Origin of the sequence: Bradyrhizobium oligotrophicum S58 (assembly GCF_000344805.1) — a bacterium.
GTDB lineage: Bacteria > Pseudomonadota > Alphaproteobacteria > Rhizobiales > Xanthobacteraceae > Bradyrhizobium > Bradyrhizobium oligotrophicum.
In genome coordinates, this window is the sequence record NC_020453.1 from 8,167,471 (window position 1) to 8,264,165 (window position 96,695).

84 protein-coding genes and 2 pseudogenes are annotated in these 96,695 nt (G+C 63.8%); 28 read left to right on the plus strand and 58 right to left on the minus strand.

Annotation, left to right across the window (positions count from 1 at the left end):
* Positions 1 to 25: 25 nt before the first annotated feature.
* The 4 genes from S58_RS35290 to S58_RS35305 form a co-directional block, all read right to left on the minus strand.
* Positions 26 to 247: a hypothetical protein gene (locus S58_RS35290; protein WP_042340442.1), complete on the minus strand. Its 222-nt coding sequence runs from the start codon at positions 245 to 247 to the stop codon at positions 26 to 28.
* 154 nt (positions 248 to 401) lie between these two features.
* Positions 402 to 2,786: a S8 family serine peptidase gene (locus tag S58_RS38035; RefSeq protein WP_015670238.1), complete on the minus strand. Its 2,385-nt coding sequence runs from the start codon at positions 2,784 to 2,786 to the stop codon at positions 402 to 404.
* The gene (locus S58_RS35300) at positions 2,783 to 3,901 is read right to left on the minus strand and encodes a phosphatase PAP2 family protein (protein ID WP_015670239.1); all 1,119 of its coding nucleotides are present in this window, start codon (positions 3,899 to 3,901) and stop codon (positions 2,783 to 2,785) included. Before S58_RS35300 ends, S58_RS38035 begins: the two co-directional genes overlap by 4 nt.
* 20 nt (positions 3,902 to 3,921) lie before the next feature.
* Complete coding sequence (locus S58_RS35305; protein ID WP_015670240.1) at positions 3,922 to 5,568, minus strand: hypothetical protein; 1,647 nt, start codon at positions 5,566 to 5,568, stop codon at positions 3,922 to 3,924.
* Positions 5,569 to 5,701: 133 nt separating this feature from the next.
* Between S58_RS35305 and S58_RS38045 the strand changes: the two genes are divergently transcribed.
* From S58_RS38045 to S58_RS39265, 3 genes and pseudogenes are all read left to right on the plus strand, one after another.
* A complete protein-coding gene (locus tag S58_RS38045; RefSeq protein WP_144058451.1) occupies positions 5,702 to 5,926 on the plus strand; it encodes a hypothetical protein in 225 nt (74 codons plus the stop codon).
* 299 nt (positions 5,927 to 6,225) lie between these two features.
* Complete coding sequence (locus tag S58_RS35315) at positions 6,226 to 7,830, plus strand: S53 family peptidase (protein ID WP_015670242.1); 1,605 nt, start codon at positions 6,226 to 6,228, stop codon at positions 7,828 to 7,830.
* A gap of 209 nt (positions 7,831 to 8,039) precedes the next feature.
* Positions 8,040 to 8,120: pseudogene (locus S58_RS39265) on the plus strand (DUF3833 family protein); the annotation flags it as partial.
* On the opposite strand, the pseudogene S58_RS39405 reads toward S58_RS39265, so the two are convergent.
* A pseudogene (locus S58_RS39405) lies at positions 8,117 to 8,407 on the minus strand (methyl-accepting chemotaxis protein); the annotation flags it as partial. The pseudogenes S58_RS39265 and S58_RS39405 overlap by 4 nt on opposite strands.
* A gap of 386 nt (positions 8,408 to 8,793) precedes the next feature.
* Here S58_RS39405 and S58_RS35325 point away from each other — a divergent pair.
* Entirely contained in the window at positions 8,794 to 9,483 is a 690-nt protein-coding gene (locus S58_RS35325; protein WP_015670243.1) for a DUF6624 domain-containing protein, read from the plus strand.
* A gap of 132 nt (positions 9,484 to 9,615) precedes the next feature.
* On the opposite strand, the gene S58_RS35330 is transcribed toward S58_RS35325, so the two are convergent.
* The 18 genes from S58_RS35330 to S58_RS35415 form a co-directional block, all read right to left on the minus strand.
* Positions 9,616 to 10,395, minus strand: a complete 780-nt coding sequence (locus S58_RS35330) for a GntR family transcriptional regulator (protein WP_144058452.1) — start codon at positions 10,393 to 10,395, stop codon at positions 9,616 to 9,618.
* Between the two features lie 29 nt (positions 10,396 to 10,424).
* Complete coding sequence (locus tag S58_RS35335; RefSeq protein WP_015670245.1) at positions 10,425 to 11,693, minus strand: MFS transporter; 1,269 nt, start codon at positions 11,691 to 11,693, stop codon at positions 10,425 to 10,427.
* A gap of 282 nt (positions 11,694 to 11,975) precedes the next feature.
* Positions 11,976 to 13,334: a sigma-54-dependent transcriptional regulator gene (locus S58_RS35340; protein WP_015670246.1), complete on the minus strand. Its 1,359-nt coding sequence runs from the start codon at positions 13,332 to 13,334 to the stop codon at positions 11,976 to 11,978.
* Between the two features lie 17 nt (positions 13,335 to 13,351).
* Positions 13,352 to 15,193 (minus strand): ATP-binding protein, encoded by a 1,842-nt coding sequence (locus S58_RS35345; protein WP_015670247.1) that lies wholly within the window; start codon positions 15,191 to 15,193, stop codon positions 13,352 to 13,354.
* A 181-nt stretch (positions 15,194 to 15,374) separates the two neighbouring features.
* Complete coding sequence (locus S58_RS35350; RefSeq protein WP_015670248.1) at positions 15,375 to 16,088, minus strand: GntR family transcriptional regulator; 714 nt, start codon at positions 16,086 to 16,088, stop codon at positions 15,375 to 15,377.
* 258 nt (positions 16,089 to 16,346) lie between these two features.
* On the minus strand, positions 16,347 to 19,253 hold the full coding sequence (locus S58_RS35355) for a helix-turn-helix transcriptional regulator (protein WP_015670249.1): 2,907 nt from the start codon (positions 19,251 to 19,253) through the stop codon (positions 16,347 to 16,349).
* Positions 19,254 to 19,946: 693 nt separating this feature from the next.
* Positions 19,947 to 25,586 carry a LysM peptidoglycan-binding domain-containing protein gene (locus S58_RS35360; protein ID WP_144058453.1) on the minus strand — a complete coding sequence of 1,880 codons (5,640 nt, stop codon included), beginning with the start codon at positions 25,584 to 25,586 and terminating at the stop codon, positions 19,947 to 19,949.
* A 273-nt stretch (positions 25,587 to 25,859) separates the two neighbouring features.
* On the minus strand, positions 25,860 to 26,909 hold the full coding sequence (locus S58_RS35365) for an EscU/YscU/HrcU family type III secretion system export apparatus switch protein (protein ID WP_015670251.1): 1,050 nt from the start codon (positions 26,907 to 26,909) through the stop codon (positions 25,860 to 25,862).
* Positions 26,906 to 27,724 carry a type III secretion system export apparatus subunit SctT gene (gene sctT / locus S58_RS35370; RefSeq protein ID WP_052351237.1) on the minus strand — a complete coding sequence of 273 codons (819 nt, stop codon included), beginning with the start codon at positions 27,722 to 27,724 and terminating at the stop codon, positions 26,906 to 26,908. Before sctT ends, S58_RS35365 begins: the two co-directional genes overlap by 4 nt.
* Before the next feature lie 51 nt (positions 27,725 to 27,775).
* Complete coding sequence (sctS, locus tag S58_RS35375) at positions 27,776 to 28,045, minus strand: type III secretion system export apparatus subunit SctS (RefSeq protein WP_042340448.1); 270 nt, start codon at positions 28,043 to 28,045, stop codon at positions 27,776 to 27,778.
* A gap of 24 nt (positions 28,046 to 28,069) precedes the next feature.
* On the minus strand, positions 28,070 to 28,717 hold the full coding sequence (gene sctR, locus S58_RS35380) for a type III secretion system export apparatus subunit SctR (RefSeq protein WP_015670254.1): 648 nt from the start codon (positions 28,715 to 28,717) through the stop codon (positions 28,070 to 28,072).
* A 9-nt stretch (positions 28,718 to 28,726) separates the two neighbouring features.
* On the minus strand, positions 28,727 to 29,791 hold the full coding sequence (gene sctQ / locus S58_RS35385; protein ID WP_083938756.1) for a type III secretion system cytoplasmic ring protein SctQ: 1,065 nt from the start codon (positions 29,789 to 29,791) through the stop codon (positions 28,727 to 28,729).
* Positions 29,788 to 30,240, minus strand: coding sequence for a hypothetical protein (locus tag S58_RS35390; protein WP_160167626.1), 453 nt, complete (start codon positions 30,238 to 30,240; stop codon positions 29,788 to 29,790). The genes sctQ and S58_RS35390 overlap by 4 nt, the downstream gene beginning before the upstream one ends.
* A gap of 32 nt (positions 30,241 to 30,272) precedes the next feature.
* Positions 30,273 to 31,616, minus strand: a complete 1,344-nt coding sequence (locus tag S58_RS35395; protein ID WP_015670257.1) for a FliI/YscN family ATPase — start codon at positions 31,614 to 31,616, stop codon at positions 30,273 to 30,275.
* Positions 31,616 to 32,233, minus strand: coding sequence for a type III secretion system stator protein SctL (gene sctL, locus S58_RS35400; protein ID WP_015670258.1), 618 nt, complete (start codon positions 32,231 to 32,233; stop codon positions 31,616 to 31,618). The genes S58_RS35395 and sctL overlap by 1 nt, the downstream gene beginning before the upstream one ends.
* Complete coding sequence (locus S58_RS35405; protein ID WP_015670259.1) at positions 32,230 to 32,892, minus strand: SctK family type III secretion system sorting platform protein; 663 nt, start codon at positions 32,890 to 32,892, stop codon at positions 32,230 to 32,232. The genes sctL and S58_RS35405 overlap by 4 nt, the downstream gene beginning before the upstream one ends.
* Positions 32,893 to 32,955: 63 nt before the next feature.
* Positions 32,956 to 33,816, minus strand: a complete 861-nt coding sequence (gene sctJ, locus S58_RS35410; protein WP_015670260.1) for a type III secretion system inner membrane ring lipoprotein SctJ — start codon at positions 33,814 to 33,816, stop codon at positions 32,956 to 32,958.
* Positions 33,817 to 33,818: 2 nt separating this feature from the next.
* Positions 33,819 to 34,256 carry a hypothetical protein gene (locus S58_RS35415; protein WP_144058454.1) on the minus strand — a complete coding sequence of 146 codons (438 nt, stop codon included), beginning with the start codon at positions 34,254 to 34,256 and terminating at the stop codon, positions 33,819 to 33,821.
* 348 nt (positions 34,257 to 34,604) lie between these two features.
* Between S58_RS35415 and S58_RS35420 the strand changes: the two genes are divergently transcribed.
* The 9 genes from S58_RS35420 (at position 34,605) to S58_RS35455 (ending at position 42,589) form a co-directional block, all read left to right on the plus strand.
* A complete protein-coding gene (locus S58_RS35420; RefSeq protein WP_015670262.1) occupies positions 34,605 to 35,201 on the plus strand; it encodes a hypothetical protein in 597 nt (198 codons plus the stop codon).
* A 61-nt stretch (positions 35,202 to 35,262) separates the two neighbouring features.
* A complete protein-coding gene (locus S58_RS35425) occupies positions 35,263 to 35,475 on the plus strand; it encodes a hypothetical protein (RefSeq protein WP_015670263.1) in 213 nt (70 codons plus the stop codon).
* A gap of 324 nt (positions 35,476 to 35,799) precedes the next feature.
* Positions 35,800 to 36,252, plus strand: coding sequence for a hypothetical protein (locus tag S58_RS35430; RefSeq protein ID WP_015670264.1), 453 nt, complete (start codon positions 35,800 to 35,802; stop codon positions 36,250 to 36,252).
* A gap of 226 nt (positions 36,253 to 36,478) precedes the next feature.
* Complete coding sequence (locus S58_RS38060) at positions 36,479 to 36,661, plus strand: hypothetical protein (RefSeq protein ID WP_015670265.1); 183 nt, start codon at positions 36,479 to 36,481, stop codon at positions 36,659 to 36,661.
* A gap of 105 nt (positions 36,662 to 36,766) precedes the next feature.
* Entirely contained in the window at positions 36,767 to 37,756 is a 990-nt protein-coding gene (locus S58_RS35435; protein ID WP_015670266.1) for a SctD/MshK family protein, read from the plus strand.
* A 69-nt stretch (positions 37,757 to 37,825) separates the two neighbouring features.
* Positions 37,826 to 39,826, plus strand: coding sequence for a flagellar biosynthesis protein FlhA (locus S58_RS35440; protein WP_015670267.1), 2,001 nt, complete (start codon positions 37,826 to 37,828; stop codon positions 39,824 to 39,826).
* A 77-nt stretch (positions 39,827 to 39,903) separates the two neighbouring features.
* A complete protein-coding gene (locus S58_RS35920; RefSeq protein ID WP_015670268.1) occupies positions 39,904 to 40,596 on the plus strand; it encodes a tetratricopeptide repeat protein in 693 nt (230 codons plus the stop codon).
* A gap of 2 nt (positions 40,597 to 40,598) precedes the next feature.
* On the plus strand, positions 40,599 to 41,945 hold the full coding sequence (locus tag S58_RS35450) for a type II and III secretion system protein family protein (RefSeq protein WP_015670269.1): 1,347 nt from the start codon (positions 40,599 to 40,601) through the stop codon (positions 41,943 to 41,945).
* Between the two features lie 23 nt (positions 41,946 to 41,968).
* The gene (locus S58_RS35455; RefSeq protein ID WP_015670270.1) at positions 41,969 to 42,589 is read left to right on the plus strand and encodes a hypothetical protein; all 621 of its coding nucleotides are present in this window, start codon (positions 41,969 to 41,971) and stop codon (positions 42,587 to 42,589) included.
* Positions 42,590 to 42,885: 296 nt separating this feature from the next.
* Here the strand turns inward: S58_RS35455 and S58_RS35460 are convergent, their stop codons facing one another.
* The 3 genes from S58_RS35460 to S58_RS35470 form a co-directional block, all read right to left on the minus strand.
* Entirely contained in the window at positions 42,886 to 44,220 is a 1,335-nt protein-coding gene (locus S58_RS35460; RefSeq protein ID WP_042340454.1) for a hypothetical protein, read from the minus strand.
* A gap of 93 nt (positions 44,221 to 44,313) precedes the next feature.
* Positions 44,314 to 45,927 (minus strand): B12-binding domain-containing radical SAM protein, encoded by a 1,614-nt coding sequence (locus S58_RS35465; RefSeq protein WP_015670272.1) that lies wholly within the window; start codon positions 45,925 to 45,927, stop codon positions 44,314 to 44,316.
* 11 nt (positions 45,928 to 45,938) lie between these two features.
* Complete coding sequence (locus tag S58_RS35470) at positions 45,939 to 46,907, minus strand: deoxyhypusine synthase family protein (RefSeq protein ID WP_015670273.1); 969 nt, start codon at positions 46,905 to 46,907, stop codon at positions 45,939 to 45,941.
* 164 nt (positions 46,908 to 47,071) lie between these two features.
* On the opposite strand from S58_RS35470, the gene S58_RS35475 reads away from it, so the two are divergent.
* The 6 genes from S58_RS35475 to S58_RS35500 all read left to right on the plus strand — a co-directional run bounded on the left by S58_RS35475 (position 47,072) and on the right by S58_RS35500 (position 53,517).
* Complete coding sequence (locus tag S58_RS35475; protein ID WP_015670274.1) at positions 47,072 to 48,430, plus strand: DUF3326 domain-containing protein; 1,359 nt, start codon at positions 47,072 to 47,074, stop codon at positions 48,428 to 48,430.
* Positions 48,431 to 48,434: 4 nt separating this feature from the next.
* Entirely contained in the window at positions 48,435 to 49,610 is a 1,176-nt protein-coding gene (locus S58_RS35480; protein ID WP_015670275.1) for a type III PLP-dependent enzyme domain-containing protein, read from the plus strand.
* Between the two features lie 40 nt (positions 49,611 to 49,650).
* Positions 49,651 to 50,808, plus strand: a complete 1,158-nt coding sequence (locus tag S58_RS35925) for a type III PLP-dependent enzyme domain-containing protein (protein WP_015670276.1) — start codon at positions 49,651 to 49,653, stop codon at positions 50,806 to 50,808.
* Positions 50,805 to 51,674 (plus strand): cupin-like domain-containing protein, encoded by an 870-nt coding sequence (locus S58_RS35490; protein WP_015670277.1) that lies wholly within the window; start codon positions 50,805 to 50,807, stop codon positions 51,672 to 51,674. The genes S58_RS35925 and S58_RS35490 overlap by 4 nt, the downstream gene beginning before the upstream one ends.
* Positions 51,675 to 51,757: 83 nt before the next feature.
* Positions 51,758 to 52,486: a cupin-like domain-containing protein gene (locus S58_RS35495; protein ID WP_160167627.1), complete on the plus strand. Its 729-nt coding sequence runs from the start codon at positions 51,758 to 51,760 to the stop codon at positions 52,484 to 52,486.
* Positions 52,408 to 53,517 carry a phosphotransferase enzyme family protein gene (locus S58_RS35500; protein ID WP_144058457.1) on the plus strand — a complete coding sequence of 370 codons (1,110 nt, stop codon included), beginning with the start codon at positions 52,408 to 52,410 and terminating at the stop codon, positions 53,515 to 53,517. The genes S58_RS35495 and S58_RS35500 overlap by 79 nt, the downstream gene beginning before the upstream one ends.
* Before the next feature lie 19 nt (positions 53,518 to 53,536).
* Here the strand turns inward: S58_RS35500 and S58_RS35505 are convergent, their stop codons facing one another.
* The 9 genes from S58_RS35505 to S58_RS35545 all read right to left on the minus strand — a co-directional run bounded on the left by S58_RS35505 (position 53,537) and on the right by S58_RS35545 (position 63,040).
* The gene (locus S58_RS35505) at positions 53,537 to 55,000 is read right to left on the minus strand and encodes a radical SAM protein (protein WP_015670280.1); all 1,464 of its coding nucleotides are present in this window, start codon (positions 54,998 to 55,000) and stop codon (positions 53,537 to 53,539) included.
* A gap of 3 nt (positions 55,001 to 55,003) precedes the next feature.
* Positions 55,004 to 55,954 (minus strand): fatty acid desaturase, encoded by a 951-nt coding sequence (locus S58_RS35510; RefSeq protein WP_015670281.1) that lies wholly within the window; start codon positions 55,952 to 55,954, stop codon positions 55,004 to 55,006.
* Positions 55,944 to 57,365, minus strand: coding sequence for a phenylacetate--CoA ligase family protein (locus S58_RS38260; protein ID WP_160167628.1), 1,422 nt, complete (start codon positions 57,363 to 57,365; stop codon positions 55,944 to 55,946). Before S58_RS38260 ends, S58_RS35510 begins: the two co-directional genes overlap by 11 nt.
* 25 nt (positions 57,366 to 57,390) lie before the next feature.
* Positions 57,391 to 58,704, minus strand: a complete 1,314-nt coding sequence (locus S58_RS35935; RefSeq protein WP_015670283.1) for a metallophosphoesterase family protein — start codon at positions 58,702 to 58,704, stop codon at positions 57,391 to 57,393.
* Positions 58,704 to 59,186, minus strand: a complete 483-nt coding sequence (speD, locus tag S58_RS35940; RefSeq protein ID WP_015670284.1) for an S-adenosylmethionine decarboxylase — start codon at positions 59,184 to 59,186, stop codon at positions 58,704 to 58,706. Before speD ends, S58_RS35935 begins: the two co-directional genes overlap by 1 nt.
* A 376-nt stretch (positions 59,187 to 59,562) precedes the next feature.
* Positions 59,563 to 60,759, minus strand: coding sequence for an acyl-CoA dehydrogenase family protein (locus tag S58_RS35530; RefSeq protein ID WP_015670285.1), 1,197 nt, complete (start codon positions 60,757 to 60,759; stop codon positions 59,563 to 59,565).
* A 96-nt stretch (positions 60,760 to 60,855) separates the two neighbouring features.
* Entirely contained in the window at positions 60,856 to 61,869 is a 1,014-nt protein-coding gene (locus S58_RS35535; protein WP_015670286.1) for a formamidase, read from the minus strand.
* A gap of 133 nt (positions 61,870 to 62,002) precedes the next feature.
* Positions 62,003 to 62,566, minus strand: coding sequence for a TetR/AcrR family transcriptional regulator (locus tag S58_RS35540; RefSeq protein WP_015670287.1), 564 nt, complete (start codon positions 62,564 to 62,566; stop codon positions 62,003 to 62,005).
* 12 nt (positions 62,567 to 62,578) lie between these two features.
* On the minus strand, positions 62,579 to 63,040 hold the full coding sequence (locus S58_RS35545; protein WP_015670288.1) for a nuclear transport factor 2 family protein: 462 nt from the start codon (positions 63,038 to 63,040) through the stop codon (positions 62,579 to 62,581).
* 279 nt (positions 63,041 to 63,319) lie between these two features.
* Here S58_RS35545 and S58_RS35550 point away from each other — a divergent pair, with 279 nt between their 5' ends.
* Both S58_RS35550 and S58_RS35555 read left to right on the plus strand, forming a co-directional pair.
* Positions 63,320 to 64,909 carry an ATP-binding protein gene (locus tag S58_RS35550; protein ID WP_015670289.1) on the plus strand — a complete coding sequence of 530 codons (1,590 nt, stop codon included), beginning with the start codon at positions 63,320 to 63,322 and terminating at the stop codon, positions 64,907 to 64,909.
* Between the two features lie 80 nt (positions 64,910 to 64,989).
* On the plus strand, positions 64,990 to 65,550 hold the full coding sequence (locus S58_RS35555) for a hypothetical protein (protein WP_015670290.1): 561 nt from the start codon (positions 64,990 to 64,992) through the stop codon (positions 65,548 to 65,550).
* A 96-nt stretch (positions 65,551 to 65,646) separates the two neighbouring features.
* Here S58_RS35555 and S58_RS35560 read toward each other — a convergent pair whose 3' ends face one another.
* The 7 genes from S58_RS35560 to S58_RS35590 all read right to left on the minus strand — a co-directional run bounded on the left by S58_RS35560 (position 65,647) and on the right by S58_RS35590 (position 74,571).
* Positions 65,647 to 67,008, minus strand: coding sequence for an O-linked N-acetylglucosamine transferase, SPINDLY family protein (locus S58_RS35560; protein WP_015670292.1), 1,362 nt, complete (start codon positions 67,006 to 67,008; stop codon positions 65,647 to 65,649).
* A 752-nt stretch (positions 67,009 to 67,760) separates the two neighbouring features.
* Positions 67,761 to 68,018 carry a hypothetical protein gene (locus S58_RS35565; RefSeq protein WP_015670293.1) on the minus strand — a complete coding sequence of 86 codons (258 nt, stop codon included), beginning with the start codon at positions 68,016 to 68,018 and terminating at the stop codon, positions 67,761 to 67,763.
* Between the two features lie 228 nt (positions 68,019 to 68,246).
* Positions 68,247 to 69,377 (minus strand): ABC transporter permease, encoded by a 1,131-nt coding sequence (locus S58_RS35570; protein WP_015670294.1) that lies wholly within the window; start codon positions 69,375 to 69,377, stop codon positions 68,247 to 68,249.
* Positions 69,378 to 69,380: 3 nt separating this feature from the next.
* Positions 69,381 to 72,128, minus strand: a complete 2,748-nt coding sequence (gene rbbA, locus S58_RS35575) for a ribosome-associated ATPase/putative transporter RbbA (protein ID WP_015670295.1) — start codon at positions 72,126 to 72,128, stop codon at positions 69,381 to 69,383.
* The gene (locus tag S58_RS35580) at positions 72,125 to 73,225 is read right to left on the minus strand and encodes an HlyD family secretion protein (protein ID WP_042340457.1); all 1,101 of its coding nucleotides are present in this window, start codon (positions 73,223 to 73,225) and stop codon (positions 72,125 to 72,127) included. Before S58_RS35580 ends, rbbA begins: the two co-directional genes overlap by 4 nt.
* 122 nt (positions 73,226 to 73,347) lie before the next feature.
* Positions 73,348 to 73,560, minus strand: coding sequence for a hypothetical protein (locus S58_RS35585; protein ID WP_015670297.1), 213 nt, complete (start codon positions 73,558 to 73,560; stop codon positions 73,348 to 73,350).
* A gap of 12 nt (positions 73,561 to 73,572) precedes the next feature.
* Positions 73,573 to 74,571: a helix-turn-helix transcriptional regulator gene (locus S58_RS35590; protein WP_015670298.1), complete on the minus strand. Its 999-nt coding sequence runs from the start codon at positions 74,569 to 74,571 to the stop codon at positions 73,573 to 73,575.
* Positions 74,572 to 74,806: 235 nt separating this feature from the next.
* Here S58_RS35590 and S58_RS35595 point away from each other — a divergent pair, with 235 nt between their 5' ends.
* Positions 74,807 to 75,229 (plus strand): GFA family protein, encoded by a 423-nt coding sequence (locus S58_RS35595; protein WP_042341133.1) that lies wholly within the window; start codon positions 74,807 to 74,809, stop codon positions 75,227 to 75,229.
* A 72-nt stretch (positions 75,230 to 75,301) separates the two neighbouring features.
* Here the strand turns inward: S58_RS35595 and S58_RS38265 are convergent, their stop codons facing one another.
* On the minus strand, positions 75,302 to 75,463 hold the full coding sequence (locus S58_RS38265; RefSeq protein ID WP_160167629.1) for a hypothetical protein: 162 nt from the start codon (positions 75,461 to 75,463) through the stop codon (positions 75,302 to 75,304).
* 212 nt (positions 75,464 to 75,675) lie between these two features.
* Between S58_RS38265 and S58_RS35600 the strand changes: the two genes are divergently transcribed.
* Positions 75,676 to 76,803, plus strand: coding sequence for a helix-turn-helix transcriptional regulator (locus tag S58_RS35600; RefSeq protein ID WP_244440687.1), 1,128 nt, complete (start codon positions 75,676 to 75,678; stop codon positions 76,801 to 76,803).
* A gap of 7 nt (positions 76,804 to 76,810) precedes the next feature.
* On the opposite strand, the gene S58_RS35605 is transcribed toward S58_RS35600, so the two are convergent.
* The 6 genes from S58_RS35605 to S58_RS35630 form a co-directional block, all read right to left on the minus strand.
* Positions 76,811 to 78,757 carry a tetratricopeptide repeat protein gene (locus S58_RS35605; RefSeq protein ID WP_015670301.1) on the minus strand — a complete coding sequence of 649 codons (1,947 nt, stop codon included), beginning with the start codon at positions 78,755 to 78,757 and terminating at the stop codon, positions 76,811 to 76,813.
* Positions 78,758 to 78,840: 83 nt separating this feature from the next.
* A complete protein-coding gene (locus S58_RS35610) occupies positions 78,841 to 79,584 on the minus strand; it encodes a di-trans,poly-cis-decaprenylcistransferase (protein WP_015670302.1) in 744 nt (247 codons plus the stop codon).
* A 36-nt stretch (positions 79,585 to 79,620) separates the two neighbouring features.
* Positions 79,621 to 80,001 (minus strand): winged helix-turn-helix domain-containing protein, encoded by a 381-nt coding sequence (locus S58_RS35615; protein WP_015670303.1) that lies wholly within the window; start codon positions 79,999 to 80,001, stop codon positions 79,621 to 79,623.
* The gene (locus S58_RS35620; RefSeq protein WP_015670304.1) at positions 79,988 to 80,605 is read right to left on the minus strand and encodes a hypothetical protein; all 618 of its coding nucleotides are present in this window, start codon (positions 80,603 to 80,605) and stop codon (positions 79,988 to 79,990) included. Before S58_RS35620 ends, S58_RS35615 begins: the two co-directional genes overlap by 14 nt.
* A 138-nt stretch (positions 80,606 to 80,743) precedes the next feature.
* Complete coding sequence (locus S58_RS35625) at positions 80,744 to 81,043, minus strand: DUF3551 domain-containing protein (RefSeq protein ID WP_015670305.1); 300 nt, start codon at positions 81,041 to 81,043, stop codon at positions 80,744 to 80,746.
* Between the two features lie 157 nt (positions 81,044 to 81,200).
* Positions 81,201 to 82,175: a Bug family tripartite tricarboxylate transporter substrate binding protein gene (locus S58_RS35630; RefSeq protein WP_015670306.1), complete on the minus strand. Its 975-nt coding sequence runs from the start codon at positions 82,173 to 82,175 to the stop codon at positions 81,201 to 81,203.
* 111 nt (positions 82,176 to 82,286) lie between these two features.
* On the opposite strand from S58_RS35630, the gene S58_RS35635 reads away from it, so the two are divergent.
* Positions 82,287 to 82,697 carry a VOC family protein gene (locus S58_RS35635; RefSeq protein WP_015670307.1) on the plus strand — a complete coding sequence of 137 codons (411 nt, stop codon included), beginning with the start codon at positions 82,287 to 82,289 and terminating at the stop codon, positions 82,695 to 82,697.
* 14 nt (positions 82,698 to 82,711) lie between these two features.
* Here S58_RS35635 and S58_RS35640 read toward each other — a convergent pair whose 3' ends face one another.
* Positions 82,712 to 84,040 carry a DUF2330 domain-containing protein gene (locus tag S58_RS35640; RefSeq protein WP_015670308.1) on the minus strand — a complete coding sequence of 443 codons (1,329 nt, stop codon included), beginning with the start codon at positions 84,038 to 84,040 and terminating at the stop codon, positions 82,712 to 82,714.
* Entirely contained in the window at positions 84,037 to 84,858 is an 822-nt protein-coding gene (locus S58_RS35645) for an RnfABCDGE type electron transport complex subunit D (protein ID WP_015670309.1), read from the minus strand. The genes S58_RS35640 and S58_RS35645 overlap by 4 nt, the downstream gene beginning before the upstream one ends.
* Positions 84,859 to 85,019: 161 nt before the next feature.
* On the opposite strand from S58_RS35645, the gene S58_RS35650 reads away from it, so the two are divergent.
* Complete coding sequence (locus S58_RS35650; protein WP_042340459.1) at positions 85,020 to 86,594, plus strand: AMP-binding protein; 1,575 nt, start codon at positions 85,020 to 85,022, stop codon at positions 86,592 to 86,594.
* Between the two features lie 12 nt (positions 86,595 to 86,606).
* On the opposite strand, the gene S58_RS35655 is transcribed toward S58_RS35650, so the two are convergent.
* From S58_RS35655 to S58_RS35670, 4 genes are all read right to left on the minus strand, one after another.
* A complete protein-coding gene (locus tag S58_RS35655; RefSeq protein WP_015670311.1) occupies positions 86,607 to 87,908 on the minus strand; it encodes a cytochrome P450 in 1,302 nt (433 codons plus the stop codon).
* A gap of 113 nt (positions 87,909 to 88,021) precedes the next feature.
* Positions 88,022 to 89,131, minus strand: coding sequence for an HD-GYP domain-containing protein (locus S58_RS35660; protein WP_015670312.1), 1,110 nt, complete (start codon positions 89,129 to 89,131; stop codon positions 88,022 to 88,024).
* A 218-nt stretch (positions 89,132 to 89,349) separates the two neighbouring features.
* Complete coding sequence (locus tag S58_RS35665; RefSeq protein WP_015670313.1) at positions 89,350 to 91,632, minus strand: xanthine dehydrogenase family protein molybdopterin-binding subunit; 2,283 nt, start codon at positions 91,630 to 91,632, stop codon at positions 89,350 to 89,352.
* Positions 91,629 to 92,117, minus strand: a complete 489-nt coding sequence (locus S58_RS35670) for a (2Fe-2S)-binding protein (RefSeq protein WP_015670314.1) — start codon at positions 92,115 to 92,117, stop codon at positions 91,629 to 91,631. The genes S58_RS35665 and S58_RS35670 overlap by 4 nt, the downstream gene beginning before the upstream one ends.
* A gap of 254 nt (positions 92,118 to 92,371) precedes the next feature.
* On the opposite strand from S58_RS35670, the gene S58_RS35675 reads away from it, so the two are divergent.
* Both S58_RS35675 and S58_RS35680 read left to right on the plus strand, forming a co-directional pair.
* Positions 92,372 to 92,752 (plus strand): hypothetical protein, encoded by a 381-nt coding sequence (locus S58_RS35675; protein WP_015670315.1) that lies wholly within the window; start codon positions 92,372 to 92,374, stop codon positions 92,750 to 92,752.
* Positions 92,753 to 92,783: 31 nt separating this feature from the next.
* On the plus strand, positions 92,784 to 93,491 hold the full coding sequence (locus tag S58_RS35680) for a dienelactone hydrolase family protein (RefSeq protein ID WP_042341134.1): 708 nt from the start codon (positions 92,784 to 92,786) through the stop codon (positions 93,489 to 93,491).
* 196 nt (positions 93,492 to 93,687) lie between these two features.
* Here the strand turns inward: S58_RS35680 and S58_RS35685 are convergent, their stop codons facing one another.
* The 3 genes from S58_RS35685 to S58_RS35695 all read right to left on the minus strand — a co-directional run bounded on the left by S58_RS35685 (position 93,688) and on the right by S58_RS35695 (position 95,691).
* Positions 93,688 to 94,404, minus strand: a complete 717-nt coding sequence (locus tag S58_RS35685) for a polysaccharide biosynthesis/export family protein (RefSeq protein WP_015670317.1) — start codon at positions 94,402 to 94,404, stop codon at positions 93,688 to 93,690.
* Between the two features lie 182 nt (positions 94,405 to 94,586).
* The gene (msrA, locus tag S58_RS35690; RefSeq protein WP_015670318.1) at positions 94,587 to 95,249 is read right to left on the minus strand and encodes a peptide-methionine (S)-S-oxide reductase MsrA; all 663 of its coding nucleotides are present in this window, start codon (positions 95,247 to 95,249) and stop codon (positions 94,587 to 94,589) included.
* Between the two features lie 124 nt (positions 95,250 to 95,373).
* Positions 95,374 to 95,691, minus strand: a complete 318-nt coding sequence (locus tag S58_RS35695; protein ID WP_015670319.1) for a hypothetical protein — start codon at positions 95,689 to 95,691, stop codon at positions 95,374 to 95,376.
* A 361-nt stretch (positions 95,692 to 96,052) separates the two neighbouring features.
* Between S58_RS35695 and rpsT the strand changes: the two genes are divergently transcribed.
* Positions 96,053 to 96,319: a 30S ribosomal protein S20 gene (gene rpsT / locus S58_RS35700; RefSeq protein ID WP_015670320.1), complete on the plus strand. Its 267-nt coding sequence runs from the start codon at positions 96,053 to 96,055 to the stop codon at positions 96,317 to 96,319.
* The last annotated feature ends 376 nt before the right edge of the window (positions 96,320 to 96,695 follow it).

The window sequence follows — 96,695 nt, forward strand, 5'->3', positions numbered from 1 at the left end:
GGCATGCGTTGCACTTCACCATGGCTCACCGGCACCCGCCCCGGCTGCTGCAACCGGTCTGCGCGAGCTGGGTGGGCTGTGCAGCCGGCGCAGCCGCGTCCTGCATGGGTCCTGCCGCTTCGCGCGGTGGCGCGGGCGCGATCGGATCGGCGGCCGTGATCGTGTAGGCGAATAGCGCGAGCATCATCAAACGAATCGATGTTGCGGACATAACGATCTCCTCGAGCGTTCGGTTGTCGATGTGCATGGCGCCCGCGCGTGCGGACGCAGCACTATCTTCGTCCTGCACCTGCTCGCTGTCGCGTGAGATAAGTGTGAAAGCGTGGACCTGAATCCGACGTCAAGAAACCAGCGCGTCGGACATTCTGCCGGGACACGTTCAGCTCAAGGTCGGCTGCACGCTAGTCGTGAGGATGCTCTGGTCCGGGCGGGCTTGCGGACGTGTCGTGATCGCACGGGCGCAATTCGATTCCGGGCTGGCGATGGGGTGGCACGAGGACGGTGCCGAGCCTGGCCCTGATCAATTCAGGGTCGGCGTGCGGGCTACACGGGCCGCCCTCGTCCGGCTGCCCTGCCTGTTCGCGAGACCGAGGTACATAGCCGCAGAGCAGGGTGAGGTAATTGGTCGCCTCGGCGCATTTGACGGCGTGGTCGTCGGCCGTGACGAAGGTCTCGACAAGCTGGCGCGCGACGATCGGCGCCGCGGCGCTGGTGCCCTGCACGAAAGATCGTGAACCGCTGCGCACACCGGCCGAGATCGTTCCCGGCAAGGCGCGCGAGCGGTCGGACATCGCCGAGCAACCGACGATCTTCTTGATCCAATCAGGCTTCAGCGTGCCTGCAGCGCTGTAGCGTGCCGGCTGCGCGCAGGCCAGGCTCGAGCCCAGTCCTGCGCCGAGACGGTAGCCTCCGACGACGAGCGACATGCGCCCCGTCGCAAGTCCATTCAGGCTGCCGAAACGTTTGACGCGCGATGTCTTGATGTCCGTCTCGGCGAGATCGCCCTGCGGGGTGAAGCGGGCTTCTTCGTAGATGTCCAGGTCGAAATAGCTCTGCCGGCTGCCGGAGCGAAACGATTCGAAGTCGGTCGAGCGCTGGATCCAGCAATGGATCGGATGGCCGCCCAGCCGGGTTGTGGTGGTACGCCGGATCGTCACGGTCCATCGGCCGGAATCGGCGCCCGGCAGGCGGTCGTCGTGCGGTTCCGTCGGCGCCATCGCGACCAGGACACGCCGGCGTCCCGTCTTGGGATGGCGGTCTTCGGCACCGCCATCCGAAGTGGCGGGTGTCATATCGGCCCGGTCGAAGTCCGCGCTGATCTGTCCAATCACCTGCCCGGCTGGATTCAGCACTGAAAGGACGCGGATCGGATCGCCGAGCAGGCGGGCCGAATGGTGAACCTCAACAGGTAGAGACGTTTGACATTGGTTGGACGAGTCGTCGCGCAAACACGCGATCATGCCGCAGGGGTTCCGCAGCTCGACGGAAAAGGTGAAGGGATCGGGCGAACCGGCGTCCTGATAGAACCACAATTCGAGATAGGCCGGCGTGCGGCCATTGGGCTGAATACGCCACGGCAACATCACCACGTCGTCATGATCGAAATCGTCATCGTGAACCTCCAGGTGCAGGCGATCGAGAAAGGTGTTGCCGGCGGCCAGAACGAGCGCGGTCGGCGCGCGTCGCCGGCGCATCTGGATCAGTTCGTCGATGGCCGCCTCGACCTCGTCGCCACCGTCGTGGCGTCCGCCCGTGCTGCCGTAGCTGAAGTTGATGACCAGGCGCGGATCGGGGACGCCGTACATTGTCTTGATCACGTCGGCGCGATGAAAAATGTAGTGAAATGCCGACAACAAATACATGTCCTTGCCGAATCCCGACGTATCCATGGTCACGCTGTTCGGCAGCTGCACGGCGATGATCCGGACGTGCTCCGGCGGCTCCTCGCCGTGGGCGGCATCGTAGCCGGTGGCGAGATTCATCACATGGGAGCCGTGAGTCGTGTGATGACCGAGCAGGCTGCCGAAATCGCCGGCAGCGCAGGTTGCACCCACGGCGTCGTAGAGATGATCTTCATCATCTCCGAAGCACGCGATGGCCCGATTGATGTCGGCGCGCGTGTACTCACGGCCGAACAACACGCTCGTCTGCCCCTGCCGAACATCGGCGGATTGCAGCCAGCAGAACTCGACCCGCGTATGGGCGCCGTCGGCATCCCGGAAATTGCGATGGGCAAAGGGGATGCCGTCGTCAATGATGGCCACGACGGTGAGCCGTTGGCCGTCGCTCCCAGCACGCAATCCCTGCTCGGGCTCGCAATCGGGATCGGTCGGCTCGCTGAGCTCGGAATGCATGGCGTGAGACGGCACGGGCAACGCCACGCGGAAGCGTGATGTTGGAATGTCGCGCAACTGCGGCCCGTTCGGCAACGTCTGATCCCGCGCCTCCATGGAAGCGCTCCTGAGCAACTCCTCGAGCGCCTGCGGGCTGTCGAGCCGATAGCCCGCAGGGCTCTCGACGACGAACGGCAGGAATTTCGGTCGGTCGGGGGACCCCTTCCACAGAGTAGGCAATCTGGCGACAGCCTTGACCTTGCTGGGGACGTTTTCCGGAGCAGGGATCGGCTCCGCGAACTCCGCAAAGGCCGAAATGTATCGCGAATTGCCGTGCATCGCGGGAAAGGCGTAAGGCCGGCCTACGCCGAAGTTCCAGTATTCGTAGGGACCGAGATAGGCTTGAACCCTTGGCCGATCCGCGAGTCCGTCGTCCTGGCTCGGTTCCATCATTGCGATCCATCGTGCAGGCTGACTTCATCGCTTGCTTTGTGCCACAGGAACGAGAACAGCGGACTCGTGCCGACCGCGAAGCTGCCGGTGCTGGCGACGCCAAACTCAACGTTCTGCTTTTTGACGAACTCCTTTACGAAGAAGTCCTTCGTTCCGACAGCGCGATAGCTGTAGCCCTCCACTTCACGGCCATGGCATTTCGCAAGCACGATCTGACCGATGGCGCGTCCGAGGATGGCGCCAACCCATGTGTCGATGGGATAGTGCACGCCGGCCACGGTGCGGTTCACCGCGATCCGTTCGGCCAGCTTGCTCAGCAGTTCCTGGCGGCGCTCGAAATCCGCCCACTGATCCGCGTTGCGGTGGTATTCCACGAACCCCCGCAGAACTTCCGCCACGGCGAAGGCCTCGGTGGCGTGCGCGCTGGGGAAGCTTCCGTGCGCGGGCGTCGGGATCATGGGCATGACCTTGGCGCCGATGCGGTCCGGGCGACGGCACGCCAGATGGTGCTTGAGAATCATCGCGACATGCGACGCCAACACCTGCGTGATCGCGATCAGCTCGAAAATGTATCGGTTGGGTGCGGCCTGGAGGCCCAGGATCATCGCGAAATACGCTGTCGGAAATCCGACTTGCGTCAAGATCTCCGGGGTTCGATCCGGCCGCTGATCCAGATAGGCGATCATGAAGTCGAGTTGCTTCTCGAAGCATGCCATCGCCGGACGCTGCACATCCAGGAACGTGTTGTGGCCGTACGACAGACAGACCTTTTTTTGATCTTCGTCGACACGCCAATCGATGTCCTTCAGGAAGTCGGTGATGTAGAGCGACCCACGAACCCAGTCGGCCCACAACTCCATGTTCGCAGGGTTCGAGAAGCCGAGCTCCTTCGCTGTCGGCTCGTGATGAGGTCTGGCGACGTGGGTGATGGCTTGCTCGGTGACCTGCAGGCCCTGCGCTAACACGGGATCGTAGACGGCATCAGCGCCGGCGCCGAGGAAGGGACCGAGCCCGCTGAAGTTCGAACCTCCCGCCCCGCCGAAGCCTCCGAACCCGCCGAATCCCCCAAACCCGCCAAATCCTCCGAAGCCGCCGAAACCGCCCAATTGAGACATTGCCGCCCTCCGTGGCGATCCTATGGAATGCCTGAAGAACGCAGAGCCACGGCGACCCTGCGACCGCTTTCGTGATCTCCCGCAGGGTGACCCCGCAGGTAGTTGGCTACGGTGAAATCCGGGTGCCGGCGCAGGATCTCGGAGGCGACGGCACGGGCCTCGGCGCCGCGTTCGAGATAGTGCAGCGCGGCCACCTGGGTTCGTAGTGTCGAAATGTGCCGGTCGTGGCGCCGCAGCGAGCGCTCGGCAAACGCCAGCGACTCCTCATACCGGCCCGCAGCCAACAATGCGCTCGCGCTCAACGACTCGTAGAAATATTGAAAGGGGTCGATCGGGGACAAGCGGCGTGCCTTCTCCGCCGCGCCGACCGCCGCTTCGGGCTCGTCACCGAACGCATGCAGCGCGCCTGTCAGGAGCCAGGCAAGCGACTCATTTGGATTGAGCCGCAGGGCGGCATCATAGCGTTCCCGCGCGACGTCCATGCGTCGCAGCAGGTTGGTATGCGCAAATCCGTCGATGGTCAGCGCGAAGCTGCTCGCGGGATCGATGTCCAGGGCGCGTGCAGTGCAATCCACCGCCCGCCTCGTGTCATTCTTGGGATCCGTACTCCATCCGTTGAACACACTGAGCACATGCCACTTGCCGAACCAGGCGTGCGCTTCGGCAGCATGAGGCGCGCGCCGGAGCGCTTCGTCGATCAGGTCGCGCGACTTCGCGAACGCACGCAACGACGGGCGGTGCATCAGATCGACGCCTGCGAGCAACAAGCGGTGATCCTCTACGTCGGCCAGTCGTCGGCCGTTCACATGGAGGATGGCGTCGTCCGCAATTGCGCGCCCGACCGCGATGACGATCTCGCTGATACCCTCGGCCGATCGGCTGAGGAAGCCCTGAAGCGGCCCGGCAAATTGCCGTGTCCACAGGATGCGTCCTGACGCGGTATCTATGAAGTCGGCATCCAGCACGAGCTCGTTTGAGCCAACGCGTAGCGAGCCCGCCACGCAGTAGTCGACCGCCAGTGCAGCACGGACGTTCGGAATGTCGATCACGCTGAGGTCGAGAGCACGACTGGACCAGTGCGAGATCACCGCAATCAGATTCGACCGTGACAGCGATCGGGATGTCTCCTCAGCCAACCAGTCGCCGAGGACCGCATGTTCGGCCGCGCCGCCGATGGTCCGGAACGGCAGCACCGCAATTGCTGGCAGCAGCGGACGGGGCGGAGGTTGCGATGAAAGGCTATAGAGCGAATAGATCTGTTCCGGATTGAGGCGCATCGCGCCGAGCCAGCGATTGAAGCCCTCTTCGCGGATGTTGATACCTTCGAGGAGCTCGCCGCCGCCGGGCCGGCCGATGAAGGACACGCGCGTGAGATCGAGCGTGATGTCGGAATTCGTACTGATGAGAATTTCCGCAAAACTGTCGCCCACGATCTGCTTGATATCGGACAATGCACGCCGAAGGCTTTGCCGCCCGGTGTCGTAGCAGGCCGTCCCCCAAAGCATGTCCTGCAGAAACGGTCGTGTGCGGCGTCCGAATGGCGCAGTTGCCAGCAGTGCAAAGAGAGCCTTGTGCTTGGCGCCCGTTATCTCGAATCCGTTGGACTGCGAGGAACGGACCACGCAGGCTCCAAATAGGTTGATTTCAATGCGGCTGGTCTTGACCACAAGATCACCGACGTGCCAATTGCAACCTGAAAATGCACGAAGCCTAGCACCGCACGCACGGTGTCTCCAAGTGGTTTCACGCTTATTTCACGCTATCGGCGGCGGCGTCCTGCACTATCCTCCCGCCATGAGCATGCCTGAGGCAGATGGCGAACAGCGCAAGACTCGGCAGAGCGCCTACCTTCCGGCGCGCGATCTGATCGATTTTTATCGTCGTTGGGCTGAATTTCGCGATTCTGCGATGGCGCTGTCGCAACGCGCGGAGCTTTCTCCGGACGAGCGCGAGACTTTGCGCTGGCTGATCCTTCTCGTCGACCGTATCGGCGAACAGGATGTCGGTCCAATGGACCACCAATGAGCAGCCCGAACTGATAAGTTCGGGTTTTGAGAACAGCCCGACGTTTTTTCACACCTAATTCACTCACCGCATCGAATGCCCATGAATACAGTCAGCACGCGGGTTCGATCCGCAGTTGTTTTGTAGCTGGAATGCAGATTGTTTGATGTTCGCCGCCACTGCTGAAGCCATCGGAATTTGATCGACCATTCGGAAACGGCTGCGTCGGCGCGCCGCGCGACATTGCGTATGCAAATCATCGAGCGTCTCGGCACGCCCGCACGGACGTGCCCACGATCCATCTGTAACAGGAGACTGTCATGCCTTCAAATTATGTCGAGATACCCGGAAGTCATCGCGAGTCGCCGAAGGATCTCGCACCGATCGCCGCGGTTCACGCAGCGACCGCCGCGGAGCCGATCGAAATCAGCGTCTATCTGAAGGATCGCGGTACCGATGATCTGCTGAAGCAAGGCGCCATGTCCGGAGCGGAGGCGGCGGCTGCGACAATGGCTGCTGCGAGTCGCGATGTCAGCAATCGGCGCGCCGTCGACTACGCCGACGACTTCACCGCGATCGCGGAGTTCGCCACCGAAACCGGGCTGGCGATCGTCAAGCAGGATCCCGCTCGGCGGCTCATCAAGCTCTCTGGTCCGATCGACAAGATCGAAGCGGCGTTCAGGACCAAGCTGCACTACTACAATGACGGCCAGCAAGGGTTTCGTGCCCGGTCCGGCAGCCTGTCGGCCCCCGCATTCGTTGCCGACAGAGTAGAGGCCGTTCTTGGTCTCGACACCAGGCCGATCGCAAAGCCGAAACTCACGCACCACATCGACCCGCATGCAACGGTCGGACATCTACCGAACGAGATCGCCAAGCTGTACGGATTCCCGAGGACCGCGGGCATGGGCGCCAGCCAGTGCATCGCCATTATCGAGCTCGGCGGCGGCTTCCGGGACAGCGACAACCGGAAGGCATTCAACGCGATGGATCTGATGACGCCCAGAATCACGGCCATCTCGGTATCGGGCGGGCAGAACCAGCCCGGCCGGGATCTCGATGCCGATGGCGAAGTCGCGCTCGACATTCAGGTCGCTGGCGGCGCGGCGCCCGGCGCCAGCCTCGCCGTGTACTTCGCCCCCAACACGGTCCAGGGCTTCGTCGATGCCATCACCCGGGCGGTTCACGATCAGCAGAACCGCCCCTCAGTCATATCGATCAGCTGGGGATCGGCGGAGCGGAAATGGACCGGTCAAGGCCTCGCGGCCATGACCACGGCGCTCAAAGATGCCGCTTTGCTGAATGTGACGGTGCTAGCGGCGGCGGGTGACGACCTCGCGACCGACGGTCTGAGCGACGGTCGTGCGCACACGGATTTTCCAGCCTCTAGTCCGTTCGTGATCGGTTGTGGCGGTACCGTCATAGACACCAACAACGGCAGCATCACCGGCGAGGCCGTCTGGAATCGCAACGGAAAGGGAACGGGTGGCGGCATCAGCGACCGCTTCGAGCTGCCCGGCTACCAGAGCGCTGCGGGCATTCCGAAGTCGGTCAACGATCGGAAGGTCCGTAGGGGAGTGCCCGATATCGCCGGCGACGCCGATCCGCTCAGCGGATTCTCGGTCGTGGTTGGCGGCATCGGCGGCACGATTGGAGGGACCAGCGCGGTCGCGCCGTTGTTCGCCGGCCTTTTTGCGCTGGTCAACGAGGCCTGCGACAAGCCGGCGGGATTCGCGCTTCCGTTGCTGTATGGCAGCGCAGCGGCATTCCGACCGGTCGTTCAGGGTAACAACAAGCATGGAGGAATCGGCTACGACGCCGGCCCCGGCTGGAATGCCTGCACCGGTCTCGGCGTGCCCGACGGCAACAAGCTGCTCGCAGTCTTCAAGCAGGCAGCGGGTGGTCCGGTCTCAGCGGCCGTCTGACGGCTGTGATTGCCGAGGGGGCGTCAGGGCGACGGCCCGCGCGCAAAGGCCGCGCGGGCCGTTGTCCCGTCTCTAAATCTCATGCGGGGTGCGCCGGCCATCGTCGGGGCACGGCGGTCTGGATTCCAATCCGTCAACTTGGAGACTCACCGTGTAGCGACCTATCATCGTGCTATCGGCCGTTCCGGTCTCGGCCACGGCTCGCGTCGGACGGCAAGCCCACGAAGCTCAATTTCGACGACTGGTTTTACCTCATCGAGGATAGCGCTTGTATTGTTTGCGGATCAGCCTCGCTAGTCGACGCCTGCATCGCCGAGACCGGGGCCGAAATCTCCGGTGGCCCTCGCCGTCTAGCTCGCCAGCGCCTTCACTTCCGACGCGACGCCCCCAAAGCCGCGTCCGGCCCCTCCGGCTCGCGCAGTTTCGATCGTCGCATTTAGCGCATGCAGGTCGTCTGCGGCGCAATACTGTGAATCAGCTGCACGACCTCGCCGATCTCCTCGGCGCCGCTCGACAGATGCTGCACAGTCCCGTCAGTTCGCTCGTCGTCGCTGACCGCCTTGCGGGCAACCTCGCTGCAGCTGCACGCGCGGCGAGATCACCGGACAGGCAAGCTTCGCCTTAACGATGTCGAGGCGATATTCGTTGAATTGCGAGAGCACCCAGGTCCTGCGCAGCATCAAGCTAGAAGCCAGCCTCTGAGCCGCCCGGAACCTCAAGCGGAAAACACCGCATCAGCCCCCAAAGCATCGCGCTCGAAGCGCCGTTCATCGGGCAATCTGACGGCATGTCACGCTCTACGACCCCGCCTATTGGCGACTAGAGCGCATGCCGCCGCAGCATCATGGCATCGCCATAACGAGTCGTGCCATCTTCATCGGCATGGTGCGTCAGTTGCTTGAGCACCAGGCACGGTCGGCTCGTGCGGGTCTCCTCCTCTGCGAGGACACCTCGTGATCTCCTATGGAGCTCGCCCGCTCGTGCGTTGGCTGCGACGGTGGCAACACATTCGCGATGCAGTTGTCAAAGCGCCGCGCGGCGTGCCATCATCTCAGGATGGATCGCAGCATTGCCGACGCGCTCATCCTCATGGCAGAACACGACCGGAAGGTCGGCGAGGAACTGGCGGCCTCGGGAGCTCTCTACGAGGGCTATCATCCGCATATGGCCGCGGTTCACGAGAAGAACGCGCTGCAGCTCCAGGACATCATCGCCGAGATCGGATGGCCGACGGAGCGCCGGGTCGGCAAACGGGCCGCCGAGGCCGCTTGGCTGATTGCCCAGCATAGCATCGCGCATCCGGACTTTCAGAGGTCGTGCCTCAAGTTCCTTGCCACTGCCGCGCGCGAGCACTTGGTTCCAGCCTGGCAGCCCGCCATGCTCGAAGACAGGATCCGTGTATTCGAAGGCCGGCCGCAGCTCTACGGCACGCAGCTCCAGCCCGATTTGCACGGCAACATGCAGGCCCATCCGATCGAGAATCCGCTAGGAGTGGACGAACGACGCCGCAAGGTTGGTCTCGAACCTCTCGCCGAAAGACTTGCTCGCGCAAAACCGCAGCCGCCGCCTGCCGACCGTGAACAGTTCGAGCGCAACTATCAGGAGTGGCTCCTTACGGTCGGCTGGCGCACACGTCCGCAAACGGCGAGATAGGTCGGCATGCGGCTGCGGCTGAAGGCGAGGTTGCCTGTTCAGACGAACGCAACGACCCACGAGCTCGATTGAAAGGATTGACCGCCGAACGTCGTGGGCAGCGTGCGTGAAGGGACCACCAAATGGGATGGCTTAGCCTGCAGCGGCGGCAATGGCCCAGCGCGATCTGGCTTCCCGTATCAATTCTGGCAGGCTTGCAATCGTTCGTCGCATGTGCGCTTCCAGGCTTGCGCACGCGCGCGCGGCGTTCTGGCTGCGGACGCCGTCCGCGATATCAAGACAGTCACGGAGCTCGGAGCCCAGATCAGCGTCTCGGGAGATGACGAGGCATCGAATATAACGGCTGCGGTCGTTGAAGTTCTTTATCATTCTCAACATCTCTTCGTTCCTCGATATCTGCGCGATCTGCTCGAAAACACCCTCGATGGCGGCGGCATGGCGCTTGGCGCAACTCATCGCCGAATGCGCAGGCGGAAGCGCTGTCATTCTCGTCGCGCTCCGGCCAAAGCGGACAGCCGATGGTGACTCCAAAGGCCTCCTGAGATTATACGCGAGCACCAGCCGAGCGAACTCATAGAGATCCCGTAGCTCCGCTGCGTCCGGCACCCTTGAGAAGAAACCACGCTTCGGAACGATGTCGATCAATCCCTCGCCATGAAGGCGCTCAAGAGCCTGTCTCACGGGTGTCGCGCTCGCTCTGACATAATCGGCAAGCTCGTCGATGCGCAGGTGCTCGCCTGGCAGAATGATCTTCGACTCCGACGTCAACTCGTAATGTGTAACCAATTCCTTGATTCTGGCGTAGGCGACATCGACTCGATTGAATTCGCTGTCCATATCGATACCTGCTGCGGGAGGATTGCTGATGCGGCGGGCTTCAGCCGAAGGCTGCGCGGCACGTCGCGCGCTCATGCGACGCGCCGTTTATCGCGCCTTCTGTTCTATGGCTCACGATCGATCGCCGAGTGCCTCCGGGTGTCGCGCATGGCGAGATAGACGACAAGAGAGGTCGCAATGCAGCCGGTGAGGTAGAGATAGAACCAGCTTTCGTGACCGATCGATTTGAACCAGAGGGCGATCGACTCCGCGGTGCCGCCGAAGATCGACACGGTCAACGCATAGGGCAGCGCTACGCCCGTGGTCCGAATTGCGGTCGGAAACAGTTCGGCTTTGACCACGGCATTGATCGACGTATAGCCGGACACGATCAACCACGCTGCCGCAATCAGAAGGAACGCAGTGAGCGGATCGTGGACTTGTTGCAACGTGGTCAGAAGCGGAATCGTGAACAGGGTGCCCCCCAGTCCGAACCCGATCAGCAACCATTTCCGTCCGATACGATCAGACAGCGCGCCGTAGAGCGGCTGCAGCGCCATGGCGAAGATCAGACTGCAGGCCGTCACCATGGTCGTTTGATCATCCGTCAGCTTGACGGAGAGCTTCAGGTATTTCTGCATATAAGTGGTATAGGTGTAGAAGGCCGCAGTCCCACCCATGGTCAGTCCAACAACAAGCAGGACTTCACGTCGGAACTGACCCAGCGCGCGCAACGAACTCACCTGTTTCGCCGACTTCGCCCGGATAAATACATCCGTTTCGTGCAGGTTTCGGCGCATGACTGCGGCCACGACCGCCAGCAGCGCGCCGATCACGAACGGAATACGCCAGCCCCATCCTCGAAGCTGCTCCTCCGTCAGAAGCACCTTCTGCAGGACCAGCAGAACGACGATCGCGCAGAGCTGTCCCCCAATCAACGTCACATATTGGAAGCTCGAATAGAATCCGCGGTTCTTTTCGTCCGCGACCTCGCTCAGGTAAGTTGCGCTGGCGCCATATTCACCACCAAGGCTGATTCCCTGAACGATCCGCGCGAAGCCAAGCAGAACCGGAGCTGCAAGGCCGATCGACGCATAGGTGGGCGTCACGGCGATGATCAGCGAGCCGAAGCACATCATCAAGACCGACAAGGTCAGGGCATTACGGCGGCCGTGATGATCTGCAAAATGGCCGAATAGCCAGCCTCCGAGGGGGCGAACAAGAAAGCCGGCCGCAAACAGCAGCGCTGCATTCAACTGCTGCACCACCTCGTCGCCCTGAGGAAAGAAGGATTTGGCGAAATACAACGCAAACGCGGCATAGGCGTAGAAGTCATACCATTCCACCAGGTTTCCGATCGAGCCGACGAAGATCGCGCGCAAGCGGCTACCCATCCCAAGGCCGTCACGGCGTGCTTCAACGGCGGCCGCAATGAGGGTGGGGTTGATAGTTCGCTCAAAATTCATGGCGTCCTCCGAGTGCACGTTTTCTTAGGCTCTAAGGCCAATCGTGCTCATGCCTGAGCAACCCGCGTGCCAGCCGGCCGCGGCCGCCGACCGCGCCGGCAAACAAAGCCATTTCAGATGGTTGCATGCGCCCCGCGTGAAACGGGCTCGCCGCGCTCAGCGGAATTCCGCCGATCCGCGTCGGAGCGTGAGCGGGAATCCGCCGACTGCTTAGCAGGACGTTCGGCTGGGCCGCAGCAAGCCGTACCTTGCCATTTTTTCGTTGAGGGTCCGCCGTGGCACGCCGAGACTTTCCATGACCGCCACAACTGACCAGTTGTGCTCCAGCAAGGAGGCCTCGATCAGCATGCGCTCATAAGCTGCCACACGCTCGGAGAGCGCGCGCCTCGCGCCCGCTCCCTCGCTCCGCCGCAGAATTTCCGCGACGCGGCGACCCGTTGCCGCTAGGCCGAGCGCGTAGCGTTCAGCCACGTTCTTCAGCTCTCGAACGTTGCCAGGCCAGTCATGGGTCAGCAGTGCGTCGAAATCCTCAGGCCCGAGTGGGGTCAAATCACGGCCGCTGCGCCGGGAGGCTTCCCCGGCGAAATGCTGGAAGAGCAGCAGCACGTCGTTGCCCCGTTCGCGCAACGGCGGGAGACGGATCTCCGCCGCTGCCAAGCGGAAGTAGAGATCCGCGCGAAAGCGGCCGCTGCGGCTGTCGGCGGCGAGATCGGCTTTCGCGGCGGCGATCACACGGACGTCGACCGGGATCAGCCGGTTTGATCCCACCCGCTCGACCACGCGCTCCTGGAGAACGCGCAGGATTTTGACCTGGAACGCGTGTGGCATGCTTTCGATTTCATCGAGCAGGAGAGTTCCGCCGCTGGCATGTTCGAACTTCCCGACGCGGGCCCCGCGTGCACCGGTGAACGCGCCCGCCTCGTGACCCAGCAGCTCGCTCTCGAACAGCTCGGCGGGTATAGCCGCGCAATTCACCGCAACGAATGGCGCTCGTGCTCGCGGACCGAGGTCATGCAGTGCGCGAGCGACGACCTCCTTTCCCGTGCCGCTCTCGCCGAAGAGGATCACATCCCGGTCGTGCTCGGCGAGCTCGCCAACGGACTTGCGCAGCCCAGCCATCGCGGGCGATGTCCCCAGGAGACGTCGCTCCAGCTCACCTTCGGCGCCGAGCCGGCTGGTGAGTTGCCTGAGTTGACGCTTCAATCCTGATTGTTCTGCCGCCCGCGCCAACACGGCAGACACATGATCCGGGTTGGCAGGCTTCTGCAAAAAGTCGTAGACGCCCTCGCGCATGGCCGCAACCGCAAGTGCAACGTCGCCGTGAGCAGTCAGCAGGACGACCGGAATGTCGGGATCGATTCGCTGCACGTCGCGCATCAGGTCGATGCCGGATCGATGCGGCATCCGGAAGTCGGTCAGGACCACGTCAGGCAGCTCGGCCTGAAGCATCGACAGCGCCTCGTCCGCATTTCGGGCGGTGCGCACGTCGAAGCCGCCCAGCTCCAGCCATTGTCTGATCGAGCTGCGAACGATCTCCTCGTCGTCAACGACAAGAATCGATTTGCTCATCCGATACCCCGATAGATCTAGGCCTGCGCGGGCGGCGCCGGCAAGGTCACCCGAAACCGGCTTCCGATTTGCAGCTCGCTCTCGACCGAAATCGTGCCTCCGAGTTCTCTCACGATGCCATAGCTGATTGAAAGACCGAGGCCGAGCCCTTCACCGATTTCCTTGGTGGTGAAGAACGGATCGAACAGCGACTTCATGTGATCCGCGGAGATTCCGCTCCCGGTGTCCGCGACCTCGGTCGTCACCGTGCTCTCCGCACGACGGATGCAAACCCTGAGAATGCGGCGCGGGCGGTCGCGCATCGAGTGGACCGCGTTCGAGAGCAGGTTGACGAAGACCTGCTCGAGACGGATCGGGTTCGCCTCAACGTGAGCCGGCTCCGCGGGCAAGTCCAAGACAACCTCGATACCTTCGTTTCTGATCCGGTACTGCAGAAGCCGCATCGCGTTGCCAAGTGTCACACCGACATCGACTCTGCTGGTTGCGCCGGTCTCCTTGCGCGCGAACATGCCCAAGTGACCGATCAATGCCATCATTCGCTCGGCTATGGATGACATCAGGTCGAGGTTCACTGCCGTTCGCTCGAACTCGTTGCGGTGCAGCAAGACTCGGCTGCTTGCGATATAGGTGGTGAGCGCTGCGAGTGGCTGGTTGATTTCATGCGCCACGCCTGCCAGGGCTTGTCCAAGACTGGCAAGCTTCGCGCTCTGCACCAGGCTCTCGTGGGTTTGTCGCAACTCCTGTTCGGTGCGCGTCCGTTCCAGGACTTCACTCGTCAGCTGACGATTGGCTTCGCGCAGCTCCATCGTGCGCTCCGCAACACTTCGTTCCAGCAGCTCGTTAGCTTCGCCCTTGGCTTTCATCGACTGCCGCCATTGATAGGCGACGAGCCCAAGCAGCTGGACCGTGAGAACGGCAAAACCCGCTGTGGCGGCGACTGTCATTGCATGCCGCCGAGCGTCTCCGATATCCGAGAAGATCAGGAGCTGCCATCCATGTGCCGGCAGATGACGCGCGCGCAGTGCATATTCGTGGACGTCATTGTCGTCGCCCAACCCAACCGATACGTCCCCTGATTCACTCGGCGAATGCAGGATCGGGGCATTTTCGATCGTATCGCCGAATTGCCGGGACTCGTTCAAACGAGCGACCGCGCTCGAGGGCAGTGTTCGCAACGGATGATATTTCCACTGCGCGCGGCTGGCCAGGATGACCACGCCTCCTTCATCTTGCATGGCCACCAGATCACCGGCCCTGACCCAATCGGCTTCCAGCGGCGTCAAATCGATCTTCACGACGGCGACCCCGATCGTAAGCTCGCCTTCCGTGATCCGTTGCGACAGGAAGTAACCTGGCAAGCCGGTCGTCACCCCGACGGCATAAAGCTGCCCTTCCCCGTCACGAATTGCGCTTTGGAAATAGGGGCGAAAGTCGTACGCATGCCCGACGAAGCTCTTTGCTCCATCATAATTGCTTGCCGCCAGCGCCACCCCGGCCGTGTCCAGCACGTAGAGCTCGGCCGATCCCGCAGCCTGATTGAGCGACTTGAGATAACGGTTGGCTGTGTCGACAACTGCTCCATCGCCCGGTGTCCGGAACAGCCGGCGCACCGGATCGGCGAGCGACAGAACCGTGGGCAGATATCGGAAGCGGGCAACGGTTGCATCGAACGTGCTGGCGATCAACGTAAGCCGATCGTCGGAATCGCGGCTCATCTGCGCGAGGCCGGCGCTCAGGGCCAATCGATAGGACAGCAGCGCGACTCCCACGATGGCCAGGACGGCAATTGCCGCGATAGCCGGCCAAGCCCTTGATAGCTCACGCGGCAATCCCAGTCGGCTCGAAAACCACGCCGTCATTGACACCCTCTCGCTCCCGCCAGGGCTCAAATGATGGACCTGATTTGGGCTTCGGTCGCCCCGCGAATTCTCCCCGCGCATGCCGGATCCAGAGCTTCACTCGCAATCGGGGTCTTGGACCCTCTTATAGATCAACGGTCGATGTCCCCCGGGGGCGCTACGATCAATGGTCAAATGAGATCTATATGGCCGCGGCCATCGTCCAGCGTGACCTGGCGTCCCGGATGAGTTCGGGCAGATCGACGATCATCCGACACATGTGCGTTTCCAGTTTTTCGCATGCACCTTTCGGATCTTGATCGCGGAGCAATTCGATCAGTTCGAGACATTCCCGTACCTGCGCGCCGTGATCCGGGCTTTGCAAGACCGAGAGGCAGCGGACGTACCGACTGCGATCATTGAAGTTCCGCACCATTCTCAGCATCTGCTCGTTTCGCGACAGCTGCGTGATCTGCTCGAAGACGCTTTCGATGGTCATCGCATGATGCTTGACGCACTTCGTTGCCGAGTGACCCACAGCAACAGCTTCGACTTTCATCAAACCCCGGCCGAGACGCGCAACCGAGGACGGATCGAGTGGCCTCGTGATATTGTGCTCAAGAACCAGCCGCGCAAATTCATACAAGTCCTGCAGCTCGGACGCGTTCGGAACTTTTGAGAAGAAGCCTCGCTTAGCGATGCTATCGATGAGCCCCTCGCCCTGTAGGCGCTCCAGCGCTTGGCGCACAGGTGTTGCGCTCGCGTTGACGCGATCCGCCAGATCGTCAATGTGTAGATGCTCTCCAGGAAGCACCCGGACCTTGCCGTCAGGCACCAGATCATAGTGGATGACGAGGTCCTTTAGCTTAGTGTAAGCGGTGTCTACCTTGCTGACATCCCCGTCTGTATCACGCATGCCACGTCCCCTTGAACCACCCTAGGCGGACGCAACTTGCCGGCCGCAGACGTAGTTCCGGAAAGGCGTATGCCTTGTTCCCGGAATGCTCCGACAGCGCCGACGAGCACGCATGAACGTGTTCGACGACGCCCGACGTCGAACCCTTGCCCTGCTACTCGTTGTCCGCCCATGACTATCATTTTTTACACACCGTCAGCTTACGCACTCATTGCAGCCGTCACCATCATAAAAACTATGCAATCGATGTGTACTGACTCACTGGAGCATGCTGAGACGGTGTCTCATCGCGTAGGCGGTTGCTGCAGCGCGCGAGCTCACGCCGATCTTCATATATATGTTCGCAATGTGCCGATTGACGGTCGGCACACTGAGGCGTAGTTCCGCGGCAATGGCCTTGGAGCGGCTGCCGGCAGCGAGCCGGCCGAGGATTTCCATTTCTCGTGGCGAAAGATCATCAGGCCCCCGCGCGGGTAAGTTGCGTGGCTCGATCTCGACTCCCTCTATCCGTGCTCGATCAACGCGCTCCTGCCAACTTCGCATGCCGAGTGCGACGAACTGCTCGCGTCCCCGCTGCAGCAGTGCATGTGATGACGGCTTATCGCCTGAGGTTCCCGCCACGATTGCCTCGTCAAGATCGACGAGCGCTCGCAGGCAGACCTGGCCTGCCCGCTCAAGGTCGCCGCGGGCCTTTGCGAAGTGTGCGCGTGCCGCAGCGGTGTGACCCTGGAGGGACGCCAGGCGTCCGAGAATGAATTCACGGCAATCACCGGCTGCACCGATCGTGCTCCCGTGCTTTGGAGCGCGGACCAACGCTTCGAACCGGCGCGCACGCTTGACGTCCTCACGCTGCCAGGCGGCACAGGCTCCGAGCCCAAGCGCATCATCTGATAGCTGTCTGTCAGAATTTGTGTTCTCCAAGGATCGGAGCAGCGCCTCGATGCGAACGTCATATTCGTTTTCGCCAGGCAGGAATGCTTCGGTGAGAGCGGCGAAGCCAAGCACGATTTGTCCAAGGCGCACCGGATGATCCTTGACGATCTGCAGCGCACGCGAGGCGATGCGGCCAATTGCCGGCCAGTCGCCACCGTACAAATAGGCACGCCATGCGACTGCCGAAAGCTCCAGGGCGAGATGCAACCGGTGCCACGGTCCCAGTCGGACGGCCAGCGCACGCGCGTCGCGCAGCGCCGCGTCTGAGCTTGCCAGATGACCCAGGCTCGCCTCGGCAATCGCGAGAGAAGTTAAGGCCTCGATCCGACCTGGAAGCGATCCGAAACACTTGGCGTCCCGCAACAGGTCGTGCGCAGTTTCGACCCCCATGGCGAGTTGTCCATGCCGATAGATCCAATCATGGGTGACGACCTCGCGAGCCCGGATGATGGCCGCCGGACTCTGCCATTCGGCGGCCCAACGTTGCACCTGCACTGTCTGTTCGATTGATCGCGGAGCATACAGGTCGAGCGCCGAGGCACGATCCTCTTCGTCTCCAAGCTGACGAACCAGATCGAGCGCAAGCGGATCCGGCGCGTGGTAGATCGCCTCGAACGTCCCGTCATTCCATCGGCACCGCCAGTACTGTCGGAGCACCTCCAATCGGGCCCAGTGCAAATCTCGGCGAGCACCGCAGGCCTCCAGTCCGCGCTCCACCAGGGGCTGCCACATCTCTGTGGGAGCGCCGGCGTCCCGCAGCCTGCGGACTATCGTCACCAGGAAACTCATGATCCATGATGGCTGCCGCTCCCAGCAGCGGCCGAACAGAAGACGTGTCGTCGCATCGGCGGCTTCGACATCGAGTGATGCAGCCTGGGCGAGCGCGAGATCGCGGAGCATCTCGTCCGAGACAGCATCGCCTGCGAGATCGCAAGCGATCCGAAGGAATGCAGCTTCGTGCTCGCTGATATAGTTGGCTCGCGCGCGCTCGGCTGCCTTCAATGCGAAGACCTCGCCGATCTCCGCACCTGCGATGCGCTGCGAAGCGTGATACTGATGCGCAATCTCTCCGGGATCGGCATCGAGCTCGGCGAGGCGCGTCGCCGCGCGTCGATGCAAAATCGCCCGCCGGTCGGGGTTCAGCTCGTCGTACATGGCGCGCCGCAGCAATGCATGCGCAAAGACGTAGCCGCCGCCGCGGACGACGAGGACGCCAGCCCTCATCGCCTCGTCGATATGGTCGAGGATCGCCTCTTCGGAATCCGATATCAGAAGCTGCAATCGGCCGAGATCGAACCCTTCCGGAAATATCGCAGCGATCCGCAGCATTCCCAAGGTCGGCCCCGAGAGCCGCGCGAACCGTCGCGACAGCAGCGGACGCAGTCCGGCAGGGATACCGAGACCGTTGTTCACGAGATCGGCGGGCCATTGGCCCTCGCGCCCAAGAAGCTTTCCCTCTTCGACGAGGTGGTTGAAGAGCTGGCGCACATAGAACGGATTGCCGCCAGTCTCACGATGAATTGCCGTGGCAAGCGATGCGGGAAGTCGTTCGTCTGCCAATAGCTCCAGCATGCGCATCGTATCCGCGGGCTCGAGTGGCCGAACAGCGATCCGATGAAGCTCGCTCTCACGCGTCAGCGCATTGAGTTCCAGCGGCTCGCCACCGGTCTCGTCGGGACGGAGAGTGATGACGGTCAGCAGCGGGAGAGATCGCGTCGAGCGCAAGCAATGCAGCAACATCGCCCACGATTCGCGATCGGCCCAGTGCAGGTCTTCGAGCACGAGCAACAGTGGAGATTCGACCGCAACCGCATGAAGCAGATGAACGGCGGATTCGAAAAGTCGAAACCGCTCGTCCGGTCCGGAGAGTCCTTTGAGAGCAGGAAGATCCGCAGCGGCCGCGAACGCCGGCACCAGGCGAGACAGCGGCCGAATCATATCATTGCGAGCATGGTTGAGGAGCGTTGGCTGCTCGCGAGCCCATTGGGAGAACGTATCGGCAAACAATCCATAGGGCAGAGGTTCGGCCATCTCGTAGGCGGCGCCCCTCGCAACACAGAAACCGCGCTGCTTCGCAGTTTGGGCCAGTGCCTCGACCAGACGGCTCTTGCCGATTCCAGCCTCTCCTACCAGAACCGCGCCTACGGCGCGTCCGTTCTTGCTCGGGAGAAGCTCGCGGAGCCGGTTCGACTCCTGGTCCCTTCCTATAAGCGGAACACCGCTATCCTTCATGCGCTAACCAATAGCCAACCTACACGATACTTTTTGATGACTACGGCAAGACGCACTGCCGCCTGTGCGATCCAACCGTCTCTGGCAACCTTAGATTGTTTTGAGAAAATATCAGCTCGGCACGATAATACCAAGCGTCAAATCAATGTTGCGCTGCCCTTGTTGGGCTCGTCTCGCGAAGACTGTCGCGCAATTGCGACGGGCGAGAGCCGATGGAGTTAGATCGATGACGATCACCATAGCCGGTTCAGCGAATGATTGCTCCACTCGAGGACCACAACCCTGCTGACGCGCAGTCGAATTGCTCAACTGAAGCATGAAACGTCATTGAGTCGTTTTCTTGACGAAATTCCCCCTGGCCTAACGAGCAACCGGTCGAGGAACCCTCTCGACGCCATTGGGCTCTCGGCCACTCCGCGTCTTCAGCGCGAGCAACGCATCCGCTGCCTACGTGGCAGAAGAGCATGCGCGGCACTACGAGCCCAGGGGACAGCGACGTCCTCATGAGAGATGGCCGATCTCTCAAGCCATCAGACAACGCGCCTTCATTCGATTATCTGGCGCCAAGCTCCCACGCGCGAATCGCTCCGGATCCAGATTGCGAGCTTGGGAGCCGCGGCAAATCCGCGAAGAGCGCTGCTTGGTATGACATTCGGCTCGCGAATATGCCGAACCGAATGTCAAAACCTTCCTTTAGCGCAAGAGCCATTCGATGTACTTGATACCACCCTTCGCGCCAAACGAGAGCCCGGACGTCCACGCATCGCGGGGCCGAGCCTTCGCCCACTTTTTCACCGCATCGCGCTTCGCAACGGTCCCGACCGCTGAACGCGTTGCAGCAAGGCCGACCCCGACAGCAACACCGACATCGGGACCGACCAGCGCCAAGTTCCCCGCTTGCGCGTGTACACCCGCCGCTACCAGATTGCCCGGAACGAGTCCGATCGCGCCGACAAATTGGAGGCCTTTTCCGGACTTGGTTGATGTTTCCCAACTCGACTTGGTGGGAATATTTACAGTTGGGGGAGCCAAATCCTTCTTGTTTGCAGAGCTGGCCTTATTGTAGCTCATCAATTCTTTCGTCGTGCGCCCTGTTCTCCGCGCCACCTGCACCCATGTCAGCCTGCCCTTCGACGGATCCTGGACGTCACGATTATCGTAGACGCGGTGAACCGATAGCCTGTCACCAACCCAAGCCCCGGCCCGCGGAAGCTCATAAGTTTGGGGGATCCAAGTCCGGTTCTCGGACACGATCTTTCTGACTGTTGTTCCATGCTCCTTTGCGAGATCTCTCAGAGATTGTCCCGGCTGGAGATCGACGGCTTGCTTTTGCCCGGGAACGTGCAGATTCTGGCCGCTCATCGACAACAGACGTCGGAGAGGCACACCGGTTTTTTTGGCGATCTGTTCCCATGTCACGGCTGTTGGGTTGCTAGCCGACGAGGCTTGGCCCGGAACGTCAATCCGCAAAGGTGCACGACTGTCCTTGTTTGCCGCGATCAGCTTCTTGATCCCGACACCATGCCTGCGAGCGAAACTCTCCAGTGACTCGCCTGCTTGCAAGCGATCGGTCGTTGCCCCGCGAAGCACGCGGCCACCGCTCGCTGCATCATAGACCCGTCGTGGCGGGATGGACAAACCACGGTGCCCGTTCGCCTCCAACAGCCGCTTCAGGCTGAGTCCCTGATCGGTTGCAAATTCCCCGTAGGTCACGCCATTCGTGACCTGACGAAGCCGCTGAGGAACCAGGATCTCGGCGGGCGCGACATTCTTGGCGTTGGCCTTGGCGATCGATCGCAGCGAGGTGCTGTGGCTGTCGAGAAACTCCTGCGGGCTTTGACCGGCTTGCACGCGTGCGTCATCGACCGCCGGAACGGATGCGCCTGCGGAATCCTTCCGAGCGGGGATCGACCATCCATGCCGACCCAGGTTCAGCGCCACGAGCGTCTTGACATCGACACCCTCGCTCTTCGCAATCTCGGCCCATGTCGCACCAGAACTGTTGAGAGCGGTGACTGTCGGATTGATGTCTTGAACGCCAGGATTGCTTCGCGTGAGGTCGCGCGGGATGAGGCCAAGCCTTTGGGCAACGCTGACCATCGTATCGCCAGGCAGAACGTCGACCTTCGTCCCGCGCGAGCGCATCAGCGCTTGGGAGCTAACACCATTGCGCAAGGCGAAAGCTGCCTGCCCAATGCCGAGCAAACCGTCCGATATGGCAGCCGCCCGATCTGTATGCCATCCACTCGCAGCCTTCATGAAATTGATCGAGGCGTTGGTCCCGAAACTCGAGGCTACGACGGCGCGAACCGCCGATTCACGAGACGATCCAAGCCACGTCCTGACCCGCGCATGCGCCAGGGGACTGTTGAAAAACGCACGACCGACTGGATTGAGATCAGCGATGGCCTCACCGAATGCGGGCGCGCCATGCGTGGCCAACACGACTTCGCCGGCAATGGCTGCCGATGCTGCGGCCGGGGGAGCGGTAGCGACCCACTCTCTCAATCGATTCGCGATGCGCTTGGCGCCACCTCCCGCCCGAGGTGTGGTCGAGGCGGCCAGAGCCCAATCGGCGGCGTGGTCTTGGCTGATTGGCGTATCCTGCAACGCCAAAGCGGTCTGCCGGAACGACGCGAGTGCCGCTGGATCGCCTCCGAAAACCGCCTTATGGAAGTCGGTCTCGCCCATCCGGTCGCGGATGGCTTCCGCGATCTTTGCCTCTGTCTGATACGGCGACGCGCCACGGCGCGGCACGACTTGCGAGGCCAGGAACTCCGTCACGCCCTCGTTCAAGTTCGAATGTGGCCGGCTTGAATCAACGGCCAGGGTGCTTGCGAGCTTCTTGAACGATTCCGAGGTCAGTGCATGCACCGCCTCGTGCGCGACCACGTCCGGGCTCAATCTGTCGGTCCGCACATAGACGCGATGCCCCTGATCCGATGCGATGCTGAAAGCATCGACTGCCGCGGGGTCGTGCTGGCCGCCGGCTTTTTGATATGCACGGGCGAAATCTGCGGGATCCATGGCCTGCAGCCGGATGCCGTTCGGAGATGTCCCGCTCGTCCGACCCTGATAGGCGTCAAACACCTTCCTTCCGGCGTCGAATGCAGCAGGCTGTCCGGCAAGGCCCGCTTCGGTCTCGGTGCGGGATCTGCTCTGCTGGTAGTGATGAGAAGCCACACCGGAAACTGTATTGAGCCCGATGGACAGATAGTCTTGTGCGGTCGGCGCCTTGCCGGAAAAGAGGCCGGGGCCTGCCGTCAGCATGGTGTTCGCGCCCAGCTGGGACGCCGTCTGATAAAGCGGGTTCGACACGAGTCCATTCGGCCGTACCGCGCTCGCGGTCCGCGTCGCGACCTTGCCGTCGACGAACTTCGTCAGACCGCCAGTGACGCCGGCCATTGCGACATTCTTGAAGTATCCTGAGAACGCATCCTTCATCTGCGCGTTGGCTTCGTCCTGCGTGACCCGTCCCTCGGAGAGCTGATACTGGGACTCGACATAGGTACCCGCGACGTTACCGAGGCCCATGACCCCCTGATTGGCAACCATGACCGTTGATCCGGTTGCCAGCTTCGAGACCACCGAGCTTGCCGCCTGGTCGAGGCCGCGCGTAATGAAGGCCTCCGTGGCTCCGCCCGTCAACGCCCCCCCTGCTGCGCCCAGGGATTGCACGCCCGACACGGTCGCGTCGACGCCCGCCTGCTTCACTTCATCCCAGCCGCCGCCACCTTGGAAGAAGTTGTTGGTCAGCGCCGCATCGAGTGAGATGTGGGAATTGCCGTGAACGTCGCCGCCACCGAACACGGTCGCTGCATTCTGGGCCGTGTCGATGGCTTCGGCCGTTCCGGTTCCCACCAATGTGCCCGCCGCGAGGGCGGCCAAGACCGGCGCGCCGGCTCCGGCCGTGGCCATGGTGACAGCGGTCGCAGCCGCGGCGATCGCGACGTCGCGCACGACTTCCTGTGCACTCGACCAATTGGCGTCGGTCTTGCGCTCGCTCTCGAACATCCGGTCATTCTGAGTGGCCAGATTACCCATGATGTTCAGATACTCGCCGTTGACCTCCTGGGCAGTCATCCCGCCCTGATTTTTCTGCAGAGCCGTGAGCGCCTCTTTCTTGTCCTGCAAATCCGACTCGAGCTCAGACCGGTTGGCACCGAACAGCCCCCCGACCCAATCGCCGCCCTTCTGCAGAAGGCTGCGGTCGCCGAGCGCCTTGTCCTCCCGGTCGATGGCATCCTGCAGCTCATGCAGCCCCTGACCGATATCCACTCGCGCGTTCGCGTCCTTGAGGCTCGCAAGCTGCTCGGCGACCGCGCCATCGCTCAGGGCACCCGGATGCTGTGCAAAGAATGTATTGTACGCCTGCGAGAGCGCGCTCTGGTCGGCGGCCGTTTGCGGATCGAGTAGATTTTGCGGCAACGTCAGCCGAAACTGGGAATCCAGCAGCTGATATTGAGCCAGCTTCTGTTGAAGCTGTGCATATTGAAGCGATTGCTGAGCCGTCGTCAGGGCGCTGCTCGGTTTGGTGAAGCCCACAGTACGCACAACACCAGCTTGGGCCAAATCGGTGTTGGCGGACTGCTGCGCGGTTGCGACCGCCGCCTCGCTCTGTGTGACACGATAGTCCTGAACCAGCCTGTTGGTCGTTGCAGCCAGCTCTTTCGTGACTAGGCCGGCCGATGCCGCGTCAGTTCTCGCCTGCGCTATCTGTTGCAACACCGGCGAGTTTGAGGGCAAGGGAACATGGCTATAGGTCTGCTCCAGATTCGCCAATGTCGTATTGCGCTGGTTGGCATAGGCAAGCCCTGTTGCCGACTTGAAGCCCGCCGTCGCGATGTCGGACATTGTCGAGAGCTCGCGCAACTGTTGCTGCGCCTGGTTCAGCTTGAGCTCGGTGGCGGCCGTCGGATTCTTGATATAGGCGGCCTGCGCATCCGAGACGGCCTGGTGGCCGTTGATCAGGGCGAGGTCGGTCCCGACCTTGTTCTGATAGGCGTCCGCCTGGTCGTAGTTGATCTTCGCCGTGGTCGCGGCCTGCCGGGCTTGCGGGGACAATTTGGCGAGATCGGAGTCCTGCGCTGCCTCAAGATCGGTCTGCGCCGCCGCAGCAAATGCCACTCGGTGCTGGGCTGCGGCCAAGCCGGCATTCTGGTAATCAGCGTTCCCGTTCGCGAGCTTGAGATCGAGCGATGCCTGCTGCGGATCGCTGCCGTGCGTTGCACGTACGGTGTAGCCCAATGGATGCAGAGCGTCGTTCACCCGATCCTGGGCATCCTTCGCAACCGTGCCGTATTTCTCGGTATTCGACGCATAATACTGGAGCTGGGCCTTGCCCTGCGCGACCATACCGACATCGGCGTTGAGCTTGCTCCGCGCGACGGTGAAGTCGTCATAGGCCCGCAGCTGCGATGGCGTCAAATTCGCCTGGGTCGGATTGTTGTTCCGGTCGACCGTGACACCGGCTTTCTTCAGTGCTGTTGAGGCGCTCTCGAGCTCTTTCTTGTCCGCCGCGGCCTGCTGCCCGTAGACGACGCTCTTCCCTGCTGCAAGGTCGGCGCTCGCGGCATCAAGCTTGCGCTGGTCCGTGGCCAGCTTGTGTTGCTGCGCTTCCTGCTGCTGATTCAGCAACGACAGACGGTGCAACGTGCCCGCATTGATTCCTCGGTCCATCTCGGTGTCCAGACGACCGAGCTGCGATTTGGTCTGTTCGAGAGCAGCCTTATCGGCGGTGACCTTGTCCTTTCCCGCGGAAACCTGGGTCGTGGCCGCGTCGACGATCGGGGCAACTTTCCGCGCGACTGGATCTTTCACGGTGACCGGCGGCGGCGCCGGCTTGTAGTTCGCTGCTGCGGCGTCGATGCCTTGTGCGGCACGCAGATTGCTCTTGGCCGAACTCAATACCGCCTGATCGGTGGTGACCTGCTGCTGAGCGGCCGCAACCTGCTTCTTCAGATCGTTGATATGGGTTTGATGGGCAGCCGCCGCGGCGCCAGCGCCGCGACCGTACCCGATCGGAGCCTTCGTTCCCTGTGCATCAGTCAGCTCGGTCTGCAGCTTATGCAGCTTTCCAGCATCACCGTCGAAGGTCGTCTGCGCTTTTGTCTGAACCGCTTTTGCCTGCGAAACGGCATCAGGAACCGGCGCAACCGGCGCCGGGGCGGGGACGCCCGGACATGTTGCCGCCGCTTTCGGCGGAACAGGCGGACCAAGCAACACAGGCGCCGGCTGCAGAACCGGACCTATGAAAGGCCGAACGGGCTGAAAGAGCGGCGAAGGTGCCGTCGATGATGATCCAACGCTGTGCGTCGAATTGCGATCGAGCATGCCCGAAGACGACGCCGCGGACTTTGGCCGCGGAGGTGGCGGCGGAGGAGGAGGTGGCGGGGGTGGCGGCGGAGGACTGGCGACAACCGACCCACCTGCGTCATCTATCCGCATTCGTGCGTCTCCCCGTTAGCGGCCGCGGCTCTGCTCAGGCAGCCGCAGTTCGTCAGCCATGCAGCCCGCTCGGCGATCATATTCGAACGACAGTCTAGGACATCAGCCAGCCGCCGATCCGGAATATATTGCGAAAATACTGTGGCCGGCGCCCGACGGTCAGGACATGCCGCTCGCGCGCAAGGCCGACGCCACCGGCTGGAAAAACTCCTCGGTGATGAAATGATCTTGGGCGATGCGGCGGTCGATGTCCGCGGCAAGGTCAGGATCGCGAAAGCGAGGAATGCCGAGTTCTGCGGCGGCTGCAGTGAGATTGTGCGCCCGGACGGAGCGTCCCTTGCACACGAGCCTCGGCACTTGTGTCTCGCCCGGAACATAGCGCAGCCCGACCATCACATCGTCGCCTTCGATGACCAGCGTCGCGCTTTCGATACCTCCCCGCCCTCCCCCATGCGCCAACGATTGCCGCTGACGGCGTAGTGCGGAGCGCACTTCCGGCAGGCCTTCCTGGTCTCTCCGCTCGCGCTTCGCCTCGCTTCGGGTCATCCGCATCTCCCGCATGAACAGTCCGCGCTGCACCAGGACGTCGATAAGGCCGCCCACCATCAGCACGACGATTGCCGCGACGAGGAGCGGTGCCATGACCGCCCCGATCACTGGCCCGAGGCAGGAAAGACCGCATCCTGGCGTGTGAACCAGGGAGTTGAGCGACATCCCGAGGACGAAGACCGAGATCGTGACGAGGAGGGTCGCCTTGACCAGACTCTTTGCTAGCTCGATCAGGTTCTTGAGCGCGAAGGTCCGCTTCAAGCCCTGTGCCGGATGCAAGCGCTCCGCGCGGGGCTTGATAGGATCAAGGCTGAAGACGATCCCCTTGGTGACGGCGACGTTGACGACGACGGACACAAGGACGACGATGGTCGCCCCCCTTGCAAGATGCGGCACGGCGGCTTCGTAGATCATTGTTCCGATTGTGCCCGCAGCCTCCCGAAACGGCTGGCCGCCCGCATCGCCCACGCGCATCACAGCCCCCTGAAGCCGCGCGAAAAGCTCCGGCAACGTCAGCCAGAGATAGAGCAGCATGGACGACAGGCATGCGCCCGCGACCATATCGGCGCTGCGAAAGACCTGTCCCTTTTCGCGCGCCCTCCGCAACTTCCGCTCGCTCGGAGGCAGCGTCCGCTCCTCGGTGCCGCCATCCTCGCTCATCGCAGGAACCGCCCCATTTGGTCCAGGATTCCGGTCAACTCTCCAAGCTGGGTACCGAAGTGATCGAGCAGAAAGGCCGCATAGAGCGGCAGAACCAGGAAGTAGACCAGGTTGCGCGCCGCCATCGAGAGATCGAACACGTTCAACTGCGGTGCGAAACGCGCAATCACCATCAGCGCGAACATCGCGACGAACATGGCCACCAGCATCGGAAACGCCAGAATCAACGCCAACTGCAGCACGTGGACGAGCATGTCGAGCGCCAATAGCCCGCTCTCGGCGCGCAATATCGGGGCGAGCTCAATGACGGGCCAGAGCCTGTAGCTGCCATAAAGAGCTTCGGCGACGCTGCGAAAGCCGTCGGCTGCGACGAACAGCACTACGGCCGCGAGCATGAAAAGCGTGCCGGACGCGGTGGACTCGGTCATGGCGTTGGGATCCTGAAGCTGGGCATCAGGAGCCTGACGCTCGTAGTCCAGCAGATCGCCGGCGACCTCGGCGGCCCAGAACGGGATCCCGAGCAGCAAACCGAGGAGCCCTCCGATGACCGCTTCCTTGAACCCGACCGCGACCAACCGCAATGTTTGCGTGCCGATCGGAGGCAGCACCTCAACAAGTCCAGTCATGACCGGTAGCGAGATCGCGACCACAAAAGCACCACGAATCAAGCCGGTCAGCCCGAGGCGAACAAACACGGGAAAGGTCATGACGAAGGCGCTGGGACGCGCGATGGCGAGCGCCAACGAAAGAAGGTGACGGAAGACGAGATTGGCTCCCGCGTCGATGCTGTCCAACGGCATGAGGTCAAGCCCCATCGCCACTCCGCGCCGCCCATGATCCTCCGGGCACGATGAAGGGAAGGTCCGTCAACGCGTCAGTGAAGGAAAATCCGCGAGGATCTGATCGGTATATTGGATCAGCGGTGCCGCCAGCACTGCGCCGAACACCGCCAGCGTGGCCACGACGGCGATCAGTTTGATCGTCTGCGGCAGCACCTGGTCCTGGATCTGGGTTGCGGCCTGAAGGATTGAAACCAACAGGCCAACAACCATCGCCACACCCAGGGGAGGCATGGCAAAGATGAGAACGACGGTCAGACCCCTGACCAGATGATCGACGATCGTCGCTTGACCCATTGCCTCCCCCATCCATGTCGCAGGCTACCCATAACTCAGCACCAAGCCATGCATCAGCTTGGACCAACCCTCGACCATGACGAACAAGAACAGCTTGAATGGAACGGAGATCGTCGACGGCGGCACCATCGACATGCCAAGGGACATCAAGACCGCGGACACCACGAGATCAATCGCGATGAAGGGGAGATAGAGCAGGAAGCCGATCTCGAAGGCGCGCTTGAGCTCCGAGCTCATGAACGAGGGAACGAGAATGACGAGGTCTTCACTGGATAGCTTGGCCCTGCTGCTGTCGGGCCATAAGCTGCCGGTGGCGGTGACGAAGAAATCCCGCTCCGCGACCGTGGTGAACCGGCTCAAATGCTCGCGAACTGGCTGGGTTGCCCGCTCTGCGGCATCTTTCCAGTCGGCAAAGGTTTGAAACTCGGTGGCCCGATCATTGACGCGCTCGTACACTGCCTGCACCAGCGGTGCGCTGACATAGGCCGTCAGAACCAAGGCAATGGCATAGAGCACGAGGTTCGGAGGCGTCTGCTGCACTCCCAGCGCATTCCGGATCAGGAACAGCACCACGGCGATCTTGACGAACGATGTCATCGTCACGACGGCAAAGGTGACAAGGCCAAGTCCGGCGATGACCGCAAGAACGGCAAACAGGTTGAACTGGGTCACGGCTTCAGCTCATTCGTGATTGAACAATCTCTTGATCCGCACGCCGAGTGCCTCGCCGATCTTGACGATCTCGCCCGAACCGATCCGCCGATTCCCCGCGTGAATCTCGACTGCATGCCGCGGATCCCGACCAAGATTGAAGACATAGCCGGGCGCGATCGTGCGCAACTCGCCGAGAGGTATATCGAGCTGGCCGATCTCAAACAGGAGCTTGATCTGGAGGTCGTCCAGGCTCACCTCGTCTGCGCCGGTATCGACGCTTTCATGTGTCGTCATGTCCACAGCCGTCCAATGATGAAGATCGCCCCTGATCTGATGCAACATGTCCAGCACTGTCGCGTCGCTTCCCTCGAAACGGCATGAGGTCAGACGACGCTCGCCGAAGACGCCGGCGACGCGTCCATCCGGCATCGCGTGTTCGATGATCACGACGTCTCCCGGCCGCAAGCTCGCGAGCAAGCGGGCGCTGATGCGCGTGGCACCAACCCGGAATGCCGCGCAGATCGGAACTCCCGCGGCAGGAGCCGGATCCAATGCTTGAACGTGATCCGCCAAACGGGATTCATAGGGATCTGGTAAGGACAGATCAGCACTGAACGATCGTTCGCCAAGCGTGCCACGACACAGGAGTCCGAGCGGGTCCGGAACGCTGCAATCGAAGGAGGCACGCGTGAGGATGACAGAGAGGCCGAGCGTCTCCTCGATGACATCGAGCACGGCAGCGCAGGCAAATTCTATCAGAAGCAGCAGATCGGGCTCCGCGAGCGTCGTTCGAGGCGGGCCATCAATCGCCTGCAGCGTTGCGTCGATCACCTCGACAGGCAGACTGAGGGCACATGGATCACCACCGATCGTAAAATGCAGACGACACGCCGGCCGGCTCGAAACGCGCGAGGAAGCGGCCGAGAAGGAAAGCCGCAGCGGCAGACCCGCCAACTCGCAGGTGAGTTCAGCCCGTCGCCGACACCAACGACGGGCACGTAGAACATCAGCAATGGATAGCACGTCCGGGTGAAATCCGGCGATTTCACCTTCAGGCGCTCCGCGCCTGCGAGCGGGGAACGGGGCGTTCATGCTTGCCGCCCCGCCGCACTGCCGTCCGAATGAGCCAGCTCCTCCAGCAACGTCTCACGGACCTCGCGACGGCGATGCGATCGCTGCAATAACTCACTCCACTTGCGATGCCTCCGATGGGCTTTCGTAAATTCGAGGCGCAGACCCTGAACTTCGTTATGCGCCTGGGCGAGCGTACGGATGCTCGCAAGGCGCTGCTCGGCAAGCGCAATTGCGAGCCGCTCGAGGCGCCTGAGTTGCGCATCAAGTTCGGTGATCTCCCGCGCGGAAATTGGACGCCCTATCATCTGCTGGTAGATCTGACGTTCGCGTGCGCCACGTGCCGCTGCTTGCAGCGCGACCGCATGATTGATCTGCATCAGTTCTGCAGCCGCTTCGACCTGTGCGGCCACGCCGCGCTGAAGCGCGGAATTCACCCGCCGCTCCCTCTCTCCGAGAACGATCTGCATCCTGCGCATGCGCATGAGCATTGGATCGTGCCTCATGACGCGAGCTGCTCGAGTTGCTGGATCGTGCGATCCCACGGAACGGCCTCGCCGAGGCCCTGCCGCAGAAAGGACTTGATAGCCTCCTGCTTGGCGATCGCCTCGTCGGCGATCGGATCGGATCCGGCCTTGTACTCGCCAACCTGCAGCAGGAACTCGAGCTCCGCATAGCGAGCTATGAGTTCACGCACCCTCATCGCTGCAGCGCGATGGCGGCTCGTCACGATTTGGTCCATGACGCGGCTGAGGCTGGACACGATGTCAATCGCCGGGAAATGCGCCGACTGTGCGAGCTTAGGTGACAACGCGATGTGTCCGTCCAGAATGCTGCGCGTCTCCTCAGCGATCGGATCCGCGGTACCATCTCCCTCAACCAGCACGGTGTAGAATGCAGTGATTGAGCCGGTGACTCCGGGGCCGGACCGCTCGAGCAACTCGGGCAAGGCCGCAAACACCGACGGCGGAAAGCCCCGGCGCGTCGGAGGTTCGCCCGCCGCCAGTCCGATCTCGCGCAATGCCCGCGCAAAGCGTGTGACGCTGTCCTGCACCAGCAGCACGCGCGCGTTGCGATCCCGGAAGTACTCGGCAATCGTCGTGGCGACGTAGGCAGCCGTGACGCGTTCCGTCGGCGGGCGGTCCGACGTTGCGACGATGACGACCGATCGCGCCCGGGCCGCTCCGGCGAGGCAGCGCTCGACCATCTCTCGGACTTCGCGACCACGCTCGCCGATCAGCGCAACCACGCAGACATCGACGTCGGCGTTCTGGACGATCTGGGCGACGAGCGACGATTTGCCTGCACCGGGTTCGCCATAGATGCCAATCCGCTGCCCCTCGCCACAACTGAGCAGACCATCGATCGCCCGGATGCCAAGGGATAATGGGCGGCCAACGAGCCGCCGGGCCAAGGGCGCCGGCGCGGCTCCGCGGACTCCTCGAACCTGGTCGAACTCGGGCCATCCTCGTTCCTGAACGTCGAGAAGGCGCCCGAGCCCGTCGACGACGCGGCCGAGCAGCGCTGGCCCAACCATGATGCCGAGGGCCTGCCTGGTCGAAACGACTTCCGTCCTTGCTGAGAGACCCGCCACGTCTCCGAGGGGGGTCAGCAAGGCGACCCCGCCTTCGATGCCCACGATCTCGGCCCGCAGATCATCCGAGGCGTGGGCAGAGCGGAGCAAACAGATATCGCCAACGCGCGCGTCGGGAACGATCGCCCTGATGAGGGTCCCCGACACCTGAATCACGCGCCCGCGGATCGGCCGCAGTTGCGAACTGGCTGCAGCTCTACGCAACTGCGGCAGGATTCGCGCGAGTCGGTGGGTGGCAGAGCCTGCCGACATCACGGCTGCACCTCCTCGAAACCGGCATGCAGCGCCATGGCGAGCTGCTCCAGTTGAGCGTCAACGGAAACGTCGATCTGTCCGAACTCGCTCCAAAGCATACAGCGCCCCGGTGCAATCTGCGGGTCCGACACGATGGTGAGCCGGTCGCCAACATCCTCCAGCAGCGCGGCCACTCGTCCACGGATGGACTCCATCTCCTGCGGCGCAGTCATCAGCACGATGGCCGTACCAACGCGCATCTCTTCGAGGGCTCTGGTGATCGCTCGCGCGGCGAGATCATTCGGCTCAAAACTGCCAAGGATCTCCCTGACGATCTCGACGACGAGCGTGATCAGTTCGTCTTGCAGATCGGCGACGAAGTCATGGACTGCGACCTTCGTTTCCGCAATCAGGCGGGCCGCCTGCTCAACTCCCGCAAGACGACCATCCTCGAAGCCTCGCATGCGCTGCTCCTCGAACGCGAGCCGGGCCTGCGCGGTGATCTGCTCGCATTGCCGCCGGGCGTCGGCAAGATAGGCAGCCGCCGAAAACCAGGTCTCCGCCTCATCGGCCCGAACCACGGGTCCGAGCGGACGGAACGTGCTGGCGGGCTTGTCACTCTCGACGGCTTTCACGGCACCATCCCATCGGCCAGAACGCGATCAACAATCTCCGGGCCAAGCTGTTGGTGTCGCCGCGAGACCGGGGAGCCCAGCGGCGAGTCGATCGGAAATCGAAGAAGGATGCGGCTGCGCAACGTGGCGGGGAGCTGCCAGATTGCGGCATTGAGACATTGCATCCCATCGCTTCGGATCGCGTCCGCAAGCGAAGATCGATCCAGGGGGCGATCGGATCTGGGCGACAGATCGATATTGGCGAGCGCAACCTTGTGAAGTTGGGGATCGAATTCTCCAAGAACCTCTCGAAGCGTATTCATGAGCACCGTGGAACGAAGTGCGTGGGCATGCCAAACGCCGCCGGCCAGCTCGGCGACGCGCCGTAGCTGCTCGCCGCCAAGAAGGGCAATGCGACTGCGCCTTTCGGCGATGTCGGCTGCCGTGCAGCAATCGATCCCAAAATGCACAACGATCCGCTCAGAGAGATTTCGGTGGAGCCGGTTGCAGGCGAGCATCCGTGCGGCAAGCCCGGGCGGAATGCCCGGTACGCATGCGAGGAATCGCTCAACATGGATGTAGCGCGCCGGCAATCGGCAAAACCCGTCCATATCAATCGCTGGCCGATGACCCACCGGTGCGCCGGGTTCGCTCCCACCGCTGACCTTCGGATCACGCAAGCCAAAGGACGCTCCAGGTTGCACAAGCCTATTCATCTGCCGGCCGACCCCACGTCAATCGCCCTAGGACACGACACGCAGCGGATCACGCACCCGCGTTCCGCCATCCCGACGCAGCGGTACCTTGCGTTGCGCACGTCCCGCGCGCGCCCGGCGCCAGAGCTGGAAAACTCCGATCGATCCGAGCAGTCCCACCCCAGCCGCGGCTGACGCTCCCAAGATGAGCGGACTGCCACGTAGGGCAGATCCGTCGTGAGATAGGACGGATGCCGTCGTCTCGATCGACGTTGAAGGGCTGAGTTCGACGGGCTCTGAACTGCCACGCACGAATACCACGGCCACCTTGTCGTAGGTCAGTCCCTCGACACTGTTGGCAATAAGAGTCTTGATCTGCGGCAGCAGCATGGTGACTTCAGCGCGCGCGTCATGCTTGATGAACACCGACGCCGCCGACGGAACCTGGTCGCGACGCAATGGATCGTTCTTCGGCAGCACCACGTGGACACGAGCCGAGATGACTCCGTCGATCTCCATGATCGTCCTTGCCAACTCTTGATTGAGCGCATGAATCAGCTTGGCTCGCTCCTCTGTCGGAGACGACACGAGACCATTGCTCGAGAACACGCTACCCATGTCCTCGAACTTCGCACGCGGCAACCCGGATGCATTCAGCAGCGTTACGGAGTCGGCAAACCGCTCCTGCTCGACCCTGACAGTGTTGCTGCCGTCCTTTGCCTGGAGACGATCGGCAGCTATGCCGTTGTGCAGCAGAAGAGCTATCATGAGATTGGCCTCTTTCTCGCTCAAGCGGCTATAAAGCTCGCCTTTGCAACCGCTCAACGCGAACGCCAAACCCAGCACGAGCACGACATTCAATCTGCGCCCACGAGCGGCCCGCCAATGCTTGGCCTCAACACGGTCCATTCTCACTGCCCCTTCAAGAAGGTGTTGAAGATCCGGGTCGACTCGGTCGAGATTTTCGACATGAGCGTTGCCTCAATGGCAAACGAGAATGCGTGCTCCAACATTTGCAATGCCTGGCGGCCCGCGTCCGGCTTCTCCGCTCCCGGTCCCGCTCCGTCATTGTTGGAGGATGCCGGACCGGACGCTGCCGGCTCCGGCATGAGGTTGAGTTCGGGGGCGGCATTGTGCTGGACCCGCTCGTACGAGCTCTCCATCCACTCCATCACCTTCCCGCCGAGTTGGTCGACGGCGTGCGCGGGCTCCATCCGCAGCGTGGTGACCGGTCGATGAAGAGCGTCTTGAAACGACTGCTGCGCGGCAGCTCCAGGCTCAACGGCTCCGACACCGACGGCAGCTGTTCCGGAAGCCATGACGCCACCAACCGGCGCAATCGTCGTCATGCCGACGCTCCGTGCCGTCTCAAGACCCCTCGTGCTCTCGTCACTGCTCACTCCAAACAAATAATAATGACTCACAAGGGACAGCCCGACCAACAGTCCTGCACCGCAGATCAGGCAGAGCTTTGCACGGCGCCAAACCGCGCAGAGCATAATATTTTCCTAATATATTCTCCGACGCCCCCGCGGCCCCTGTGGTTGAATGAGATGAGCTGATAGCAACAAGTAACTGTGAGTCATGCTGTGTCGACGCGCGATCAACTACACGGTTGCCACGATTGCTCCGCGACAACGTCGCACGAAAGCCACGTTTTCTCTTGGGGCCACGGGACGTCTCGGGTTCCGGCCCCATTGCGCAGCGGGGCTACGATCGCGACCATCTGGCTGACGCTCTCGGGGACGGCAATCCACACCACGTCCGCGGCCGCAGGTGAACCTGCCTGGCCGACGGAGTCCTACAGGTACACCATCGTCGACCAGGACCTTGGCAACGTTCTTCAGGAATTCGGACGGAATACCGGCCTGCGGTTGGAGGTGAGCCCGGAAGTCCGCGGACGCGTGCGTGGGCCCCTGCCTGAACTCAAAGCCAGAGATTTCATCGAGCATCTATCCCGAAACTACGGACTCGACTGGTATTTCGACGGCTTTCGGATCTATGTCACCAGCAACAAGGAAGCTTCGAGCAGGCTCGTTCAACTCGGTGCCGTGCCGCTCCAGCGTCTCGAAGCCGCGCTTCGCGATCTCGCGCTGTCCGATGCGCGCTTCTCCCTCAGATCGATCAAGCAGGCCGACATGGCCCTGGTCTCCGGTCCCCCGCAATATATCCAAACTGTGGAACGCACGCTCGCGGCACTGAAGCCTCGACCCGACCAGCCATCGTCCGTCACCGTCTATCGCGGAGAGCACGTCCAAGTGGTCAAGCTCAACGCACCGGGCGGCGTGCCATGACGCAAGTCGGCAGGTCCGAAAGTCCTGCCAGAAAAACCGGATGGATCAAAGGAGTGTCAGAATGGCCGTAGAAGCATCGAGCATGACGACGGCGACGGCAACTGCCCCGAGCGGCAGCGACGCGGTCTCGGCCGAGGATCAAGCAAAGTTCGAGGAGGCGTTTCTCAGCGCAATGCCGCAGGCGGCCACGTTCATGCTCATGACTGTTGCCCAGGACGGCATTCAGGAGATGGCATCCGTGGGCGACGAGAACAGTGCAACTCCGGATCCGTGACGGAGCACGGCCAACTCTACGACCCTTCAGGCTCTTTTGCTCAGAACAAGACAAATATGACATCGGAACGCACAACAAGGAGAGAGTTGCATGTCTCGGGTCAGCTCCCACGCGCCATCCTCACGTGAAGTTCACGCCGGTCACATGATGGGTCCGCACGGACACGCATCGTCCTGGACCGGCTTTGCCGGGTTTCAGCCCACGACGCCCGGCGGGTCGCCAGCTCACCGCTGTGATGCGGGGGATTGGTGGCATCCTTCGATGCCGCCCGCTTCGCAGCAGCAAGATTCGCGGACTTCTTCCATAGCATCGGATGTCCTCGGATTGGTCGCGGACGCAAAGACCCCTGCAGACAAGGCGGCCCTGATCTCCGCTGCTATCAGCATCCTCAAGGGCGGAGCGGGCCAGAGCGACGCGCGGAAGAACGACCGGGTTACCAAGATCCTTGGCGACCTGACCCATCAGATCACAAATTCCTCGGGACCCAGCGATCCGGCCAAAGGTCAGTTGCTCGACGGAATTGCGAAGATCCTGAAGCAGCTCGTAACCGCTCCATCCCACCAGCCCGGCGCGAGCAGCTCGGTACTCCACACCCTGAATCAGCTCGTCGACCAAATCTCAGAGGCCAAGTACCTCGACCAGACGACGAAGAACAGCATCCTCGACAAGCTTTCATCGATCATTCAGCAACTCGCGGCTTCGAACTCGGGATCGCCCTGTGACCGCTCCGCGGGACACCTCTCGGCTGACGACGACATCGCGGTCGGAGACGGGTAGGCAACGTGGCCTCATTGTCGCAACGCTGACGAGAGCGATGAGACCAGAACGTTGAAGGGAAGGCGCAAGAGGCGCACCTCACAAGGTGCGCCTTGGGACGGGATCCAAGCCGCCGCTTCAACCGAGAGGTGATCAGCATGAACAACGCAAACGATCACTTCCCGGCTGGAGGGCATTCCCCGACAGCCCTATCCTCAACGTAACGCAAACATAGAGAGATACCGCAATGTCCCATTCAACAAGCTCCGTTTCTTCGACGACGTCATCGAACTCGAGCATCGATGACGCCATCGCGAAGATGAAGACTGCCTTCGACGAAGCGATCAAGACCAATGCCGAGATCACGACCAAGAAGACGCACTGGGGATCGATCGAGACCGTCGCGCAGCAGCGTCCGAACGTCGGCTGATCCGGCTATCGCGTCCGACAGCTACCAACCGCTGACGGCACGGGGCGTTCGTACCGAGCGCTCCGCTGCCAACATGGCTGCCAGGTCTTGATGCAGAGGGAGAGAATGCCGGCATCACCGTCCCCATTCGAGCTCGCGATCCGATCGGGCCTTCATGCCGGCGTCCGGCAAGAACTCGACGCCGGGACCTATCTGTTGGGTCATTCGATGGACGCCGACGTCGTTCTCATGGATGACTGTCTTGCTCCCTTGCACGCGCGGCTTGCGCTCGAGGCGGACTGTTGCGAAGTCGAAAGCACCGCAGATGGCGTTCTGCTGAACGGCACCCTGCTCGGTGCCGGCGAGGCACGAATCAGTCGTTATCCGGCCGATATCGTTCTGAACGGAATTCAGCTCCGCTGCACCCGCAAGCGAAGAACGATCGGTTTGAGCTTCTTGAGGTATGGACTAGGTACCGCCGCGATCCTGGTCTGCCTGGCCCTGCTTCTGCAGGGATTTCCCGCCGACGCAGACAAGGTCACCGGCGATGGCGTCTATGCCACGGCTGAGTGGCCGAGATCCCCCGGCTGCGTCTCCGACTGTTCCACCAAATATCCGAGCAAGCACGCCGCCGCTTCGCCCGCCCCTACGCTTGCGCCCGCATCTCTGCCTGGGCAGGGCAGAACGGGACGAACCGGCGCAGGGCCCGGGGCGCCGGCGGCGGATTTGAATGGCGCGGCGGACGCGCTGCGCCAGCGATTGGCGGCTGCCGGCCTCACGACCGTGGAGATTGTCAGCGACTCGAGCGCCATCACGGCGAGAGGAAACATTGACTCCGCGGCGCTCGGCAAGTGGCGTGACATCGAGCGATGGTTCGACGGCACGTTCGGCATTGCGATCGTATTGACGAGCCAGGTGGAGGCGAAATCTGCATCGCCCAGCACCCCTTTGACGGTTCAGGCGATCTGGGCCGGAGCTGGGCCGTACGTCATTGATGGACGCGGTCAGAAACTATTCGCAGGCGCCGTTATCAACGACGGTTGGATCGTCGATCGAATCGAACAGAACCGGGTCGTGTTGCGTCGGGGCGCCGACCTGCTCGCCGTGAGCTTGTAAGACGATGCCCCTCTGCGCCTCGATCAACGTGACAAAGGTCTTGATCCTCTTTGGAGGGGACCGCAGACCATGACGGCCATTGTCGAGAGCTTGACCCGCTGGTCGAACGACAAGCGTGAGCTTCTCGTCGTGATCCTGATCATCACCACGATCATGGCGATGATCCTGCCGATTCCGACGGCGCTCGTCGACGTCATGGTGTCCGTCAACATCGGCGTATCGATTCTGCTGCTGATGGTGGCATTCTACTTGAACGCCGCGGTGGAGTTCTCCGCGCTTCCGGCAATCATCCTCATCTCCACGGTGTTCCGGCTCTCCATTTCCATCACCATCACGCGCCTGGTGCTCAGCCAGGCCGATGCGGGGTCCATCGTTCAGACCTTTGGCGAGTTCGTCGTTTCCAGCAACGTCGTGGTTGGGCTCGTGGTGTTCCTGATCATCACGATCGTCCAGTTCGTCGTCATCACCAAAGGATCTGAACGGGTCGCCGAAGTTGCCGCCCGATTCACGCTCGATGCGCTGCCGGGTAAGCAAATGAGCATCGATGCCGACCTCCGCAACGGCGACATCAACCAGGCCGAGGCCCGGCGCCGCCGACGGCGGCTGGAGCGCGAGAGCCAGCTGTACGGAGCGATGGACGGCGCCATGAAGTTCGTCAAAGGTGATGCGATCGCCGGTCTCATCATCATCGCCGTCAACCTCGTTGGCGGCATTGTGGTCGGCACCGTGCAGCACAGGCTGCGTATTGGCGAAGCGATCCAGCTCTACTCGCTGTTGACGATCGGCGACGGCCTAGTCTCCCAAGTCCCCGCGCTGTTCGTGTCGATGGCGGCGGGAACGGTCGTGACCCGGGTTGCGACAGAAGCGGCGAGCAATCTTGGCTCCGAGATCATGGAGCAGATCACGTCGCAGCCGCAATCCCTGCAACTGGCCGGTCTCATGATGCTGGGGTTGGCCTTCGTACCGGGTTTTCCGGCGCCGATTTTCCTTTTTATGGCGACGGTGTTCGGCGGCTCCGGCCTCGCGATGCTCTTGGCTCGGCGGCGCGCACATCGAACCTCCGGCACGGCGCTACCGTCCGACCCGTCAGAGCCCACGAGAAGTTCGCGGATCGCGATCCCGGCGACCAGGTCTGCGCCGATCATGATCCTCGCGGAAGCCGCCTTGTGCGATGAACTCCGGCGAGCCGGTATCCATGATCGGATCAGGCGGACACGACAGGACGTGGCCGACTGGCTCGGATGCGCTTGTCCCGGGGCCGCGCTCGACGAAAGCAGCGCCCTGGCGCCCGGTCATTTCAGGATCGAGCTGCATGGCGTGCCTCTTCTGCTCTCGTCCGGAGAGCTGGATCAGCCGGCAACCGGAACGGCTGGGGCGCCGGCCATGTCCGCAGTGGATGCCGAGCTCCGGCGTGTTCTCGTCCGCTATGCCCCCGAGTTCCTCGGCATACAGGAGACCAAGCGCCTGCTCAACCAGTTGGAGGCCGACTACGCCGACCTGGTGCGCGAGGCCTTGCGCGTGGTTCCTACACAGCGCATCACCGATGTCCTTCGCCGTCTGCTCGACGAGCGGGTCTCCATCCGCAATCTGCGGCTGATCCTGGAGACGCTGGCCGAGTGGGGCATGCGGGAGCAGAGCAGCATCATGCTGGTCGAACACGTGCGGCTGGCGCTGCGCCGGCAAATCTGCTTCGAATGTTCAGGCATTGATCGGACCTTGCGCTGCTTCGTGCTTGATCGACAGACAGAGGAAGCGATCCGTGTGGCCGTGCACGCTCTTGATGAAAACACTCAGACGTCTCTCGATCCGGCCGTCAGCACGCGCCTGCTTGATGCGTTGATCCGGCAGCTTCCCGCTGTCGATCATCTTGCCGCATCGCCGAGTATCGTACTGGCCTCCGCCGACCTGCGCCGGGTGGTCTGGACTCTGCTCGCGCCGTCCGGTCTCAACGTGGTTGTGCTCTCTTATCAAGAAATCTCAAAGGACTTTCGGCTCGAGCCGATTGCCGTCCTTGGGTTGGATGAATCACGCGAGCAGGCTGAACCTTCCCCGATCCCGGCGATGCAATGAACCCAACCGACCCGCGACGACACCTGCGAGGCTTGGAGAATTGAACTAGAGGACAGTGCAATATCCGTAGGAAGTACATGCGTAGCTCTGAAGGCCGGGAAACCGCGTCCAATAATTTTCTGAAAACAAGCGCCCATGGGTGTGGGCTAATGGCGTTGACTGGCATCATCGCCGGTCTGCTCTGCACGTGTTCGTCGCTGAGCCCGGACGTTGGCGGACCGGTGCCGGCGCCCGCGCCCGCACGCGTCTCGGTTGAGGGTCGTAGTCTGCCGGCGTCCACGACAACCGCAGCAGGTCCCGCCGACCGGGTCGCCGGGATCGAAGACAAGGACGATCGCATCAGGAAAGCGCGAAGCGAGCTCGCCAGACATCAAGCCGAGCCCGCTCTGGCAATCTTTACCAGCGTGCTCACCACGGATCCCGAGAACATTCCGGCCCTCAACGGCCTGGGAGTGGCTCTCGACATGCTCGGCCGCCATGACGAAGCTCAGGACGCCTATCGTCAGGTGCTCGCAATCGCTCCCGCCGACATGATCGCAGGCAACAATCTGGGCCTGTCACTCACCTTGGCGGGCCGGTACGCCGACGCGATGACGGTCCTGCGGCCGATCGCGCTCGGTGAGAGCGCGTCGCCTCGTGCACGCCAGAACCTCGTGATAGCTATGGCGCTGAGCGGCGATCGCGATGGCGCCGCCAAGCTTGCGCGGGTCGATCTTCGGGAAGAGGACGTGAGGCTCAATCTCGAGATGCTCTCGGCGATGCGGCGCTGACGATGGTACCGTTTCGAACTTCGCCATCCGCCTGGCTGACCTCGATCGTGGTGGTCCTGACGATGCTGGTTCATTGCGCGCCGGCATCATCCAACGCGCGGCAACAGGTGCGGATCTACGTGTCTCAGGGCGAGATGCTGACCTTGCCCCGTCCGGCTTCCAAGGTGTTTGTTGCCGAGCCGGCTGTTGCGGACGTGCAGGTCGCAGCCGCCGACCGCGTCTTCGTTTTCGGCAAAAAGCCCGGCCGCACGACGCTCTTCGCGCTCGACGATTCCGGCGCGACCGTCGCGACGTTCCGGATTGCGATCGCCTACGACGAGAGTGATCTACGGCAGCTGCTGCGAGCTCAATTCGCAGACCTCGACGTCAGGCTGTCGCGGACGCCGCGCGGCGCTGTTCTGAGTGGGCTGGTGCCCAACGCCGACATGGCCGAGAAGGTCCGCTCCACCTGCGCGCAGTTCCTCGGCGCGGACGAGATGCTGATCAATCAGTTGAAGATCAGCGGGAGCACGCAGGTGAACCTGCGGGTCCGTATTGCCGAAGTCTCGCGCAACGCGGTGAAGCAACTCGGGGTCAACTGGGAGACAGCAGGCTCGGCCGGTGGCTTCAGCTTTGGGCTCTCGTCGGCGGCCTCAGGCAGGATCAACACGCCGGCGAATGGCAGCTACAGCGTGACTGCCATCGTGGATGCGCTCGCTCAGGAGGGATTGGTCTCGATCCTGGCAGAACCCACGCTCACTGCTGTTTCGGGCCAGAAGGCGAACTTCCTGGCCGGCGGCGAATTTCCGATCCCCGTCGCCCAAGGGCTCGACCGCGTCTCGATCGATTTTCGCCGCTACGGCGTGGGACTGGAGTTCACACCGACAGTGCTCTCCGATCGTCTGATCAACCTGCAGGTCAAGCCGGAGGTCAGCGAACTGTCGAACGAAGGCGCCCTGATCATGAACGGCGCCCGCGTCCCGAGCCTGATTACCCGGCGGGCGGAGACCACAGTCGAGCTCGGCAGCGGGCAGAGCTTCGTGATCGCCGGACTGCTGCAGAACAAGTTCAACACCGGCCTGGACATGCTGCCGGGGCTGGGCGACCTGCCGGTGCTAGGCGCTCTGTTCAGGTCGACACAGTTCCGGAAGAACGAATCCGAACTGATCATCATCGTCACGCCGACGATCGTTCGCCCAATCAGCGAATCGGCGCGCATACCTGTCCCTACCGACTTCGTCGGCCCACCTTCCGAGCTTGAGCGCATCATATTCGGCCGTCTCGGAACGACCCGCCCCGGGGCGGGCCCGATCGAGGTGCCGGTGCCGGGCCGGAAATTGCGTGGCGATGCCGGCTTCCTGATCGAATGACCGTCCTGCAAGGAGCGATAGATATGGCACCGATCAGAAGCGGCTTGGCCATCGCCCTCGCGGTGCTGGCTGCAGGCTGCGCTGTGGACCGGACGGGACCGTCACCGCAGCTCGCCAGTGGGACCGTTCATTACGTCTACGACGTACCTGCAGGACGCTGTCATGCGGCCAGTTCCGGCGTGGAACACTTCGTGGCCGCGACGGCGAATGGCCGCCCTGAAAGCATTCGTGCCTGGATCGAAGGACCGCCGGGACCATGCACGGCAGCGATCGAGCACTCCATCCTCCGCGCCGGCGTCAATCGTTTCCACATCAGGCACGACGTTGCAGCGGCAATGCACCACGCGACGCGCGTTCACATCGAGCGCCTGCTCATCGGCTCCGTTCACTGCTACCTCTCGGACGGCTTCAATCGCGGCATATTCGCGGAAAATACTTCCGATCCGGCCCTCGGCTGCAGCACCGCTGCAGCGCTGGGCGGCATGGTTGCGGATCCCGAGGATCTTCACGCCGGAAAAGGACGGAGCCGCGCGGAAGGGGAGCCGGCCACCCGCGCGGTCGCCAATATGCGCGGGGAGCAACCGACCCGTGCTGAACCAACCGGCGAGGACCACCGGCAGACCGCGGCTCACCCCGCACAATGATTGTTCAAGCCGGAGAGCTTTGCCGGTGCGATCCCAGATCAGGTAATCCCGATCTTCGGAATCCGCGGCCTCCACAATTTTTTGTAATCTTGACCACGACGTTGATTTGGGCGCGATCTCTCGCGTAAGCGCCACGTCAGCAGGCGGAAGAAAATCGGCGCGGTCTTTCGGACAGGAACGTCGCTATTGTTGCAGACAAATTCGATCGGCTTCAGGAAGATAGCGTACAATAGCGGGCCCTATGGTGTTTTTCGGATAGGCGCGTCACCTCGCTCCGAAGGCAAACACGGGGGAGGTCAGAACATCCGTTGCCGCAAGGCGAGCCGGACGAACCATCCGAGCGTGCGATAGATTTCAAGCTCGGTGTCGACGAGCGGCAGAATTCTGCGCAGGTAGATCGAGGCCATATGCAGGGCAGCGATTGGTTGCGCCATCTTCCAGGCCTGCAGCGCGACGCCTCGGCCCAGCCGCTGTTGCCAGGGCTCGAGATAGGCATCACGCATATGGTTGCGCAGGCGTGGATCGCGCGACATCGGCACCGCGATGCCCTCCGCCATCAGCAATGGCAGCGTGCTGAAGAACGGGCATCCGATGGTCGCATCCGACCAGTCGAGGAACCGGGCGTTGTTCTTGCCGGAAAGGATGTTGGGCGCCCACAAGTCACCATGGTCGATCGAGACCGGGAGGTTGGCGACATTCAGTTCGGCGATCAGTCCGCTCAGCCGCGGCCAGGCGTGATGCAGGCGTTGCAAATGATGATCGCTCAGGCCGGCCAGCGTACGGGTGACGCGCATGGGCTCATCGCGCAGAGCGCCAATGTCGGCTTCGATATCGGTGAGATCAAGCGGTGGAATCCCGCGCGCGATGAAACGGTCCACCGCACCGCTCGCATCCAGCTGCAGGCGTCCGAACTGCGCGGCGGCTTCGATCCAGGCGGACGGCGCGCGACGGGCCTCCAGCGTCGGCTCGGAATAGGCATCCATCAGGAACCCCGAGCCGGCCCGATAGCGCGCCACCAGATGCGGGACATGATCCGGCGCGATCCGCATCAACAGGTCGATCACGTCGGCCTCGACATTGAGCGGCGCCGGCGAACATTTGAAATACCAGGTCGCACGCTCCGCTGTGACGCGGGCGAGCCAGGCGATCTCCCAGCTCCGCAGCTGCTCGACCCGGAGCACCCGCCCTGCACCCAGGCGATCCGCGGTCTGCTCCAGCCACCGGACCGCGGCCGCTGCAAAGCCCGCCTTCCACCACGGCCGGTTACCCGCGCGCGGTCGCATCGCGTGCCCGAGATCGAACAGTTCGCCGCGCGGCGAGACTGCGAACGGCGTGATGTCCGCGCGGTCGATGATGCGATAGGCACGGGAGGCGCGCTCGAGCGGGCCGGCAGCTTCGAGCAGATGGATCTGGCTGCGCGTGTCCCGGCCTCGTGGGTCGGTATGACGCCGCAGACAGCGCAGCATATAGACCGGCAGCCGGAGCTGCCGCTGGACCAGAGCGATGAATTCGGCGACTTCACCGGACGCGACGGCGGGCGCACGGATCTCCGGCAACGCCCCGGTGTTGCGATCGACCAGCAGGCGGCGGCCGGATGGGTCGACAACAGCGATCAAATGCGCGATCTTCACGGCTTGTTCCAGTGCCGGGCGCTGCCACGATATGTGCGGAAGATCATCTGGACAATTCCGCTTCGGCGACCGGACGTCGCGGCGCGGCAGGCCTCATACGAGCTGGATGCCATGGCTGCTGACGAGCTCGGACACACGGTTCCGGTAGTCGAACGCCTGCTCGATCGTGACGGCGGGACAGCACCCGCGCATGAAATCCAGCAGCAGCTCATCGGTGTCGATCATGTCCTCTTCGGCGTACTTGCCCTGCACCGACCGCAGATAGTCGTAGTCGACCTCCAGGCCCAGCCTGCCCGCGGCGTCGCGAGCGGAGCTTGGCATGCGCAGGTAGTCGAACGCCAGCGATCCCGGGTTGGGATACAGCAGGTTGACGGTGATTTCCATGAAGGCCTGCGCGTGGCGCTGCAGGCAGTCGTCCAGAATCCTGAAATTCGTCTCCATGATGTCCGGCGTGATCCCGAGATGCGTGACGATCAGCCCGGCACCGATCCGGGCGCCGCGCTGAGCCGCGCACGCGACCGCTTCGAGATTGTGCTCAAGCATGTCCTGCGAGCCGTTGCGGCTGGCGGAAATCCCCTTGTTCATCGCCCGGAGCGAGATCGTCGAGAAGGCCTCCAGGCCGATCCAGAACGTGTCGTAGTTCAACTGCTCCATCATCAGGTCGATGCGATGCAGCTTGTTGGCCTTGAAGGCGTCGGCGCGGGCGTAGCACAGAAAGCGCGGGCGATCGTCGCGGTGCATGTCGCGATACCAGTCCGGAACCCGCTCGGCCATCCGGTTCAGCAGCGGCCAGAACGTCAGCGGCAACTCGTCGGTCGTGACAAAGAAGTAGTTGTAGCCCTGCTCGACGGCGCTGCGGATGATGGCCCAGGCGCGCTCCGCATCGGCGCCGATCATGGCCCTGCTGCCGGGATTGATGGCGCAGAAGTCGCATGCGTTCAGGGGGACGCCGTAATCGTTTCGCCGGCCGCCGAACTTCAGGCACCCCCGCGCGAACTCGATGGTCACACCGCGCGCGCCGCGAGCAGCGAGCGACGGCATGCTGCGATGCTGCTCGGCCAGATAGCGCGCGTCATGGTCGAACGGCCCGCGGGTGAGCGAGTAGTCGACCATCGGGAGCCGGTTAAACTCCTCGGGATCCTCTTCGTTTCTGGCGATCCTGCCGTTGTTGGCCGGATCGCGAAACACCAGCCCGGGGTAACGGCCGAGATCGACGACGCGGCGCTCGGCAAGGTCGGCCATCAAGCGGCTGAAGCCCTCGACGACATCATTGCCGTAGAAACCATAGTCGAACGCGGCACGGCGCCGCATCGCGATCCGCCAGATCGCCGAGAAGCCGTCATTGCCGAGCACGGTATGAATGTTGGGATCGAGCCGCTTGACGCGCTCGGCAATCCGGGCGGAGGCGACATAATTGGCGGTGTAGATGCTGAAGCAGACCGCAAACAGCCGCGGCGCATGCGCTTCCAGATAGGATATCAGCTCGTCGTTGCCGGTGACCGACGCGTCGAAATATGTCACCTGATGGCTGAGGCCGCGTGCGGCGAGCTCCGTGCGCAAGGCCGTGCCGAGGGTCAGCAGACCGAGATTTGGAAAGGCGTTGGCCTGGTAGGGCTCGGCGGCCTCGTCGAACAGCGTCGAGGCGCTGTCGGCGGCATTGATCAGGACGATCTCTTTCGTCGCAAGCGATCGGACAGGCGCATCCATCACGGCGCCCTCTATCTACCGAGCAGGTAGGCGAAGATCAGTGGGGCGACGATCGTGGCGTCGGACTCGATGACATATTGCGGGCAATCGCCCGCGATCTTGCCCCAAGTGATCTTCTCGTTCGGAACCGCGCCGCTATAGGAGCCGTAGCTCGTCGTGGAGTCGCTGATCTGGCAGAAGTACTTCCACTCCGGGACGTGCTCCTCCAGGTCCTGCCGGATCATGGGAACGACGCAGATGGCGAAATCGCCGGCGATGCCGCCGCCGATCTGGAAGAAGCCCATCGGATGCCGGGCCGATCCCTCGCGATACCAGTTGGCGAGCTCCAGCAGATAGTCGATCCCGCCCCGCATCGCCGCCGGCGACATTTCGCCTCGGATACACAGCGACGTGAAGATGCTTCCGAGCGTCGAATCCTCCCACCCCGGAACGAACAGCGGCAGCGAGCGCTCGCAGGCCGCGACAAGCCAGCTGTGCTCCAGGGGAATCTGATAGTGCTCCTTGAGCCGGCCGCTGCGGATCAGCTCATAGCAGAATTGATGCGGCAGCTTCGGCTTCCCCTCCTGCTTCGCATCGCGCCAATGCGTCTCGATCAAATGCTGGATTTTTCGGATCGCGTAGTCTTCCGGGATGCAGGTGTCCGTGACCCGGTTCAGCCCGCGCTCGAGCAGCTCGACCTCCTGCTGCTTCGACAGATAGCGATAGCCGGGCACGCGAACGTAGCGGTCATGGGCGACGAGATTGAACAGGTCCTCCTCGAGATTCGCCCCAGTGCAGGTGATCGCATGCACCTTGCCGGCCCGGATCATCTCCGCGAGCGACAGACCGAGTTCCGCCGTGCTCATGGCTCCGGCGAGCGTCAGCATCATCCGCCCACCGGCGTTCAGGAATGTCTCGTATCCCTGCGCCGCGTCCTTCAGGGTGGCGGCATTGAAATGGCGAAAGTGGTGATCGATGAACGCACGGATCTCGGCCGCCATGTGTCCCCCTCTCGCCGGCGGCGCCGAAGATTGACGCCCCACTTTAAGGTTGTAAACGACAATATATCATACTACAAGTTTATATCGGCATTGGCGATGGTCTTCTCGAGTACTGGATCGGCTTACAGCGCGCTCAAGCGGTCGGCTGGCCGGAAGGAGGTCGGATGGAGGCTCATGAGATCTTTCTTGATCTTCCGATCAAGCGCAGCCACGGCGACCTCATAGCTTATTTTGCTGATGCACTGACCTCGCGACTGCCGCGGGATGTCGTCCCGATCCGCTTCGTCGTCACCGAAACGACCGGCGAGTGCTATCGCTGCGAGGTCGGCGTCATCAGCGGAGGTCCGGCCGGGCTGATTGACGACCGGCTCGGCATCTTCCGTTTCAGGGATCGCAAGATCCACGGTGGCGACGGTTTCAACGTCGTGTACATGGTGCCGACCGGCATCGGTGCCGAAATCGGCGGACACGTCGGCGACGCCGGACCAGCAGCGCGGCTGCTTGCCACAACCTGCGACCGCCTCATCACCCATCCCAACGTGGTCAATGCGGCAGACCTCAACGAGCTCCCCGAGAACGGCGTCTATGTCGAAGGCAGCGTGATCTGCCGCCTGCTGATGGGCACGATCGGGCTTCAGCCGGTGCGATCCAACCGGATCCTGGTCGTGATCGGCGAGCACAAGGTCGAGAAGATCACTAATTACTCCATCAATGCCACCAACGCCGCCCGCGCATCCTGCGGCTACCAATGCACGGAGCTGCTGCGGCTGGATCCGCCGTTCGACATGAAGGCCTATTTCACGTCTTCCGGCAGGGCCGCCGGACGGGTCGAGCATCTGGAGCGGCTGCTCGATCTGCTGGCCGCGCGCCGCGGTCAATTCGATGCGGTGGCACTGAACACGATCATCGAATATCCCGAAGACGATATTATCGCCTATTACAACGGCCCCGACGATTCAGTGAACCCCTGGGGAGGCATCGAGGCCATCCTCACCCACGCCGTCACCCATGCGCTCAACGTGCCGTCGGCGCATTCGCCGCAGCTGAACGAATACAAATCGATTCCGGTCGGCGTCGGACATCCGGTGATGGCCGCGGAGCTGATTTCGGCCGCCTACTTGCAATGCATCCTCAAGGGACTTTCGCGCAGCCCGCGACTGATCGTCGATCCCGAGGCGATGCTCAATCGCAACGTGCTCACCGCCGCAGACGTCTCCTGCGTCGTCATGCCTGACCGCTGCCTCGGCCTGCCCACCCTGGCCGCGCTCCAGCAGGAGATCCCCGTCATTGCCGTGCGAGACAGCACCAATCGCGCCCGCACCGATCTGTCGATGCTGCCATGGGCACCCGGCAAGCTGTTGTATGCGGAGAATTACCTGGAAGCCTGCGGCCTGTTGAGCGCGCTGCGTTCCGGTGTCGCCGTCGAATCGCTGCGCCGTCCGTTGCATCGGCTGGAGACCCCGATCATCAGGCCGTCGTGGGACATGGAGCCGGCGCAGGCCAGGTTGAGCGCTGCTGGATGAGGCCATGGCGTGCCCTCACGCAAACGTCGAGGCGCTGCTTTCCGAACTCCAGCCGTCGGAGCCGATGCTTTGCGTCTGGCCTGACCGGATCGCCGCGCAACTCCGACGCTTTCAGGGCGGCTTCCCTGGCGAGGTCCTCTACGCCATAAAAGCCAATCCTCTCGCCTCCGTCCTTCGCACGCTGTGCGCGGCCGGGTTGCGGCATTTCGACGTCGCTTCGATTGCCGAAATCGAGGCCGTCACAGCGATCCGCCGCGACGCCGGGCTGTTCTTCCATAACCCCGTCAAATCACGCGACGCGATCCGCGTGTCGGCCAGCCTGCCGCAGATCCATAGCTTCGCCGTCGATCATGCCGATGAGCTGGCCAAATGCATGGCCGAGACTGACCGGCGAGATATCCAGATTGCCGTGCGGATGGCGACACAGCGCGCCGACGCGGCGCAGGATTTCAGCACCAAGTTCGGCGCGGCGCCGGCCGAGGCCGCACAAATCCTGCGCGCGGCCCATCAAGCCGGTTTTGCATGCGGCCTGACGTTTCACGTCGGCACACAATGTCGTAACCCCCAGGCCTATTCCGATGCGCTAGCGGCCTGCGGTGAAATCGCCGCCGTCGCGGGCGTTCCGCTGGCGAGCATCGATGTCGGCGGCGGCTTTCCGGCGGCGCATGAGGGCGAGATCGTGCCGCCGCTGGAGACCTATTTCGATGCGATCGGACGCAGCTTCCGCGATCTCCATATCGAGGGATGCCGGCTGCTGTGCGAGCCGGGCCGCGCGCTCGTCGCCCAGGCCTGCGCGGTGCTGGTTCAGGTGGTACACCGCCGCGACGGTCGCCTGCATATCAACGATGGCGTCGCAGGCAGTTTCGGCGAACTCTCGTTTCTCGATCGCCGCGTGCCGGCGCGTCTGTACCGCAGGCGAGGGACCGACGTCCGGGGGGTGGACGGCGAACCGACCACTTTCACATTGGTGGGGCCGCTTGCCTTCGACACGCGGGATGAGCTGCCCGGCCGTTACGCCCTGCCCGCAGATGCGCGTGAAGGCGATTGGATCCTGCTCGGCGAGTTGGGGGCTTACGCCACCTGCCTGGCGGCTGACTTCCTGGCCTATCGACAGCCGCTCGATGCGACGGTTGCAGAATGGCCATGGATCGATGCCCGGGAGCGCGATCATGCGGCCTGAGACAACTGATCGAAGCGCCTCCGTCATCCGAGCCAGCGATGTGCTCGACCTGCTGCAGCGATTGCAGCCGGCAGAGCCGCTGTTCTGCGTGGACGAGATGCTGCTCGACCAGCGGGCGCGCGTCGTCCTGGCCACATTTGACGGCGACATCTGCCATGACCTGCTGGTGAATCCGCACCCGCGGATATTGGCGAGCCTCGCGCAAGCGGGCATCCGCCGGTTTGCCATCTCGGGCCCGGCCGATCTGGCTCGGCTCGATCAGCTCGCCGAGCCAATCATCCCGTTGCTGCGACAACCGATCAATTCGCGCCACGATCTGCAGGTCATGGCGCGGCGCGGAGTGCGCGTCTTCGCCATCGATCACCTGGATGGTCTGGCCAAGCTGCATGACGAAGTCGGCTTTGACGAGCTCGAAGTCGAGATCATGGTGCCGGCTTCGCTGATCAGGCAACCGTGTGAAGCCTCCGACCGGCTGCATGACCAAGCTGTTGGGGCCATGCTCCGTGCGAGCCGAGCGTACGGCTTCTCCACATCGATCGCGATCTGTCCCGGCGTATCATCCGGCAGCGATATTGCCGCCGCGCTGGCCTACGGCCGATCGCTCGCGCAACGCTCCGGCATCGCCCTTACCGCCATCAACCTCGGCAGCGCGGAGATCCGTCCCGGCGGAGAAACCATCGAACAACTCTGTACGGCCGCCTCCGCACACGCCGCCAGGCTCGGCCTTGCGACGACCCGCCTTCGGCTCGACACCAGCCGTGCAGTGGTGGATTCCTCCTGCAGCGTTGTAGTCCAGGTGCTGTTGCGCAAGCCTGACGCCATCTACCTCAACGACGGACGTTTCGGCTGGCTGCACTCGCTCGACCGCCGGCTTCGCCGCGACGGCCCGGCGCCGCGGCTGCGCCGGCTGAACGGCACGCCATCCGGCGCCACGCGCAGCTTCCATGTGTTCGGGCCGACCTGTGATTCCTGGGACGCCTTCGAAACCGCCATGGAGTTGCCCGCTGATGTCAGGGAAGGCGACTGGATCGAGATTGCGGCCATGGGCGCAGACACGCTGCCGTGGGCCTGCGCCTTCAACGGCCTCCATCCCGATCTGTGTGCCGTGATCGCGCCGCGGGCCGAGACCGGCCGAACCAGCCACGCAGCTGTTCCAATCACGCATCTTCCATCCTCAACAGCGAGTGCGCAGCCGTGAAACGATTGGGCGAGATCGAGCGGCGTCACGACATGACGCACGAACGCTTCTTCGGTGATTTCTTCCAACAGCGCCCGGTCGTGATGACCGAGCAGATCTCGCATTGGCCGGCGCTCGCGGCCTGGGGGCCCGGCTACTTCAGGAGCCGTTACGGGCAGACGCCGGTTTGGCTCAGCCGCTACGATCCCTCATCCCAGCGGACCTTCCTGGAACAGAACATCGACCACCAATTCCGCGAAGGCACCATGGCGGAATATGTCGACTCCCTGACATCCGAGAACGGTCGCTACTCCATTCGCGAAAGTGTCGGCCTGCTGCAACGAAATCCGGAACTGCTCGACGACCTCGATCATTTCCGGCCGTTCGGCTGCGTTCACGAGCCTCCCGACGATCAGTTCATGGCGCTCTGGTTCGCGCCGAAAGGAACCATCACGGGGATGCATATCGATGTCGGAGAGAATGTGCTGTTTCATCTGCACGGCCATAAGCACGTCCTGCTGTTCTCTCCCGACAACACCGCACTGCTCTACGAAGAAGATCTCTCTCAGCTCGACGCACCGGGACTTGCCGATCGTGTCGATTCCGACACCCTTCAGATGTGGCGTCACTACGTGCGCTGGAGCAAGGTCAACGCGTTCAATCCTGATTTCGAGCGATTTCCCCTGCTCGGCGCGTCGAGCTATCTCGAAGCGATCATCGGGCCCGGCGACGCGCTCTACATCCCCTGTGGATGGTGGCACACCGTCCGCTCGCTCGACGTCACGATCAGCGTGTCGAAATCGGTGTTCAAGGACGAGTTCCTGCGGCCAGCGCCGCCATTGACGGATGCCCGGCCAGTCGCAGCCACATGGGAGACGCGCTCATGAGATACGCGGGAACGATCGAACGGGCTCCGGCGATGACGCACGAGCACTTCTACGACGCGTTCTTCCAGAAGCGGCCGGTCGCCATGCCGCAGAAGATCTCGCATTGGCCGGCGCTGACACAATGGAGCCCGGAGTTCTTCAAGCGCAGCTATGGCGATCTGCCGGTGTGGTTGAGTCGCTATGACCCCCACTCGGAACGATCCTATCTCGACCAGCATATCGAATACGCCAGCCGCAAGACGACCATGGCCGACTATGTCGACGCACTGTCCGGAGACCACGGCTTTTTCTCGATCCGGGAAAGCATCGGGATGCTGCAGAGCCATCCGGAATTGCTCGAGCATGTCGACGGCTTCCGGCCGTTCGGATGCAGTAGCGAACCGCCCGCCAGCCAATATATGGCTCTGTGGTTCAGTCCGGGCCACGACACCACCGGGATGCATATCGATGTGGCGGAGGGATTGTTGTTCCACATCTACGGGCACAAACGGGTTATCCTGCTCGCACCGGATCAGACCGGGCTGGTCTATGAGGACGATCTGAACAAGCTCTATGCCAGGGGCCTCGAAGACCGGATTGATCCCGAGGATCTCGAGATGTGGCGAAACTTCGTCCGCTGGAGCAAGGTCAACCCGTTCGAACCGGACTTCGAGCGATTTCCAGCGCTGCGCGAGGCGACCTATTTCGACGTCGTCATCAACCCAGGCGATGTGCTCTATATTCCGCTCGGCTGGTGGCATGCCGTGCGATCGCTCGATACCACGATCAGCATTTCCAAATCACTCTTCAAAGACGAATTCCTGCGCGCATGACGGGTCCCGATCAACCTGCCGACTGGCAATGGTCCCTGGACCCGCCCCTGCTGCGGGACGCGTTGTCGCGCTTCGGATGCAAGCCAGAGACCGCCGAACCGGTCGGAAGCTTCATCAGCAAGGTCTACGCCTGCCAGCGCGAACACGACTGGATCGCGTTGAAGATCACGCCTGACTGGTTTCACGATCGGAACGAGATTCTCGCCGAATTGGATTTCATCATCTTTCTCGATCGAAACAATGTGCCGGTGTTGCGCCCGGTGCGATCGGACGGCAATCAGCTGGTCGAAGTGATCCCGAGCGACGATGCCGATCTGCTGGCATATGCCTCGCAATGGATTGACGGCGAGGCTGTCGAAGGCCCGGACTGGACTGCGGATTACTTTCGGCGCGCCGGCGCCATGATGGGACATATTCACGCTGCCTCGACGCTCTACCCGACCGTGAGGAAACGTCAGCGACGGCCGCACTGGGACCATGACGACTACTACGAGGAGAGGCTCGCCAGACTTCCGGCCCGGCTGTCGCACATCGCGGCAAATGCCAGACAGCTGGTGGAGCGGCTGCGAGGCCTGCCGAGCGACCCCGCGCATTTCGGCTTGCTGCATGGCGACATGAACGTCGGCAATCTGCTGTGCTGCGATGACGGCAGCATGCGGGTGATCGACTTCGAGAACTGCTACTATGGCTGGTTCATGGACGACATCGCAGCGGCCCTGTACTACACCGCGCATGATCGCTGGGAATATTTTCCCGGCGATACCTACCTGCAATGGAGTGCCGCGAACGGGCTGGCGCCGGATGGCGCCGCGTTCGGCAACTTCTATCTGACGCATTTTCTCGAGGGCTACACCTCCGTTCGCCCGGTTGGCGGGGAATGGATCGCGCGGATACCCGACTTTCTTCATCTGCGGCATCTGGACGAGTTTCTGGCCAAGTTCGACGGGTCGCCCTCATTGTTCGATGCGGAAGGCAATCGTGCGACCCTCGAGAGCTACGTCCGCGAGCTCGAGGCCGGGATCTTCCTGTGACAGCCGCCGCGCGCCCCGCTCAGGTCTTGTCGCCGGCCGGCTTCCACGCCAGATCGTAGCCGGCGAAGTCCGGCACCGCAGCGCCGAGCACGTCCTGCGCAAACGGCCGGAAGTCATCCGGCGCGGCCCGCGAGATTGCAGCCGACCAGGCCGACGCAGCATCCTCCTCATGCCCCTGGCGCCGGACGATGTCGAGCATCACGCGCCTGCGGTCGGGCGTGATGCCGGGATGGGTGAGCACCCACTCCCGCATCCGCGCGTTGTGATCGATGTAGAGACGCTCATTCAGCGCATCCAGCCGATGATAATAGTCCGCCGGCGTCATCTGAAGCGGCAGCCGCATCGACAGGATTTCGTTGCCGATACAGAGATAGGAAGGGTCGAAGATCCGGCCCTGCGCCAGATGGTCCTGGTGAAGGCCGGTTTCCGGCAGCGAGAACGGCACGAACACCATCGGCAGCACGTTGGGGCACTTCTCGGTCAATTCGACCAGGTAGGACGTCGTCTCCTGTTCGAAATCCCTGGCACTGAGGCCATAGATATAATTGACGATGATGAAGAACGGACATTGCGCGCAGATATCGATCAGATCCGACCGCCTGTTCTTCGCGTAGTCGGCATGGATGTTTTCAAGTCCGACCTCCAGCAGCACGAAACCGGCGTCCGTGAACAGGCGGCGCATCTCCGGCTGCCGGAGCGCCGACGACGTCGTGAATCCCATTGCGTAGCGATCGCCAAGCCCGCTCAGCCCATGCATGATGGCCTTGCCATGCTCGCCCAATCCAAACAGCGGATCGTTGAAGACGATCAGCTTCTCGTCACAGGATGCAATATCTGCAACCACATCGGCCGCGTCGATGGTTGAAAAGTTGGTCTCGGCATCGGTGCAGAACGAACAGGTATACGGACATCCCGTCGAGGCCAATGCGTTGCGAAAGCCTTGCGCGGGAACGAATCCCCGCGCCTGAAACTCCGAATAATGCGGCAGGCGATCGATGGAACGCGTCGTCGCGTAGCTGCGCTGCAGCCTGCCTTGGCCCACGTCATCCAGGATCTGCAGGAACAGCGCCTGGTCGCACTTCTTGACGATCGCATCGGCTCCGGCGCGGTAGCAATGTTCGGGAAAGCTGACCGCATGTGGACCGCACACCACGATGCAGCCATCGGTCTGGGCCCGATAGGCCTCGATGGCGTTCTTCAGGGCATAGGCAGCAACGCTGAACAGCACGATGAAGACGACGTCGGCGGCGGCGCCGCGCCGGCGCGATTCCGGCTCCCAGATCACCTCGACCTCCGCGCCACGCTGGGCCGCCCACGCCGCGCAACTCAACAGCATGATGGACTGGCGATCGTCACGGGTATCGCTGCAATAGCGATCGATCGTGACCGGATATCCCGCGGCGAGATGCTCAAAGGCCACCCGCAACGGACGCGAGCGCTGGCCGCGTGCCCCGGGACGTGAGATCGTGCGGACCGCTCCCATCGCTCAACCCGGCGCCGGCACGTTCGGCGACGCGTCGATATGACCGGACATCAGCCGGTTGCGCGTGCTGTTGACGAAGAACAGCATGCGGACAAAGGCGATCGGGTTGAACAGGATGGCGCTGTTGAGCGCGACCGAGACCGGCGCACCGTGATCCCGGTAGTCCGCTTCCCACGCGGCCTGCCGACGCGGCAACTCGGTCCAGTAGATGCCGGGCGCGCGATGGTGGGTGAGATGGGTCGAGATATTGTGCAGATCGAGGGCGGAGAGGAATCGGCGGTAGCGGCTGTCGAGCGGAACGTAGGTGGCATAGCGATAGGGATCGGCGGGTACGCCGGGGACATGGTCGGTGTAGTTGTACACCGCTACCATCAGGGTCGATCCAACCCACGTCACTGGAAGCCAGAACAGAACGGCCGCGCGCCAATCCAGCAGCGCCAGCACCGCGGCCAGCACCAGCGTCAGAACGAGGCTCGCGATGCATTCGACTTGGTGGCGCGCCTTCATCTCACGGAAGAACTGAAGAACGTGAAGCTCGCGCAGCGCCAGGCGAAGATAGGCCCAGATACTGGCGTGAGCGGCCGCATCGCGAACCAGCGTCGTGGTCGTATCGGCGTCGCCGTTGTTGAAGCGGTGATGATGGAAATGCAGGTACCGGTACCAGATCGCCGGCAATGGCAGGACGCAGAAGCAGAGCCGATGCGCCATGTTCAGAGCGGGACTGCGAAAGACCGGAAAATGCGTGGTCCAGTGCAGAATGGCTTCGAGACGTCCGGCCAGGATGCAGCCGACCCACAGCATGATCAGTTTCGCCCATAGCGGTGCGGCCTCGAAGTGCCGGAACAGCAGCAGCAGGAAAGCGACGATCAACCCGAGATAGGCAACCAGCACGCCCCCGCCCCAGCGGACCGAGGACGCATCGTCTGCCGTCGCGCCTGCCGCCTTATCGGTCATGGTCGACCAGCGAAATGGCGGCCTTGGTCTTGGTGCCGCGTGCATAGGGGATCGCCGCGACGATCTCGACGCCGACCTCGACGCCGTCGCCAAGCAGGCCCCGCATCCGCGCCTCGATCTTTTCGCGCGCCACATGATCGATCGGGCCCGACGGGCTCGCGGCAGGAACCAGATAGACACCGACCCTGTCGCGGGCGTGCTGAACGATCTGGTACTGGATGCCGTTGACCGGAATGCGGGACTCCAGCACCCAGTTGTAGGCATCGTCCATGATCGTGCCCGCAGGCACGATCATGCCCGATTGGGTGACGAAGCTGTCGCCGATCCGGCCCATCGGCTGGGAGATCCGGCCGAAGGTGCAACCGCATCGGCATCGCGTCTCGTTGCCGAGCGCGCTGGCGAAGTCACCCTGGCGATAGCGGATCAACGGCGTCGCTTCGTTGACGAGATTGGTGCCGACCACCTCTCCCATCTGATCCGTCGCGCATCTGCTGCCGGTGTCGGGATCGATGATCTCCAGAAAACACGCATCCTCTTCGAGATGGTAGCTGCCGAACGGGCATTCGAGCGCGATCCGGATCAATTCCTCGCTCGAATATTCGTCGCAGATCGGCACCCCCAGCGCGTGTGACAGCTCCAGCCGTTCAGCACGGGTGGATGCCTCGGAATGGGTGATGACGAGCCTCACCCCGCATTCGGAGAGGTGGATGTGAGCGCGCGCCAACTCGCGCAGATAGCTCGGATAGAGGGAGATCACCGACGGTCGCTGCTCGCGAATGACGCGGCACGCCTGCGCGACCGGGGTGCGGGTCGACAGGAAATCCTGCGGAAACAGTCCGTCCGTCGAGCTGAACCACCAGGGGCAGGTGATGATGAAGAGCGTCGCATCGGCCGATCCCACCTGCCCGCCGCTCTGGAAGATGTTCTGCCGGGCCATCTGCAGATTTTCGAAATGCACGCCGTTCTCGCTGACCGCGAGATACACGAATCGCCCGGAGGATCCGGAGCTGGTGGTCATGAACTCGACGTCGTGCATGCTGCTGACCGAATGGTCCGGCCAGCCGGCGATGAGCTCGTCCTTGGTCAGGAATGGAAGGCGCTCGAAATCGGCCCAGCCCCGCAGGTCGGCGGGCGCAAATCCGACGGCACGATATTTCTCCCGATACAGTGGGACCGTCTCATAGGCGTGGGCGACGATCTGCTGAATGCGGCGAAACTGCCAATCCCGGATCGCCTCGATCGAGGCCTGCCGCAGCGCGACCATGCGGTCGAAATCGGCGTCATAGCGCTCGCGCAACTTGCGGTGATCGGACGCTGTTTCGGCCCTGATGAGATCGGGGCCGATCTTCGCCTCCATCCATCGCTCGCTATTCCTCGAATATGGGCCTTCGGTCGCGTCGGTACGATCCATCGCGGGCTCTCGTGCTGGTCGTCATTCAATTATCGTTGCGGTCGCCGTGGCTCCTGGTGAGCGGGACCGGACAATACGACCCCGCGGTCCGGCCGCTTGCCGGCCCGGGCCAATCGGTCGGGCAAGGCGGCTCGTCGGGCTCGGATGTCGGCGGCTGCGCGGCGCAATAGGACGCGACGTCCGATGGCGGCTGACAGTCGGACGGCGCGGGCACACAGCCTTGCGGCACCTGCTGCCGATAGACATCGATCGGCGCACTTTGTTTGACGGAGTAGAAGCAGAACTCCATCTCGCGGCTATTGGCCACGACCAGCATCGCGCCGTGTGCTCCATTGTAGCGCTTCTGGCTGCCGGGCTGCACCGGACAGCTCTTCTGATCGTACACATACGGATTGCCGCCCAGACCATTGACGAAATATGGCATGCCCTCGATTTCGAGGCGCTCATAGGCGTGTTCGTGGCCGGTCAGGATCGACGTCGCGCACCATTGCTTGAAGGGCCAGCGCATCCAGGCGCCAGGCGCATCCTCGCGCGCGGTGGTATAGGGCGGGTGATGGAAGTACACCAGTTTCCATGGCGCCTTCGATGCCGCGAGCGCGTCCCTCAACCAGCCCGCCTGCTTGGAATTGCAGCAGGTCCCATCCTGCTCATGATAGTCGCTGTCCAGCCCGAACAGTTCGACCAGCGGACTTGGCGCGACGTTATAGTAACGCCCCTGCACCGGCGGCTGCGTGTTCGGCGAATATTGCTTGAGATAGTCGAAGAAATCCAAATACGGATAGGGCGTGCCCCAGGCATATTGAGGATCCTTGCGCACCGTTCCCCAGTCGTGGTTGCCGAGGGTCGGGAAGAACTTCTTCTCGCGGACGAAGTTGCCGTAGTGATCCGCGATGTTGCGCTTGATGGTGCTCTTCTTGCCGCTGTTGTAGTTGTCGTCCCCGACCGTGATCACGAAGTCGACCGAGAGCCGCTTGCGCCAGCCCTGAACCATCCTGGAGACGACGCCTTCGCATTGATACTTGCTGTAGCCGAAATCGCCGATCACGACAAAGCGGACCAGATTCGGGTCGGGCGTGATGCCCTTTCCGCAGGCGGCCAAATCGCTCTTGACCGGCTGCTCGCCGGCACTGCAGCTGACGGTGCGGTACTCGCAGCAAGGACAGGTCTCTTTCGCTTCGTTGCGGGCGTCCGCAAAGGAGCGTGCATCGCCCGCCTGCTGGGCCAGTAGCGGTGCCGACGGCCACGGCATCAGGACGACCGCGGCGAGGAAAGAACCACGGAGGAACGGCGGGCATCTGACAAAGGTCGAGGCGATACGGCGCAACCCGTCCGGCATCATCAATCCCTCCCGCCTACTCGCCGCGGCGTCGCCGGCACGATCGGGCTGATCGCCGATTGATCGGCGGCGACCGCGGCATCGGCGGCCGGCGCTCCCGTCTCCAACTCGAGCGAGTGGCTCAAATCCGTGGTGCGAAGCGATTTGGTCATGAACGCTCGACTGACCAGGTCGACGACAACCGACGGATTGAACTTCCGGCAGGAAAACACATCCAGCACGAACTGGCTTTGCAGCGGCCAGGTATGGATGGCGCAATGAGAGGTCGAAAGAACCACGATGCCGGTGACGCCGCCTTCGTCCTCGAAGGGCTCGCAATTCATTCGCCGGATGTCCTCTTCGACCTCGTAGATATGAGGGGAGCCCAGCGCGCGCATGTTGAGAGCTTCGACCAGATCGTCCAGCAGGCCCTTGATCCGAGACATGCTGCGTAGCCGGTCGGGGTCGCCAATTCCGACCGCCTTGATGTGCCGCCCGAGGATCACGTGGGCCCCCTGCTTAAATCACTGGTCTGGTTCCGGCCGCAATCAAAGAGCGCCCGCGAAATACACCGGCGCGTAGCTCTGTGTCGTCCGCTTTCGCCTGATGAAAATTCGGCCCGCGGAGACTGGGTTGTAACCTATAATATCTTCAATCTATGGTGTCTAGCTGTAATCCGAGCGTTTCTCAACCGATACGGATGTTGCGCCGTTGGCGGATGTGACGCTGCGACACCACGCGATCAGGGACATCTATTCCAATCAGTTTGGTTCCATCGATGTCGAGATCAGCCCGGTGTCGAACAGCCGCAGATGCTCTACCATAGCTGGTTGGATTGCTCGGAAGGCAAAGGTCGCGGGTTCGAACCGTGACCCGTCAGCCTCATCCCCGAATGGCGCCCGTCCGCGACTTCTGCAGTTCGCGGGCGACGATCAGCTTCTGCACCTCGGTGGCGCCTTCGTAGATGCGCAGGGCCCGGATCTCGCGGTAGAGGCTCTCGACGATCTCGCCCTTGCGGACGCCGCGGCCGCCGAACATCTGCAACGCGCGATCGATGACGCGCTGCGCGGTTTCGGTGGCGGCGAGCTTGGCCATCGCGGCCTCGCGTGTGGTCGGCAGCTTCTGGACGTCGCGGCGCCAGGCGGCGCGGTAGGTCAGCAGCGCCGCGGCGTCGGTCTCGGTGGCCATGTCGCCGAACGCGGCCTGGGTCATCTGCAGATCGGACAGCGCGCCGCCGAACATGCGCCGGCTGGCGGCGTGGTCCTGCGCCTCGTCGAGCGCGCGGCGACCGAAGCCGAGCGCGGCCGCGGCCACCGAGGCGCGGAAGATGTCGAGCGTCTGCATCGCGAGCTTGAAGCCACCGCCGGGCGCGCCGAGCCGGCGGCTCACCGGGATGCGGCAGTTCTGCAGCCGCAACGTCGCCAGCGGATGCGGCGCGATCACCTCGATCCGCTCGGCAACCGAGAAGCCGGGATCGTCTGGGAAAACGACGAAGGCGGAGATGCCGCGTGCGCCCGGCGCCTCGCCGGTGCGGGCGAACAGCGTGTAGACGTCGGCAATGCCGCCATTGGAGATCCAGGTCTTCTCGCCATCGAGCACGTAGGCATCGCCGTCGAGCCGCGCCGCGCAGGCCATTGCGGCGACGTCGGAGCCCGCCTCCTTCTCGGACAGCGCGAAGGCCGCGAGCCATTCGCCGGCGCGCACCTTCGGCAACATGCTGACGCGCAGCTCGGGCGAGCCGCCGAGCGCGATCGCGCCGGAGCCTAGCCCCTGCATGGCGAAGGCGAAGTCGGCGAGGCCATCGGCATAGGCCAGCGTTTCGCGCGACAGGCAGATCGCGCGCGAGTCGATCGCCGCGGCATCCGCGTCCGGCGCCACGACGGCGCTGTCGAGCAGCCCGGCTGAGCCCAGCGCGCGCACGATCTTGCGGCAGGCAGCATCGACGTCGCTGTGATCGACATCGTCGAGCGCGCCGGAACCGACGAAGCGATCGAGCCGTTCGCACAGCTGACGGTGACGCGGCTCGAAGAACGGCCAGTCGAGCCAGTCGCGGGGGATCACCTTGGCCGATGCACTCATGATGGACCTCTCCGCCATATTATTTTAAGTATAAAATAATTGGCAGCCGATCCGATTGTCAAGGCTCCGGCCGCGACGCGCCGGTGCCGCCCCCGGTCACTCCGCTGCCTTGCCGAGCTTGCCGAATGACCGCGTCGGCGCCGCAAAGCCGCAGGACGTGCCGTCGGTGACCCTGACCTGATCCTCCCAGGGCAGCCGGTAGGTGCCCGCGACCATGTCGTGCATGAAGCTGTAGGGACAGTCCATCGCGCCGCCCTTCACGGCGACATAGCCGCGATGCCAGAGCTGATAGATGTTGTTCTCGACGCCCCAATTGATGCGGGCCTCGCGCACCAGGTCGGGCCGCACCTCGGCGGTGATGATCTCGTCGGCGCGCCCCGTGGTGCCGTGGGCGAGAATGCTGCCGTCGAAATTGACGATCATCCCCTCCCCCATGGAATCGAACGAGCCGTCCGAGCCGCACATGCAGACATTGGCCGTCACCATCAGGTTCTGGAATGCGTTGGCCTGGTTGGTGAAGTGCCAGCTGTCGCGGATCGGCGCGGTGTAGCCTGCCGTGCGGATCATGATCTCGGCGCCCTTGTAGGCGCATTCCCGCGCCATCTCCGGGAACATGCCGTCATGGCAGATGATCAGCGCGATTCTAGCGCCGCGCGGTCCCTCGATCACGGGAATGCCGATGTCGCCGGGCTCCCACGGCTCGACCGGGATCCACGGATGCAGCTTGCGATAATACAGCTTGATGTCGCCGTGATCGTCGATGATCAGGCCGGAATTGTAGGGGTTGCCGTCGGGGTTGTGCTCCATGATCGAGAAGCAGCCCCAGATCCTGTTGTCGATGCAGGCCTGCTTGAACGCCGCGACCTCCGGCCCGTCGAGCCGGCACATGATGTCGGGATTGGTGTCCATCGACAGGCCGTGCAGCGAGTATTCCGGGAACACCACGAGATCCATGGTGCCGAGATTGCGTCGCGCCTTGCCGACCATCCAGACGATCTTCTCGGTCTGCCGCGCGAGGTCTTCCTTGGTCACCACGATCGGCAGCTGGAGCTGCACCAGCCCGATCACGACGCCGTTGTCGGATTTGTTGAGACCGCCTAACCCATTCATGCCGGACCTCCCTGATATCAGCCGCTGCTCGGGGCGTTGCCCAAGACAACCACGATTTCCCGAGAGCCGCGCGCCGATATTTCAGCCCGCCCGCTGCCGCTTGCGCGGGCAGATTCGGCTTATCGGTTCAGTATCAGACCGCAGATGGCTGTTGCAGGCGTCGTTGGAACCGCGCCAGTGCGCGGCCGAACACCGCCTCGTCATTGGTGGCGCGCGCCAGCACCAGTGCGCCCTGGATGCCGAGCACCACCTCCTCGGCGCTGTCGGCCGCCTCCGCCATCGGCCAGCCGCCGCGCACCAGCGCATCGCGCAAGCCTTCGATCCAGCGCGTGAAGTAGCTGGCGATGGCGGCCGCGAAACGGTCGCGCGTCTCGTCCAGGGCAAACGCCCCGACGAGACAGATGCGCCGCCCGGAACGGAAGTAATCGTCGACGCCGTGCCACATCCGCGCGATCGACTGCTCCGGCGGATCATGGCGCAACGGCGTAAAAATCTCGCGCTCGAACCAGCCGTCGACATGCGCCAGCACGGCACGGGCCATTTCCTCCTTCCCGCCTGGGAAGAAGTGATACAGGCTGCCCTTGCCGAGCCGCGTCTTCTCGGTGATGCGGCTGAGCGAAGTGCCCTCGAAGCCGAACTCACGGAACACCTCCGCTATCAGCGGGATGACGTCGGCGCGCTCGTTGAGCGTCCGCATCGCGCTCCCCGCCTACAGCCCCAGTTCGCTCAGTCCGGGATGATCGTCGGGCCGGCGGCCCAGCGGCCAGTGAAACTTGCGCTCGCTCTGCTTGATCGGCAGGTCGTTGATGCAGGCATAGCGGCGCTGCATCAGCCCTTGGGCATCGAACTCCCAGTTCTCGTTGCCGTAGGACCGAAACCAGTTGCCACTGTCGTCATGCCATTCATAGGCGAAGCGCACCGCGATCCGATTGTCGCTGTGGGCCCAGATCTCCTTGATCAGGCGGTAGTCGAGCTCCTTTGCCCATTTGCGGCTGAGGAAGGCGACGATCTCGGCACGGCCGGTGACGAACTCGGCGCGATTCCGCCATCGGCTGTCCGGCGTGTAGACCAGCGACACGCGCTCGGGATCGCGGCTGTTCCAGCCGTCTTCGGCCACGCGCACCTTCTTGGTGGCGGTCTCCAATGTGAAGGGCGGGGCAAGCACGGTCATGACAACGTCTCCCTTTGTACCACTTCGTATATCTTGTACCATTCGGTACACCGCCGTCAAGACATACCTTTCCTTTGCCTGACGCACTCTCGTCCGGAGGCGACGCAGGGCGCTCACCGGCTATGACTGAGCTGCCGGCACGGTGCGCATCTACCAATCTGCGTGCTGCGACGGTCAGCACGCTTGTGTGCTCAACGGAAATTCGATGATCTGCTAAGGGAACCGGCCGCGCCGCGGGGGCGCCGTGCAGGCCGGTCGTACGGTTGGGGATGTCTGGACATGTCGATGCTCACGCCGCATGGCGAGTGCCTGCTATGGCTGCCTGAATTGATCTGGGTGAACGCCATCTCGGACGTCCTCATCTCCATCGCCTTCTTCACCATCGCATTCGTCCTCGGCTTCATCGTCTATCGTCGCCGCGACTTTCAGTTCAGCTACATTTTCTGGGCTTTCGCCCTGTGGGTCTCCGTCTGCGGGATGACGCGACTGATCGAGGTCCTCACGATCTGGATCCCTGCCTACACGCTCGAGGCTGCCACGAAAGGCTTCCTGGCGTTCATGTCGGTCGGCATCGCCGCGGCGCTGATGCTGATGCTGCCGCGGGTGCTGACGATGCCGTCGCGCGCCCAGTTGCGGACGGCCTATGCGCAGCTCGAGGAGGAGACGCGGCAGCGGCGCAGCGCCGAAGCGATGGTCAGGCGCTTCCAGGAGATCGAGGCCACCGAGGCGCAGGTGCGCCAGGCGCAGAAGATGGAAGCCATCGGCCAACTGACCGGCGGCGTCGCCCACGACTTCAACAACATCCTGACCGTGATCACCGGCACGATCGAGATCCTGGCAGACGCCGTCAAGGACCGTCCGCAACTGGTGCAGATCACCAGCCTCATCAACTCGGCGGCCGCGCGCGGCGCGGACCTGACCAAGCATCTGCTGGCTTTCGCCCGCAGGCAGCCGCTGCAGCCGCGCAGCGTCGACATCAACGGCATGGTGGTCGACACCGCCCGCCTGCTGCGGCGGACGCTCGGCGAGCAGATCGAAATCGAATCCATGCTGGCGCACGATTCCGCGCCGGCGATGATCGACCCCAGCCAGTTGTCGACCGCGATACTGAACCTGGCACTCAACGCCCGCGACGCGATGCCCGAGGGCGGCAAGCTGACCTTGGAAACCAAGAACGTGCTGCTCGACAGCGCCTATGCGCGCATGAATCCGGAAGTGATTCCGGGCAACTACGTCATGATCGCGGTCAGCGACACCGGCGAAGGCATTCCCGCCAATCTGCTCGACAAGGTATTCGAGCCGTTCTTCACCACCAAGGACGTCGGCAAGGGCGTTGGCCTCGGGCTCAGCATGGTCTACGGCTTCGTCAAGCAGTCCAATGGGCATATCAAGATCTACAGCGAGCCCGGGCACGGCACCTCGGTCAAGCTCTATCTGCCGCAGGCCACCGCTGACGCCGACGCGCTGCTCTCCGAGACCAATACCGTCGGAATGGAACGCGGCGACGAATCCATCCTCATCGTGGAGGACGATTCGCTGGTGCGCGAATACGTCGTCGCCCAGATCAAGCGGCTCGGATACACCACGCTGGCCGCGAGCAAGGCCGACGAGGCGCTGGCGCTCATCGACAGCCCGGTGCGCATCGATCTGCTGTTCACCGATATCATCATGCCCGGCGGCATGAACGGCCGTCAGCTCGCGATCGAGGCGCTGAAGCGGCGCCCGACCCTCAAGGTGCTGTATACGTCCGGCTATACGGAGAACGCGATCGTGCATCACGGCCGGCTCGACGCCGGCGTGCTGCTGCTCACCAAGCCGTATCAGAGCGCCGATCTCGCCCGCATGATCCGGACGGCGCTGAACTCTTGAACCGCATGCACGTGATCCGCCTTGCGGATCGGCGCGTTACCCTCACGGCGATCGCACCGATGCAAGGCTGAGACACGTGAATGTGTAACATGTTCGGACACTGGCTTGCCGCCGTGCAGGCCTATGCGTCAGCCGACGACCCGCAGTCCGACATCGCGGCCAAGGTGGCGCTGGTCATCGTGTCAAACCAGCCGTTCTATCCGCTCTATCTGCACGCGATCGCAGGCCCGGCCGCCTGGCCGGCCTGGCTGACCTTGCTCACGACACCGTTCTTCGCAGCCGTCCCGGCGCTGGCGCGCCGCAATCCATTCGCCGGCCGCGCCCTGATGGTCATGACCGGAACCGCGAACACCCTGTTCGGCGTCAAGCTGTTCGGTACGCATAGTGGTGTCGAGCTGTTCCTCATTCCGTGCGCCCTGCTCGGTGCCCTGCTATTCCGTCCCGACGAGCGCATTCGGTCGCTGCCGCTGCTGACGTTGCCGATCATGTCCTATCTGCTGATCGATTCCCGTCTCGGCACCGCCGTGATGAAAGTAGCCGATACCGACTACACCTCGCTGATCGCGATCAATGCGACCAGCGCCGGCGCCGTGACGGTCTTGATCGGGATGCTCGCTGCAGCACGCATGATGACGAGGTGACCTGCGCACGCCGCGATGGCCGCGATGGCCCCCGAGTGCGAACCAGATCCGCTCCGTATCGCGCAGGACTTGATGCCGCGCAGGACTTGCTCTCGCTCAGGACTTGGACGCCCAGATCGGCTCCGGCGCAGCGCCGCTACGGCAGCGGCGCCACATCTGGTCATAGAGGTCCTGCAGAGATCGGGCATAGCCGGCCGCGTCGAACAGCGGGGTGACCGGCCGGTTGCGCCGAAGCCTGGCCTTGGCGGCCTGCAGCATGTGCGGCTCGGCGGCGAGCGTCAGCGCAACCGCGACATAGTCGGCCTCATCGGCGGCAATGAGCTCGGGAAGTCCCACCGCGTGCAGCAGGCTGCCGGCAACCCGGGAAGCAAACGTATCTCCGGCGCAGGTGACGATCGGCACGCCGGCCCAGAGCGCGTCGCTCGCCGTGGTGTGAGCGCCATAGGGCGCCGTGTCGAGCACGAGATCGGCGAGCTGCAGCCGCCGCAGGTGCTCGCTCTGCTTCATCTCGGGCGCGAACACCAGGCGACCTGGCGCCACGCCTCGCCGTAGCGCCTCGCCGCGCAGATTGCCCTCGGCCTGATCGGACGCCAGCAGCCACAACACGCTGTCCGGCGTTGCGTCGAGCAGGCGGCACCACAGGTCGAACACCGTGGGCGTCAGCTTGTAGGCCTGATTGAAGCAGCAGAAGACGAAGCCCGCTTCCGGCAGGCCCACCTCGGCGCGGGTCGGCGGCGGGCCGAGCGCTGTTCGGCCATGCGGCTGGTACGAATGCGGCATGTAGGCGAAGCTCTCGGAATAATCGGCAGCAGTCGCCAGCGGCGTCACGAAGGGATCGGTGATGATGTAGTCGCAGATATCGCCGCCGAGCGTTCCGGGATAGCCGAGGAAGTTCACCTGAACCGGCGCCGGATGCAGCATCAGGATTCCGGTCCGGGCGCCGCGCGTGTAGCCTTTGAGATCGACCAGAATATCGATCTGCGCGGCATGCACCGCGGTGGCCGCAGCGCTATCGCCCAACGCGGCGACGTCGTGGAAGGCGTGGAAGGCGGCGTTGAGCCGCCGACGCATCGCCCCCTGATCATCGGCGCCGAACGAGAAGGCGTGCAGCTCACATCGCTCCCGGTCATGCGCCTCGAGCGCCTCGATCAGCAGATGGGCGGTCGCATGGTCGTGAAAGTCGTTTGAAAGGTATCCGACACGAAGCTTGTCGCGGATCGTCAGGTCGAAGCGAAAATCCAACCGCGTCCGCTCCGCGCTGCTCGCCGCGATACGGTCACGGGTCCACAGCTCCGAGCAGATCCGATGCTGGCCGGCACTCATGCCGGGCACCGAGAGCAGCAGGAATGGCGGAATCTGTCCGGATTGCGCCTGCGCCAGCGAAAGACGGGCATCAAGCGACGACTGGGCGAAGTCGTCCCAGGCACACATGCTGCGGTCGCGCCCGAGCGATCTCATCGCGTCCTTCATCGCCGATGCCGGCGCACATCAGCCTGAGCAAGTCCCGCGCCAATATGAGCCATCCGCGCGCGGGAACGCCCGAGCAGCTGACACCGCTATCGTCCGGCCGAGTCCGAGCAATGCGGTCGCCCAGGCGCAAGTTGAGTCGCCCGTCGGGCAGGTTGATGCGCCGTTATCACCCGGTCCGCTGTCGTCAGCAGCGAAGGATCGGATGCGCCGAAACGCTGATTTCAGGCGCTGATTCAACGCGATGACCTCTGTCCAGATCGCCGCGCAAAAATATTCCGCTTTCGTTTTTTCGTAATTTGATGTCTGATGCGCCCATACCGCCTCGGGCAGAGGACGTATCGCGGTCGTCACGACACGCGAGGCGGGGAGCGATGGCCGCGACGAATCGCAGCGTTTCCTTCGGGGGATGCCGACGAACGATCCGTTGCGGACGGTGAAATCGTGTGGTCCTGACACCCCGATGCTGGTGTCCCGCGCAACGCGCAAGCGTTGTCGCGAACACGGTGGCCAGAAAGCCCGGTGCACCGAGGAGATCACGTATAAGCCGTAGCCCATCGCGCAGGGGAGGCCGGGTGTTTCGGCCAGACCTGTGGTTCCTGCCACCTGCATTTTTTTCGCAGGCGGGCCACGGGCGCGGCCAGCGCCCGGCCTTCCCTGCCCCTCTCTTCGTGGAGGGGCCGACGCCAGCACAACCCGGGTGCCGATTGCATCGCGGGACTGAGACGATTTTGAGCTACGAACTAAGCGGCGGCCATTTGCCAAGGTGATGGCGTGTAGGAGGGCGAATGATGATTCATGTTCGCCGGGGCTTGCGATGGCGCATGACGGGCGACGAAATAAGCCTCGAGCTCGGCGACAGCCCGGCTTTCCCATTCCGCCGCCTGAGTCAGCAGCGAGTCGCGTTGATGCGGACGGAACGCCGCAGTCTGGCGGTACAAGGAGGCGATGGTGCGGTAGCGCCGCACGTTTTCCAGAACCGCTTCCCCATTCATGCTCATGGTTGCTCTCCCCACCTTCCGTCCCCCTCAGGACGTGCCGAAGGTGCACCACCACGATTTTCCAAATCGTTATCGGCGCTGGCACGCGCGAGGCATGGTTGGAGAAGCGTTGCCGCGTTGCCGGGCCGGAAAGGATCGTTGGAGGGGTCGTTCACCGTTGCGTGCAGGTCGGACATTAAGACGCTGGAAACCCTGTCGAGGGCACCGCCGTGTGGCGTGTCTTTCCTGTCACGCTCCGGCCGTCGCGATCGCCGCACGGAAGCGACGCAAGGTCAGCGCCAGGACCAGCGCCCCGATGGCGGCGACCGCCAGGAACTGCGGCCAGACGACGTCGAAGCCGGCACCCCGATAGAGTATGGACTGGGCGAAGGACACGAAGTGCGTCGACGGCGAGGCCTTCATGATGGTCGCGAGCCACACCGGCTGGCTTTCGACGGGGGTCATCCCGCCCGACAGCATGTTGATCGGCACCGCGACCAGAATGTAGAGCAGGCCGAGTTGCGGCATCGATCGCGCGATGGTGCCGAGAAACAGCCCGACGGCGGTGGCGAAGAACAGATAAAGCACGGTGCCGCCGAGGAACAGCGGGATCGAGCCCATGATCGGCACCTGGAGATACCATCGCACGACCAGGTAAAGCGCGATGGCCACGGCGACCGCGATGACCAGCGCATTGGCCCAGATCTTCGACATCGCGATCTCGAACGGCGACAACGGCATCACCAACAGATGATCCATGGTGCCGTGCTCGCGCTCGCGCACCAGCGCCGCGCCGGCCAGGATGATCGCAAGCATGGTGACGCTGTTGATGATGCCCATCACGCCCTCGAACCAGGCCGTGGTCACGTTGGGGTTGAACGCGATGCGCGTCACCAGATTGACCGGGGCCGGCGTCGACGTTTCGGCGCGCGCAACGAACCAGGCGACCTCGGTGTTGATGATCTGCAGCGCATAGCCGGAGCCGATGCCGGCCTGGATCATCGCGGTGGCATCGACGTTCACTTGCACCGAGGGCTTGCGCCCGGCCAGCACGTCGCGCTGGAAGTTCGGCGGGATGTCGAGCACGAAGGTGAAGCGGCCACTGTTCATCAGCGGCTCGATCTGGCCCTGGCTGATGTAAACCGGCGACTGAAAATAGGGCAGCTGGAAGGCGCGCGTGATCCGGCGCGACAGCTCGGAATTGTCCTCATCGACCACGGCGATCGAGGCGCGGTGCAGCTCCTGCGAGCTGCTCTGCGCCTGGCTGATCACCGCCACCGTGAACGAATAGATCACCAGCCCGATCAGCACGAGATCGCCGAACAGGCTGCGCAGCTCCTTGGTGCCGAGCCAGAAGATGTTGGAGAGCGAGCGCATCATGACTCACGTCTCCTGCTTCGGCAGCATTGCGAGACTGAGCCCGGTGAGGACGGGAATGAAGATCAGCAGGATCAGAATGTCGGCGCCGACGTCCGCAAAGCCCAGTCCCTTGGTGAAGGTGCCGACGGTGATCGGGCGGTAGTAGGTCATGGGGAAGCCCATGCCGAGCAACCGGGCGACGCCGGACAGCGACGACACCGGAACCAGCATGCCGGAGAACTGCGTGGCGGGCAGCACGGTGAGGATCGCCGTGCCGAACAGCGCCGCGATCTGGGTCCGGCAGAAGGTCGAGATCAGCATGCCGAAGCCCGTCGTCGTGAAGACGTAGACGAAGGTACCGACCAGCAACGGCAGGAAGGCGCCCTTCAGCGGCACGCGGAACAGCACCAGTGCCATCACGTACATCAGCACGAAGTTCACCAGCGCGACCGCGATGTAGGGCAGCTGCTTGCCGAGCAGGAATTCGAGCCGCGTCACCGGCGTAACATAGAGGTTGGTGATCGAGCCGAGCTCCTTTTCCCGGACCACCGCGAGCGCCATCAGGATCGCCGGAAACAGCGCCAGCAGCAGCGCGATGGTGCTCGGCGCCATCGCATAGATGCTGTCGAAGGCTTGGTTGTACTTGAAGCGGATCTCGACATTGACGGGCGAGGCCGCCATCGGCCGCGTCGTCTTGACGGCGGGGTCGGAGAGATAGAGCTGATGCGTGCCTTCGAGATAGCCGCGGATGGTCTCGGCGCGGAACGGCATCGCGCCGTCGATCCAGGCCGACACGAAGGCCGGCCGGCCGCGCTTGATGTCGACGCCGAAGTTCGGCGGGATCTCGATCGAGGCCTTGATGTCGCCGCTCTTCATGCGCCGTTCCAGCTCGGCATAGTCGGCGAGCGCGGGCTTCTCGACGAAGTAGCGCGAGCCTCTGAGCTCCGCGAGATAGGCGCGGCTCTCGGGCGACTGGTCGCGATCGAGCGCGGCGAAGGTCAGGTTGTTGACATCGGTCGAGATGCCGAAGCCGATCACGATCATCAGGAACGCCGTTCCGAACAGCGCGAACATCAGCCGGATCGGATCACGGATCAGCTCGAGGCCCTCGCGGATCGTATAGGCCAGCAGCCGCCGCAGGCTGAAAGCGGCGTCGTGTCGACGATCGACCGATCGTTCGGCGGGATGCGGATCAGACTTCGCCTGCGTCAGCGTGACCGGCGGATCGGCAACGCCGGCATCCTGCTCCAGGAACGCGATGAAGGCCTGCTCCAGCGTCTGCGCATCCTTGGCCCTGATCAGACCGTCCGGCGTGTCGGTCGCCAGCACGCGCCCCTCATGCATCAGCGACAGCCGGTCGCAGCGCGCGGCCTCGTTCATGAAATGCGTGGAGACGAAGATCGTCATGTCATCCTGTCGCGACAATTCGATCAGCAGCCGCCAGAACTGGTTGCGGGCGACCGGATCGACGCCCGATGTCGGCTCGTCCAGGATCAGAAGATCCGGCTTGTGGACGATCGCCACCGCGAGCGACAGGCGCTGGCGAATGCCGAGCGGCAGATCAGCGGCGAGACCGTCGACATGCTCGGTCAGATCACAGCGGTCGATCAGCTCCGCAATCCGCTTCCCGGCCGTGTCGAACGGCAGGTGGAACAGCCGCGCATGCAGCACGAGGTTCTGCCGCACCGTGAGCTCGCCATACAGCGAGAACGCCTGCGACATGTAGCCGACACGGCTGCGCGACTCGTGATTGCCGGCCTCCATGGAGCGGCCGAAGATCAGCGCCTCGCCTTCGCTCGGCTGCAGCAGCCCGGTCAGCATCTTCATCGTCGTGGTCTTGCCGCAACCGTTGGAGCCGACGAAGCCGAAGATCTCGCCCTTGCGGATCTGGAAATTGACGCCGTCGACCGCGGTGAAGTCGCCGAAGCGGCAGGTCAGGTCATCAGCGACGATGACGGTCTGATGGCTACCGTCGAGTTCGGCTTTGACCGGCATCTCGACGCTGCGCGGGTCCGGCTGCTCGGGCAGCAGCGCAACGAAGGCACCTTCGATATCGGGGGCGGCCGTCTGCCGCTTCAACTCCGCCGGCGTACCGGTCGCGAGGATGCGACCGTCGTTCATCGCGATCAGCCAATCGAAGCGCTCGGCCTCCTCCATATAGGCGGTGGCGACGATGACGCTCATGCCGCTGGCGCTGCGCGCGCGCAGCCGGTCGATCAGGTCCCAGAACTGGCGCCGCGACAGCGGGTCGACGCCCGTGGTCGGCTCGTCGAGGATCAGGAAGTCGGGATCGTGGATCAGCGAGCAGCACAGGCCAAGCTTCTGCTTCATGCCGCCGGAGAGCTTCCTTGCCGGGCGATCGGCGAAGTCGGACAGCGTCGTTGCGTCCATCAGCTCGGCAATGCGCCACTCGCGCTCGGCGCGAGACTGGCCGAACAGGCGCCCGAAGAAGGCGATGTTCTCGCGCACGCTGAGGTCGGGATAGAGATTCCGGCCGAGGCCCTGCGGCATGTAGGCGATGCGCGGACAGACCTGCTCACGCGCGCGGCGGTCGGCCATGTCGGCGTCGAGCACGGTCACCTGCCCGTCCTGGACCGCACGTGCACCGGCCAGGATCGACAGCAGCGACGACTTTCCGACGCCGTCGGGCCCGATCAAGCCGACCACGCATCCGGACGGAATCTCGATCGAGACGTCGTCGAGCGCGGTGACGGCACGATAATGTTGGGACAGGTGCCTCACGACCGCGACCGGAGGCGCTGATGTGCTCATGGCGTCGCTTGCAGGCGCGCCGGCCAAGCTATGTCGGGATTCCACCTGACATAGGCGACGCCGGGCAACCCGCTCCGCACGGCGTCGGCATGGGCGGCCAGCCTGTCCTGATCGACGCGCACGCGGATGCGGAACATCAGCTTGTCACGCTCGCTGCGGGTCTCCACCGTCTTCGGCGTGAATTGCGCCTGGCTCGCCACGAACGACACCTTCGCCGGAATCGGACGATCAGGATAGGCATCGAGCACGATGCGGGCGTCACTGCCGACCTTGATCTTGCCGACATCCTCGGTCGGCAGGAACACGTCCATGTAGACATAGCCGATGTCGAGCATGGTGAAGATCTTGCCGCCGGCGCCGACGACTTCGCCGACATTGGCGAGACGATATTGGATGCGGCCGGCCTTCGGCGCGATCAGCGAGTTGTCGGCGATCTGGACGGTGTACAGCGCGACGTCGTGACGAACGGCTTCGAGCCCGCGCTCGGCTTCGGAAATCCGCGCCTGCGCGCCGGCAAGGCCGGCGGTCGCAGCGTCGAGCGCCTGCTGGCGCTGATCGGCCAATTCTCGCGTCGTCCAGCCGTTCTGCAGCAGGCTGCGCGTGCGCTCCATCTCCTGCTCGGCGAGCGTCTTCTGCGTCTGCAATTGCACGAGATTGGCGCGGGCCTGATCGACGACGTGCTGCGCCTGTTCGGCCTGGGCCTCCGCCTTCGACAGCGACTGCTGCAGCTCCTTGCTGTCCATCCGGGCGACGATCTGCCCGGCCTCGACCAGATCGCCGATATCGGCGCGCAGCTCGGCAACCCGACCGGCATATTTGGTCGCGATGTCGATCTCGTCGGCCTCGATGCGGCCGTTGCTGACGCTGATGCCGGGCGGCAGCGGCGGATGCAGTCGCTGCCACCAGACATAGCCCCCGCCTCCGGCGCCACCGAGGGCGAGGACGAGCAGCACGAATGGCCACATCCTCCGCCTTGGCCGCGGCCCATGCGCCACGGGGACGGGCATCGCCGACGTGCGAACGAGGTCAGCGGGTTCGGCATGGACGTGCTGAACCGGCCGTTCGTCACCGACGAGCTGAGTGTCCTGTGGGACCATTACGAAACGCCTTCTTCGCTGAAGCACGTGTCGTTTGCCACAGGCACACGAAATTCCGTTGATGCAGCTCAATTGGCGGCAGCTGCGCCGACCGGCCGTCCGCGACGCCGATCACGATTGGGTTACGGCGCGGAGTCGCAGGTCGCGATGGCATGAATCAGCAGCAAGCTGCCGAAAATGACGAACAGCGCAGATGCCTGAAATTCGCGCATCGACATCGCAAACAGCGCAAGCAGCCAATCGGCGGGCGCACCTGCAACGATCCCGAGAAGGACGATGGTTGCCGAGATGAAGATGCCGTCGAGGATCTTCAGTGCGATCATCTTGGATGTCATCGGCGGCTCCGTTCAGCACATCCGCCCGGACGACTCGCGGCCGATGCCGCGATCGCCTCGCACCTCGCGCGGTGTCAGCCCGTACTGACGGCGGAACGAGCGATTGAAGTGCGAGAGATCGCCGAAGCCGACATCATAGGCGATGCTCGCGATCGCCAGCTGACCGTGGGCGGGATCGCACAGCATGCGATGCGCGTTCGCAAGCCGCACGCCGGACAGGAAGGCGGAAAAGGTGGTGCCATCCACCTCGAACAGGCGCTGCACGTAGCGCGGCGTCACGTTCAGCTTGCCCGCGAGCATCGCCACCGAGATATCGCTGCGCCGGCTGTTGGCGATGAGGAAGGACTTGGCGAGCTTCAGGCGAGCGGCACGCAATCCTCGAGCCCGCATCGTCTCTGCCATATCGGCCGAGGGTCCGATCGCCAGCGCCAGCAGATCCTGCACGTGGCGCACGGACAGATTGAGCAGCTGCGCGTCGATCGTCCCGCCACTGCTCATCAGCCAGCTCGCATAGTGGTCGAGCAGTTGCAGCGCGCCCTGGTTGGCGGCGATCGGCCGCATGACGGCGTCCGCCACGCTGACGTCAGCAGCCTCGATCATCACGCGCGGCACCAGCAGGGTGAACGAGTGGCCATTGCTGACACGATGAAATGTGCCCGGGTCGGTGCCGCTCAGGATGATGGCCTCGCCTTCGCGCAGCTCGTGGCCCTGCCGGCCCTGCTCGACGAATGCGCTGCCTTCGCGATTGATCGCGAGGATCAGATTGTCGGTGCCGTCGGCGAGATGGGGGCCGGACCGCGAGATCCGCGCCGGCGTGGCCCACGCATCGAGCAGTTGCAGGCCCGGCAGCGTCAGCGCGCGATTGCGCGCCTTGAACGCCACGTCGGGGGCGGGCTCGAAATCGACGTGCAGCATCACTTGTCCATAATGCTCACGCCAGAACGCCGCACGCTCCGGCTCCGGAATGTGGTCGGTCGAAAACTCGACGATGCGAGGATTGAGGTCTGACATGCAATCACCCGAGACCTTTGGACTGAAACGCGATGCCGGGATCGATACCGCCATCGCCCGGCAACCGGCGTCCTCCGATCAGGGGACGGTACCTCGCGCATGGCCTGCGCGTGTGAACTGGATCACGTCCGGTCGTGGCAGCCCTGACAATGGTCGTCGCGCACCAAGACGCCTTGGGTTCCGCAATGATGCCGTCGGCCGCGTCACAACTGATGAGGATAAGGATGAAACTATGATGAAACTATCTGGACGATGTTTTTGCGGAGCGGTCGAGATCGAGGTGTCCGGCGCGCCGGAGGCGATGGGCTATTGTCACTGCCGTTCCTGCCGGTCGTGGTCGGGCGGGCCGGTCAACGCTTTCAGCCTGTGGAAGCCGGACGCGGTCAGGATCGCGTCGGGAACCGAGCATGTCGCCATGTTCCAGAAAACGCCGCTGAGCCAGCGGCAATATTGCGACAAATGCGGCGGTCACCTGATGACCACGCATCCGCCGCTGGGGCTGATCGACGTATTCGCTGCGACCATTCCGGACCTCGACTTCCAGCCGGCCGTCCACGTTAACTATGCGGAAACCGTGCTGCCGATGCGCGACGGCCTGCCGAAGCTGAAGGATTTCCCGAGCGAGTTCGGCGGCTCCGGGGAGGTCGTGACGGAATAGCTCGGCATGCCCATGAGGTCCTGGAGTGGTGTCCCCCTCCAGGGCCTTGGTTCCGTACGCTTGCATCTGCGCTCAGTCGAGCAGATGCCGATGATCCCTGATGATCCGGCGCGCCGCGCGCGCCCGTGATTCCTGAAGCGCCGCCAGCAGGGCCGCCACCATCCGCCGCATGCGGCCGCGCAGTCGCACTCTTGCAGACAACCGGCGCGGAACAAGCGGCACAGCGATCCTCATCAGTCCTCTCCAGCGAGGTGGCACTGCCACCGTGCATCACTGCGCGCCTGATAGCTGGGAGGATTCCGTCAATCCTGCGGCCGGGAACGACCAGCCTGCCGGTGAACCTCACGCACGCCGGGGCGACCTATGTTTGGGGGAATATTGTCGTCGCGGCAGGGTTGAAGGTTCGGACCCGCGCAGCCGGCTCGGGACATCGCAGCGAGGTCACCGTGCAGAGCGAGTTGTATTCGCAGGCGCTGGACGCCATCTATCAGGGCTTCGCCGAACCGGACGGCCTTCCCCGGGCGCTGGACTCGATCCGCAGGCTCATGGGGGCCGAAGGCGCGACCTTCGAGGTGATCGACACGGCCGCGCGGCGTCCCGTGGCATTTCATAGCAGCGGCGTCGCATCGGCCGAGGGCGACGACTACTTGGCCCATTTTGCGCCGCGCAACCCCCGACTCCCCGTCGCACTCAGTCAGCAACACGCCGGACTCTGCTGGGACTATCAGGTCATGGACGAGAGCGCCATGAACCGCGATCCGTTCTATGCGGAGTTTCTGCCGCGCGCCGGACTGCGCTATTTTCTTTCCGCGGTGCTGGAGCAGTCGCCGCAGCGACTCGTCGCCTTCACCTTGCAGCGGACGCCGCGGCAGGGCCATGTCGGCAAAGCTGAGATTGCGCTGATGCGGCGCCTGACGCCGCATTTGCAACGCGCCTACGCGATGCGAAGCCGCCTCGTCACGGCCTACGGCACTGATGCGGGCACGAGCGCGCTCGATCTGCTGAAGGACGGCGTCGCGCTGCTCGGTCCCAAAGGCGAGATCGTCTATCTCAATTCGAGCCTGCAGACGATCTCGGCCGAGAGCGGCGTATTCCGGATCGATCAGCGCGGCATTCACTTCGGCTCGGCCGATCTGCGCAGCCGCTATGCGCTGGCTCTCGGCGCAGCTATGCACGCCGGCGGCTCTGCAGACGCAGACGCCGCGGTCGACTTCATGGCTCCGCGGGGGGACGGGCTGCCGCCTTGCACGATCTCGCTGCGTCCGCTGCGCCAGCGCTGGCCGCAATCCGACCGTCCCGATGCCGCCGTCATGATGCTGGTGCACGATCCCTTGCGCGACAGCGCGGCGGCGCGCCTGCTGCAGCAGCTCCATGGCCTCACCCAGGCCGAGGCGCAGCTGGCCTGTGCGCTGGCCACGGGCATGACGGCCGTCGAATATGCTGCTCATCGCGGCGTCAAGGTCACCACGGTCTATACGCACCTAAAGCGCACGCGTGAGAAGACGGGATGGCGCAGCGTCGCCGAGCTGACGCGGCGTGTCCACGAGATCTCGATCGGGTTGAGGACCGAGTGAGCTCGCTTTACGTAGCGGGGAAGCCAGCGACCTGCTGCGTCAGTGCATCGCGCACCTGCGCGACGACGTCGCGATAGTCGCGGCGCTCGTCCTGGCGGAACAGCCGCACGCTCGGATACCAGGGGCTATCGTCGCGCCCGAGCAGCCAACGGTAGTCCGGCGTGTAGGGCAGCATGATCCAGGTCGGCTTGCCCGAGGCGCCGGCGAGATGCGCCACGCTGGTGTCGACGGTGATGACGAGGTCGAGATTGTCGATCAGCGCGGCGGTGTCGACGAAGTCACGGATCTCGGCGGTGAGGTCGAGAATGTCGCCGCGCGTGGCGAGCAGCGCCCTGTCCGCGGGACGCGCATCCTTCTGCAGACTGATGAACCGCACGTCGACATCGAGCAGCGGTGCCAGCGTCGCCAGCGGCATCGAACGATTGTGGTCGTTGAGATGCACAGGGTTGCCGGACCACACCAGGCCGACCCGCAGCCTGTCATGTGGGCCGAGCCGCTGCTCCCACAGGGAACGGCGCTCGGCCGGCGGGCGCGGCAGATAGCACGGCGAGGCCGGGATGGTCTCGAGGCGGGTGGCGAAGGCGAGCGGCAGGCTCGACATCGGGCAGTGATAGTCGATGGCGGGCGCGGAATCGATGCCGCGGGCGAGGCACTGCGCCACGCCATCCAGGCCCGACAGCAGCGGCTGCAGCGGAGCGTCGACCTCGAGCACGACGCGCGCACCCTGCGCGGCCACCATGGGCGCGTAGCGCGAGAACTGGATCGTGTCGCCCAGCCCCTCGTCGCTGTGGAGCAGGATGGTCTTGCCCGCGAGCGGCGCGTCCGCCAGCCATCGCGGCACGTCGAAGCTGCGCTCGGCGAAGCCGACGGCGCGACACTGGCGACCCCATTCGCGCGCAGCCCAGCCGCGCGCGAAATCTCCGGTCAGGAGCCGAAACAGCGCCGCGTTCCAATGCGCATCGGCCAGATCCGGCTTCACCGCGACGGCGCGATCGAAGCTGGCGAACGCCTCGGCGAAGCGATGCATCTCCGCCAGCGAGGTGCCGCGGTGATTGTAGAAATCCGCGGTCTGCGGCCGGATCGCAATCGCCTTATCGAACACGGCGACGGCCTCGTCATGGCGGCCGAGATTCTGCAGGATGCAGCCATAGCCATTCGCGAAATCGGCGTTGTCTGGCGCAAGCAGGTGTGCACGTTGGCCGAACGCACGAGCCTCCTCGTAGCGCCGAAGGCGTCGCAGAGCGAGGCCTTTCAGGTACAACACGCCCGCCTGATCCGGCATCAGGGCCAGCGACTGCGCGAACCGCGCGATGGCCTGCTCGTAGTGCGCGGCATCGAAATGCAGTGCGCCGGCCTTGTTGACCGCCTCGATATGGTCGGGCCTCAGCGTCGCGACCTGATCGAATGCCAGCGCCGCCTCGGTGGTGCGGCCCTGCGCTTCGAGCACCTCGCCGAGACGCATCCACGTCGCGGCCCGATCCGGCGCCAGTTGAAGCAGGCGATCACAGGCCAGCGCCGCCTCGGCATGACGGCCGGCCTGCTGCAAAAGCTCGCCCAGGGCATCCCAGCTGTCGACTGCATCCGGCTGCAGCTGCAGCGCGCGATCATAGGCCTTGATCGCTTCGTCGCGACGGCCGGCCTGGCGCAGCGCCTGCGCGAGTCCCACGAATGAAAGAGCGACGGACGTATTCTGCCTGATGGCGCGGGCGAACCATTCGATCGCATCGTCGAAGCGTTTGAGCGCGAGACAGACCTGCCCCATCGCATGCAGCGCGTCGATCGAGGCCGCGTCCAGGGTCAGGGCACGCCGGCAGGCGTCCTCGGCTTGCGCAAGCTGGCCGGCGCGCAGCAGCCGCAAGGCCGCCGCACATAGCACATCGGATGTGTCGCCATGCGTCGGCGATCCGGACTTGACCGGAGATTTGCCGGCGGGCCGGCGCGGCTTGTGCTTCATCGGCGGGTCTCTGCGCTCGTATTGCAAGCGGTAGATGATTCCCCGATGCGCGGAAAGATTGCGCCGCCACCTCGCTTCCGAGATCAGACGCTCTGTGCCGGTGCCAGCGGCACGGCGTCGAGACCGCCGAAACGGCGCTCGCGGCCGCGGAACGAGGCCAGCGCCTGGGCGAGATCATCGGCGTCGAAATCGGGCCACATGCGCTGCGTGAAATGCAGCTCGGCATAGGCACCTTCCCACAGCAGGAAATCAGACAGCCGCTGCTCGCCGGAGGTCCGGATGATCAGGTCGACGTCGCGCAGGCCCGCTTCGCCGGTCACGAGATCGGAGAAGGCGTCGCGCGTCAGGCCCTCGATGCCGCGGGCTTTCGCTGCCGCATCGAGGATGGCGTCGCGGGCCGAGTAGTCGACCGCGATGCGCAGATGCAGGGTGCGGCCGCTGCGGGTCGCGGCTTCGGCCCGGCCGATCGCGTCGGCGATGCCGCCGGGCAGACGATCGCGGCGGCCGATCACGGTGAGACGGACGCCATTTCGCGCCAGCGATTCCACCTCGCTGGCGAGATAGACCCGCAGCAGCGCCATCAGACCGGTGACCTCGGCGCGGGGACGCCGCCAATTGTCGCTGGAGAAAGCATAGAGTGTGAGCGTCCCGACGCCCTGATCCGGCGCGGCCTCGACGACGCGGCGGATCGCCTCGACGCCGGCTTCGTGCCCGCGCAGCCGCGACATGCCTTTGCGTGTCGCCCAGCGGCCGTTGCCATCCATGATGATGCCGACATGCAGGCCGTCCACCAGAGCAGGCGATTTAGGTTGCAGACTACTTTGCATTGCAAAGCTCCAGGTCAAAAAAATCCGATGAGAAGGTCAGGCGCGTCCGGGGATGAGGCCCGCCGATGATGGCGTCGGCTCCCTGCCGGCCGCCGCCGCGGCATCGCGAACCAGGCGTTCGAGCACCGCGAGATAGTCGAGGAACCGGCGCCGTCCGGCCTTGGTCAGCCGGCAGGTGGTGTGGGGACGATTGCCCTCATAACCCTTGGTGACCTCGACCAGGCCGGCCTCCTGCAGCACCTGCAGGTGGCGTGACAGATTGCCGTCGGTCAGCCCGCAGAGTTGCTTGAGGTCGGCGAAGGCAAGGCCCTTCGGATGCGCCATCAGCGAGGTCAGCAGGCCAAGCCGCGCCTTCTCGTGGATGACGCGATCGAGGCCCTCATAGGAGAACGGCGCGCTGCCGTCAGTCTTCGACATCGGAGTCTCCGGTCGCAAAATACAGAATGCCCGCCATCAGACCCTGGCCGATCACGAACGGCAGGCCCATGGTCCAGGGCGACAACGTGTGACTGGCACTTCCCAGCAGCAGCACCGCGAAACCCGCCAGGAAGTAGAACGCGCCGGCCAACGCCACCGTGCGCGGCAGCGAGCGCACCGAGGCGAACACCCCGAGCGACGTCAGGATCTGCCACAGCCCCGGCAGCATCCACAGCGCTTCCGGCGCGAACTTCCACAAGAGCACCGCGAGCAGCACGCCGGCGATCCCGGCTGGCAGGAACTGCTCCACCGCCTGGTGAATCATCGCGTCGGCGAGGCCGGAATGATGGCGGCGCGACCGCGCCCGCATCTCGATCCAGATCATCGTCAACGAGACGCAGGCCGCCGCGGCCCATCCAAGCAGGAACGCCAGCGGCTCGGCGGTCGGATCACGCAGCACGACCTGCTGGATCAACGCGGTGGCGAGGGCGACCGCCGCAGTCGCAGCCATCGTCGCCGGCCCATAGCCGCGAAACGCGGTGCCTGCCGCGAGCTGGCTGCGGATCGCGATGATGTCCGCCAGCGCCTTGTCGAGGTCGCGCATGTCTCACCTGGGCCGGAGCCCATCCGGTACGATTAACTTTGCGATACAAAGTATACACGTCCGCAAAGTCGATGCAAGCCCGCGGATCGCGGCGCGCGCTGCCCGCATGCTGCCGTGGCCGAGGGTGGCCCGGAAAGCTCAGTAGTAGTTGTAGCGGTGCACGCGGCGCGGCGGCGGCATGTCGACATAGACGGTCGGTCCGCGACGCGCCGGATCGAACGCCACGCGTGGGTTGATGCCACAACCGGCGCTGCGTCCCGAGGCGCTGGCGCGGCATTGCTCGAAGGTGTGATAGGAGCAGTCGCCGGGATAGCCAACGCCTCGACCCTGCACACACCAGGGATAATCGTAGCCGCCGGCCGCTGCCGGCGTAGCACCGCCGCCGCTGACGAGTGCCATGCCGACGAGGCCGGCCGCCATCATCAAAACCTTGCGCATGATCTGTTCCTCCTCAGGCGAGCAGGTTGCAACACATCGGCATGGTTAAAAAACGACAAACCGGCGGAGCGGGTGACCAACCGAGGCGGTGACGTGTCGTCCCTGCGGCACGTCACCTTGTTTCCAGATCTCGTTTCCGGCCGATGGCCGCGCCGCGTCAATCCAGCTTCAGGCCGGCGAAATCGACGACCTTCTTCCACTTCTCCGTCTCGGCGGCGACCTGCGCGCCGAACTGCTCCGGCGATTGGATCAACGGCTCACCGCCGAGATCGGCCAGCCGCTTCTTGATATCAGGCTCTGCAAGGATGGCGTTCACCTGCTTGTTCAGCTTCTCGATGATCTCCTTCGGCGTGGTCTTGGGTGCACCGATGCCGAACAATGCGCTCGCCTCGTAGCCCGGCACGGTTTCGCCGATCGCCTGTACGTCGGGCAGTTGCGGCGAGCGTTCCTGGGTGGTGACGCCGAGGGCACGCAGCGAGCCCGAACGGATGTGCTGAATGATGGAGGGCATGTTGTCGAAGATGACCTGGACCTGGCCGCCGAGCATGTCGGTGATGGCCGGCGCGGCGCCGCGATACGGCACATGCTGCATCTTGGTCCCGGTCATGGCCATGAACATCTCCCCCGACAGATGCACCGAGGTGCCGTTGCCGGACGAGGCCATGTTCACCTTGCCGGGGTTTTCCTTCAGATAGGCGATGAACTCGGCGACGTCTTTGGCCTTGATGTCGCTGTTGACCGTCATCACGTTCGGCACGCGGTTGAACGAGGCGACCGGCGCGATGTCGCGCACGAAATTGAACTTCAGGTTGGTGTAGAGGCTGGCATTGATGTAGTTCGCCGGATTGACCAGCAGCACGGTGTAGCCGTCCGCCGCCGCGTTCACGACCGACTCGGTGCCGATATTGTTACCGGCGCCCGGCTTGTTCTCGACCACGAATTGCTGGCCGAGCGTCTCGGACAGCCGCTGCCCGATCAACCGCGCCAGGATGTCGGTTGCGCCGCCCGGAGGATAGCCCACCACGAAACGGACCGGGCGGGCGGGATAGTCCGCCGCAGACGCGCTGCGAACGGCGGCGATGGACGGGACGGCGGAGGCGATCAGGCCAAGCGCAGTACGGCGTGAAATCATGCGTTTCCTCGGATATATCGTTGAGCGTTCGTTAACGACGCGCCGACGCGGATCGTAACAGAATGCCGCCATTGCGGCGAGATCGATGTCTCAATCGGGAGGGAAGAGTTCATGCCGGTCAAGGTCGATGCGCTCGATCATCTGGTCATCAACGTCGCCGACGTAGATCGCACCGTGGCTTGGTACCAGCAGGTGCTGGGCATGAAGGCCCAGAGTTTCGATCCCGGGCCCGGCAAGACCAGGCGCACGTCTCTGCAGTTCGGGAACCAGAAGATCAACGTGCGACCGAAGGACGCGGACAAGGTCGACTGGTTCACGGCCGACCATGTGATGGCGGGCAGCGACGACCTCTGCTTCCTGACCACCAGCACGCCGGACGCGGTCGTGACGCATCTGAACGCACTCGGCATCGCCATCGAGGAAGGGCCGGTCGCCAAGCAGGGCGCCCGCGGCACCCTGCGCTCGGTCTATTGTCGCGACCCCGATGGGAGCCTGATCGAGATCTCGTCGTACCAGGACTGAACCGCAGCACGGCGTTACTTCACCGCGGTCTCGCCGCTCTGCGCCATCTTGGCGACGATCTCGCTGCGCGACCAGCCGGTCACCGCGGCGAGGTCGGTCGCCTCCTTGGCGAAGCGCGTGGCCAGGCTCTCCTGATAGGACTTGGCCGCGTCGCATTTGGCCTCGCCGCGCCAGGGATGATGCTGCACGTAGCGGCCCTGGAAATTACTGCGGTCCTTGGTCTCGATGAAGACGATGTCCTCGGGGAACGTCTTGGCGTCGTAGCGGACGTGCAGCCGGGTCGCGAAGGCGTCGGAGCCGCTGCCACGCCGGCCGGTTCTGAACGCCACGTCGTCGTCGCTGCCGATCCAGCGTGCCCCGAGCTCGACCAGCTCCTTGTTGCTCATCGGATCGGCGGCACAGGGGTCGCACCAGGCCATGTCCCAGGCATATTCGACGAACACCGCCTGCATGTTCTCACGCGCGACGGCGCGCTCGAACAGCGCCTTGTAGAACGGACCGAACTCGTTCTTGACGTAGAGCGGAATGTCGATGCCGGAGGGGATCTTCACGGTACGATAGTTGGCGGCCTCAATGCGACCGGACTTGGTGAGCGCGTAGATGATCAGGTCCTGCGCGCCCTTGGCGTTGACCGTGCCGAGCCGCAGCGGCACCATGAACTTGGCGCTCTGGTAGCGCACCTGCAGCGGCCGAAGCTGGCCGTTGCCAATGCTCTTCATCCGCTCGACATTGACCTTGGCGACGAAAAACCGCATTCCCTGCTTGATGTAGCTGCCGAGCACGGCATCCGCCCCTTGCGGGATGCGATAGTCGTTGTCGGTCAGCCAGCGGGTCAATCCGTCGCTCTCCTGCGCCGACAGGATCAACACGTCGTATTCGGCGACGTCGTAGCTGGCTTCAATGGTGACACCATAATCCTGCCGGAACCGATATTGCATTGCGCCCGCCATCATCGGCGCGGCGGGCATGCTCCGTGCGGCCACGACGACCGGCGCGCACGGATCTGCATCGTGATACTCGACCAGCCGCGGCGCGGTGTACTTGTCGAGATGCTCGATCGTCTTCGGCTCGACCACGCCGATCTGCTTGCGCTCGATGAAGGTCGGCACGGGAACGACGACGGCGAATTCCTTGACGTCACCCTCGAAGTCGCTGGCCATCGTGATCGCGGTCTGCTGACCGTCACGCGCCAGCACGACCTTCGAGGACTGATTGAACAGCTTGGCGTCCGCCTGCGCGACGTAGAAGCCGCAGAACGCATTTGCCGGAGCGCTGGCCATGTTGGCGAGGATCGCAACGGCCGCAACGCCGCTCCGGAAAACATTGCTGAGGCGCAGGGTCATGTCGATACTCCTTGGGGATTGGGAGAACGCCAGGAAAAGCGGGCCGCCGGGATCAGCCGGTCGAGGACGAGCGTGAGCGGCGACAGCGCGATCAGCGCGACATAGAGCGCAGGCCGCATCTGCAGAAAGAACGCGAGATAGTGCGCGGTGACGGCCACCGTCACCGCGAACAGCAGCCGGCCGAGATGCGAGTCCGGCGTCGTCCGCGGATCGGAGATCATGAAGAAGGTGAAGATGAGCAGCGAACCGCTCTGCAACTGATGCAGCGGGATTGCGAGGGGATCACCAAGCCAGGCGGCGCGCAGCAGCAGCAATGCAGCGTGGCTGGCGAAAAAATACACCGCGATATCAGCGCGCCGGGACGCACTGAGCACGAGGATCGCGAACAGGCCGGCCAGACTGCCGAGCCAGATTTCCGTTCCCCATTGGCCGGGCGAGATCCACACGCCCTTCGAGGTGAACAGCAACACCACGATCGCGAGCCCTGCCGGGTTGAATACATGCTTGCCGTCGAGCCGCAGCACGAATTTCGAACCGATCGCGATCACGGCGGCGGCCGCATGCAGCCATAGCGCATCGGCCCGGAGCAGCAGGCTGAGCGACAGCCCGGTGATCAGCGGTGACTTGAGATCGAGCGGCACGCCGGAGATGCGGCAGCAGACGATCTGCGTCAGCAAGGCGCCGGCGATCGCGATCACGCTGGCTTCCGGGCGCGCGCCGAAATCGATGATGGCGAAATTGATCGCCAGCAGCGTGGCCAATGCCGCGAGCTGGAAATAGCGGGCATCAGGCAGCCGCCGTCCTGACAGGGCCGTCATGCAAACCTCCGGGCGCGTTTCGCCGCGCCATTGGTCGCGCCCGAAAAGAAACCGGTTCAATCCCGTTTAGTCGCGGCGACCGGGAATGGCACAACGGCCGACACAAACGAAAATGAAGCGGCCGGCACGGGCCGCGGACAAGAACGACGATGGGAGCCGAAATGAACGGAACGACGATCGCGCCCGGCACGGTGACGCCTTTCGACGGCATGGACGTGCCCTGGCTCCTGAAGCTGCGCAGCGAGACCCGCCGCGATCATCCGTTCCTGATCTGGGCGCCATTCGATGCACCGGCGCGTCGGTGGACCTATGGCGAATTCCACGACCGGGTCGGCGCGCTCGCCGCCGGCCTCGTCAGGCGCGGCATCAGACCGGGCGATGCGGTGCTGATCCATCTCGACAATTGCATCGAGGCGATGCTGGCCTGGTTCGCCTGCGTCGAGCTCGGCGCGCTCGCGGTCACGACCAACACGCGCTCGGCCGCCACTGAAATGAGCTACTTCGCCGGGCACTGCCGCGCGGTCGCCGCCATCACGCAGCCGGCCTATGCCGAGATGATCTCGGCGCATTGTAGGGACATCCGCTGGATGGCCGTGATCTCGCACGATCCCGGCCAGCCGGAGAGCGCCGCGGTCGGACAAGGCGATCGTTTCGAATCCCTGTTTGCTGACAGCGCCGACCGGCCACGCCGCGCGCCCGATCCGCTGGCGCCGTGCAGCGTTCAATATACCTCAGGCACGACGTCGCGGCCCAAGGCCGTGCTGTGGACGCACGCCAATGCGCTGTGGGGCGCCAAGGTCAATGCCGTTCACGAGGACCTGCATCAGGGCGACGTGCACCAGACCTATCTGCCGCTGTTCCACACCAATGCGCTGGCCTACTCCATGCTGGCGAGCCTGTGGGTCGGCGCGACCTGCGTGATCCAGCCGCGCTTCTCAGCGAGCCGGTTCTGGAGCGTGGCGCGGGAGCATGGCTGCACCTGGACCTCGACGATTCCGTTCTGCATGAAGGCGCTGCTCGACCAGGAGGTGCCGACGGACCACAAGTTCCGGCTATGGGGCACGGCGGTTTCGGAGCCACCTCCGTTCGCGAAGTTCGGCATCAAGATCATCGGCTGGTGGGGCATGACTGAGACCATCACCCACGGCATCGTCGGCGAGATCGACCAGCCGAACACGCCGATGTCGATCGGCCGCGCCGCGCCGGAATACACCGTCCGCATCACCGATGATGACGGCCGGCCGACCGAGGTCGGCGAGACCGGCAACTTGGCCATCAGGGGCGTGCCCGGCCTGTCACTGTTTGCCGAATATCTCTACAACGCGGAGGCGACGCGGACGAGCTTCGACGCCGACGGCTTCTTCCTCACGGGAGATCGCGTCACGCGGCTGGCGAACGGCTTCATCAAGTTCGGCGACCGCGCCAAGGACATGCTCAAAGTGGGTGGCGAGAACGTCGCGGCATCCGAGATCGAGCAGGTCATCATCACGGTGCCCGGCGTGCGCGAGACCGCCGTGGTCGCCATGAAGCACCCGATGCTCGACGAGGTGCCGGTCGCGTTCGTGATCCCGCAGGCCGGCATCGCATGCGAGGACTTGCCCGAGCGAGTGCTGGCCGTCTGCCGCGCCGGCCTCGCCGACTTCAAGGTGCCGCGCGAGGTGAGGTTGGTCGACGCGATGCCGCGCTCGACCCTGGAGAAGGTCGCGAAGGCCGAGCTGCGCAGGCTGCTGGACTGAGCGGCCTCGGCCTCAGGACATCTCGACGCGGATCGGCAGCTTCTTCGGTCCGTTGACGAAGGTCGCCTGCGTCATCTTGACGGGACCGACAGGCGCCAGCGACGACAGGCGCTGCAGCAGCTCCTCGAACAGGATCCGCATCTCGAGCCTCGCGAGGTGCTGGCCGAGACACAGATGTGCGCCGTAGCCGAAGGCGACGTGCCGATTGGGCTTGCGGTCGCAGCGGAAGGCGTCGGGTTCATCGAACACGGCCTCGTCGCGATTGCCCGACGCGTAGCACAGCATCAGCCAGTCACCCCTGGCGATATGGCGGCCGCCGAGCTCGGTATCGGCGGTGGCGCTGCGCATGAAATGCTTGACCGGCGTCATCCAGCGGATCGCCTCGTCGACGAGCCCCGGGATCAGCCCGGGCTCGGCCTTGACGCGTGCGAATTGTTCGGGGTCTTCCGCCAGCGCCCAGATCGCGCCGGCGGTCGATGACGACGTCGTGTCGTGGCCCGCGGTCGCCACGATCATGTAGTAGCTGGTGCGGTCATGCAGCGGCATATCCTCGCCATTGATTTTGGCATTGGCGATGACGGTGGCGAGATCTTCGCGTGGATTGGCCTTGCGGTCCTCGGTGATGCGCTGGAAGTAGGCGGCGAAATCGGCGACCACGGCCTGCAGCATCGCCGCGAACAGCTCGGCCGAGAGCGCCTCGCGCACCCGCGCCGTGTCCGGATCCTGCGGACCGAACAGCTCCTGCGTCAGCTTGAGCATGCGCGGCTCGTCTTCCTCCGGCACGCCCAGGATCTCCATGATCACGTGCAGGGGATAGCCGAGCGCGACATCCTCGACGAAGTCGCAGACGCCGCCATTGGCCGCGGCCTTGGCCGCCATGCGGTCGACGGTCGCACGTGCGATCTCGCGGATGCGCGGCTCGAACCTGGCGATGTTGGCCGGCATGAACCAGCCCTGCGTCAGCGCACGATACTTCGGATGGTCCGGCGCATCCATCTGCACCAGCGAGCGCACGAGATTGGGCTGCCCGGTGATCTTATGGACGCGCTCCAGCACCGCCTTGTTGGTCAGCGTGGTCGCGCGATCGGCATTGTGGAACAGATCGTTCTGGCGGCTGATGCTGAGAATGTCGGCGTGCCGGGTCACCACCCAGAACGGATCGAAGGCCTCGAGCCGCACACGGCCGAGCGGATTGTTGGCGCGCAGCCAACGGTAGGCGTCATGGATGCGGTGGTCGGCGTAGCAGGCCGCGTCGACCAGCGCGGTCGCCACGTGCGCGGGAATGGTCTCCTCGGCCTGTGCGGCTGCGCCCATGCTGCTCCTCCCGCCTTTGATGGATTTGCGGGTAGGATAGTGCGCCGCTGCCGACAGGCACTTGCGTCCAGCGGCTACCGCCGGCCGATGGGCACGGTCTCAGGTCGATCGTCTCAATGCGACCCCATGGCGACCGGGCGGAACGCCTGCAGCAGCTGCTGGTCGAGCTTCGGGCCCATGTTCTCCATGATCTGGAACGCCCGCGAATGCGTGAAGGCGGGGCGATAGGCACGATTCTCGATCAGCGCGGCATAGATGTCGACGATCGTGGTGAGGCGCACGATGTCGCTGATCTGCTCGCTGTGCAGGGCGTCCGGATAGCCGGAGCCGTCGAGGAATTCGTGATGATGCAGGATCACGTCCAGCATCTCCGGCGGGAAGCCGCCCTGCCGCCACAGCGCCTCGTAGCCGCGGCGCGGATGCTGGCGCAGGATCGCGATCTCCTCGGCCGTCAGCTTGCCCTGCTTGTCGAGAATCGCCACCGGAATGAAGGCCTTGCCGACATCGTGCAGCAAGGACGCGCGGATCAGCCGGCGCTGATCGTCGTCGCGCATCCCGAGATGGATCGAGAAGCCGACCGCGAAGCCGGTGACATACAGGCAATGACGATAAGTGTCGTTGTGGTGGCAGCCGACGACGGTCAGCCATTCGCGCAGCGACGAGTGCTTGATCGCCTTGAGGATCTTGTTCTCGGCCGCGACGATGTCCGCCATCGTCAGCGAGATGCCCTCCGGCAGCTTCTCGAACATCTTGACCATGACGGCCTGCGCCGCCTCGACCCCCCGGTTCAACAGCTTGCCGCGGTCGGTCTCGTCGTAGCCGTCATCGGCAGGCAACGCCGAGCGGATGCGCTGCAGCACGTCGGCAGCCCTGAACGGCCGCGCGATCGTATCGGTCGCGCCCAGCGCCCATGCCTGCATGGTGGCGTGATGCAGCGCCTCGGCGAGCACGAACAGCCGCGGCACATCGCTATAGGCGCGCGAGGCGAGCTTCTTGCGCACGCGCTGCACGCTCTCGGGCGAACGCAGGTTGATATCGACGATGACGCCGGAAAAGCGGCTACCGGGATTCTCCGGGATTTCGGTGGTCGGCATCAGGTCGACATCGCCGACCGAGCGCAGGATGCGCGCCAGCTCGCTGCTCTGGTCACCGCGATCAGATGCGAGCAGGAGATGGCGCCTGGTCGCGGTCTGGGTCACGGTCTGCTTGGCTGTCGCGCTCATACGTGCTCGCCCCCTGCGGTTTGCTGCTCATGCAAGTTACCGGGATACGGGTTCGTCGCGGCTTAAGCCGATCATTCAAGCTGTATCGTTTCGGGTGAGCGAAGCGTTAACAGGATCGCTCGAATTGTCCGGGGCCGATGCCGGTCCGCGGCCCAAACGAAAACCGCCGGAAAGGACCTCCGGCGGTTTCCAGTTACTGCAATCGCGGTTGCGACGATCTAGGCCTGCATCGCCGCCTTTACCGCGGCGGCGGTGATCGGCAGCGAGCGCAGCCGCGCGCCGCAGGCGTTGTAGATGGCGTTGCCGAGCGCCGGCGCGACCACGGTCACCGCGGGCTCGCCGACGCCGGTCGCCTTCTCGCCATTGGCGATCACGGCGATCGCGACCTCCGGCACCTGGCTCATCCGCAGCGGCCGGTAGCTGTCGAAGTTGGTCTGCTCGATGCCGCCATCCTTCAACGTCGCCTTCTCGTACATCGCGAGCGACAGCCCCCACAGCGCCGCGCCCTCGACCTGGGCGCGGATGTTGTCGGGATGCACCTGGGTGCCGACATCGGTCGCCACCGTGAGCTTCTTCACCGTGACCTCGCCGGTCTCAGCAACCGCGACATGGGCGACGCACGCCGTCCAGCTCGCGGTCGCCCGCTCCTGCGACGACACGCAGGACACGCCCATGCCCTCGCCCTTCGGCAGCTTCTTGGCGCCGTAGCCCGACAGGCCCATCGCCGCCAGCAGCGTATTGCGCAGCCGCTGCGCGCCGCCGTCGTTCTTGCCCTTGCCGTCGAGCAGCGCGATGCGGAACTGCGCCGGGTCCTGTCCCGACGCAGCTGCGATCTCGTCGATCATGCTCTCGACCGCCCAGAACGTCCAACCCGGCGCCACCGAGCGCAGCTGCCCCGACGGCGTCGCATTGTGCGCGAGCTCGTTCTTGATCGCGCGCACATGGTGGTTGGGCACGGTGTAGAAGAAGTCGGCGCCGTTGACCGTGAACGAGTCGAGCGGGCCCTTCTTGTCGACCGAGGGCGACAGGAAGTCCGGGATGCCCCAGCGCGCCGTCGGCCACGCCGAGACGACGTCGTGGCTCAAGGCAATGAGCTTGCCGTTGCTGTCGAGCCCCGCCTTGACTTTCTGGTAGGTGAGCGGCCGCGAGTAGTCCATCGTCATGTCGTTCTCGCGGGAATAGATCACCTTGACCGGCTTGCCCACGGCCTTGGCCGCCTGCACCGCCGGGATCATCATGTCGGCATCGAGCCTGCGGCCGAAGCCGCCGCCGAGCCAAGCCTGGTGCATCACGACGAATTTCGGATCGATCCCGGCGGCACCCGCCGCGATCGCACCTGATCGCGTCGCGAACTGATTGCCGGAATAGATGTGCAGGATGTCGCCCTTGAACTCGGCGGTGGCGTTCATCGGCTCCAGCGGCGCGTGGATGTTGATGCTGGTGGTGTACTCCGCCTCCAGCACCTTGGCCGCGCCGGCCAGCGCCGCGGCGGGATCGCCATCCTTGACGAAGAACTGCCCGGCATCGTCCTGCGCCTGCAGCCGCATCGCCTCGGTGATGATGGTGTCGGTGCTGACATTGGCGTACGGGCCCTTGTCGTAGCTGATCTTGAGCGCATCCGCCGCCTTCCTGGCGTTGGCGTAGGTGTTGGCGACCGCGACCACCCAGCCCGAGGTCGAACCGGTCTTGTCGTCGAGCGTCACCGCCTTGATGAAGCCCGGCACCTTCTTGGCCTCGGAGTCGTCGACCGCCGTGACGGTTGCGCCGAAGCGCACCGGCGGCGTCACCACCTTGCCGTAGACCATGCCCGGCAGCATCGTATCGATGCCGTATTTGGCCGTGCCGTTGGTCTTCGACGGGATGTCGAGCTGCGGCACCGAGACGCCGATCATGGTGTACTGATCCGGCGTCTTCAGCGTGATCGCCTTCAGCTCGTCCGGCGTGAAGCTCTTGGTGATCTTGCCGCTCTTGACGATCTCGGCATAGGTCATCTGCTTCTTCGACTTCGGATGCATCACGACGCTGTCGCGCACCACGAGCTCCTTCGCCGGCACGCCCATCGCCGTGGCCGCCGCCTCGGTGAGCGCGATGCGCCCGGCTGCGCCGGCCCGGCTCATGGCGTCGAAGTTCATCATCGTGCTCCAGCTGCCGCCGGTGATCTGGGCGCCGAGCACGGGATCGTTGAACTTCGGATCGTTGGAGGCTAGCTGGACACGCATGTCCTTCCAGGCCGCGCCGAGCTCCTCGCACAAGATCTGCGCCATCGTCGATGCGATGTGCTGGCCCATGTCGGCCTTGCCGCAGGTCACGGTCACGAGCCCATCGGGCGCGATCGCGTACCAGACGCTGGGCTCGAAGTTGGCTGGAGCGGCAGCCGCGAAGGCGCTGTCGGGCAGCCCGGCATAGCCGAGCACGAGGCCGGTGGCGGCGGTGCCGACCAGGAACGAGCGGCGGCTGAGATCGGTCGCGACCGATGAATTGGTTTTGACGTGCTGGTTCATGTCGCTCTCCGGTCGCTCGAGTTGGACGCGGTGCGCATCTCGGACGCGGCGCGCTGGATCGCCTTCTGGATCCGCGAATAGGTCATGCAGCGGCAGAGATTGCCGTCCATGTGCGCTGTGATCTCCTCCTTGGTCGGGCTCGTCGTCTTCGCAAGCAGCGAGGCCGCCTGCATGATCTGGCCGGACTGGCAGTAGCCGCATTGCGGCACCTGCTCGGCGATCCACGCCTTCTGCAGGGGATGATCGCCCTTCTGCGACAGCCCCTCGATGGTGGTGATCTTCTTGTTCGCGACGTCGCCGACCTGGGTCTGGCACGAGCGCACGGCCTCGCCGTTGACATGCACGGTACAGGCGCCGCACAGCCCGGCGCCGCAGCCGAACTTGGTGCCGGTCATCTGCAACTGCTCGCGGATGACCCATAGCAGCGGCGTGTCGTTCGCCGCGTCGACGGACATGGTCCGCCCATTGATGGTGAGATTGGGCATCTGGTTTCTTCCCCGCCCGGCGTACGACTTCGCTTACGGCGAAGTTCGGTTGTTAGGACGCCGGCACCCACCGGATCGATGCCAGCCGCGACAAGAATGATCGCGCCGGCGCAGCGATGCAACGGAATTTGGAACGACGCTTTGCGAAATGAATCGGCAATTCGCGTTGTGCGCCGCGGCAGCACTGGGATCGCAGCGCGGCGCAGGCTAAGAACGGCTGCGGTCGATACCGCTGCGAAAGGAGACGTCGGATCATGCGAACATTTGCGCCCGGACCGCTGCGACGTGCCGCTGCCCTGCTCTCACCTGCCCTGGTGCTCGCAGACGTGCTGATCGCAGGCCGCGCCGAAGCGGAACAGGCATGGCCGCCGTCACCCGGCCGCGCGCCTTTCACAGCGACGTTATCCAACGTGACGCCGCTTGCCTTCGGCATGGATGTCGGTGAGACATCGCGCGTGCTGCGGCAGCCGTTGGTCTATCTGAACGGCCGGCCCGGCAACGAGACCTATCTCGCCTTGCGCGATCTTGGCGGCAGCGGATTGGTCCCGCACCACCATCGCCTGTTCCTCAAATTCCGCAAGGGACGGCTGACCGGCTGGAAAGAGGACTACGGTACCAACTGGATGTGGCGCTGACGCGCGCATCGCGATGTGTGAAGGACAGAACGTGGGACAGGACATCAAGCTGACTGCATCGGACGGCTTCCAGCTCGGCGCCTACCGCGCCGATCCGAGCGCGCCGCCCAAGGGCCGGGCCAAGGATCAGGCCAAGGACCAGGCAAAGGGCGCGATCGTCGTGATCCAGGAGATTTTCGGCGTCAACCATCACATCCGCAACGTCTGCGACCGTCTCGCGGCCGAGGGCTATGTCGCCGTGGCGCCCGCGATCTTCGACCGTATCGAACCCGACTTCACCTCCGGCTACTCGCCCGACGAAATCGCCGTGGCGCGGAAATTCGTCGCCAATCCGGATTGGCCGGCGATGCTGCGCGACACCCAGGCGGCAATCGATGCGGTCAAGGATGCGGGACCAGTCGGCATCATCGGCTTCTGTCTCGGCGGCAGCGTTGCCTATGCGGCCGCCACCAAGCTCACCGGCTTGAAAGCCGCCGTGGGCTATTATGGCGGTGCCATCGTCCGCTTCGCCGACGACAAGCCGACGGTTCCGACACAACTGCATTTCGGCGAAAAGGACGCGGGCATTCCCCTGACCGATGTCGAGACGATCAAGGCCAAGCGGCCTGACGTCGAGATCTTGATCTATCCCGGCGCCCAGCACGGCTTCGGCTGCGACGAGCGCGCGAGCTACGACCAGCCGAGCGCGGATCTTGCGTGGACGCGCAGCCTGGCGTTCTTCGCGCAGCACCTGCGCTGAAGTCCCAACCATCGTCATTGCGAGGAGCGAAGCGACGAAGCAATCCAGGGTGTCACGCGCGACTCTGGATTGCTTCGCGGAGCCTGTCATCGGGCCGCGCATGAGCGCGGACCCGTTGGCTCGCAATGACGGCGGAGAGAGATCCCGCATCACCGAGCATGCGCAGGCGCGAACCCAGACCGACATAGCCGGACGATCAGAACCAGCGCTCACCCACCTGGATGGTATCGCCGGGCTTCAGCGAGGTGCCGAGCGGGACCTCGTAGCGAGCCGCGCCCGAGGGATCGGTGTGGGTCAGGGTGACGATGTCGCGCCGGGCGCGCGGCGAGAAGCCGCCGGCAATCGCGATCGCGCTCTCGACCGTCATGTTCGGCACATAGGGATATTGGCCGGGCGCCTGCACCTCGCCGAGAATGAAGAACGGGCGATAGGCCTCGATCTCGACCGCCACCGACGGCTCGCGGATATAGCCGTTGCGCAGCTTAGCGGTGATCTCGGCAGCCAGTCCTGCGGTGGTGCGACCACGCGCCGGGACACTGCCGATCAGCGGCATCGTGATCGATCCGGAGGCATCGATCGCATAGGTGTTGGTGAGGCCCTCCTGGCCGTAGACGACGACGCGCAGCTTGTCGCCAGCATCGAGATGATAGACCGAGTCATGGCGCGCCGACACGTAGCCGGCGGGAACGACATAGGCGCCCGCGCGCGGGGCGGCAGCGAACGATTCGCGTAACGCGGGGATCGCCCCGCCCTGCCCGGTGGCGGCAACCGGGCGGGTGGAAGGCGTTCCATAGGCCATTGTGTCGAGATCGCTCTGCGGCTGGACGGCAGCGACCGGGGAGATCGTCTGCATGCAGCCCGGCAACAGGATCGCGGACAGGACGGCAATGACCGGAAGAAACAACGCGCGCACTCGAACAATCCTTGAATGAGGATGTGTCCTAGTCATGCGCGGTTAAGGTTAACAATTCGTTGGCGCGTGCACTTCGCGCAGCGCGCAAGCGCGCCGCGGTGAAGCTGCTCGAAAAAAGTCCCCCGCCCACGGCGTGGGAGAGGGATCCAAGGTTCAGCGCAATCGGGCGCGCGCAAGCTGGCTTATGCGCTGACGCCGACGCCGACGCCGACCGGACATGCGACGCCGGTGCCGCCCAGGCCGCAATAGCCGGCCGGATTCTTGGCCAGGTACTGCTGGTGATAATCCTCGGCGAAATAGAACGGCCCCGCCGGCGCAATCTCCGTCGTGATCGTTCCAAGCCCCTTGGCGTGAAGCGCGGACTCGTAGGCCGCCTTCGACGTTTCGGCGGCCTCGCGCTGCGCGTCGCTGAACGTATAGATCGCGGAGCGATATTGCGTCCCGACGTCGTTGCCCTGGCGCATGCCCTGGGTGGGATCGTGGCTCTCCCAGAACGTCTTCAGCAGGCGCTCATAGGAGATGACCTTGGGATCGAACGCGACCAGCACGACCTCGGTGTGCGCCGTCAGCCCCGAGCACACCTCTTCGTAGCTCGGGTTCGGCGTATGACCGCCGGCGTAGCCGACGGCCGTGACGTGGATGCCGTCGCCGAGCTGCCAGAACTTGCGCTCCGCACCCCAGAAGCAGCCGAGCCCGAACACGGCCTGTTCGATGCCGGCCGGATAGGGCGGCAGCAGCTGGCGGCCGTTGACGAAATGGGTGCTCGCGGTCGGGATCGGCTGGGCGCGGCCGGGCAGCGCGTCGGCGGCCGTCGGCATGGCAGCGGGCTTGCGCATGAAGAACATGGGATGTGTCTCCGGGCATGGCATCGCCCGCGGGAGAGAGTCCTGCGGGGCGATGACCTTCAATCTGGGATTATATAGGTCTCTACGCCGCAAGCCCCAGCGATGTTACGCCGCTGTCGCGCGCTCAGTCGCGCCCATAGCCGATCAGCGGCCGGCGCGGCCGGAACAACAGCATCAGCAGGATTCCGAGCACACCCAGCACGGCGAACACCGGCTGGTCCAGGAAGGCCTTGACGATCCAGTCCCACAGGAACGGCGCCTTGGCCTCGACCCACGCCTTGAAGGCAGCCTGGCTCGCTTGGTGGACGTCGTTCCAGAGCTGGCCGAACCGGGTGAACTGCAGGGTCTGGTCGGCGACCCAGCGCGCGCCGTCATAGACGAGGAAAATGAAGCTTCCGGCCAGCAGCAACAGCCCCACCAGGCGGAAAAAACCGCGGATCATGCTTCACCTGTCCTGTCTCGCACGCCCTCACGGGCAGCAAGGCCATAGCGGGGGCTCCTCGGAAATTCAACCTCCTCAGGGGTTTAGAAGCGGCTTTTGGCGGGTTCCGACGGCCGGAGCGGCTTCCGAGACCGTTGACGCTCGAAAGACGTGGCCCTATAAGGTCGCCATTGGCGGTGGGCGCAATCCCGCCGCCGCTGTTCTTTGAGCAGCGCCGATCCACCGAGCCCACACGCTCCGGTCATGGCATTCTCAGAGAGGCGTCCGAACAACCCGTCGCGTCGGTCGGGCTCGCATCGAGCGGGCCGCGCGCGTACCCGCAGATTGCGGCGAACGCTCGCCGCCGAAGGATATTGAGAGCATGGCCAACACGACTTCCGCGAAGAAAGCGACGCGCAAGATTGCCCGCCGTACCATCGTCAACAAGTCGCGCCGCACCCAGATGCGCGGTGCGGTTCGCTCCGTCGAGGACGCGATCAAGAAGGGCGATCGCGACGCCGCGCTGAAGGCGATGGCCAATGCCGAGCCGCAACTGATGCGCGCCGCGCAGCGCAACATCATTCACAAGAACAACGCGAGCCGCAAAGTGTCGCGCCTCACGCATCAGATCGCCAAGCTCGCGAAATAAATCGGTGGAACGACTACGGTCGAACGACTTGCAAACTAATCAAGATGCAAACAGCCCGGCTCGCGCCGGGCTTTTCTTTTGCGCGTTCGGTCTTTTGCGCATTTGTCCGCCAGACCTTCGCGCTCTTTCAATCTCATGGCGACATCACGGCTTCGTTGCGATCTGCGCGCGCATGGAACAGACGCGATGTCGCGCGCGCCTGACACGTTCCGTACTCCTACGTGCTGTTCCGTAATTTTACGCGGTGACAATTTTGTCTCACTCGAAACATCAGCGAATCTCCGCGTCTTGCTTGCGTGTCGATGTCAAGAGCGCATGATTACGTCGTTCACTTCGCGCACTGCACACGGCGGGAGTTACCCGCTTGAAGTAATCG

Bases quoted from the DNA above. Each gene is read 5' to 3' on its own strand.
- sctT (WP_052351237.1), bottom strand. From the start codon at position 27,724: ATGGGGCTTGACCTCATGCCGTTGGACAGCATCGACGCGGGAGCCAAT.
- S58_RS35550 (WP_015670289.1), top strand. From the start codon at position 63,320: ATGTCGATGCTCACGCCGCATGGCGAGTGCCTGCTATGGCTGCCTGAA.
- S58_RS35465 (WP_015670272.1), bottom strand. From the start codon at position 45,927: ATGGATGCGCCTGTCCGATCGCTTGCGACGAAAGAGATCGTCCTGATC.
- S58_RS35510 (WP_015670281.1), bottom strand. From the start codon at position 55,954: ATGACCGATAAGGCGGCAGGCGCGACGGCAGACGATGCGTCCTCGGTC.
- S58_RS35495 (WP_160167627.1), top strand. From the start codon at position 51,758: ATGCCGCAGAAGATCTCGCATTGGCCGGCGCTGACACAATGGAGCCCG.
- S58_RS35570 (WP_015670294.1), bottom strand. From the start codon at position 69,377: ATGATGCGCTCGCTCTCCAACATCTTCTGGCTCGGCACCAAGGAGCTG.
- S58_RS35355 (WP_015670249.1), bottom strand. From the start codon at position 19,253: ATGAAGGATAGCGGTGTTCCGCTTATAGGAAGGGACCAGGAGTCGAAC.
- S58_RS35605 (WP_015670301.1), bottom strand. From the start codon at position 78,757: ATGAAGCACAAGCCGCGCCGGCCCGCCGGCAAATCTCCGGTCAAGTCC.
- S58_RS35540 (WP_015670287.1), bottom strand. From the start codon at position 62,566: ATGCGGACGCTCAACGAGCGCGCCGACGTCATCCCGCTGATAGCGGAG.
- S58_RS38045 (WP_144058451.1), top strand. From the start codon at position 5,702: ATGCCTGAGGCAGATGGCGAACAGCGCAAGACTCGGCAGAGCGCCTAC.
- S58_RS35505 (WP_015670280.1), bottom strand. From the start codon at position 55,000: ATGGGAGCGGTCCGCACGATCTCACGTCCCGGGGCACGCGGCCAGCGC.
- S58_RS35350 (WP_015670248.1), bottom strand. From the start codon at position 16,088: ATGCGTGATACAGACGGGGATGTCAGCAAGGTAGACACCGCTTACACT.
- S58_RS35470 (WP_015670273.1), bottom strand. From the start codon at position 46,907: ATGGCGGCCGAGATCCGTGCGTTCATCGATCACCACTTTCGCCATTTC.
- S58_RS35650 (WP_042340459.1), top strand. From the start codon at position 85,020: ATGAACGGAACGACGATCGCGCCCGGCACGGTGACGCCTTTCGACGGC.
- S58_RS35935 (WP_015670283.1), bottom strand. From the start codon at position 58,704: ATGATGCCGGACGGGTTGCGCCGTATCGCCTCGACCTTTGTCAGATGC.
- S58_RS35475 (WP_015670274.1), top strand. From the start codon at position 47,072: ATGGAGGCTCATGAGATCTTTCTTGATCTTCCGATCAAGCGCAGCCAC.
- S58_RS35580 (WP_042340457.1), bottom strand. From the start codon at position 73,225: ATGGTCCCACAGGACACTCAGCTCGTCGGTGACGAACGGCCGGTTCAG.
- S58_RS35395 (WP_015670257.1), bottom strand. From the start codon at position 31,616: ATGTCGGCAGGCTCTGCCACCCACCGACTCGCGCGAATCCTGCCGCAG.
- S58_RS38260 (WP_160167628.1), bottom strand. From the start codon at position 57,365: ATGGATCGTACCGACGCGACCGAAGGCCCATATTCGAGGAATAGCGAG.
- S58_RS35920 (WP_015670268.1), top strand. From the start codon at position 39,904: ATGCGTAGCTCTGAAGGCCGGGAAACCGCGTCCAATAATTTTCTGAAA.
- S58_RS35665 (WP_015670313.1), bottom strand. From the start codon at position 91,632: ATGAACCAGCACGTCAAAACCAATTCATCGGTCGCGACCGATCTCAGC.
- S58_RS35675 (WP_015670315.1), top strand. From the start codon at position 92,372: ATGCGAACATTTGCGCCCGGACCGCTGCGACGTGCCGCTGCCCTGCTC.
- S58_RS38035 (WP_015670238.1), bottom strand. From the start codon at position 2,786: ATGATGGAACCGAGCCAGGACGACGGACTCGCGGATCGGCCAAGGGTT.
- S58_RS35450 (WP_015670269.1), top strand. From the start codon at position 40,599: ATGGTACCGTTTCGAACTTCGCCATCCGCCTGGCTGACCTCGATCGTG.
- S58_RS35315 (WP_015670242.1), top strand. From the start codon at position 6,226: ATGCCTTCAAATTATGTCGAGATACCCGGAAGTCATCGCGAGTCGCCG.
- S58_RS35625 (WP_015670305.1), bottom strand. From the start codon at position 81,043: ATGCGCAAGGTTTTGATGATGGCGGCCGGCCTCGTCGGCATGGCACTC.
- sctJ (WP_015670260.1), bottom strand. From the start codon at position 33,816: ATGGACCGTGTTGAGGCCAAGCATTGGCGGGCCGCTCGTGGGCGCAGA.
- rpsT (WP_015670320.1), top strand. From the start codon at position 96,053: ATGGCCAACACGACTTCCGCGAAGAAAGCGACGCGCAAGATTGCCCGC.
- S58_RS35330 (WP_144058452.1), bottom strand. From the start codon at position 10,395: ATGAGCGCGCGACGTGCCGCGCAGCCTTCGGCTGAAGCCCGCCGCATC.
- S58_RS35630 (WP_015670306.1), bottom strand. From the start codon at position 82,175: ATGATTTCACGCCGTACTGCGCTTGGCCTGATCGCCTCCGCCGTCCCG.
- S58_RS35585 (WP_015670297.1), bottom strand. From the start codon at position 73,560: ATGACATCCAAGATGATCGCACTGAAGATCCTCGACGGCATCTTCATC.
- S58_RS35290 (WP_042340442.1), bottom strand. From the start codon at position 247: ATGCACATCGACAACCGAACGCTCGAGGAGATCGTTATGTCCGCAACA.
- S58_RS35300 (WP_015670239.1), bottom strand. From the start codon at position 3,901: ATGTCTCAATTGGGCGGTTTCGGCGGCTTCGGAGGATTTGGCGGGTTT.
- rbbA (WP_015670295.1), bottom strand. From the start codon at position 72,128: ATGAGCACATCAGCGCCTCCGGTCGCGGTCGTGAGGCACCTGTCCCAA.
- S58_RS35345 (WP_015670247.1), bottom strand. From the start codon at position 15,193: ATGACGGCGTGGTTTTCGAGCCGACTGGGATTGCCGCGTGAGCTATCA.
- S58_RS35440 (WP_015670267.1), top strand. From the start codon at position 37,826: ATGACGGCCATTGTCGAGAGCTTGACCCGCTGGTCGAACGACAAGCGT.
- sctS (WP_042340448.1), bottom strand. From the start codon at position 28,045: ATGGGTCAAGCGACGATCGTCGATCATCTGGTCAGGGGTCTGACCGTC.
- S58_RS35455 (WP_015670270.1), top strand. From the start codon at position 41,969: ATGGCACCGATCAGAAGCGGCTTGGCCATCGCCCTCGCGGTGCTGGCT.
- S58_RS35415 (WP_144058454.1), bottom strand. From the start codon at position 34,256: ATGACGACGATTGCGCCGGTTGGTGGCGTCATGGCTTCCGGAACAGCT.
- S58_RS35390 (WP_160167626.1), bottom strand. From the start codon at position 30,240: ATGCAGATCGTTCTCGGAGAGAGGGAGCGGCGGGTGAATTCCGCGCTT.
- S58_RS35635 (WP_015670307.1), top strand. From the start codon at position 82,287: ATGCCGGTCAAGGTCGATGCGCTCGATCATCTGGTCATCAACGTCGCC.
- sctQ (WP_083938756.1), bottom strand. From the start codon at position 29,791: ATGAACGCCCCGTTCCCCGCTCGCAGGCGCGGAGCGCCTGAAGGTGAA.
- S58_RS35365 (WP_015670251.1), bottom strand. From the start codon at position 26,909: ATGAGCGAGGATGGCGGCACCGAGGAGCGGACGCTGCCTCCGAGCGAG.
- S58_RS35660 (WP_015670312.1), bottom strand. From the start codon at position 89,131: ATGAGCGCGACAGCCAAGCAGACCGTGACCCAGACCGCGACCAGGCGC.
- S58_RS35325 (WP_015670243.1), top strand. From the start codon at position 8,794: ATGGAGCTCGCCCGCTCGTGCGTTGGCTGCGACGGTGGCAACACATTC.
- S58_RS35610 (WP_015670302.1), bottom strand. From the start codon at position 79,584: ATGCAAAGTAGTCTGCAACCTAAATCGCCTGCTCTGGTGGACGGCCTG.
- S58_RS35565 (WP_015670293.1), bottom strand. From the start codon at position 68,018: ATGAGCATGAATGGGGAAGCGGTTCTGGAAAACGTGCGGCGCTACCGC.
- S58_RS35640 (WP_015670308.1), bottom strand. From the start codon at position 84,040: ATGACCCTGCGCCTCAGCAATGTTTTCCGGAGCGGCGTTGCGGCCGTT.
- S58_RS35530 (WP_015670285.1), bottom strand. From the start codon at position 60,759: ATGAGTGCATCGGCCAAGGTGATCCCCCGCGACTGGCTCGACTGGCCG.
- S58_RS35595 (WP_042341133.1), top strand. From the start codon at position 74,807: ATGAAACTATCTGGACGATGTTTTTGCGGAGCGGTCGAGATCGAGGTG.
- S58_RS35655 (WP_015670311.1), bottom strand. From the start codon at position 87,908: ATGGGCGCAGCCGCACAGGCCGAGGAGACCATTCCCGCGCACGTGGCG.
- S58_RS35435 (WP_015670266.1), top strand. From the start codon at position 36,767: ATGCCGGCATCACCGTCCCCATTCGAGCTCGCGATCCGATCGGGCCTT.
- S58_RS35615 (WP_015670303.1), bottom strand. From the start codon at position 80,001: ATGTCGAAGACTGACGGCAGCGCGCCGTTCTCCTATGAGGGCCTCGAT.
- S58_RS35340 (WP_015670246.1), bottom strand. From the start codon at position 13,334: ATGAGCAAATCGATTCTTGTCGTTGACGACGAGGAGATCGTTCGCAGC.
- S58_RS35425 (WP_015670263.1), top strand. From the start codon at position 35,263: ATGGCCGTAGAAGCATCGAGCATGACGACGGCGACGGCAACTGCCCCG.
- msrA (WP_015670318.1), bottom strand. From the start codon at position 95,249: ATGTTCTTCATGCGCAAGCCCGCTGCCATGCCGACGGCCGCCGACGCG.
- S58_RS35360 (WP_144058453.1), bottom strand. From the start codon at position 25,586: ATGCTCGATCGCAATTCGACGCACAGCGTTGGATCATCATCGACGGCA.
- S58_RS38265 (WP_160167629.1), bottom strand. From the start codon at position 75,463: ATGAGGATCGCTGTGCCGCTTGTTCCGCGCCGGTTGTCTGCAAGAGTG.
- S58_RS38060 (WP_015670265.1), top strand. From the start codon at position 36,479: ATGTCCCATTCAACAAGCTCCGTTTCTTCGACGACGTCATCGAACTCG.
- S58_RS35535 (WP_015670286.1), bottom strand. From the start codon at position 61,869: ATGAATGGGTTAGGCGGTCTCAACAAATCCGACAACGGCGTCGTGATC.
- S58_RS35670 (WP_015670314.1), bottom strand. From the start codon at position 92,117: ATGCCCAATCTCACCATCAATGGGCGGACCATGTCCGTCGACGCGGCG.
- S58_RS35620 (WP_015670304.1), bottom strand. From the start codon at position 80,605: ATGCGCGACCTCGACAAGGCGCTGGCGGACATCATCGCGATCCGCAGC.
- S58_RS35695 (WP_015670319.1), bottom strand. From the start codon at position 95,691: ATGATCCGCGGTTTTTTCCGCCTGGTGGGGCTGTTGCTGCTGGCCGGA.
- S58_RS35480 (WP_015670275.1), top strand. From the start codon at position 48,435: ATGGCGTGCCCTCACGCAAACGTCGAGGCGCTGCTTTCCGAACTCCAG.
- S58_RS35645 (WP_015670309.1), bottom strand. From the start codon at position 84,858: ATGACGGCCCTGTCAGGACGGCGGCTGCCTGATGCCCGCTATTTCCAG.
- S58_RS35335 (WP_015670245.1), bottom strand. From the start codon at position 11,693: ATGGGTAGCCGCTTGCGCGCGATCTTCGTCGGCTCGATCGGAAACCTG.
- S58_RS35590 (WP_015670298.1), bottom strand. From the start codon at position 74,571: ATGTCAGACCTCAATCCTCGCATCGTCGAGTTTTCGACCGACCACATT.
- S58_RS35555 (WP_015670290.1), top strand. From the start codon at position 64,990: ATGTGTAACATGTTCGGACACTGGCTTGCCGCCGTGCAGGCCTATGCG.
- S58_RS35545 (WP_015670288.1), bottom strand. From the start codon at position 63,040: ATGACCGTGCTTGCCCCGCCCTTCACATTGGAGACCGCCACCAAGAAG.
- S58_RS35560 (WP_015670292.1), bottom strand. From the start codon at position 67,008: ATGAGATCGCTCGGGCGCGACCGCAGCATGTGTGCCTGGGACGACTTC.